This is a genomic window from Clostridium sp. C8, from assembly GCF_001010885.1.
Classification (GTDB): Bacteria; Bacillota; Clostridia; order Clostridiales; family Clostridiaceae; genus Clostridium; species Clostridium sartagoforme.
Genome location: NZ_LBMX01000109.1, coordinates 1 through 115,343 on the forward strand (window position 1 = coordinate 1; position 115,343 = coordinate 115,343).

The window sequence follows — 115,343 nt, forward strand, 5'->3', positions numbered from 1 at the left end:
AGAATTTTTTGATTATTTTTTATTTAAAGGTGTTTTTAACTTTTAATACTATTGCATCTGCTTTTTTTATAATTTCAGATACACCCATTCTTATCACTTTTTTACCTTTAAATCTCTCTTCGCCTTTAATAGAAATATCATTTGTTAAAATTACACATACTGCATCCTCTATATCTTTTGATTTTAACTTATTTTCTACTCCAGCTCCCCCTTGGGTTTCAATTAACACCTCAACTCCATGATTTTGCCCTGCTAATATCAGTGCCTCTGCTGCCATATAAGTATGCGCAACTCCTGAAGGACATGATGTAACTCCTACTATTTTCATATCTGATCTCTCCTTATCCTTACATTTCTTCAAACTCTAAATCAAAATCTTCTTCACTTATTTTACTTTCATTATCTGTATTTACTTTCTTAAGTAAATTAACCATAACTGCTGTTACTATAGATCCTCCAAGTACACCTATGATATAACCTACTTTTCCTTCAACAACTGGTAGCACTATAAGTCCTCCCCATGGAGCATGATTTAAAACTCCAAGTAAGAATGGAATTATATTTCCTACTGCTGCACCAACCATAATTGATGGAATAACACGAAGTGGATCATTTGCTGCAAATGGTATTGCTCCTTCTGTAATTCCTACACAACCCATTAATAAAGCACCTTTTCCTGCTTCTCTTTCTTCAACATTGTATTTCTTAGGAGCTAATAATGTAGCTATTCCCATTCCTATTGGAGGAGTACATATAGCAACTCCAACACCACCCATTAAATATGGTAGAGTATCTACTTGTGTTTGTGCAAATAATGTAGCTACCTTATTTATTGGACCACCCATATCAAATGCAGTCATACCTCCTAAGATAGTTGCTAGAGGAACCTTACCAACATCTCCTAATCCACCTAACCAACTTGTAAGATTTTCCATTATAGATGCCATTGGAGTTCCTATTATCCAAACTATAATTCCACCAGTAATTAATGTACCAAACAATGGATATAAAAATATAGAACCTAATGATTTTAATGATGTAGGTAATTTAATTTTCTTTAATTGCTTTACCACCATACCAGCAATAAAACCTGCAACCATACCTCCTAAGAAACCAGCTCCTACTTCTTTAGCTAAATAAGCTCCAAGCATACCAGGTGCCAATCCTGGTTTATCAGCTATTGAATATGCAATATATCCACCTAATACTGGTATAAATAATGTTAAGCCTGCTAATCCTATTTGTGCTAATCCTGCTAACCATCCTTCTGTAGGTGTAGATGGAATATCATTTAACATTACTGATAATGAAAATAAAACTCCCCCTGCAACTACAAATGGTATCATATGAGATGTTCCAGTTAGTACATGTTTTTTTAGTTGTAGTAAACTTTTTTTCAAATCCATATTATTCACCTAATCCTTCCTTTAACATATTAAATATATTGTCTTCATTACTTGTTAGTAATTCCTCTATAAACTCTTTGTGCATTAATTGTCTGGCTAATCTTGAAATTATTTTTATATGAGTATTATCTTTATCATTACCCGGAACTGCTATTAAAATAATTATATTAGCCAATTCTTGCGTTTCAGCATTCCATAGAACTTTTTCTTTTAATCTTCCAAAACATACAGCTGGTCTTAAAACGTTTTCTGTTTTACCATGTGGTAAGCCAATATCATTTCCTATTGAAGTTGGAGATAATCCTTCTCTTGCCAAAACATCTGCATAAAATTTATCAGTATCCGTAATAACACCTTGTTCTTTTAATTTTCTTACTAAAATTAATATTGCTTCATTTTTTTCTTTTACATCTATATCGAACACGATACATTCTCTTTTTATAATAGACTCCATTTATTAAACTACCTCCAATTCAGATTTAAATAGTATTTCTTTAATTTCAATTAATGAGTTCGCGTTTTCTAATTTTTCAATTAAATTTGTATTTTTAATCATTTTCATTAAGACTATTACAGCTGGAATATGTTCTTTTTTATCCTTGCTTGCTAAGCAAAAAATTATCTTAACTTTTTTATCACCAAATTCTATAGGTTCCTTACTAACTATTAAACTCATGCAACTACAGTTAACCCCATCACCTCCTTTGCCATGTAATAGTGCAAAATACTCATCTGTAACTGAGTAAAATCCTACAGTTTCCATAGTATTTATAATATCTTTTTCATATCGCTTATCTATGAACTTTTGTCTTTCAAGTAACTTTGTTCCTTCTTTTACAATTTCTTTCCATGCTTTTTTTTCTTCAATCATTTCTATACAATCACTAATTAATAGATCACTAAGCTTATTAATTTTTGATGGCATCAATACACTTTGATATCCAAATTCCTTTTTAATTACTTCAAGTACTTTAATTCTATCTTTATCATTTAAGAAACTTAGCTTTTCATTAATGGAGTAATAGTTAGCTAGTATCTTTTTTCTTTGTATTCCAATTCTATCAAGATTGATATAATCTTGCTCCGACAATAAAGGATTAACAACTACATATTCTTTTTTGTTTAATATATTTAATTTTGTTGTAGATATTATGCAATCAAATTTCTCCCAATTATCGTATGTAGCTAATTTATATACTGGAATTGTATCTATTATATTTATTTGATATTCATTTAATAGTGTTTCCTTTAATATTGTTGTTGTCCCATACCCATGTCCACAAACTAATAATATTTTCTTATTTAAAGATTTTGTTAATCTCTTGATGCTTGCAATGAAATGTATTGTTAAATATGTTATTTCATCATAATTCTTAATGTCTTTTAGCCTGTCTATTTGCTTAATAACTCTTGTTACTGCTTCAAATACTTGCATATCTTTTTCGGAAAGAATAGAAAATACTTCATCACAAATATTTATTCTGCTACTAACTCTCTTAATTAAAGGAACTATATGATTTATTAGTCCATCAACTAGTATAGTATCTTTATTAAAATCAATATCCATCTCATTTGACATAGATGCAATTAGATTTGAAACAATAGTCTCTATGTAAATTAGATCCATATCTTCATCTAATCCAGCATCTTTATTTATATAATTTAATAATCTTATTAATACTTTTTGCTTTCTGTTATCTATTTTCATATTTATAATTTTTTCTAACTTTTCTATGAATTCATTATAGCCGTCACAACTATAGCTACTGATAGTTAACTCTAATGGATTTTCTTTTTCTTTTAATATAAACCAAATAACAACAAATATATTTGATACATACCATTTATATGAATCATCTGTTAGAATACAATTCATATTTTCAAGTAATTCATCAATCCATTTTATTACATCTTTTAAGGATACACTTGCAAAGGCCTTTTTTATAATTTTAACTGCATAATCTTCAAAAGCATTTAAATTTGATTCATCTTCTTTTAATAAATGTACATATTTTTTAAATTCATTATTCATTAAAGATACTCTATTATTTTTAAGTCCATCCAAAAAGAAATGATCTGTGTAACTAATTTTTATAGTTTTCTCACTTAGCTTATCTTCAAGAAAACTCATATCATTCTTAATAGTTGATCTAGAAACTTGAAAATCAAAACTTAACTTATTAATCTTAAGGCTCGTATTATCTATTAATAAAATTAGTAAGATTAAAGAGGCTCTTTCCTCTTGAGAGTATATAAAATCGTTTTCTTTAGTCAATGTAGATATATCAATATCTTTAGGAAATATTATTATGCCTTTAGATTGTTTCTCTATTAATGGCATTTTATTTAATTTCAATAAGTCATTAATCCTATCTACATCATATCTTATGTGTCGTTCCTTAATGTCTAATTCAATTGATACTTCCTTGTAAGTACTCACATTATTAATTTGTAAATACTCAATTAATTTTAGCATTCGTCCACTTAACACTTTTTTTCCTCCCTTATTACTCCCTCTTACAATATCAATGATACATAAGATACATGTTTAATATAAGCTAGAAGTTTTGTAACTTTTTTTTCATATTTTATAGTAGTTAGTAATTGTAATTATTTTTACATTAATTATACAATGTTTGCTACCAGTTATTACTACTCATCCGAATAAATTGCAAAAAAATAAGAGAGTTATATTTTTTCTCTCTTATTTTTATTCCATTCTAGCAGCACTAAATGCAATTATTGATGCAATAAAAGCAAATAATGCAGCCCAATAAGCGCTTCTTGCTATTGCTATTCTATTTTGTTGTCCCCTTGATATGGCATTTTGTAATGCTCTATCAGCAATATCTAAGAATACTCCTGAAGTATAAACACTCATGGTAGTTGTAATTGACAAAATGTTGCTTGTATCAATAAAATTTTCACTTTCTTTTGTATTATATAATGTATCTCTTACTGTTGCTCTAGAACTATATAAAAGATATAAGTTTAGTAAATCTGTTAGTAATCCAACCTTAGAAGCATCAATTGACTGCTCTATTGTATTTAATCTAGACAATAACTCTTCCGGAGTTTCTGTACTTTCTTCACTTCCTGATATAAATCCAAGGTCTTCTTCAAAATCTATTTCAACACTATTTTCATCAGTATATTCTTCAATATTGTTTGTCTTTTCATTTCGCAAATTTTCTTCTTTTATATTTCTTTCAACCTTCAAATTTATACCTCTAGTGACTAATTGCTTATATTATAAAATATACACTTACATTATATTAGATACATTTAATTAATATTCATTTTATATATTTAAATCATTTAAAATAAATCGCTCAATAGCTTTAGCTACTCCACTATTATTATTATCTTCAGTTATATAGTTTGCTAGAGATTTTACATCTTCCATTCCATTTTGCATAGCAATTGAAATTCCTGATATTTTTAACATTTCTATATCATTACCTCCATCACCTATACACATAACTTCTTTAATATCTATTTTTAAATCTTTTGCTAGTTCTTCTACAGCTTTCCCTTTAGATACTCCCTTACTATTTATCTCACAATAGTGATGCTCTGCACTAGATATTTCAAATTCATTTGTTTCTTCTAATAATTGCCTAACCTTTTTCACTTCATTTAAATCATCTTTATTTATACAAATTGCTTTAACTATCTTATGTTTTTTATCATATTTCAAATTTTCAAAAGGATAGTTCTCTACTATATTCACTTTGTATCTATCTTCTAAGCCATTATTTATTGCTTTATAACTATATGTATTAGGAATACTTTTTTCAGATATTATTTCATTTTCTGTGTTTAAATATATATCTACATTATAATCTTTAGTTAAATTCTTTAATCTTAGAATTTCTTCATAACTTAGAGTCCTAAAACTTAAGACCTCATCTTCCTTAAGGATTATTCCTCCGTTAGATGCAATTACTTTGATCTTATTACCTAATGTTTCTTTTATATGATCTACAAATTTATAAATTCTTCCTGTTGCTATACATATATTAATTCCAAGGCTGCTTGCTTTTCTTATAGTTTCTATATTTTCTTTAGTTATTGTTTTTTCATCTGTTAAAAGTGTTCCATCTAAATCTATGCAAACTAATTTATATTTTGGTTCCTTCATTCTTCTCTCTCCCTAATTCTATGTAAATAAATAATCTGTATGAACCAATAGATTCATACAGATTATTATTTTTATTTTACCATTCTGCTATAGTACCATCGTAGTTTTTCCAGCTTGGATTAGTCCAATATAGTCCTTCTGCAGAAACTTTTTCAACTAATTCTTCATCTATTTCTATGCCTAAACCTGGCTTAGTTGGTATATCTAAGAATCCATCTTTGTATTGGAATATTTCTTTATTTTTAACGAAGTCAAGTAAATCAAATCCTTTATTATAATGAATTCCTAAGCTTTGTTCTTGAATAAATACATTTGGTGTACAAACATCTAATTGTAATGTAGCTGCTAATGCTATTGGACCATATGGTGCATGAGGTGCAACTGCAATATCAAATGCTTCAGCCATTGCTGCAATTTTTCTAGTTTCTAATATTCCACCACAAAGTGCTATATCTGGTTGTATTATATCAATAGCTCCATCTTTGATAAGATTTTTAAATTGCCATCTAGTATATAATCTTTCCCCTGTTGCAAGAGGTGTAGAAACATGATTAGCAACTTCTCTAAAAGCTTCTTCATTCTCTGGAAGAACAACTTCTTCTAAGAACATTAGCTTATATGGCTCTAACTCTTTTGCCAATACCTTAGCCATTGGTTTATGAACACGCCCATGGAAGTCTACTCCAATACTTAAATCAAATCCAACTGCATCTCTTATTGCTTTTACTCTATCAACAACTTCTTGAACTTTTGTAAATGAATCGATATAGTGAAGTTCTTCTGTAGCGTTCATCTTTATTGCTTTAAATCCTCTATCTCTTCTATCGATAGCTTCCTTTACAACATCAGATGGTCTATCTCCGCCGATCCATGAATAAACCATTATTCTATCTCTAGCAGCACCCCCTAGTAATTCATATATAGGAACATTTAATGCTTTTCCCTTTATATCCCATAGAGCCATTTCTATTCCTGAAACGATAGTTCCATTAATAGGACCCCCTCTAAAGAATGATCTATGAAGTTCTTGCCAAATTCTTTCTATTTCAAAAGGATTTCTTCCTATTATTCTTTTTCCTAGTTCGTAAGCTCCTGCTACTACTGTATCTGTTTTAGTTCCAGATATCATTTCACCCCAACCTTCAATTCCTTCGTCAGTTGAAATTTTTATAAATATCCATCTTGGTTTTACAGTATACACTTTAATACCTGTTATTTTCATTACAAAGTCTCCTTCTACTAATAAATTTTATTTAAGCGCTTTGCTCTATACTGCCGTTATCTTCTGAACTTTTTTTAGCATCTTTCTTTGGTTTAATAACATCCATGTAGTACCATACTATTACAAATACTACTAATAATACTGGTATAGATATTACTGGAGCCACTGTAAATGCTATAAATACTAAGAAACTTTGAGTTAAACTTGTTGCTGCAAATGATGATATTAATGCTCCTGCTGCTAAACTTAAATCTATTCCAACGCTTCCAGCTAAATTTGTTAATATTGGTGCTGTAACAGTTCCTGCTAATAATATTGCTGCTGTTGTACATAATCCAATTACAATATTTTTAAACAAGTTACCTCTAGTTAATGCAACTACCATTGCAACTCTGAATGGTACAACTGCTAAATCTGCGAAAGGTAACATTCTGTTTCCTGGAAGTACTACTGCTAATAATATTGTTAATGGAATTACTATTAATGAAGTAGTTATAACATCAGGGTTACCTGAAACAACAGCTGCATCTAGTCCTATGAATAAATCTCTTCCTTTAAATCTCTTCTTAGCAAATTTCTTTGCACCTTCAGATATTGGCATTAAACCTTCCATAAATAATGATGTCATCTTTGGTATAAGAACTAAAACTGCTGACATGTTTACAGCAACATTAGCTATTTGAGTAAAATCATATCCTGCTAAGAATCCTATAATTCCACCTAGAATTAATCCCATTATTATTGGTTCTCCAAAGAATCCTAAATACTTTTTAGCATCCTTTAATGAGAAGTTTATCTTATTTACTCCTGGTATTTTATCTAATATCCAGTTAAGAGGTACTGCAACTAATAATGATGATAATGCTGAAACTGTAGGTAATGATACTCCTGGTAAACCAAAGTACTCTTCAACCATAGGTGCTGACCAATCTGATAATTTGAATGTTATAATTGCCATTACTATACTTGCACCAACACCTAAGAATATGTTACCTGTTACGAAATATGTCATAACTCCAACTATAGCCATATGGTGATAATTCCATATATCAACATCTAGAGTATTCGTTTTCTTTAAAATTAACATTATTATATTAACAGCTAAAATTGCAAATATTAAAATTGGTATAATTGGTGATGCCCATGTTACTGCTGCTATTGTTCCCCAGCCTACATCTAGTACATCTAAGCTAAATCCCCATCTTTCAACCATAGCTTTTGCTGCTGGTCCAAGACTTCCTGATAAAAGATTAATTACAAGTTTGATACCTGCAAATCCAATACCAACAGTTAAACCTGATCTAAATGCTTTCGCTGGTTTAACTCCAAAAACAATACCTACTAGTAATATTATTATTGGTAAAAGTACTGTTGGACCTGCGTTTAATAGTGTCTGGAATACATTATAAATAATTTCCATAGTTAATCCTCCTCATTTTAAAGCTATTTTATTTATTTTTTAGCATAATTCACTATTTCTTCTAATGTTTCTTCTTCTCCGATACCTGTTAATAAAGACATTGCTGATACTACTGGTATTTTTGCATTATCTCCACCATATTTTCCTGTTGTTACTAATATATCGAAATCCTCTACTTTACTATCTATTTCTAATAGTTTACATTGAGTAACTGATACTGCTACCCCATTTTCTTCACAAACTTCTCTAATCTTTGTTGCTACCACTGTTGATGTTGCTATTCCATTTCCACAAGCTACTAATATTCTTTTCATTTTTCATTCCTCCATTTTAATTAAGTTTTGTGTAGTTGTATTTAAATTTATTTTTTACTTTTTAATCTAAATATTTTTTTATTACTTCTAATACTGATTCATCGGATTTAGCTTCTATAATTTTCTTTAAATCCTCTGTATTTTGAATTAAACTTATAATTTTTTGAAGCATTTCTATATGACCATGTGGTTCATTTAATGCTAACATAATAACAATTTGTACATCCAATGTTATGCTTGGATCATCCATTGCTTGAAAATTCACAGGATTATTAAGTACTCCCATTGCTATTGCTGATTCATTTACTAAAGTATGATCGCAATGTGGTATAGCTATTTTTATAGCAGCTGGTAATCCTGTTGGATATTCTACTTCTCGCTTTAATATAGCTTCCTTATATCCTTCTTTAGCAAAACCTTCTGCTTTTAGATTATCTGCTAAGAAACCTAAAATTTCACTGCTATTACTAAAATTTAAATCTCTATAAATTAAAGTACTGTGACTCATATCTTTTCCTCCTACTGTATCTCTTTCTCTAATTGCTTTAATGTATTTACCAATGCTTTTATGTTTTTTGAGTCTACATCCTCTTTATTAAAAAGACTTGATCCAATTCCTAAATAGTCAGCTCCATTTTGCAAATATTCTTTAGCATTTTGTGCTGAAACTCCACCAACGGCCATAACCTTTATATTTCCTAAAGGAGCTTTTATATCTTTTATATAGTTACTTCCACAAGATCTTGCCGGAAATATTTTCACTATATCTGCTCCATTTTCATAACACCACCATACTTCAGTTGGAGACATCGCCCCTATTACTGATTTAACATTATGTCTTTTACATTCATCAATAACTTCTTTTGAAACAACTATTGGCGTTAAAATAAATTTTGCTCCTGCTTTTATAGCATTTTTAGCATCATCTATATTTTTTACTGTTCCCGCACCTACACTAACTCTATCTCCATATTCTTTAGAGATTTTTTCTATAGTTTCAAGGGCACCTTCTGTATTTAATGTAATTTCTACTGCTCTAATACTTGACTGAACTAAAGCCTCCATAACGGTTTTTGTTTGTTCATAGCTGTAACCTCTTAAGATAACAGTCACTTTAGAAAAATCTTTCATCTTTTTCCCCCCTTTGGTTTTTGTCTTGCCATATATCAAAGCAATTCCTGTGCCAAGTTTTTATGGCTGATTTTGTATTTATGTTTTTATAGTAAAATCTCTAATATTTCATCCTTGTTAGTACTAGATTTTATCTTGTCTAATACATCTTGCTCCATGATTATTTTATATAATTGTTCAAAATATTTTTTAGAATCATCTTTTAATGCTATAAGGAAAATTAGATCTACTTCATAATTAGCACTCCATGTTATCTTTTTGTCTAGTTTTGTAATTAATATGGTTGGTTTTGTAACAAACTCTGAATCTCCATGTGGAATTGCTATTCCACCTTTTAAATATGTATCTCCAAGCATTTCTCTTTTAAATACACTTAATAAGAACTCTTCTTTTACATACCCGCCATTAATAAGTTTTTTAACCATATCATCTAATGCCTCGTCCTTATACCTATATTCTTCATTAACAAAAACAACATCCTTATTAATAATTTCAGATAATTTGTTTTCTTCTTTCTCTGAAATTATATTATTAAGCTTTTTAACTCCTGACCCCTTCATCAATTCTTCTAATGATATAAATGGAATATTTCTAAATTCAGGATTTATTGTACCTACTATTGCTTCAATTTTTTTATTTTTTCCTATTTTAGATAAAGCTATATTTATATCTTCATCCATAAATCCTATTGATATTATTTCAATATCCTTTCTTTCTGAATGTATTTTATTTTTTACATATTCCTTTATCTTTAAAGCAGATCCTCTTCCTGTTATACATAATGTAATTATTACTCTTGATAAATTGTTATCTTCTGTATTATATTGACTAATTCCATATCCTTTAGAATCATTTTCTAAATCATGTACTATTTCTTCTAAAGATTGATCGGTCAAAGCTGATTTTCTTACCGCTTCTAAAACCATTAATGTGTCTACTCTACCCATTACTCTAGTCTCAATACCTGTTCTTGCCGTAATTATATCTCCAAAGGTAACTAAAGATCCCATATCTACTAAGATTATACATCCCTTTCCTTGATTACTTTCTTTAACTACTTTTATAGCTTTATCAAGCATGATATCTGGAGAATCCCTAAAATCCATATCTAATCCTACTGCATGTTCAACTCCTAGAAACTTATTTGCAACCTCTGCCATCGCCGATGCAACTCTTCCATGAGTCATTACTATAACAGCCACTTTACCTTCTTCACTTTTCGATTCTCTTCTATAGTTTTTTAAATACATCGTAATAAATCCAATTTCGTCTTCAGGTATATCTATATCTAATCTTTCCTTTACTATTTGACACATTTTCCTAGCTACATTAAATTCTATATCATATTTTTTCTTTATAATTTCAATCTTTGGATTTATTATTTCTTTACCGTTACGTATTCTTTCATAAGTAGAATTTAAATGAACTGCTAAAGGATATATTATATCTGCTTGCAACCCAGGGAGCTCTTTCTTTGCAAGTTTCACCATAGTCTTTACAGTTTCAAGACTTTTAACACCTACTAGATTCATTAATTCATCAGTATTAACAACTGTATAATTAATAGCCTTTGCTCCTCTAATAAGTTCAAGCTCAACTTGTTGGCTTAATATCTTCGATGTTTCTTCATCACTATATCCAATAAATTTAAGTTCCGATTGTCTTTTCTCTATAAATTTATATATGTTTGTATTTTTATTACTTTCGATTTTTTCCTCTCTAGCACCCTTTATTCCTTTTTCAGATATATAAATATCTTCCACTACAAACTTTTCTATATCTGAATTATTAATTTTAACTCTTCTACTTTGTTCTTTTATATAATCAGGTAAATGTCTTTCATTTATGTAAAGTCTCTTATCATGTTTTATTTTATGTTCTAAAAAACTTATTGCACAAGCAACTTGAATATCACTTTTTAATTGCCCAATATTGCCTTGACATTCATATTTCATAAGTTCCTCTATTACTTTTTTAGATACTAACATATCTTTTTTAATCCTATAGCTTTCTTCGAAAAATGCTTGATTAATTAATTCAAACCTTTCTTCAAATGGTCTATCTTTAATTGCTGGAATTTCAATAACCATAGGTATTCTTCTTCTAAATGTTAATAAAAGAGAACTTTCCACATTTTCAGTAGTAGCAGCAATTATCATTACATTACTTCTTCTTATTGTTTCGCTCTCACCCAATCTTCTAAATGTTCCTCTATCTAATATGCTGAATAATATTTCTTGTCCTTCAGAAGGTAATCGGTGAATTTCATCTAAAAATAAGATTCCTCCATCACAAGCTTCAACTATACCTATCTTATTATCTGTAGCTCCTGTGTAAGCTCCTTTAACACTACCAAACAATTGCGATAATAAAAGCTGAGGATTGTCCGCATAATCTGCACAGTTAAAAACTATATATTTAGCTTCTTCTGAAAAGTTACTGGTACTCTTTGCAAATTCATACATGGCATCAGCTAAATAACTTTTACCAACTCCAGAAGGTCCTAAAATTAGAACATGCAATCCATGAGGTGGATAGCTAACTGCAGCCTTTGCTTGTTCAATTTGCAACTTAAGACTTCCATCATATCCTACTACTTTTTTAAAGAAATTATTTTCTTCTATGTTATTTTTCATCTCCTCTTCAGAAACTTTATTTATTTTATTATTTGGTATTTCATTAAACTGCTTTTTATCTAAATTAGATAATATTTCTTTCTTTATGTTTGCTGCTGCATATCTTTCTATTTTATATCCTTTTTCTTTTAATGCTTCTGCTAAGGCTCTATCAGAAATATTTTTATTATTCTTTAAAATATCTATTGCATCATTTTTTATATACTCTAATCTCCTACTTCTTGAATTTCCTATATTATTTTTCTTTCTATACTCAGTTATAACTTCCCTTAGTAAATTTAATTCATTTGCTATTTCCTCATCAGTTAAAGGATTTTTCTTATCTTCTAATTGCAATATATCTTTTATCATTTTTCCTATATCCATATTACTATCCCCCATCTTAATTTAAGAATTATTTAAAACTCTCTATTTATTAATTTTTAAAATACTTGAAACTCTAAGTAACTTTTATAAGAAATACTTGTATAATTAATAGCTTTCACGTGTTTCTTTCGTTATAAAAATAGTGTTTACAATATCAACATTATTAATACAATGTGAAAAGAGAAGTCTAATCTAAAAAGATAAACTCCTCATTTTAACTTTAATTAAATCACTTTTTCAAATGCAACTCTTTTTGCTTTATCTTCTAGATAAATAACTCCACAATATTTAAAATCATTTTTATTTAATAGTTTTTGCATTACTAAGTTTTCTTCGTGTGTATCTATTTTTATACTTTTTATACCTTTATCTTTACAAATTTTTTCTATACTTTTTATTATTTCTGTTCCTGTTCCTTTTATATTATATCTTCTAGATGTCGCTATTCTATGAATAACAGCATATTCATTATTAGATATCCATTTTCCATCATAAATTAAATCGTATGTTTTTTCTTTATCAAAAGCTAGCGCAACAGTACCTATAATTTTATTATTATCTTCTAATACATAACTATGTTTATTTTCTATATCCCTTAGTATGACTTCCTCATTAGGATATCCCTGCTGCCACTGATCAATTTTACTTTCCCTTAAGAATTCCTTAGCTTCGTTTATTATTTCTATTATGTACTTTAAATCATCTTTTCTTGACTTTCTTAACTCCATTTTTTTATCCTTTCTAAAAATACATATATTATAACTTATATACAAAATTTATTAACTAGTATTATACAGTAGATTATCCTTTCTGTAATTATTAATAAAGTAAATTTCAAGAATTTATTAAATTAATAAAAAAGACTATATCTTACTCTTAAAATAAGATATAGCTCTTTCTTCAATCTTTATAATATTACTTTAATTTATTACCTAATTGTTAATTGAACAAAATATTATCTAGATATTTTCCCCACGCCATAGTCTACTAAATTTTCCACTTCTTCTATACTTACTAAATTTGCATCTCCATAAATTGTATGTTTTAATACAGAAGCTGAAACTGCAAATTCACAGATATATTCTGGAGTCTTTTTGTTTAATATACCATAAATTACTCCAGCTGTTAATGCATCTCCTCCACCTACTCTGTCAACTATATCATCAATTGTTTGAATACTTGATGAAAATAAAGTTTTATTAGTATAATAATTGCATTGTAATGTATTTACCGATGATGATTTTATATCTCTAAAGGATGAAAAAATATGCTTTATATTAGGATATTTTTTAGAAATCTCATCATAATAATACTTTAGCTTTTCATATTTATCTTCTAAATTACATTCCATATTTAAAATATTTTCTGCATCTAAGATCCCACCAGAAAAAATATTAACATATGGTAATACTTTTTCAGTAACTTGACTTGCTTCCTCTAGACTCCACATTTTTGCCCTATAATTTGAATCATAACTAACTAAAATATTATTTTCTCTACAGTATTCTAATATCTTAAAAGTTAATTTTCTTGTTTTTTCAGCAATAGCTAGGGTTATTCCTGAAAAGTGGAATATATCAACATCTTTTAATGCTTCTTCAATTGAAAAATCATCTTCTGAAATATAGCTGAAGGCCGAATCAAGTCTATCATATATAACTTTTGAACTTCGGTTACCACTACCTGCTTCTAAAAAATATATAGGTGTTCTCTTATTTTCCCTACTTATAAATCTTGTATCCACATTTTTTGATTTTAAGTATATAAGCATTGCTTCTCCTAAGCTATCACTTGAAATTTTTGTAATTAACCTCGTATCTACCTTAAAATTTGCTAACGAAATTAATACATTAGCTTCTCCACCACCGTAGTTTACATTAAATTCATTTGAATTTGATATTAATACTCCTTTTTTAGTAGCTAATCTTAGTAATATCTCTCCTGATCCAGCAACTTTCATATTAAATACCTCTTGCTTTATTAAATTTTTCTATATATTGTTTACAAATCAATTCTATTTCATCAAATTTTCCTGCTTCACCAAGCTTATTTAATTCTCCACCAATCCCTACTATTGCAGCTCCGGCTTTTACCCATTTATCTATATTTTCTAAATTCACTCCACCTGTTACCATTATGTTTGCATATGGAAGTGGTGCCTTTACTGAACTTATATATCCTTGTCCAAAAGCATTTCCTGGGAATAATTTAATAACATCTACTCCACTTTCATAAGCTGTTACTATTTCATTTATTGTCATTACTCCTGGTATATAAGGAATATTGTATCTATTACAAAGCGTTGCAGTATCTTTATTAAAGGATGGAGAAACTATATATTGTGCTCCCGCTAATATTGCCATTCTTGCAGTTTCTGCATCTAAGACTGTTCCAGCTCCAATTACAACATCGGCATCTTTAGAATACTTTTCTGAAAGTTCCCTTATTATTTCATTAGCAAATTTATTTGTATAGGTTACTTCTATTGCTTTTACACTTCCATTAATACAACTTTCTGATATTTTAACTCCAATTTCTTTTGTGGTACCTCTAACTACAGCCACTACTCCACAACTTTTTAAAGCTTCTAAAACTCTTAATCTAAACATACTACATTCTCCTATAAATTTTATATACTATTTTCACAAATAACTTTTATGTTTTTACATTAATACTTAATAATTGTAAGCTTAAGGAAATTAATTATTCCATATATCCACCTTTCATTGGTGAAACAGCTTTCTCTGAAAATATCTTTAGTATTCCTGATTTATATTTATTTTGCCTTGGTTTCCATTCTTTTCTACGCTCAATTAGTATTTTATCTATTTCTTCTAAATCTAACTTTTTACCATTAATACCTATAATTTGTATAATTCTTTGTTCTATATCAATTTCAATCAAATCATTTTCTTCAACTAAAGCTATTGGACCGCCTACTGCTGCTTCTGGTGAAACATGTCCTATAGCTGGCCCTCTTGAAGCTCCTGAGAATCTTCCATCTGTTATAAGAGCAATACTTGAAGATAATTCTTTATCTGATGAAATTGCCTCTGTTGTATAGAACATTTCTGGCATCCCGCTTCCCTTTGGTCCTTCATATCTTATAAATACAGCATCACCTGGTTTAATTTTTTTAGATAATACTGCCTCAATTGCTTCTTCTTCACTATCAAATGGCCTTGCTTTTAAAATTGCTTTATGCATTTCCTTTGGTACAGCTGAATGTTTAACAACAGCTCCTTCTGGTGCTATATTACCTTTTAATATAGCAATAGCTCCATTTTTGCCTATTGGATTTTTATATGGTTTAATAATGTCTTCTTTACTTAAACCAGTTCCTTTTAAATATTCATTACATTTTTCATAGAATCCATTTTTCTTTAAATCTTCTAAGTTCTCACCTAAAGTTTTTCCTGTAACTGTCATTACATCTAAATGTAATAAGTCTTTAACTTCTTCCATAACCGCTGGAACTCCACCTGCATAATAGAAGTACTCTGCTGGCCACTTACCTGTTGGACGAATATTTAATAAATATGGTGCATATCTATGTATCCTATCAAAGCTTTCTGCATCTATATCTATTCCAAATTCATGAGCTATAGCTGGAATATGAAGTAATGAATTAGTTGATCCCGAAATAGCTGCATGTATTATTATTGCATTTTCAAAAGATTTAAGTGTAACTATATCTCTTGCCTTCAAATTTCTCTTGGCTAATTCAATAATTTGCTTTCCTGCTTCTATTGCTACGTTTTCTAAATCTTCGCATGTTGCCGGCATAACTGCACTTCCAGGTAGCATTAACCCTAATGCTTCTGCCATTATTTGCATTGTTGCAGCAGTTCCCATAAAAGAACATGATCCAGCTGATGGACACGCGTTATTTTTATAATAAGTTAATTCATCTTCAGTAATTTCTCCACGCCTTTGCATAGCACTATAAGTTCCTATTTGCTCTAATGTTAAAAGATTAGGACCTGCTTTCATTACCCCGCCAGTAACGACAATTGATGGTATATTTATTCTTCCTATTGCCATTAAATGTGCTGGTACACCCTTATCACAACTAGTTATAAATACCCCTCCATCAAAAGGTGTTGCATTAGCATGAATCTCTATAAGTGATGCTATCGTATCTCTGGATGCTAATGAATAATTTATTCCATCATGACCTTGTGCCATTCCATCACATATATCTGTTGCAAAAAATCTTGATGCCCTTCCCCCCTTATCTGCCACTCCCATAGCTGCATTATTAGCAAATTTAAGCAAATGCACACTTCCTGGATGACTATCTCCAAATGTACTTTCAATTATTATTTGTGGTTTAGATAATTCCTCTGACGTATATCCCATTCCTCTACGAAGCGGATCCATTTCTGGCGCAATCTTTCTAATATCTTGACTAATCATAATATCCTCCCTATTTTATGTTCTATTATTTAAACATAGCTCGGATAATGGAATATCCATCATCCGAGCCTATAAAATTCACTTTATACTCTATTATTTAAGTTCTGGCCAATAGCCTTTATTTGCTTCAATTAAATCATCTAAGATTTCTTTTGCTACTTTTGCGCTTGGTATAGTCTTAGATAAAGTAAGGGCCTGCCATAACTTCTGATAACTTCCTTCTATCCAGCCTTCAACAACTAATTTTTCTACTGCAACTTGTTGTTCCATTAATCCCTTTTGGAATCTTGGAATAGTTCCTTGAACTAAAGCTTCTGGACCATTACTTCCAACTATACATGGAACTTCAACCATAGCTGTTGGATCAAAGTTTTCTATTGCTCCTTTATTTTCAACTATTAATAACATTCTTTCGTGTGTGTTATATGCAATTGCTCTTGCCAAATCAACTATAAATGAAGCATGGGCATCTATATGGAATTCTCCACCCTTTGCAGTTCCAGCTTTTGTTATTTCTCTTGCTGCCTCAAATACATTCTTTTCTCTTCCATTCATTACTTCATTAGCTCTTGTAAATTCTTTATTAGAATGTTCTACAACATAATCTGGATATAAATAATATTTTAAATAAGTATTTGGTAAGAAGTTTGGATCTAATGCTATTAAATCTTTTGCTTTCTTATGAGTTTCTTGCCAGCTTGGTTCTGTATGTTGAGTATCTACTTCAACTTGATTTAAATATCCATTTTCTGAAACATAATCTCTTAATTTAGGCATTAAATCGTTTCCTTCTTTATCTCTAACACTAGTCCACCATCCAAAGTGATTTAGCCCAAAATAACTGACTTCTAAATCTGCTGGAGTTAATCCAACTATTTGAGACATACGTCGTAATGTTCCGACTGGCATATCACAAATATTTAATACCTTTGATTTTGGTTTTAATACACGGCAAGCTTCTGCAACTATTGCTGCTGGGTTAGAATAATTTAGCATCCAACAATCTGGAGAGTATTTTTCCATAAGATCTATTAATTCCATCATTCCACCTATAGAGCGCATTCCATAAGCTATTCCTCCTGGCCCACATGTTTCTTGACCTACAACCCCATATTTTAGAGGAATTTTTTCATCTTTTTCACGCATTTCATATTTTCCAACACGAATATGTGCCATACAAAAATCTACATCTGTAAATGCTTCTTCTGGATCTGTTGTATATGAAAATTCTATATCAGGTGCATTTTCCTTTAATAATATTTCTAATGCTTCACCTATTACTTCTTGACGTTCTTTATCATTATCATATAATTTTAATTTACGTAATGGAAAACGATCTACATTATCTAGAAGCATCATTACAATACCTGGTGTAAATGTACTTCCTCCTCCTGCTATCACTACAGAAAACTTTTTATTCTTATCCATAAAATTAGCCACCTTTCCTATTACAGTTTATAAAATTCAATTATTATATTTATTTAAATTTTATTTTGTTTTTGTTACTTACAAGCACATTATAGACCAGTAAATACTTATGGTAAACAGTTTCTATACTCAAAGAAACATGTTACCTTAGGTTGTAACATGTTCTCAAAATATTTGAATATTCTTAACTCTCTACTCTATATTTACATGATTATTTAACACTTCAATATTTGATAAATTATCTCTTTTACTTAATAAAAGACATATCCAATCTAAAACTATATGAGTAGCTTGATCAAATAATGAGCTTAATAACTGAATAGACCCTTGGTCTCCATCCGATTTAACCTTTCCTGGTACCTCTAAAATAACGTCTGCAATTTCAGCTAAAGGAGATTTCCTTTTACTTGTAACCACAATCACCTTAAGGCCTAACTCTTTTGCTGCTCTTGCATTACTCAATGTGTTTTTTGTAGTTCCAGATCCAGATATAGCAATATATATATTATCTTCTTTTAAGACAGGAGTAATGGTTTCCCCTAAAACATACGACTTATATCCTATATGCATTAATCTCATTGCAAAACCTTTCGCCTGAAAACCACTTCTTCCTTCTCCATCTACAAATATAGAGTTATCCCTTTTTAAAGTATTTATTATTTTATATATTTCGTCTTCATTAACTTTTAAAACAACATCATTAACTTCTTTTAATATTTCTTTTATTATACTCATATAAATTCTCCCTTAAACTTCTTTATTTCATCCCTTGGATTTTCTTTTGATGTAATTGCTGATCCTACAACTACTATATCAATATTATAATTTTTAAATACCTCAATACTTTCTAATTTAACTCCACCTGATACTGCAATATGTTTAATATGTGGAAATTCCTTATTGAATTTTTCTAACTCATTTATAAAACTTCCCTTATTTTTCTTATCAGTAGATGTATGTATGCAATAAATGGCATCTTTGAAATTAGATATTTCTCTTATTTTATCTTCGGAACACTCCAACAAATCAATCATAATACCTTTGTTATATTTTTTAGAAACCTCATAGCACTTTTCTATAGTTTCTAATGATGAGTTTCCCATTACTGTTAAAATATCAAATCCACACTTATAGCCCATTTCAAATTCATAAGCACCTTCATCAATTGTCTTTATATCACCTAAAATTAAAGATTTATTTTTATTTAAATTTATTTTACTTAAAATTAAAAGTCCATAATCTTTTATTAAAGAAGTTCCTATTTCAATAATATCTGCCAATCCATCAAATTCATTTACTAACTTTAAAGCTTCTTCAATAGTCACTCTATCAATTGCTACTTGTAATCTCATTTTTTCTTTCCTTCTTACAAAATAAATATATTCAATTTATATATATTCAAATAGGAGTGACTAATTCAGCCACTCCTTATATTATATTTTAGTTTGATTCTATTCCAAGATATTCATCTACGCTTTTTCTTACACCTGTAACTCTCAATCCATAGATAACTTGAACATTCTCACCTTTAATTACAACACCATTTGCTGCTGTTTCGTTTTTTAATAAAGCTTCATTTACTAATGAAGAATCTTTTACTATTAATCTTAATCTAGTGAAGCAATTATCTACTTTTACTATATTATCTACACCACCAAGTCCTTCAACTATAACTGGTGCTAAATTTGCTTCTCCTGATGCTTTAGTATCTACTGACTCTTTGTTTGATGTAGCCTTTGCCTTATAATCACTCTTTGTATAAAGCTTAGTTTCGCCTTCTTCTTCTCTTCCTGGAGTTTTAAGTTTAAACTTAGTTATTACAAATCTAAATATTAAATAATATACTATGAATTGACCTATACCAACTAATATATACATTGGCCAACCTGTTTTTTCTATTCCAAGTGGAAGGTTATATAATAAGAAATCTATTAATCCATTTGGACCTATTGCTGTAACTCCTAAAAGATTTAATATTACCATTCCAAGTCCACTTAATACAGCATGAATTCCAAACAATACTGGTGCTACGAACATGAATGAAAATTCAATTGGTTCCGTAACTCCTGCTAAAATAGATGTAACTGCTGCTGGAATTAAAATTGCTTTGATCTTAGTTTTGTTTTGTGGTAATGCTGTATGATACATTGCTAAACATGCACCTATTAAACCAAACATCTTTGAAAGTCCTCTAGCATCCCAAATTACTGATGCTGAAAGTTTAGCTATTGTTGGATCAGCCATTTCTGCAAAGTATATGTTTCTAGCTCCTTCAAAAACTTGACCACCAACTTCAGCAACTCCTCCTAATGAACTATATAAGAATGGAGTATAAACTAAGTGATGTAAACCTGTTGGAATTAATAATCTTTCTAATGTACCATATGTGAATATACCAAAGTTTCCTGAATTTTTTATAAATTCTCCAAGGTTATTTATTCCACCTTGTACTACTGGCCATATATAACTACATACTATTGCTAAAAGAACAGTTACTGGTATTAATATAATAAATACTAGTCTTGAGCCTCCATATATTTGAAATGCTCCATCAAATTCTTTTTCGCTAAATTTATTATGAAAATATGCTACAACTATACCTAATATAATTCCTAAGAAAACTCCCATATCAAGTATTTGTACACCTAATACAGTTGTTTGACCGCTTCCTCTTAATGCATCAGCTGGTGCTAGTTTTCCGTTTAAATTTAAAAATATATTCATTGCATTTATAAATACTAAAAATACTAATAATGATGTGAAACCTGCTTCTGCTTTTTTCTTTTTAGCAAGTCCTACTGCCAAGCCTACACAAAATATAATACCTAAATTTGTTAATACAGAAACTAATGAGCCTGACAACATTTTTCCTAATCCAAATACAAGATTATTCTTTAGAAATGGTAAGTACTCCGCTAATTTAGCATTAGTTAGAATATTACCTATTGCAATTATTATACCTGCTATTGGTAATATTAAAACAGGTACAAACATTCCTTTAGAAAAGTTTTGTAGTTGATTCATTATCTTTTCTTTCATTTTCTTTACCTCCATATATTTTTTCTAGAAACCATTTACATTTTTCATTATAATAAGTGTTCTATTATCTGTATATAGATTTTGTCCTCAAAAAAACGTGTTACCCAATTAGATAACACGTTACTTAGAATTGCTATTTTTTCTCTTATAGTATTCGTATATCAATAGTTCTACTAATACCAATACCTTTGGAAAGAATGTATTAGGCATTAGATTTCTGTCGTCTAACTTATTGGCATCATCTATCTTTAAACTTACATCAGCAAGTTTGCTTATACTATTTTCAATTTCATTTGTAAAAGATATAACTTTTATACCATGTTCTTTTCCTGTTTTTACCTTATTCAAAACCATAGGTGTTTCTCCTGATTTTGATATGACTATAATTGCACTTATAAAATCTAAATTATTTTCAAAAACACCTATTGAATCTGTTCCATTTGATAATATACATCTTTTGCCCATTACTAATAGTTTCTTATTTATATAGTCTGCTACAATTCCTGAAAATCCATTTGCATAAATAAATATGAATTTGTTACTATCATCAAATAATATATCTACAAATTCATTAATTGCTTCTTTACTATTTCCTTCAAGTAAACTCTCCATATTTAAACTATCTAAAAAACCTCTTTCATTTAAGGTATCTTCAAATTCATTTTTTGTTAATGCAGCTAAATTATATTGCATTTCTAAGAATCCAGAATAGCCAAGCTTTTTAGAAAGTCTCATGATAGTTGATGTTGACGTAAAATTATTTTTAGCAATACCTCTGACGCCTAATTTATTAACTTGATCTATATTGTCTAATATATAATTTAAAACTTTTATTTCAATTTCAGTAAGTCCCTTATTTTCAATAAGTTTAGATAAATCCATTCTTTCCTCCATCTCAATTTATATTCCTATAATATTGAATCTTTAATACTATACTCTTATTAAGTTTTATATTTTTATATTATTTTCTAATTTTTCTATAGCTTCATTCATTCTCTTTATTTTAGTTTCCTCTTTTTTAGCTGAAGTTATCATTTGAAAATATTTTCTTTTTTGAGAATAAGATAAAGCTTCATAAAATTTATATGCTTTTTTATTCGCTTCAAGTTTTTCTTTAAATTCCTCAGGCAACTCTATAATTCTTTCTTCTTTATCTTCTTCTAATTCCACACTTATAATATCTCCATAAGTTTTATTAATCTTATTTCTTATCTCTTTTGTTATACCAATTATGTAACATGGTAATCCCATTTTTACTACTGATCCTATATATTCTACGTTATTGAATTTAGCTTTAACCTTAATTCTTTTGGCTCCAAATTCCTTTTCAATATCTATTGGAACTTCTATATATGATGCATCTTTATTTTCTATTTTCTTTATTTCAGCTTTGAATGTGTACACTTTCATCTTTTTCCTCCAATATCAAGTTTTATATTTAAATATTCTTATAATTATTAATTATATTTTATTAATTCCTAAAAGTATTTTAATTTTAACATAATATTAGAGAATATATTAAATTTATAATAAAAAAAACTAATATATTATCAATTTATATATTAAAAGTATAATCAATTAATTATATAAATTAAATAATATATTAGATTTTGCTTAAAGCATCACGTTTTTTAACTTAAACATTACTTTCCATATATTTAATTAGTTTTTCTCTTGTTGGCAGTCCTTCATTATCACTTTCAAATGTAACTTGTATTGCCCCTATAGCATTAGCTCTTATTACAGATTCTTTAAGATTTAAACTTTCTAGCTTTCCGCTTATTATTCCTACCGCAAAACCATCTCCAGCCCCAACCGTATCAATTACTTTATCAACTTTAAATCCCCTTTGGAAATAACTTTCATTGTTATTTCTTACATAAGCCCCTTTACCCCCACACTTTACAACTATTTCATTAACTCCTAATTCATTATAAAAATCAGCTATTTTCTCTGGACTACTACTTCCCGTTAATATTAGTCCTTCTTCAATTCCAGGTAAAATTAAATCACATTTTCTAGCTAAACCATTTATAACTTCAATCATAACTTCTTTACTTTCCCATAATACTGGACGTAAATTTGGATCAAAAGTAATAAATATTCCTTTTTCCTTTGCCCTATCCATTAATCTATAAGTTGCTTCTCTACAGCCTTGTGATAATGCTGGTGGAATTCCAGTAATATGAAGTAATCTCACACCTTCTAAATCTATAGCTTCAATATCTTCTGCTTTCATTTTTGAAAAAGCAGAGTCTTTTCTATAATAAGCTGTTTCAGGATCACCAACTAAGACTTTACTTTTTAACATAATTCCTGTTTTATTTAATTTATCAAAAGTAACAAACTCTGTACTAATTCTTTCTTCCTCTAAATACCTTTTTATATACTTTCCAAGAGGATCTTCTCCTAATCTTGTTATATACGAAACTTTATGCTGTAATCTTGTAAGACCTATGCACACATTTACCTCTGCCCCTGCTAATGATCTTTTAAAATTCTTTACTTCGTCTATATTTCCTTCATCTTTTGCTATAAATAAAGCCATAGGCTCTCCAAATAATATAACGTCACTCACTTATTAATCCTCCTTGTATAATCTAGTTGTAACTGGTAAAAAACTATTTTTCTTTATATATCCATATCCTCTGCTTTAACAGCCTTGATTAGTTTTTCACAGCGTTCCTTTAGTAAGTTAAGGTTAGATGAATTTATTCCTTTTGTTAAATAACCTCCAAATCCTGCTGCATAAGCCCCATTATCAAACCAATCATTAATATTTTTATCATCAACTCCACCGGTTGGCATAATATCTATAAAAGGCATTGGTGCTTTTATCCCTTTAATCATATTCATAGATATACAATCTCCAGGAAATAGCTTGACCACATCGCTTCCTGCTAAATAAGAGTTATATATTTCTGTTGGTGTTGCAGCTCCCATCGAACAAAAAACATCTTTTTCTTTACAGAACTGACCTACTTCTTCTACTATACATGGTGATACAATAAAATCTGCTCCATTTGATATTGCTAAGGCTGCCTGTTCTCTAGATAAAACAGTTCCAGCTCCAATAAGAGCATTAGGTAAATTCTTCTTTAAATTTTTGATTAATTTTTCTGCTCTAGGCAAACTAAATGTAATTTCTAAAGTTGTTATTCCTGATTCTACAAGAGTTTTACATATAAGTTCTGCTTCCTCTAAATTATTTCCTCTAATCACTGCTATTAACTTTTTCTTCATTATCATTTTTACTTCTTGTTTATTCATATAAGCTCTCCTATCATGAAATTTATTTATTATAAAAATTGGGTTGAATTTAAATGATTATTCCATCCTTCAAATCCAACCCACCTTAATGTATTATTATTTTTCTTAAATCCTATAATAACTTTATTCTTCTATTTTTTTCATCAAATACAGTTAATTTTCCATATATGCTATGGTTGTTTTCACTTATATAAAGCTTATCGCCTTTAAAAGTATCATAAGCACAATAATAAACAGAAAATTTCTTATTTGTATCGTTAATTTTAATTTCAAAGCCTATTATTTTATCTTTATTTGCTGATGAATTGCTCCCATTTTGATGAACATTTACTTTCCTAACACTTAATAAATCATACTCATAAAATGCTTCTACTTTATTGCCTCTGTCTGTAAAAAATTCTTCTGATATCAATTTATCATTATTACATAATTGATTATATTTATTAGAAAATATACTCTTACTGTGTTTAAATTTCTCACCATATAAAACATCCGCTGCAAAATTTCTTTTATTTGTCTTCATTATATATTTTTCACCATTAATGCATTTTGCTGTTGGCTCAATATTATAAATTGAACGCCATTTATGTTTGCCTGGATATTCAATATTGGTAAATATAATAACAATATTCATTTCTGACTGTATAAAAACAGTTCTTTTAATTATATATAGTTCTTCCCCTTGGATATCTTTTTTATTTTTTAGCTTATTTATTGATTTTCCAACCCAAGAACTTTCTAATACTATATAATTACCATCTTGAACATAATTATTAGATATAGGATCTTGTATTTCGTCATAAGACCAAGCTCCATTAATAATAAATCCCTCTTTATTATCAACATCCACTGTGTTATGCATCCATTGCCTTTTTAAACTGCTTCTAATAACAGAATCCTGTTGATATGTAAATCTACCTGGATCTCCTATTAAATCTTCTTTATTCAAACTTATTGTTACACTTCCAAGTGATGCATGACCATGTCCACTACCATGACGTCCATTAAACATTGTTATCAAATGTTTTTTATCTTTATATGCTAAAAAACCACTATCTTTTTGCTTAAAACACCCATTAATATTTTCATTTTCTTCATAATTGAAATTAGACATTTTATCATATTTCTTACCAACAAATAAAATTCCTTTTTCATTATTATATACTTTTTCAGACGTTAACCCTAAACATCTATATATACTATATACGTAAGAAAAATCGACACCGTCACTATCATGTAGTGATAATAATTTATTATTATGTTTAACATAATATTGTGATGCATAAATTAACGGTTTTAGCTTCTCACGAATATTTACCTTCATTTCTTGCTTTGTATATTCTGCATGCATTATTACATAAGCAATACTCAAAACAACTTCATGATGATAAAGAGGGCTTTGTTCCCATTGAATTCCATCCTTATAAAATTGTATTTCAATTTGATCACTCAATAAATTCCACGCCCAATTTTTATGATCTTCATCTACTAGTTCAGGAAATAATATCGATACCGATAATATTCCCGTTACTAATAGTACCCCCCAGTTACTTAAGAGCTGCTTTGGTTTATACTCTTCATAAAGATAGTTTAAGTGTACTTTTAAAGACTCCTCAAAAAGTTTTAACTCTTCTGTTGATAAAACTAGATCACGACCTAAATATATAAGGCTTCTCATCCAATTTGATAATCTTATTCCAGTATCAATATTACGCCAAGAATCTTTGTTGTTTTCTGATGGAATTCCATTATGAGTTATAAAACTAAACAAATAATCTTTCCATTTCAATAAATATCTTCTATCTTTAGTAAGCCTATAGGCTACAGCTAAGTCAATCATAAATCCATGTCTGCTTAACATAAAAATCCATTCTGGATCTCCATTAAGAGATTTATTCCAATTAACTCCATCAAATATATATGGGATAGAGGTTGATTCCATATCCATAGGATCATTATAAATAATTATATTTTCACATAATAAATTACCTTGAAATCTTGCTCTTTTTATTTCCTTACTACAATTACTTTTAACTTTTTCTTCCCAAGTTCCTTTTAAAAATTCACTACTATACCTGTTCACTAAATCAAAAGTTATCATAATTTAATATCCTCATTTTCTTCTTCCTATAATACTAGATGGTAAAACTTCTATTATAACATCTTTAGCTATTTCTATAGAATAACTATCTTTATTCTTATGCAATATCACGCCCAAAACTCCTGAACTCAATACAATTTTTTCACCAATTTTAAGCCCTTCAAGAAAACTTGAATGTTCTTCACTATTCTTCTTTACTCTTTTATATTGAATAATTGACGATAGTATAAAAAATGCTAAAGATGTTATAATAATTATTATTATAAAAGTTATATTATTTTTACTCATTATCCCATCATCCTAGCACTTAATAGAGTAGTTGTTTCTTTACATTCATCAATAGACTTAAGTAATGTATCTTGCAGTTCATCATCTGAAACTTCACCAAAAAGACTTTTCATTACTATATCAACAATTAATGCCAGATTAACCCCGGAAATAACATATTGATTTTTATTACCAGATTCTAATACTAAACGAGCTGAGATTTGATGAGGAGCTCCTCCAGTTAAATCTGCTAGTACTATAGCATGATTGTTCTGATCTAAAATAGATTTTAATTGTTCTTCAAATTGCTCATGTGTTAATTCACCATTTAAATTTAGACCTATAATATTTTCATTTTCTCCTACTAGTAGAGATACTGCTGATAAAATTCCACTTGGAAAATTTCCATGTCCTACTATAATTATCTTTTGCATTTCAATACCTCCTAAACCAGGATACCAAAGTATGAAAGTACTATACCTAATGCAAATAATAAAGCTAGTAACTTATATGTTGACCATTTATATTTTTTTACTAATACAAATACTATTATAGTAATAACAGCAGGTAACATATTTGGAAGTATCTTATCTAAAATTCCTTGAAGAGAAACTACTTGTTCTTTTGTATCAGCTCCTGCTGCAAGGGTAGTAGCGTATTGAATACCTATCTTCGCCTTTACAAACGAAACTGCTAATGCAGAAATTACAGTAACACCAACAATATTTGCTGCATGAGATATTTGTCCAATTTTTTCACTTAAAGTAGCAATTACACTAGTTCCAAGTTTATATCCTAAATGTCCCATTAACAATTTAACAATAAACAATGTAACATTTATAGTTATAAAGAAAGCCATAGGTGCAAAGCTTAATCCATCCATTGCTAATCCAGCAAAAATTGTTGAAAATAATGGAGCTACACCAAATTGTGCAAGAGAATCACCAATACCTGCTAAAGGGCCCATCAAAGCCATTTTAATGCTACGAGCATCTTCTACATCTTCACCATGATCAAGCATTGCTAATTGTAAGCTTGTTATAAAAGGTACCATATGAGGGCTTGTGTTATAAAATTCAATATTTCCACCAGCTATTTCTTTTAGCTTATCTGGTTCATTTTTAAAAATTTTCTTTAACGCTGGTAATATTGCAAATAAATATCCTGTTCCTTGATATGAATTATAGTTAAATCCATTTTGTAGATAATAAGCTCTTAAAGAAGTATTTAAATAATCTTTTGATGTTAATACCGGTTTTCTAGATGCCATTTGAAAAATCCTCCTCTTCTACAGCAACATTTGAAGTGCTAGCTACTACAACTTGTGCTTTTTCTGTATTTAAGTTATACATAATTATTGCAAATACTGCTCCGACTAGTGCAGTAGCCATAGTTGGTAATCCTAAATATGAAACACATATATATCCTAATAACACATATGGAATGTATTCTTTCTTTAACATAACTGACATAATCATTGCAAATCCTATTGCAGGTACAAGTCCACCAGCAACTGAGAATCCTTTAACTAACCATTGTGGTAGAACATCAACAAATGCTTGTAAAGCAGGTAAACTTACTGCTGATGCTAGACCTACTATAAATCCAACAACTAAGAAGCCTATAAATGTAAGATTAGCAACCACATTGAATTTACCATACTTACCTTCTTTTATTAAATTTTTAGCATTACTTGTTGTTCCAGAGAAAGCAGTATATAAACTAGTAGTAAGCAATTGGAATAATACCGCAAACGGGAATGATAGTGATAAGGCTGATTCAGGAGTAACTCCTTGATTTTTTAAAGTTATAGCCATTATTGTTCCAACGATTCCAGGTCCTAATTGGTTTGGAGGAACTGTACCACCTGCACCAACACCAAATCCCATGAATGCTAATTCTGCTAATGCCCCGAATGTTAGAGCCGTTGGGATATCCCCTAAGATTAATCCAACAAAGAATGCCATAACAATTGAACGGTTAGTATAAATACCTAATAATTGTCCTGCATAACAAAATGCAGTTACTAGTCCAATTAAAAGTGCTTGAACTAATGTAATTTCCATAATGTAATCCTCCTCTATTCTATAATATCGCCTTATTTAAAGCTTCTATTGTTTGAACACCATCATTTGATACTGGTGATGTTTTAGTATCAAATTTAATATTATATTTATCTCTTAATTTACGTAAAGCTTCCTTATCTTCTTCACCTAAATAAATAAATTGAGAAACCTTTTCTTTACCTTCAGCTGCATGCACATTACCTACATTTAATTCTTCCATCATAGGAAATCCGCCTTCAGCTAATCTTAATGCGTCCTTACAATCTTTTACAACAACAAAAATAGTTTGGTTTGGTGCAGCTTTCCAAATAACCTCATTGGTTCTATCAATTGTCCAAAAACGCATATTAACTTCTTTTGGAATAACTGTTTTCATTAGCGTTTGTTGAATTGGATCTGTCGATACCTTATCATTTGCTACTATAACTAAATTAACGCCTAAACTTTTAACCCATAATGTACCTTGCCCATGAATTAAACGCTCATCTATACGTATTTTTTTTATATTTGGCTTATTTTCCATAACTATTCCTCCATTACATTAATAGAATTACCAGTACATATTCCAATTACTATAAAAGCGAATTAATGCCTCCATATAATAATAGTCACCCCATATATTTCCTTCATCAACGCCTTTGCCTGAATGCCATGAATAAACTCCATGGTTCAATAATGCGGTTGCTCCTTCAGTTAATTCTTTTGTATAATTGTTAATCAAACTTCTTAAAATTATGTGCTCTATATGTCTGTAGACATTTTTCATTTCATTACTTTCTGGCAAGAACTTATCCATTAAATTGAAGCCACAAACAGCAATCGCTGCTGAAGATGAATCTCTAGATTGTCCTGAATTATCATTAAAAATCAAATCCCAATAGCATACAAAGTCTTCTGGTAAACGATTTATAAAATAATTTGCTACTGCCTCAAAGTTTTCTAAACTTTCCTTTTGAGGGTTATAATAATAATTTAATGCTATTCCGTAAATTAACCACGCTTGTCCACGAGCCCAGCTAGAGTCATCTGAATAACCTTGCCTTGTTTTTCCCCCTATCGGATCTCCTGTTTCAGGATCAAAGTAAAAAGTGTGGTATGCAGATGCATTTTCTCTAATAGCATTTGAAATAGTAGTACCAAAATGTCTATCTGCAATTTCCTTATACTTACTATCTCCAGTTACGCTACTAGCCCAATACAATAATGGGATATTTAAAAGACAATCTACAATTAGTCTATAGTTATCACGAGCACCAAGCTCTCCCCATGCTTGTATAAATCCACCAACTTCTTGATAGCGACCAATTAATTTATCTGCTGCCATAACTGCAGCATCATATGCTAATTTATTTTCTGTTAATTTATATGAACTGACACAAGATGGGGTATATAAAAATCCTAAATCATGATGCTCAACTTCAATATTATTTATAATTCTATTATGGAAGGATTCTACATGCTTTTCAGCTATTCTTCTATATTTCTCATCTTTTGTGTACTCATATGCTAGCCACAATATACCAGTCCAAAAACCATTAGTCCACTCAGTATTATCCATCACTTCATAAGTATTATTCTTAGTTGCTGGAGTTGGAAATTCTTCTCCAAAAACTTCAATATTTCTATCGATTTTCCTAATACAATCATCTAAAGCATCTTTAATTTCTTTTTTGGTTAAAAATCCTCCATTTAAGTAACGCTCACTACCAACTAATGATTCTTTTTTAATTACTCGCATTTTTTTAACTCCTTAATGTCTTTTTCTATTCATCACTCGACATTATCTTCAGTTTGAATTTCAATTGAGTAAAATTTATAATGTATGTAGTTTCTAACAAATTCAAAAGGCTGCTTTTCTGGATAGTATGTTATTCCTTCTGATTTATAAACAGGTATATTTCTATCTATTTTTAAAATCTCACATACCTTATCCTCTACAATTGGAAACTCTATTTCTATTTTTTTCTTCATTGGCAATGTCATTAAATTTATTCCAAACATTTTCCTTAATTCATCTGAAAGCCTATTACTTTCTTTCAGCTCATTATATGGAAAGTTTTTTAAATACTTTTTAGGAATATAACTATTTTGTACATGCCAAGGTCTATCATTTACATAACCAACACGACAGAACTCTACTAAAATATCGTTTGATCTAACATTCAGTTTCTTTGCTATTTCTGGATTTTCTATTTCTTTTACATAAATTAATTTTTTACTTTCAACAATTTTATATTGCTCTTTAAACTCCTGAGTTATTGGACTACCTTCATCTATAAATGCACGTCTATGCTTAAAGTTTTTTCTTACAAATGTACCTTCACCTTGTTTTCGAATAAGGTATCCACTTAAAACTAAATCTTGAAGAGCTTTTACAACTGTTGTACTACTAACATTATAAATTTTTTTCAATTCTCCTTCTGAATATATCTTATCTCCGGGTTTGAATTTTTTATCTTCAATCATTTGAATAATGTCTTGTTTTATAATTTGATATTTAGAAACCATTTCTATTCCTCCTTAATAATATGACATGTTAATATGTTAAGTTTATTATATGTTATATCATTAAGGCCTTCAAGTTATAGTTTCCATTTAATAATTAATATCAAACTCTTAAATTATCTACTAAGTAGATTTTTAATTCATTTTAGTAATTATGAATCTTAGAATTTTATAATTAATTATATAAATTTAAAAGTCATTTTTTTGGTTTAGTACTTAACCTAATTACAACTTAACATGTTAACCTGTTAATGTAATAATATTATAGCTAGAAACCGTTGTCAAGATATTAAAAAAATTTTTGTTGAAATTTTTTTAAATATAAAAGCATTATCCCTATGGATAATGCTTTCAAATTTTTATAAATTCATTAAAATACTAAAAAATATATGTTAAAATATATCTATAAACTAGCCTTTTAGGAGATTTTATGAATACATTAACTAAAAATATTTTACTAAAAAAACTGGGTGGTCTAAATAATTCAAATTATCTATTGGAAATACAAAATTCAAAATATGTCTTAAGAATTCCAAGTAAAAATAATACTAATAATTTTTCAGATGAACATGATATTTTAAATATAGTTAATCCACTTAACATTTCTCCTGATATTCTTTACCACAATAAAGATACTGGAGTCTTATTAAGTGAATTTAAGAAGTCTATTAAAATCAATCTAGAATTTTATAATTCACCTATTTTCATTAATGACTTGATTTCTATATTAAAAAAACTACATGGCTTAAAATGTACTAATTACTTTAATCCTTTTAAGATAATTAATGAAAATATTAATTTTTTACTTAATTCAAATTTTAACTTTAATCATGACATAAATATATTAATGAAAAAGCTAAACTTATTAGAATATACTTTAACACAAAACATCCATTACGGATTATGTCATAATGATTTAAATATATCTAATATTTTATATAGTAAGGATTCTGTATATCTTATTGACTTTGAATTTTCTGGAATGGGAGATATTTTTTTTGACTTAGCTACTTTATCTTGGTTTTTAAATGATGAAATGAGAAATGAATTGATTAAAAATTATTTTGGAAACTACTCTTCATATCTAAAAGAAAAATTAGAAAACTACCTTTTTGTAGTTAAGTTTTGGAATGCAACATGGAGTTTTATAAAATCCATGAATAATAATTCTAACTATGACTATAAACTTGGGGGTAATATGATATTAGACGATTTAATAATATCCTTATAAAATCGTCTAACTATCTTTATCTATATATAATTATTTATTTTCTTTTCATACTTTTGATAATAACCTTATTTTCTTTAGAGACCTTTAATGACTCACAAATCTTTTGTAATGTTTTATTATATGTAAAATTATCTAAACTATTTTTCCTTAAATATTTTATTGTTAATTCATCATATTTCACATAGCAAACTGATATTGCCCAAGCAACAGCCATTTTAACATAATATCCCTCATGTTTAATCTTATCTAATTTACTTAAAACTAATTTAATATAATCTTCTTCTATGTAATAATTAAGTAACATAACGATTGCAAATCTTACTTCAAATTCATTTTTAGACAAAATATATTTTTGTATAAATTCCCACACTTTTTCTTTGTTATTATTAGTGAATTTTAATCCATTACAAAAACTATCGCAAACAGACCAGTTATTAATCTTTGCTACATATTTTCTTATAACTTCTAAAATTTCGTCTATATCCACATCCTTAATGTATCCAACTACCATACCTTGTAGCATAATCTCTTCAAAGTAATAATCTCTTGGACTATTTAAGTAGCTTCTCCAATCATCCTTTGCTATTTCTTTTGCCATCCTTCTTAAATTTGGCAGTCTAACTCCAAGAATATTTTTAACTCCTGGTAAAAGCTTCGAAGAAAACTCTCTATAATTCTCTTCAGATAAATTTACTAGCTCTTGCCTAATCTTTAAATTAATCTCTTCACTAAGATTAACCTCCAAACTATCCCCTCCTATGACATATATTAATTCTATAAATGATTTTTACCTTCTATCTCTAACAATTTTTCTTTCATTTTTAAACCTCCTGCATATCCAACTAATTTCCCACTTTTCCCTATAACTCTATGGCATGGTATTATTATTAATATTGGATTTTTATTATTAGCCATCCCTACAGCTCGAGCTGCCTTTGGATTTCCTATTTTTTCTGCTATTTCTTTATAAGTTACCTTTTGCCCATAAGGTATATTAATAAGTTCATTCCACACCTTACTTTGAAATTCTGTTCCTTCTAACTCTAATGGAATACTAAAATTCATTCTACTTCCAGATAAATACTCATTAAGTTGATTTAATGCCTCTTTGATTAGTTTAGTTTCTCTTATCTCTACATCATCTTCAAGTTTTAGCTTTTCTTTTGTATAAATATTTGTAATACCCCTTCCATTTTCAGCAATCCCAATTTCTCCAATTATAGTTTTATAGTAAAAAATACTTTTCATATAACTCCTTTCAAGTTTATTTCACAAATAAACTATTAATCATTTTATACGATAACTTCTAGGATTTATACCTTCAACTTTCTTAAAATTATCATAAAATGTTGATAAACTTTTAAAACCACATTCATAAGAAATTTCAATAATTGATTTATTAGTAGTTTTTAAAAGTTCTTTTGCTTTTTTTACCCTAAGTTTTGAGATATATACTCTAGGTGTTAAATTAAAAACTTTATTAAAAATTCTTAGTAAATGACTTTTTGCTATATGTAATTCTTCTATCTTAGAATTAATTAATTCTTCATCATAGTAATATTTATCATAAATATCCTTAATATTATTAGCAATATTAATACTAGGATTATATTCTATTAAATCAGGTCGGCACCTCTTACAAGGTCTAAATCCACCTTCAATTGCTCCTTGTGCTGTAGAGAAGAATATTACATTTTCCTTAACTGGATTCTTTGATTTACAAGATGGTCGGCAAAATATTTTCGTAGTTTTTACTCCATAAAAAAACTTTCCATCATATGTTGAATCATACTCTATAACAGCCTTCCATTTTTCCTCCTTTTTCATATATCTACCTCCAACAATAATTTAACATATTGTTTTAAAAACTTCTTACGGATTTTTATCTTCTAATTTTAACATAAAAAAAGTATTGATTAACAAAAATCAATACTTTAAGCAGAATTATTCAATATATTTTAAGTGTCTATACTCAATATTTAACTTTAACGATAATTACTATTTTATATTAGTTAAGTCAAATAAATCTATGCAGCTACTTTAATAAAAGATTTCATATTTATATGGTATTCAATCTCTTTTTCAAGTTCTTTAGCTTGTTTAAAACCTACCCCTTTAAAAAGATTCTGAGATCTTTTATTACTCTTTTTAATTTTGGCTACGACATACTCAGCTCTCATATCAAAAAAAGCTACTTTTAAAGCTTCTAGCACTGCATTATGTCCTATCCCTTTACCCCATAGATCTTTTTCACCTACTGCGATAACGACTTCTACGAATTCACTTTTAGGAACTAATCTTAAGAAGCCTATTGTTCCATATATATTTTTTATAGTAAAAAATCTACAATTATTATTAAAAAGATGAGTTAATATCGGCATGTTTACCCTATTTATAACGTTGATTAAATTTCTTTTTACATTAGTATCTTCATTTAAATAACTTATTATTTCCTCATCACTAAGCCAATTGCATATTTTCTCTGCATCAGATCTATACACTTCTTGACTAAGATTAATACTGTTTACTTCCACAAAGTACAACTCCTTAGCTCTATTATATAGTTTGCAAACTTTATGAATTAATAATTACTAGTAACAATCATATCTTACTATTATTATTAATATAAGTAAAAAGCAGTATTCTCTGTTGCTCAAGTTTAACTTGGCTTTCTTATTCTTTTCTCACTTTTCTATCACTTTGCCACAATGTTTATTTTTCCCATAAATAGTATTTAAATTCCATTTAAAGTTATTAAAAGTATTTTTTTGGTAATATCATTATGCTTTATAAAGTGTTTTGCATAAATTTTTTAAAAATATTTTTTTGTTCTTCATAATTTTTATATAATAATTCTGGATGCCATTGTACACCTAGAACAAATTTTTTATTATCCATATAAGCACTTTCTATTATTTCATCTTCACTTATTGCTGCTACTTTTAAATGTGTTGATAAATTCTTTATAGCTTGATGATGCATACTGTTTACTAATATTTCTTCTTTACCTGTAATATTAAATAATAATGAGTTTTCCTTTATTTTTACTTTATGACTTGGTACATAATAAGGTTTATCTTGTTTATGAACACTTTCAATATTATTATTTTTTTCTATTTTTATATCTTGATATAACGTTCCCCCTAAATATACATTTAAAAGTTGGAAGCCCCTACATATGGCAAGTAATGGTTTATCAAGGTTTAGGACTTCATCTATTAATATCTGCTCAGTAGTGTCTCTGCCATTATTTATATTTCCACAATACTCTGCTCTTTTTTCATTATATATAGCAGGATTTACATCTTGTCCTCCAGTTATTACAAATCCATCAAATTTACTAACTATTCTTCTAATGTCATTTTCATTATCTATAATTGGCAATATAACAGGAATTCCACCTAAATCTGTAATCACATTTAAATAAGAGGGTAACATCCAAATACTGTCTCTATCATCATCAAAAAGTGCTGTAACTCCAATAATAGGTTTAGTCATAGTATCCTCTCCTTTCTATCATACGTTACTTTATTGTTTATATTATATGTCTTTCAATTGATAAATGAAACACTGCCAATAAATTCCTTGCATTAGCTTCTTCACTAAATTCAGTTATCTTTACACTAAATTCCATAAGTATTCAATTCATCTAGATACTTTTTATATCTCAATTTTATTTGATAATGACATAATATTCTTTTTTCTATAATCATCAATGTAATCTAAATATTCTTTTAGCTTTTCATGCCATTCTTTTTCACTTTCAGTCCCATAATCGCTATCTAAATCCTTATTACTTGGTAAATATTTTATTAATAACGCTATTTCAATATCCTCTAATGAATTAAAAACTTTATAAAATTCATGTTCAAAAATACAATCTGCTCCTAATACATCTACTAAATCCCTTAAGCTATGGATATCTTCTTTAATTATTTTTATTTTATCTTCTACAGTATTACAAGTTCTAATTTCTTCAGTTACATATCTAAATAAATTATTTTTAATACTTTTTCTATCTTTATATTTTATAATATTTTCTTTTTCATTATTTGGAGTAATAAATATTTTATCTATTTTATCTATTTTATTTATATTAATTTCATGACTAATTTCTACAGAAATATTATTTAAATAATTTATTAATTCTTGATCATCTATAGAAAACTCACTACAAATTTTTTCTATAGCCATTAATATATTATCTTTAAGTTGAGGTTCTGATAAATCTTTAAGTTTATATTCAATATATATTTTATCAGAAGAGGTTATTAATAAGTTCTTAGCACTTCTATTTAATAAAATAGATCCTATAGAGTTTGTTAGTACAATTTTAAAAACATTTATTAATAAGTGATACGATTTTTTATCATATCCATTTAGTAATTCATCTATATCTTTGAAATTAAAATTAGAACAAAATAAATTTTCTAGATATAAATTTTTCAAATATCTCTCAATATATTCTACTCCAGCCAAATTTATTTCATAATTAGCTAACGGATAATCTATGGATCCTGGAACTTCATGGCTTTCATACCTTAAATTATATTCCTTAAAAAACAATGGAATTCCGTACTCAATAGTATCTATATAAGCATAATTTTTTATTAATAATTTAGTATTTATTATATATTCTAGCAAAGTAGTACATTCATTAAATTTAACTTTTAAAAGCTCTTGTCCTTTATTAAATATCTCTTTGATATTCTTCCTTTTAATTAAATCTATACTCTCAATAGCTTTAAAGTTATTTTTCAAGAATAAACTTATTGTGTAATATATAGATAAAAGCAAATTTTCTGCTACTTCTACTCTAACTGAAGTGCTTTCTCCCATTGTATAATAACCAACTGTTTCTTTTAAAATATCTATAATTTGAATTTGTATATTTTCAAATTGTTCTTTACTTAATAAATCATTTGAATAAGCATATTGTAATAAAGACTGAAAATAATATTCTTGACTTAATGATCCTTCTACTTTATCTGTATTCTTTATAATAAAATTCTTCACTATTTATCATCCTCTTCATCTTCATATTCATTCATACTTAAATAGTTTTTAACTCCATATTTTATATTATGGACAATATTATCTAGATATTTATACTTAAGAAGATCTAAGGAACCTTGGCACTCATTATCAAAATAATTTTTCATTAAATTTATTAAATCCTCATCACCTATTTCATCCATTGTTTCGTTTTTATAATAATAAAAAGTTTCTATTATATCATCTATAGTCTCAATATAGTTATATTGAGAAATATAAGGTGAATCACAAAAGGTTAATATAATCTTTTGAATTAGCTCTCCGTCTAATTCTATTCGGCCTGTTTTTATAAGTGATTCTTTTCTTGTCTGTAAAATTATATTTATATCTTCTGCTGAAAGCTTCAAACCATATTCTAAAGTTTTTTCATTACATTTTTGAACTTCTAAAAAAGTTTCTTTACTTACAAATAAATCTGAAATAGACACAATATTATTTTCCATAAATTAACCTCCAAAAATTTTATTTTTCCCTTGACTTATTTCTTTAAATGTGGTATGATTAAATTAATACACATTTTTATAATACCTAATTTTATCATTGTCTTTCAAAATAGTCAATGATATTTTTTATATACTTTTTTTAATTTCTATAGTTAACTTTTCTAATCTTATATCATTTATATGTATGTTTTTTACTTTTATATAAAGGAGGGTACAAATGTTAAGTAATACGATTTTAAACAGTCTTAATGAACAAGTTAATTTTGAATTTTATTCATCTTATACTTATTTAGCTATGGCATCTTATGCTGAATCTATAGATCTAAGTGGATTTGCAAATTTCTTTAGAATTCAAGCAAAAGAAGAATTAGATCATGCAATGAAAATTTATGATTACATATTTCAAAAAAATGGTGTTGTTAAATTAAAAGAAATTATTAAACCTCAATCAGATTTTAATAGTTTAATTGATTTATTTGAAAGAGGATATAAACATGAGCAATTAGTAACTAGCAAAATTTATGAATTAGCTGATATGGCTTTTGAAGAAAAGGAACACGCAACTATTAGTCTACTTAAATGGTTTATTGATGAGCAAGTCGAAGAAGAAAATAATTTTAATACTTTATTAAAAAAGCTAAGAAGAGCTGAAGATAATCCTGCTGCTATATATATGATTGATGAAGAGCTTTCTAAAAGAGTCTACACACAACCAACAACTACTATTTAATAAAATATCTATAAAAAAAATAGGAGCGCTCCTTTTAGGACGCTCCTATTTAAATATAAGAAAGTATAAAGGTTTTTGAAATTTAGGTAATTTCTTTATACCACGACTTTATCATTTCAATGTATAAAAACAGTTTCACTTTATACTTTCCTACCTTCACTTTTCAAGTGGCAATATTAAGTTTATATTGACTTGAAGTGAAAGCAGACCATGAATAAACTTACTCTCTTAGCCTACTTTATTTTATTTAATATTTCAATTCTTTTAGCTTCATATTCAATCTCGCTTATAATTCCATCATCTCTTAGCGATTTTAATTTTCTTAATTTCTCTTCAAAGTCTAATTCTTTTTCTTGATTTATATTATTTTCAAAATTTCTATCATGATATCCATCTGATTCTATATAAATTTCTTCACTTGGTATTCCTTTTTCACTAAATACATTTATACCATTAGTTATAGTTATTCCAACTGCCATGGATGTCCAAAAAAATCCGAATAGTCCAAATTGAGGTATTACTATAAATATACCTATTAAAACAAATATTATTCCACCTATAAACCCTGGAATAGAAGCTTGCCTACTAGGCTTAATTTTAATATTTTTTCTCATAACTTATACCTTACCCTTATATTATTCTATTACATTATAGCATTTTAAAAGGATTTTATCATAAGCTTTTGATATAAAATCTACTCTATCCATATATATTAAGTATTTATTAAATACCCTAATATTAGAAACCTTTTTTTATTACTTCATCAAAAATATATTCGTATATATATATCTTATGAGAAAAAGACATTACTGTAGATCTAACAACTTCTGATTCTCTAGTAACTCTTCTTGCAGAACTAGGTTCAGAAAAATTTCTTGTATCAAAAACAGCCTTTAGAGACTTTTCTAGTTCTACACAAAAAAAGTCATACGCTTCTTCTATAGGGCAAGTATTTATTTGCCCTCTTATTAAATTACATATTTCTTGTATAGTAAAAACCTGCTTTAATATACAAACTATAATTAAATATGCTAGATGCTTTTCATTATATTTTTTATCTTTTGGAGGAGAAACTACCTTTTGCTTAACATAATTATTAAGCATTGTCGGGGTAATTAGCCTTTCACTATGTCTTACATTAATTCCTTTTAATACATTTTCTATATATTCAATAACTTGCTCCTTATATAGTGGAACTTTAGGGAGTTCATTGTATCTTGGACAATGGAATTCTAAAATATTCCTCATTAGATTCTCACTTTTCCCTTTATTCATATTTCTTCTCCTATGAATCAATTATTTTAATAAATCATGCTTTTTTATTACTTGTATAGCAACACAACCTGGACCTCCTTGTGTTGTAAATACAGGACTTAGCAACTTAATTTCTATTTCTATATTTTTAATTGCTTCTAATATAATTTCCTTAGCTTCATGTGCTAAATCTTCTTTGCAGGCATGAGAAATATAGATTTTATAACTAGAATCAATATTCCATTCTAAAAAAGCTTCACTTATCTTTTTCATAGCTTTTTTATATGTACGTTTAGTAGCAAATTTTATAAGAGATTTACAATCTTCTGCTAAAGTCATAACCGGTACTAATTTTATTGCACTACCAATTTTACCAACTATAGATGATATCCTGCCCCCTCTTACTAAAAAGTCAAAATCGTGCGGAATTAAAAATGATTTTGATGTTTCGATAATTTCTTTTAATTCTTTTACTATTTCATCTTTTGTATAACTAGCTTCTGAAAGCTTTACTGCTAAATCTACCAAATATCTATGTGGTCCACATAAAGTTTTAGAATTTATAACCTCTATACGGTCTGGATTGTTATCCATATTTTTTGCCATGCATGCTGAATTATATGTACCTGACAGACCATCTGCCATAGAAATATTTATTATTTCATCATCTGGATATTTACTATATATATCTAGAACTTCTCCAATAGATGGTTGAGATGACTTAGGAATATGTCCTTGGTTTATTATATCAATAAAGTCTTCTGTATTAATGTCTTCATATTCTCTATATGTTTTATTATTAATGCTAACTGTAAGTGGTGCAATATCGATTTTATTAGCTTGTCCTTCTTTGATAGAATAAAGAGTTGATGAATCTGATACAATTTTAATCATATTTTATCTCCAATTTCGTATATTAATCTAATATATATAGTTTTTAAAACTATATGTTTCAGATTAACATACTAAGTTATTGATGTCAATGATAATTATGTAAACATTTTAATAATTCCTTCTAAACTATACTATTTATCTTAATTTAATTGATGAAAATAAAATCAATTATTAAAAACTTATTTAGTCTAATATAGAAATTGTATCAACTTTCCCAGTTTAATAATAAATACTACCTTTTATCAATTTGTCATAATATTCTATATTTTTCTTTAATACTTCGATATTAAATCTATATTTTATTACCAAATCATTACTTTTCACATTTTGATTTTATTTTGCTTATTAAGTAAACTCATTGTAATAAACCAAAGGAGGATGATGCATATGTGGGGCTTTGAAATTAAGCTCTAGGTGTGGTTGCATAAATATCTCATATTTATAAGTACAATCACCTTAACTTTATAGAGCTTAATGATTATTATCAAATATAAAGTTAATGAAAGAGGTATTTATTATGTCAAATTTAGCATTTAAAGTATATGAAAGAAATGTAAAGACAAATCAAAGTAAATTAAGAAAAACTGGTCAAATTCCAGGGATAATATATGGAGAGTTCCTTGATAATACTATTCCTATAAAAATGTGTAATGCAGAACTTAGAAGAATGCTTAGAAAAAACAATAGTGGATCTATTATAGAAATTGAATTAGATAATAAAAAATTTAATTGCGTGGTTAAAGATGTTCAGAAAAATAATCTACATGAAATATTACATGTAGATTTTCAATATATTAAACCAAATGAAGTTATAAAAATGAGAATTCCTATTAAAATTATTGGACAAGAAAATTTAGAATCTAAGAGATTGACATTGGAAACTCATAATTTGTTTATAGATTTACAAGGAAATGTTGAAAAAATTCCTGAATCAATCGAAATTAATGTTGCTGATATGAAAGCTGATGATAAAGTATTTATTGAAGATATTGTTATTCCACAGGAAATAACAATTTTAACTGATTCTAAAACTTTATTGGCTGTTGTAAGTAGCCAAATTGTTTAATTCTATAGTTTATTTATAAAAAAAAAGCTATACACTGCACTGTATAGCTTTTTCCATGGCAAAATATACTTTAATTTTAAGAAGTATGAACCGTACAATATTGCTAGAATAATTAACAAAATGACTATCTAGAATAAAACTCAACTATTAGATTTTCATTGATCATTATTGGTAATTCATTTCTTTGTGGATATCTAGTATAAACAGCCTTAAATTCATCTAAGTTAGATTCAATATAAGGTAAAGTATTTACATGAGCTTTTATGTTTTCAATATAGTTTGGAGATTTTCGTGCTTTTTCTGTTAATGAGATATTTGTTCCTGGTTCTACCTTATATGATGGAATATCAACTTTGTTTCCATTAACTAAGATATGTCCATGATTGACCATTTGTCTTGCTGCCCTAATAGAATTAGCAAAACCCATTCTGTATACAAGATTATCTAGTCTTGATTCCAATCTTATTAATAAAGCTTCTCCTGTTGTGCCTTCTTTAGTTTTAAAAGCATCTTCAACATATTTTCTAAATTGTTTTTCTAAAACCCCATAGTAAGCTCTTAATCTTTGCTTTTCTAATAGTCTAACTCCATATTCAGATAATTTTTTATCTGCTCTACTTGTTCCCTTAACAGCTCTATTCATAGCTTTTGGATGTCCTGAAACATTTAAGCCAAGTCTTCTACACTGTTTAAATCTTGGGCCTCTTTCTCTAGCCATGGTTTTCCTCCTCTTTAAAATTAAATTATGGGATAATAATATCACACTTCTTTAATAATTGAAAATAATTATCATTTGATTCTAAGACGATTATATTAATTTATTTTTATTTTTCTTGTATTTACTCACTAATTGATAATATTTATCAATTATTTCATTTAATTTAGTAATCCTTAAATCTTTATTTTATCACTACTATCATGTTAATAACTTATTATATTTAATCATTTTTATTTTTTAAACAATCTTCAGGATTTAACTTTACTCTTTTCCATTTTCCATTACTATCTTGAATATATTGAGCTACTTCTACATCATAGTCATTAGTTAAAGTATAAAATTGTATTTTATAGTTTTTATTATCATTTCCAAGGAAATATAAATTCTTGATATATCCATTCACTTCTGTTTTGTTCATCTCTTTAATAAACTTGCACCAATCTCCGTATTCTATTTGAACTTTTGATTCTGCATCATATACCCATCCGTGATATGGCGCACAAAGATAATTTTCGGGTGTTATGTTTATATTAGATATCTTATATTCATTTTTTATTTTACTCAACTCTATAAATCCATAATAATAAGTAAAACTGGCAACATTATTTTCTAAAGCTTGTATTGCTTCTATTTCATAAAAGTATTTAATATCATCATTATCACTTGGTACTTCTCTAAATTTTATTAAGCTTATATGAAATATATTAGAAAATGAATCTTTGTATTTTTTGAAACTTATCTTCGCTTTATATTCATCATCAAAAAGGTTATAAGCTATTTTATAAGGCTTATCCCCATCCCCTAATGAACCGCAGCCTATATATTTACCATTCACAGGATTAGCTGCTTCTCTTAATAAAGAAAAGTAATTTAAAATTGTATTCTCTGGACTATTTATGAATTTCATTGGTATTGATATATCATTGAATTTATTATCATAATAATTATTAATAAGTTCATTAATTTCTTCGTTGTTATTTAATACAGGAAGTTTTGATGGTCTAAAGTATTTTTCATTATCCAATACATTCACTACTTCCTTTTCATGTTGTTCTTCTAGCTTTTCATTTATGAGAAATGCTCCAACAATAAAATCCCTTTTATTATTTAGTATTACGTATTTATAAAATATAAGCCCAAAACATAATAAAACTAATAAAAATAATAAAAAATAACTTTTTCTCTTCTTAATATAAATTATCATTAACATACTCTCCATTTAATATACTTACTAAATATATTATTATGTTTATTCTATTAATATATTAAAATTACTTAATCTATGAAAAAAACTATGACTACCACTGTAATCATAGCTTTTTAATCTAATTACCTTTATTTTCAACATTACTTTTCTTGTTCAAATCAATAAAAGCTTTCTCATCTTCCATCACTTTATTTAAAGCTCTTATAAATAATTCAGTGGGTTGAGCTCCTGATACTGTAAATTTTTCATTAAGTATAAAGAATGGTACTGCATTTATTCCATAACGTCCTGCTAACTCTTCGTCACTTCTTACGCAATCACTATATTTATTAGTATTTAATATACTTATAGCTTCTTCTTTATTTAAGCCAATACTTTTTGCTATTTCAGCTAAAGTATTAAAATCACTTACATTTCTAGAGTCTGTAAAATATGCTTTGAATAAAGCTTCTGTCATTTCTTCCATTTTTCCATGCTCTTTAGCAAAATGGATCATTCTATGAGCATCAAAAGAATTTGTTGGTATTAAGGTATCAAAATTATATTCTAATCCCAGCTCTTTTGCTTGACTTACTATATTATCATTATTTAACTTAGCTTCTTCATAGGTAATTCCATACTTACTAGAAATAAGTTCATGTATATTTTTATCATTATGTTTTGATGCATTAGGGTTTAGTTCAAAACTACGATATATAACTTCTACCTCTTCCTTTTTATCAAAGCTTTCCAAAGCTGCTTCAAATTTACGTTTTCCTATATAACAAAATGGACAAAATATATCTGACCAAATTTCAACTTTCATTTTTATTCCTCCTTACTATGCAAAATAATTTACTACTTTAATAAATTTATTATTAATTACATCCAACTTATTTCCGCAATTTTTCTTGGTGTTGTTCTTAAATATTTTATATTAGGATATCCAATAACCATACAAGTTACGATTTGTTTACTTTCATCTAATCCTAAATAATCCATTATCTTTTTATTCCCTTGTGCTGCCCTTATAAAGAATCCACTAAAGAACGTTCCAAGTCCCAAAGCATTAGTCATAAGTTCCATATTTGAAGATGCAAGTGCACCATTTACTTGAGAGTTAGATATCACAAGTACTACTGCTGGTGCATTAAAGAATACTCTGTCTCCCTTTTTAGGATTTACTTTATAATCTTCATACATTTTTACCCACATTTCTGCATAAGTTTTAAATTTTATAGTTTCTTCATTTAAGTTATTTAGTAATTCTTGTCCCATTTGACTTAAACTTTCCAAGATCATTTCTCTTAGTTTATCAATTCCATTTTTTATAACCACATAAGAAACATCTTGACTATTACTTCCTGTTTGAGTAAATCTACCAGCTTCTATTATTTTTTGAAGTTTTTCATTTTCTACATCTTTATCTTTAAAATTTCTTATACTTCGTCTAAACTTAATGAAATTAAGTAAATTTTCTTCATTGACTTCAAACTCTTCTTTATTGTATTCCTTCACATCTTCCATTTTATATTCATTTGTTGAAACTGCATTCCTAGGACAAACCGCTATACAGTGTCCGCATTTAATGCACGTTATATTATTTATATTTGCTTTTCCATTAACTAGATTTATATCTCTTACAATACAATCATTAACACATAAACTACATCCAATACATTTTTCTTTATCTACTTTCATCATAATATATTCCCCCACTTTATTTTGACATAACTATAAATTAATTTTATAATTATTTTATATTATTAGTTTAATTCAAAAGCTTATATTGTGATTATATCATCCAAAAGTTACATATGTCTAATTGATATTTTTCATAAAATCATAACTAATAGTTATAGTTATTATACTATCAATATAACTTGAAAAATGCCTATGTTATTTAATTAAGGAGAATAAAATGAATCTACAACAATTAGAGTACTTTAAAACAATAGCACAAACCGAAAACTTTACAACTGCATCTAATTTGTTATCAGTAAGTCAACCTGCCTTAAGTAAAGCAATTTCAAAACTTGAAGAAGAATTAGAAGTTCCTTTATTTGAAAAGAATGGTCGTAACATTAAGCTTACACGATTCGGAAAAATGTTTTTACTTCATACAAATGCAGCTTTACTTGAAATAAATAAAGGTATAAAAGAATTAAAGGAAATAACAAATCCTAATACAGGCAGTATTTCTATTTCATCTACCTCTAGCATAGGAACATATTTTATGCCTTTTATAATAAGTGATTTCTTGAATAAAAATCCTAATACTAAATTTCAATTTAATCATGAATCAGTACAAAATATAATATGCGATTTAAAATCTAGAAAAATAGACTTAGGATTTTATGAATGTATAGAAAATATCATTATACCTTCTGAAATTGAATCAATCCCCATAAGAAAAGAAGAATATGTATTAATAGTTCCCAAAAATCATTATCTTTCAAATAAATCTAAAATATCCTTAAAAGAATTAGCCAATGAATCTTTTGTTGCCTTTTGCATAGATAATAAAGATAAGATGATTTCATACTCTGAGTTCTTAGGTTATATTCCTAAAATATCAATAAGACCTAGTGAAGCAAGTATGTTGGAGGGATTAGTAGCGGCAGGTGCGGGAATATCTATAGTTCCTAATACACCTATTATAAACACAAACGTTGTTTCTATATTAAAAATAGAAGAGAAGATTAAAGATAAAACGATTTATATGGGATGGCTTAAAAATGCTTATATGTCACCTATAGCAAAAATATTTAAGGAATTTGTAATTTCAACTCTTTAAAATAGTATATATGTGGCTTTAGATATAACTAAAGTAGTATATAACATTATTATATTATATACTACTTTTTCTTCTAATAATTATTCAATTGTATGACCTGTATTCTCTATACAGCTTTTTATACTTTGCTGTGTAGCTGGTTTATTATAAATAACTTCTACAGAGCCTCTTGACATATCAACACAAACTTGATTAACACCTTCAACCTTTTCTAATGAGTTTTTTAACTGTGTTTTCATATTTTCATTAGCTATTCCATTTACCTTACAATGTAATCTTTCCATTCTATATCTCCTTTCAAAATTGATACAAATATAGTATGTTCAAAATACATTCATATATATTCTATAGCTCTTAACAATTAATCTTTTATTCTTACTTAGTATTATTCAAATTGTATAATATTTTTATGATTTTAATGAAATTTATTATAATATTACATTTATTAATTGATAATTAATCCAATTCCTGGTATAATCATCATTGTTTTAAGATTTTATATGAAAGGGGGATTTAATATGAAAGATAAACTACTTTTAGGACTTGCTGAATTAACACAGTTAACTCCTATCAATAAGAAAGAAGCCTTATTTGGATTATATAGAGATTATAATGTTTCAATTAACTCAATTAATTATATATATTATATTGATTTTCCTATAAAGCTTACTAATGAATCTGAGGTAGATAATATTAATTCTTTTCTTAATGGTTTAAAAAAGGAATTTAAAAAGCTTAATTATGCTTCTTATAAACCTTACAGCATTCAACTTCAATATAATCCAGGCTATAAAAAATATAGAAATCCAGAAATAATATTATCTATATTAAATAAACTCATAGATTTTTCTGTTATGAACAACTTAGTTACTTCTTGTAGCTCTTGTGGAGAAAACATAGAAGTTTCACCATTTTTACTAGGTGCTAATATCATTCCTTGTTGTAAGAACTGTCAATTTGAAATTAAAAATACTATTAGTGAAAATCAAAATAACGTTCGAAATAAGGGTAACAATATTATCGGTGGAATCGTTGGTGGATTTATAGGTGCTCTACTTGGTTCAATAGTTTGGATATTAATATATCAAATGAATTATATAGCCGCAATTGCTGGACTAGCTATTGCCATATGTTGCATTAAGGGCTATCAATTACTTGGTGGAAAGCTAAATATAACAGGTGTTATTATTACTTCTATAATCACTATTATAATGGTTTATGTAGCAAATCATATTTCACTAGCCATAGACATCTACTCTGAATTTAAAAGTTTTTACGAAATAACATTCTTTGATGCATTAAGATCTGTCCCAGATTTTCTATCAGAACCTTCAATTAGAAGTGAGTTTATGAAAAACTTATTTATTGGTTATCTTTTAACATTTATAGGTTCAGCATCATATATTAAAAAGTCTTATAAAGAATTTAACTATAAAATAGAAGCTGAAGAATTAGAGTTGTAAAAAATTTTATATGTAAGTTTTGTTATTCTCTGGTTTCACTCAAAGTTAACGTAAACTTACATATTAGTATTTACCAACTGAAGGAATAAATAAGGCTGTTGAAAATCAACAGCCTTATATTATATTCTTATGTATTTATTATGAATTTTTCATTATTACGCTTTCAACTAGATTCGCCGCACTTTCACAAGCATCACAACATCTTTCAAAGTACTTAAATGTATCAGTCCAAGTCATTAATTCAATAGGATCCTTTGAACTAGTATATAAATTTCTTATACAACTAGTATATAATTTATCTCCTTCTTCTTCTAAATCATTAATATTTATTATTAACTTATTTATTGACGTAGACTTTTTATAATTATAAAATTCTTTCATTAATCCTTTTAATGCATCACAATTTTTTATGATTACATTAGAAAATTCTAAAGCTTCTTCTCTTAAACTAATTATATTAAACATATAAATTCTAGCTAATATATCTTCTATAGCATCTGTTACATTATCAATTTCATGAGCTAATTCTATTATATCTCCTCTTTCAATTGGAGTAATAAATTCTTTAGCTAATTTATTCATCATTTCATGTTTTTTTATATCTGCTGTATGTTCAATTTCATGCATTTCATCTATTTTGTTCTTTATTATATTTATATCAAAATTAGACAAAGTTTCATTAAGCAGACTAGCTGCGCTACAAGAATAATCAACTAATTCTGCTAACATTTCAAAATAATTATTTCCCTTTTTATTTGCCATTTTTAACTCTACTCCTTTAGGTGTAAAAATTTTTTTATATTTATATGTATGTTTTAATCAATCTTTTAAACAATTAACATAATATAATGTTAATTGCCATTAAAACTTATACACTAAAAAATTCCAATAAATAATTTTGCCATTAAAAATCCAATAAGACCGCAACCTGGGAAGGTAAGAATCCACGTCCAAAGCATTTCCTTAACTACTCCCCAATTTACTGAGCTTAATCTTTTCGCTGCTCCAACTCCCATTATAGAAGTGGTTTTAGTATGAGTAGTACTTACAGGTATTCCTGTTACTGATGAAACCAAAAGACATCCAGCAGCTGCTAAATCAGCTGAAAATCCCTGGTATTGCTCTAATTTAACCATATCCATACCTACTGCTTTTATTATCTTATATCCACCAATAGATGTTCCTAATCCCATAACCAAAGAACAAAGTATCATTAGCCAAATTGGAATAACAAAATTTTCAACGCTACCTTGACCATTAGCTAAAAATATTCCAAGCATAAATACTCCCATAAACTTTTGTCCATCCTGTGCACCATGCATAAATGCCATTGCTGCACCTCCAGCAATTTGTGAACCTTTAAAGAAGCTACTAGTTTTTTTACGATCAACTCCACGGAATATAATTTCTATTAATTTCACAGTAAGCCATCCCATAGCAAATCCTAATCCAGTAGAAAGTACTAATCCATAAACTACCTTTATCCATTCCCCTCCATTGATACCGCTAAATCCACCTTGAAGGGCAATTGCAGCTCCTGATATACCAGCTATTAAAGCATGACTTTCACTTGTTGGAATTCCAAAATACCATGCTGCTGTTGCCCATACTACAATTGCAAACAATGAAGCACATAAAGCAACTAAGGCATTTCCAGAATCACCTCCGAAGTCTACCATATTATATATTGTCATTGCTACATTAGCATTTATCATAGTCATTACAAAAACCCCAAGGAAATTAAAAATAGCTGCCATTAAAATTGCAGAACGAGGTCCTATTGCACGAGTCGATACACATGTAGCTATAGCATTTGGCGCATCTGTCCATCCATTTACTAAAATAACTCCTAAAGTTAAAATTACAGTTATTAATAATGCCGGATTTTCTACTACTTGTCTTAAAAATTCAAAAAAAGAAATAGTCATTAAATATCTCCTTCCAATACATTAACCATTATTTATAATATAGAAAACTTTTATTTATAATATAATAAATATGTAATTATATTATATGAATTGTAATAAAATCTTCTCAAATTAACAATGTGATTATATAATATTCTATATTAAAAATACAAGTTGAATTTCCATTTTATTCCCAAAATCCTCTGTTAAATTATTGTTAAATACAAGTTAAATTTATTTTAACCAAATTGAAATACTATATTTATTATGCTTATTTTTTTTGCATTTATATATTTTTTTACTTTTTATTCTTTTAAAAATTCTCATCTTTTTTAACTTGCTTTTAAGTTTATCTTTTAACAATATTGAAATCTCCAATCATATTAATTCTCTTCTTATCCAGATCATTTTTATATTGATATCTTTAAGATTATATAATTCTGAGTTTGAAATAATATTAAATTACATTCATATAAAATATACTTTTTAATTTAAATTTATGTTATATATATTTTATAAACAACTTCATCTGGAAATATAAGTTGCTTGTTTATATATTTTCTATGTGTACTACAATATTCATAAATTACTATTCATCTCATATTGGGTTCACCCCCTACATATGTTACTATAGGTTCAACAGATCAAACCAAACAAATCTTACGATCTGAGGAGGAATTTAGATATGATTAAATCAAGACTAATTGCAATATTATTATCAGGTTGTTTAACAACTGGGGTTGGTGCAGGAAGTTACTTCCTAAATTCAGAGAACCCAAAGATAATAAATATCAAAGAGGTTGTTGAAGCGAAACTAAATGAATCAAATAAAAATTCAAATGACAATAAAGAAAATTCAAATAATCAAATAGATGATAATTCAAAAGAAAATGCTTCAAATGAAAATACTTCAAATGATTCAACTACTGAAAACAGTAATACAGTTAGTGAAACAGTAACTGAAACACCAAAAGAAAATGAAACTACTAAACCAGATACTATAAATAATGAAACTCCAGCTAACAATGAAGTTATCCCTTCTGAAACTACTACGGGTGGAACTCAAGCTGAAGCTTCAGATAGTTATATAGCTGAAATAGAACAAGCTATATTTGCAAGAGTAAATCAAGAAAGAGCTGCTGCTGGTCTTCCAGCACTATCTTATAGCAACACTATGCAACACTATGCTAGACTAAAGTCTAAGGATATGGGCGATAGAGGATACTTTGATCACACTAATCCAGAAGGTAAATTAATAACAGAACAAATGAAAGCTGATGGTGTATCTTATAAAGCATGGGGAGAAAATATAGCATATATCTCTGGTGTATCAGGAAATGCTAAATTAGCAACTCAATTTATGGACAACTGGATGAACTCATCAGGACATAGAGCAAATATACTCTCTTCAAACTTTTCAAGCATAGGAGTTGGAGTTTATAAAATAGGAAACACTTACTATGCAACACAAGAATTTTATAAATAATTAAATTTAAAAGACATTTAGCAGTTTTCTGCTAAATGTCTTTTTTCAACTTCTTAGTGCTTTATAAAAATCTCCATTTTTATTTATCATACCTTGAATTTCAGAAAAAGGTATTTTAAATGTTATAAATCCTTCTGAATATGGGCCGATTTCATATGGCTGAAAATATATATACAAATTATTATCATCAATATAAAAGCCTTGATCTGGATTTATACCTTTGAATTGCTCTTTAAAAACATAATCATATTGTTTATCATTATCTATCCTATCTTTAATAATATTATTTAGTTCTCCAACCCAGTTTACTCCCCCCATAAATAAATCACTTAAGGTGTAAAATTTACCTGTTTTTAAATCAATAATTGGAGTTTTCTTTATTGGCATTCCATGTGCTGCTTTTACAGGATAATAATATCCCTCAATTTCTAAACCTAATAAATTATTTTCAAAATATTTTATACTAAAATCTCCATAATAGTCATAATCTAATATATCATCTTCTGTAATAGGAGTATTCTTTTGGTTTCCTTTCTCATCCTCAGGAATAAAATACGAAAATCGTCTTAATCTATTATTTATTTGAGCTTCTACGTTTTCATCGTCTAATCCCTGTACCTTAGGATAGTATATTAAATAATTAATATTTGGCTTATACTTTTGAATTAATATACTATACTTATCATCAAGTTTTATAATATCACTTGGTTTATGCACTACTTTTCCTGACTTATCTAAATAATAAGGTGAATTATCTATATTAGCATATATTAATCCATTCTTTACTGATAATTCTCCACTTCCACTAACTGATGGAAGATCCGTTACTTTATTACCTGAATTATCTATAAAAAATGTATTTGTTTCATCAGATGCATATGCTAGTCCATCTTTATATTCACCTACATATCTATATATAAAATCTGTTAACACTTTTCCACTTGTATCACCTATTGCATATATATTTCTAAGTTTTATATCCCCTTCTCCTATACCCATACCTAATGCAAGTCTATCTTCTCCTATGTTCTTAATATCATTAAATATAGGTTGATATATATATTCTCCTTTTTTATTAATAACTCCATATGGTCCTCCAAAGCTATCTGCCTCACTAACTACGGCTACCCCATCTTTAAACGCTTCAGCCTGTTTAAATTTCGGTGGAATTACTACCTTTCCATCAATATCTATATATCCTAGCGGACCATCTTGAGAGTTTCCAAATACCATAAGTCCTTCAGAATATTGTGATACATAATTATAATTATAAGTGTTTATAACTTGCTCATATAGATTAATTAATCTATATTCTCCATTCCTTACTTTTATTAAAGCTATACTATCTTTAAATTTACCCACATCTAAATATATAGGTTGTATTTCTTCAGCTCCATCAAAATAAAGATATCCATATCTATAACCTTCATCAACAGTTTGAGATCCTATAATAGCTCTTTTTTCATTATAATCGCTTATATAATCATAATCTTTATTATTTATTATATTTCCTTTATCATTAAAAACTCCCATATTATTGTTAAGAGAAAAAATTGCTCTATTTTCTTTAAAGTCATTTATATTATCATAAATTGGTTTTACTACATACTCTCCGCTTTTATTTATTATTCCAAACTTTTCTCCATCTTGCACTACTGCTAATCCTTTATTATTAAAATCATACGCATTTGTATATATTGGTGGGATTAAAAAATTCCCCTTAAAATTCATATATCCATAAAGCCTACCTTTGGCTGTATTTTCTAAAGCAGGATATAACTTTTCATTAATCATTTCTACCTGTCTTTTTAATTCTTTTTTTTTATTCTTTTTTCTAGAACTCACCCTACTTCTCCCTATTAATACTATTAATTTTTATTATATGAAGAACATAGTCTCAATGTGGCTAAATTATTAATAATATTTATAAAAACATAGAATTATTCTAAAGTAGGCAATTAAGAATAAAAACTTAAAAATTAAAATAAATTTCTATTTTAAAAATAATATTGATGATTCTGGTATCTTCAAATATAATCCATCTTTATGTTTTCTATTATCCCATTCTTCTTTTTTAATTTTATATAAAATTGTATTTTTGTTTTCTTTATTTTTATTTTTTAAAAGTATGCTATATTCAAATACATTTTCTACTATTTTATCTATTTGACAATCTAAAATATTTTTTTCTGTTTTAAAATTAGTATTAACAATTTCAAAGCTATGAGCTCTAATGCCAATATAATTAATTTCTTTAGGTATTTCTTTTTCTATTTCTAATGTAATATCCCAATCAATTGCATAAACTTTATTTGAAGAAACTACCTTGCATCTTGAAATATTCTTACATCCTGTAAGCATTGCTGCTTCCATTAGTTTTGGATCTCTAAATACTTCTTTAGTATTTCCTAGTAAAATTGAATTTCCTTTATCTATAATAACAATATTGTTACAAAATTTATAAACTTCATCTCTACTGTGAGTTACCATTAATACCTCTCCATCATAAAGTTTTAAAAATTCCAAAACTTCACTTTGAAGCTTTTCTTTCAGATGTGAATCTAAGGCAGAAAATGGTTCATCAAGCATTAGTATATCTGGCTTGTATATTATACACCTTGCCATAGCAACTCTTTGTTGTTGTCCACCTGAAAGCTGATTAGGATATTTCTTCTCTAACCCCTGTAGATGAAATTTTTTTATAATTTCACTTACTCTTCTTTCTTTCTCAATTTTTGAAGTCAATAACCCTATTCCTATATTTTCTTCTACTGTCATATTGGGAAATAAAGCATAGTTCTGAAATAAGTAACCAATATGTCTATCCTGAGGTTTTAAGTTAATTTTTCTATACGAATCAAATAATACTTTTCCATTAAGGACTATACGACCTTCATCTGGAGTTTCAATTCCTGCAATACATTTTAAAGTCATACTTTTTCCACTACCAGATGATCCAAGTATCCCTAAATATTCTCCATTGGTTTCAAAAGAAACATCAAGAGAAAATCCCTTTAACTTTTTCTTTATATCTACAAATAAACTCATTGTACTCTTCCTTATCTTAAATTTTCTCTTTCTCGTGAAGCAAAATAATTGGTTAGAACAACAATAATAAACGATATTAAAGTAACTATTAAAACATAAATTAATGCAGAATCCATATTTCCTGCTGCAACTTCTGCATAAATTGCTAGAGGTAAAGTTCTTGTCTTATTGGCTATGTTCCCGGCAATCATAGCTGTAGCTCCAAACTCTCCAAGCCCTCTTGCAAAAGCTAAAATCCCTCCTGAAACAACGCCCGGTAATGCCAGCGGCATCATTACACGCCAAAAAATTTTTTTTTCAGACATACCAAGTGTTCTTGCCGCCATTATTAAATTTTTATCAACTTGTTCAAAGGCACCTCTTGCTGATCTATACATAAGCGGGAAAGATATTACGACTGAAGCTATAACTGTAGCACTCCAAGAAAAAACAATTTTTACACCTAAAAATTCTAATAAAAACTTCCCGATTGGCCTATTTACCCCAAATATAATTAAAAGGAAAAATCCCATTACTGTTGGTGGTAATACTAATGGCAATGTTAATATGCCTTCTAATATCATTTTTATTTTTTCAGACCTTATTTTTATAATAAATCTTGCTGCAAAAAGTCCTAACAAAAATGTTAAGACCATTGATACCAGTGCAGTTTTTAAAGAAATTAATATTGGTGATATATCCATTTTATTCTCCTATTTATTTGATGTAAAACCGTAAGTTTCAAATACTTTAATTACTTCATCAGATTGTAAAAAATCTGTAAAAGCTTTTGCTGAATCATTATTTTTAGTAGATTTTATTATTCCTATTGGATAAATTACTTTAGCTACAGTTCCTTCCTTTGCTTCTGCTACAACTTCAACCTTATTATTTGAAGCTGCATCAGTAGAATATACAACTCCAGCATCAGCACTACCTTCAGCAACCCAGGTTAAAACTTCAGTAACATTTGTTCCTAAGCTCGCTTTTGAAGAAACTACTTCCCATAACTTAAGATTTTCAAATAACTCCTTTGCATATTGTCCTGCTGGTACACTAGCTGGATCTCCTATAGCAATTTTATCAGATTTTACTATATCTTCAAAGGTCTTTATGCCTTTATCATTTTCTTTTGGTGTAATAAGAACAACTTTATTTTCAAGAAGTTCAACTATAGAATTTTCAGAAATTAACCCTTTTTCATTTAATTCTTTCATTTGCTTTATTGCTGCTGACATAAATACGTCTATATCCGCTCCTTCTTGAATTTGAGATTGTAATTTTCCTGAACTGTCATAAGTTCCTTGTACTTTAATATTAGGATATTTTTCTTGAAACATTGGAATCAATTTATCTTCCATACAATTTTTTAAACTAGCTGCTGCTGCAACTGTAATTATTGTCTCTTTTTGGCTAGAATCATTTTGTGATTCATTAGCTTTATTTTTTGTACATCCAACTAAAGAAACTATAAAAAGCAAGATACTTAAAACTAAACTTACTCTTTTTTTCATTTTACTTCCCCCTATTATTAAATTTATAATCTAGTTAATTAATTCTAAAACATAATTAAACAGTACTAAACATAACTAAACATAATAAAACTAGATGATTGTATTATAATGTAAACATTTGCTAGTGTCAAATATTTTTCATATTTAGATTTATTTACCATTTTATAAAAAAGTTCACATATTTAATTTTTCTAGAACTAATTATCAAATTTATTAATTGTTAAATTCACATTATTATGTTAAATTATTACTTATAATAGATGAAAACTGAAGGAGGAAAAGATAAATAAAATGAATGATGATATGCTTTATACACCAGATGAAATTGCAAAGAAATTAAAAATAACTAAGAATACTGTGTACGAAATGATAAAACGTGGAGATTTAGATGCACATCGTATGGGTAAGCACCTTCGTATATCTAATTCACAATTTGAAATTTATCTTTTAAAATCTAAAGGCTACGAAAATACTTATGAAGCAACTTTAACTTATGATAATGAAGAAATCTTCGCAAATATAAGATCAGTTAAAATACAAGTCAATACAGAACTAGATGGAAATGTATTAATTTCTATTCCTTCAGAAGATATTATACTAAGTAAAGGAATTTTTATAAGTAGTGCACGAAATGTTCATAAAGGTATAGTTACTGATATTATAGTTGATGGGGCTAGTGTAAAAGTAATCTTAGATATTGGTATTCCTTTAGTCTCCTTAATAACTAAAAAATCTCTAGATGATATGTGTATTGAAAAAGGAATTGAAGTTTATGCTATTTTTAAAACAATGTCTGTAAAAGTTTATAAATAACAAAAAACCACGATAATTCATCGTGGCTTTTTATTAATTTTAATATTAAGAATTTTGCTCTGATTTAATCATTTTATGCATTTCATTATTAAGTACATTGTATATAGCTTTTGCGACACCCAATTTATCATTACTATCTGTTATGTATTTTGCTATAGCTTTAACTTCTGGTATAGCATTTTTCATTGCCACTGTTTCTTCAAATATTTCAAACATTGAATAATCATTAAAGCTATCTCCAAGTATCATAACTTCCTCTTTAGGAATTTCCATTTTATTAGCTACTTTTTCTAGTATAATTCCTTTTTGAGCATTTATATCTGTTATTTCTATGTTATCTCTAAATGATGAAGATATTGCTAAACCATCAATTTTTGATATAACCTTTTTCATTTCATCTATAAGTTCTATATCCTTATGGAAAGCTACAAACTTTCTAATTTCTAAACCTTTTTCAAACAATTCTTGTATATCCTTGACATATTGCAAAGATGTAAAAAACCCTAAATTTTCAGCTATTTCTCTAGCTTCATTTTCTGTTAAAGATGGATTAAAACTCATAGTTCTAAATACCACTTCTTTAAGAGCTTCTTCTCTTGTAGATGTAGTAAACACGCCTTCTGAAGTAAATATACGACCTGACAATTTATTTTCTTCTAAAATTTTTATTACTTTTCTAGCACTTTCTTCTTTTATATTTATTACATCCAATATATTTCCATTTTCATCTCTATATTCTGCTCCATTTGAAAGTACACACTGAGACTTTATATCATGCCTATCTAATATATCTTTAACACTTTCATATTCTCTTCCTGTTGATATTGCAAATATTATCCCTGCCTCATTTGCTTTTTTAATTGCTTCTACTGTTTCCTTATCTATATCATGATCATTATTTAATAAGGTTCCATCCATATCCGATGCTATAAGTCTTATCATCAGAACTCCTCCATTCTCATATTATATTTCCATCCATTATATAATATCATATATTTGTAATTTTACATAAATTTATGCTTATTATCTATAACTTAAATTACTTATAAATTTCATAATAACTATTTAACTACTTTTACATATATTCTAGAAATTTAGATATAAAAGTATTGCATATAAAAATACTCTTATATCTAAACTTAACTAAATATAAGAGTACTTTTTACTATTTATTATATTGTGGCTCTTGCTGTTTTACAAAATCAAGTCTTGATTGAAGTGATTGTTCAACACTTTCCATTGTACTTGCAAGTTGATTAAACATCTGTTTTGCTTCCTGATTATCTGTATCTAGCGAAAATGTCTTCATATCAGCAGCTAGCCCTTTAGCACTAGCTAATGCTGTTTCTAGTTTAGTTCCTGTTGGCATAATATTCCCTCCTTATATTTTTTTATTGCAACTATATTTTGTTCATTACTAATCTAAATATTCTATTTCTATATTTCTTTTGTTATGAAATATATTCCTTTTGAACCTAATTTATATTTAATAATACCTTTTTATATTTTAAACAAATATTTGTATTAAGAAATGAATGAAAAGCAATTTTACTGGTTAAAGTAAATTAGTAGGAATCTTATATATAAAGGAGGCTTTTATATGACTGCTATTTCCAAAGTAAAACAAACATTAGCTACACTAAAAGGGGCTGAATCTACTTTAGAAATGTATTCATTACAAGAATGTGATGAAGAATCTAGAAATATTTATACCGAAGCATCTAAAGAAATAAATAATATAAAAAAAGATTTAGAAAAAAGAATAGGATTCATGGAGTTTGAAGAACCACAATATAAAGGTAACTAAGGAGGTAGCATATGAATTCTTGGCTAATAGTATTATTTAATTCAATATTTCTATTTTTTTTGACATTACTTATAACAAGATATATGAAAAAAAAGACTTTATCTAGAGCCACTCCATTTGATTTTATTTCTTACGGTGTTATAGCTATTATAATTTCTTTAATTTCTCTAAATTTAATTGATAATAATTATTTTGGTCTAATTGCATTAGCCATATGGGCCATATTACCAATTATATTGGACTATGCTTCAATGAAGAGTAAGTCTATTTATAATATAGTACATGGCAAAGAAAGAGTTTTAATAAAAAACGGAAAAATAATGGAAGATAATTTATCAAAAGAAAAAATTACAGGACAAGAATTTCTTCAACAATTGCGTTCAAAAAAAGCTTTTAACTTAGCTGATGTTGAATTTGCCATTATGGAAACAAACGGTGATATAAATGTTAGCTTAAAGGCTGATAAAAAACCTATTACTTCACATGATTTAGGGAAAAAAGTTGGTTCTAAAGCTGAAACTCAAACAGTTATTCTAGATGGAAATATATTAAATGAAGGACTTACTAATGCTGGATTAAACCATGGGTGGCTTACAACGCAATTAGAAATTAAAGGCGTATGTCTTGAAAATGTTTTTCTAGGCCAAGTTGATTCTTCAGGAGATTTGTATGTAGATCTTTTCGATGATATGATTCAGGTTCCTAAAACTGAAATTAAGGAAATGCTATATGCAAGTCTACAAAAGACCCAAGCTGACCTTATGTCATTTTCTTTAGACACCGACAATAAAGACGCAAAAGATATGTACTTAAATGATGCAAAAAAGCTAGAACAAATTCTAATAAAATTAGAACCACATTTACTACGTTAGAAGGTGAAAGATATGTCAAATATGAAAAAGAAAAAAATGACTCCAGCTCAACAACAATATGATGCCTTAGTAAATACCATAGAACCTAAAAGACCTATTTTAAAAAATTGTTTTAATGCATTTTGGGTTGGAGGTACAATATGCTTAATTGCTCAGATATTCCAGTGGATTTTTATCAATTATTTCAATTTTGATGAAAAGACTTCAACTTCTCCTACTTATATACTTTTAATCTTTTTGTCAGCCTTATTCACTGGGTTAGGAATTTATGATCACCTTAGTCAATGGGCTGGAGCTGGCTCTGCTGTACCTATTACTGGATTTGCTAATTCCATAGCTTCTTCTTCAATTGAACATAAAAGTGAAGGATTTGTTCTTGGGGTAGCTGGAAATATGTTTAGGTTAGCTGGTGCAATTATTGTTTATGGAGTTTTTTCGGCTTTTATAGTGGCTACAATAAAAATGATAATATTATGGTTGGGGGCGATGTAAATGCTTAAAGGACATCAATCTTGGATTTTTAATTCTAAACCTACAATATTAGCTTCTGCTGCTGTTGGTGGACCTTTTGAAGGAAATGGTGCTTTAGCTGATGATTTTGATATAATCACTGAAGATTTATGGGTTGGTCAAGATAGTTATGAAAAAGCAGAAAAAGCTCTACTTGAACATGCTTGTGAAAGAGCAATACAAAAAGCAAATTTACAAAAAGAAGATATTAATTTCTTTTTTAGTGGAGATCTAATGAATCAAATCATCTCTAGTAGCTTTGCTGCTAGAACCTTAGGAATTCCATTCTTAGGAGTGTTTGGTGCATGCTCTAGTTCAATGGAAGGCTTAGCTTTAGCAGCTCGTTTAATAGATAGCAAAGCTGCTAATTATGTCTTAGCTGCTGCAAGTAGTCATAACGCTGCTGCTGAAAAACAATTTAGATACCCTACAGAGTATGGTGTGCAAAGACCTCCTAGTGCTCAATGGACAGTAACTGGAGCTGGAGCTGCAGTAATTGCACAAAATGGAAATGGTCCTAAAATAACTTCTGCTACTATAGGCAGAGTTATAGATATGGGTATTTCAGATCCATATAATGTTGGTGCTGCTATGGCCCCAGCAGCTGTAGATACTATAGAATCTCATTTTAGAGATTTAAACATTGATGCTTCACATTATGACCTTATTGCAACTGGTGATTTAGGAAAAGTTGGTCACGAACTTGCAAATGCTTTATTTGAAAAACATGGTATAAATATGCCCCAACATATATTTACAGACTGTGGACTTTTAATATATAAAAAAGAACAACCAAGCTTTTCTGGTGGAAGTGGTTGTGGCTGTTCTGCTACTGTAACTTATGGTCATTTGCTTAATCGAATGCGCAAAGGAGAATTAAAAAAGATACTAATTGTTGCAACTGGTGCCCTAATGTCCCCTATATCCTTTCAACAAAAAGAAAGTATACCTTGTGTTGCTCATGCTGTATCTATAGAAATGTAAAAAGAAGGTGTGATTTATAATATGGAGAAATTTATATTTGCCTTTATAGTGGGTGGGATAATTTGTGTTATTGGTCAGCTTATAACAGATATTTTAAAAGTTACCCCTGCACATACAACTTGTACACTAGTTGTAGTTGGCGCAATTTTAGGAGGATTTGGTTTGTATGATCCTTTAGTAAAATTAGCTGGTGCTGGTGCATTTGTGCCTATAAGTAGTTTTGGAAATGCTCTTGTAACTGCAGCGATAACCGAAGCTGAACAAACAGGCTTTGTAGGAATATTTACTGGACTTTTAAAAACAGTAAGTGGTGGTGTTTCCGCAGCAATAGTATTTGGATTCTTTGGTGCAATTATATTTAAACCTAAAGGATAGGGGGAGAAATTAAAGATTGAAGAGTGAAAAAGTGAAAGAGTTATTGAAAGAATTAATAACCATTTACTAAATAGTTTCATTAAAAATCCAACTGGGATTTTTCACTTAACTTTTTCCCTTTTCCCTTTCCACTATTTTGCAAGCAAAATATTTTAATTGCTAAACATCCCTGCGCCTTTTACAATTTCTTGTTCATTAAATAAACTTAAAACAGCCTCACTGTAATCATCTACTCTTTGTGCTTTTTTTATCTTCTTAGCATATTTTTTATTGTCTGAAAATATGTAAATCATATATCCCCATAACTCTTTCATTCTATAAAGTGCAATATTATCATCATTAAATATTTCTCTATAATTATTAAAAATTTCCTCATGAAATTCTTTTAACACTTTTTTATTTATAAAAATATTATTTTTTATTTCATCAATTAATCCTGGATTAGCTAATATTCCTCTTCCTATCATTATTGTATTTAATTCTGGAAATTCCTTTGACAACCTATTATGATCTTCTAATGTAAAGACATCACCGTTATAGCATACTGGATTGCTACTTAATAATAATCCATCTTTAAATACTTCTAAATTAGGTTTATTTCCATAAAAATCTTCTCTAGTTCTAGGATGAATTATTAATTCTTCTAATGGATATTTATTGTAAATTTTTATTAACTCATAAAATTCCTCAGGACTATCTTTTCCTATTCTAGTTTTTATAGAAATTTTCATATCATATATTTTATATATTTCATCTAAAAACTTATCAAGTTCTTCTCTTTTAGCTAAAAATCCTGAGCCTCTATTTTTAGAAACAACAGTTCCTGAAGGACATCCTAAATTTAAATTAATCTCACTATAACCTAATTGCTGCAATTTTCTAGCTGTTGTAATAAATCCTTCTGAATCATTAGTAAGTATTTGAGGAACAATATTTATTCCTTTATTATTTTCAGGTAAGATATCTCTCAATTCTTTAGTCTTAAAACTTTTACTACTAGTTGGAACAATAAATGGTGTAAAATATTTATCTATGTTATCAAAAAATTTTTTATATGAATTTCTATATATAAATCCAGTAATTCCTTCCATTGGTGCTAAATAATACTTCATAAAATAACTCCTCACATAAACATTCTAAAAAACATTATATCAGCCTTCTATTCTCTTATCCACTTAAATTTATACACTTCTGAATCCCAATTTACCTTTTCACTAAAAATTGTTTTGCAATTTAAAAAAAACTATTGACGTATTACAAAATAAAAAGTAAAATTAAATAAATTTTAAGTTTAGTTTTAAATGATTAATATAAAAGCCTTGATGGGAAGAGTAGTTATTAAGATGTAGTTAAAGCGAATCAGTGATGGTGAGAGACTGATACGAAGCTGATAATGAAGAACATCCCGGAGCTTCCAAACGAAATTTGTTAAGAGTAGTCTTGGACGGAGCCAAACCGTTATAGCTTGGACAGTATCGAATTTATTCAAGAAAATTCCGTACTGATTAAAGAGAGCTTTATAAGCTAATTTAGGTGGTACCGCGGAAGTATAAGTCTTTCGTCCTAGTTGATAGGATGAAAGGCTTTTTTATTTTATATTTTTATCGGGGAGGAATATTAAGATGTGTACAATTATGTGTTATACAGGAACTGATATGAAACATGAAAAATTTGCTGAGGCATTACAAAGAACTGAGTCTAGGGGTCCAGATATGACTGAAATTCTAACTTTACCTTCTGGTATTTTGGGTTTTCAAAGACTTTCTATTATGGATTTAAGTTTTAGTGGAATGCAGCCATTTACAAGAAAAAGAGATGCCTCTATATGTAATGGTGAAATTTACGGATTCCGTAAAATTAAAGAAGATTTAATAGCTAAAGGTCATAAATTTATTTCTAATAGTGATTGTGAAATACTTCTTCCAATGTACTATGAATATGGACTAGATATGTTTTCTAAATTAGATGCAGAATATGCAACTGTTATTTATGATGGAGAAAAAGATAGTTTTATTGCTGCAAGAGATCCTATTGGAATTCGCCCCTTATTTTACGGATATTCTGAGACAGGTAAAATCATGTTTGCTAGTGAAGCAAAAAACTTAGTTGGTCTTACAAATAAGATTATGGCATTTCCACCAGGATATTATTATGCTGATGATAAATTTACCTGCTATTGTGATATTACAGAAGTAAAAGATGATTACTACACAGATGACTTAGACACTATTTGCAGTAATATTCATGATAAATTAGTAACTGCCATAGAAAAACGTATGGATGCTGATGCTCCTATAGGATTCTTATTAAGCGGTGGATTAGATAGCTCCTTAGTATGTTCAATTGCTCAAAAGATGTATCCTGAAAAGCAAATAAAAACCTTTGCTATAGGTATGACTGAAGATGCTATTGATTTAAAGTATGCTAAAGAAGTAGCTGATTATATTAATAGTGATCATACAGTTATTTATATGACAAAAGAAGAAGTTATAAATTCACTTGATGAAGTTATAAAACTTCTTGGTACCTATGATATTACTACTATAAGAGCTAGTATTGGAATGTATCTAATTTGCAAGAAAATCTATGAAATTTCTGATGTAAGAGTTCTTTTAACAGGTGAAATTTCTGATGAATTATTTGGCTATAAATACACTGATTTTGCTCCAAATGCAGAAGAATTCCAAAAAGAGTCCCAAAAAAGGATTAAAGAATTATTTATGTATGATGTGCTTCGTGCAGATCGTTGTATAAGCTCAAATTCTTTGGAGGCAAGAGTACCTTTTGGTGATTTAGATTTTGTAAAGTATGTTATGGCTATTGATCCTGAAAAAAAGTTAAATAAATATAACATGGGAAAATATCTTTTAAGACATTCTTTTGAAGGAGATTATCTTCCTAATAGTATTTTATATCGCGAAAAGGCAGCCTTTAGTGATGCAGTAGGACATTCCATGGTTGATTATTTAAAGGAGTTTGCAGAAAAGTCTTATAGTGATGAAGAATTTGAAAAACTATGTGATCAATATAAATATCATGCCAAACCATTCACAAAAGAATCTTTATTATATAGAGAAATATTTGAAAAATATTATCCAAATCAAGCAGAAATGATAGTTGACTTTTGGATGCCAAATAAGGAATGGGAAGGCTGTGCAGTAAATGATCCTAGTGCTAGAGTATTATCAAATTATGGCGCTAGCGGACTATAATAATACTTCATACAGTTTTGTGTAATTAAGATTTTTATTTATTAAATATTACTGGAAACAAAATTTCCAGTAATATTTTTAATATAATTTATTGTTCTTTTGGTAAAAAAACTGTTATTCTTGTACCTATTTCTTTTCTACTTAAAACACTCAAATAACCTCTATGACTATCTATAATCCATTTTGCAATAGAAAGCCCAAGACCTGTACCACCATCTTTTCTAACCCTTGCAGTATCAGCTCTAAAAAACCGTTCGAATATATGTGATACATCCTTTTCATCTATTCCTATTCCATTGTCTTGAATATAAAAGTAAGGTTCATTTTCATTATTTTTTCCTACTTTTAACATTATTTCTTCCCCATTATCTGTGTACTTCACTGCATTTTCTATTAATATTCTAGCTGTTTGTTTAAGTAAAGCTATATCCCCATATACATTTATGTTTTCCGATTCTATATATCTATATATATGATTTTTATCTATCATTTTAGATTCTTCTAATACTTCCTTCATCATATCATTAAGTGAAAAATCTATAATCTTAAGCTCTGTTTTACCATTAATTCCTCTAGCTAAAAATAATAACTGCTCAACTAAATTTTTCATATTCTCTGATTCACTTTTTATTGCTAATATAGATTCCTCTAGCACTTCTTGGTCGTCTTTTCCCCAACGATCTAGCATATTAGCATAACCTTGAATCACAGAAATAGGAGTCCTAAGCTCATGTGAAGCATCTGAAACAAATCTTGCTTGTTGTCTATAAGATTCTCTCATCCTGTCTAATAAGTTATTAATTGCTTCCTCAAGTCCCTGAAAATCACTATCTCCAATATGAATTCTTTCATCAGATGAATAAGGACTTATTTTAGATATCGCATCCTCAAGGCTTTGGAATTTTTGTTCATTAAAAGCTATATCACTAAGTCTGCTTGCAGCTTCTGCTATATCATTAAGTGGTCTTAAAATTCTTCTATTTTTTGCAGTACCAAATATCATTTGATCTAATAGTATTATTCCTTCTATAATTCCAATAGCTTCAATTACTTTTATTAAAAGATTTAAAAAAGTGCTAGCCTCTTTTATCAAAACTTTTCCATTATCCCAAATAACTTTATAAGTTGCTGTTTCTATAGGATAAAAGTTAAAGAACCTTTTAGCGCTTTTTACAAATTCTCCATAAAAACTTATTTCACTTTCAATACACCAGACTCCAATAAATCCAGCAATTATAAATATATCAATAATAATAAACTTAAAAAATAAGTTTCTTACAAAACTAGAATTTAATTTTATTGCAATGGATGTAACATTTTTTGTCTTAATTTTCTTACTCATCTTTAATTACGTACCCCACACCACGAACTGTAGTTATTATTTTCACATTAAAAACATCATCTATCTTTGTTCTTAAATACCTTACATAAACATCTATTACGTTTGTTTCTCCAATATAGTCATACCCACATACCTTTTCCATAAGAGTATTTCTCGTTAGTACTATATTCTTGTTTTCCATTAATATTTGTAATAAATTAAACTCTCTATTTGTAAGTTCTATTTCTCTATCCTCATACATTACTCTATGCTTCATTTTATCTAATGATAATAAACCACATTTTATTATATCTTCATCTTTTTTTATTGTAACTATCCTCTTTTTTAAAGCTGTTCTTATTCTTGCCAGTAATTCTTCTATTGCAAATGGCTTAGTTATATAATCATCTGCACCAGCATCAAGTCCTGATACCTTATCCATAACTGCATCCCTTGCTGTAAGCATTATAATCGGAATATCAGAAGTTTTTCTGATTCTTCTTAATACTTCAAGACCATTTATCTCAGGAAGCATTATATCTAAAAGAATTAAATCCACTTCACCTTTTTCTGCAATTTCAAGACCTGCTCTACCATTATTTGCTTTTAATATTTCATATCCTTCATGCTTTAGCTCAAGTTCAATAAATCTTGCTAATTTTTCTTCATCTTCTACTATTAAAATTTTAATCATTCTTAATCACCCTTTTAATTTTTTCTTTTATATCCCTTGAATATCTTGAAATTTCATTTAATACTTTATTAATCTTATCTGCATTAACATTATTTGCATATACATAAAATTCTATATCAAATATTAATCCAATAATTATTAAAGGTATAATTATCCAAAACATAAAAAATGAAAGTAAAATTACTACTGTAATTGGGATTCTTAAAAACACACGCTCTCTCTTTTTTATTTCTAAAAAAATATTATTACATGTATCTATAAATTTGCATATAGCTTCAAAAATTCCTTGAAATCCATTTGATGCTTTATAATTATATTCTTTATTATTTTTAACTTCTTGTATTGCTCCACTATATCTTAATTCATTGGTATAAAAAATACTAACAAAAGGTTTCTCTATACTTCCATTCTCTTCTAAGTATAATAGCGCTTCTAATATGTCCCAATTATTATTTTCTAAAGCAATTTTTGCTTCTTCATAACTTATATTTGCCTTTTTACGCAGTTTATCTATTAATTTAAGTTCATCCATAAATAAACCTCCATATTTATAATTTATAATTTACAGTTGATCAGGGAAGAGGGAACAGATTTCAGGTTATAAGTTTAAAATGAAACTTTTATGTACTTGCTACATCTTTTTAGATTCTTCCCAATATATATAAATTTTACTATTTTACTTGTTATAAGTATATTAGTTTTTCAATAAACTTTAATAAATTCACAGCTAAGAATATAATATATATTTTGAAATTATTGCGAATTGATTAAAAAAATTTTATCTTAGTAAATTTAAGCGTATTGATTTGGTAAAATATGTTATAATCACCTTGTATCGTGTTGTAACTGAATCATAAAGGAGAGATGGAAATATGTTAGTTAAAGTAATGTCAATATTTAATTGCAATTCAGATCAGTTATTTAATGAAATAAAAAAATCTAAGTCACTTTTTTATATAGCAGAACCACTTGTAAAGTTTGTCGAAGTAGAAAATCATTTGATACCAGAGTTCTGGGAAGAAGGAAAGTATCTTATTAAAATGTATATTCTTGGATTTATACCCTTTGGAAGTCAATGGATAATAATTTCCATGGATGATGATATTAAAAATATTCGAGATAATGGTTATAGTAAGATAATAAAAAAGTGGGATCATAATGTTTACTTAAAAGATATCGGAAACAATAGAACACTCTATGCTGACACAATAGAAATAAATGCAGGCATACTAACGCTTTTTATTGTATTGTTTGCTAATATATTTTATAGATTTAGACAGAAAAGATGGAAAAAGCTTATTAATAATAAATTTGATTATGAAGCATAGAATTTACTATTATTAAATAATTTCGTACTTTTTGAATAAAAAACTACTATGCCTTAGAGTTGTTGGTTCGTCTCCGCACAGTAAGTTTCCCCAAAACTCTTAGCATAGTAGCTCTCTTTAATTTTAAAATACCTTAAGGATTTTTCACCTTAATTTTTTCACTCTTTCACTTTTTCATTCATGATTTCATTCATTCATTATTTCTCGTAGTTTTCTTTGAAATCTTTTTTCATATTATCTGCTGATTCTGATGCTTTTTCGAATACATCATTTACTCCATCATACTTCATATACGATCCACTTAATGAGTATCTATATCCACAGAATAATCCAAGTACTAACAATATTATAGTTGGTACAGATAAGAAGATTAATAAAAGTATTGCTATTATTAATGATATTCTCATTGGCTTTTCATTATCTTTTCTAATTTCAAAAAAGTTCTCATTTGCCTTTTTTAAAATTTTGCCTATTCCTTTAAATATTTTGCCAATAATTGCTCCAATTCCTCCATAGTTTTCTTCTTTGTTTTTATTATTTTCTTGTTTTTCTTGATTTTCTTCCCTAACTTCGATTATTGTAGTAATTTCATTATTTTCTACTTTTCCTTCTCTTTCTAAATATATAATAGAATCTACAACATCCCAGTTAAACTTTTCTAATACCTCTATTGCTTCTTCTCGAGTCACATTAGCCTTTGCTATTATAATTTCAATCATTTCATTTCTTTCCATTTTATTTACCTCCATGTATTTTTTAATCATTTATTATGGTTATATAATACTTTTAGAAGATTAATCTAAAATATAAGAAAGATTAAAATTAGATTAAAATTTTTATTTTTTATAATAAATAGGCAATAATAACCCTGCTTTTTCTAAAATTGGTCTTACTGCATTATAAATAAGTGTTACTAGTATTACAGAAACTACTGCATTTATAAATGTTGCAACTGAACTTAATTTTGCTAAAGATGCTGCCACTTCTTGTGGTTGTCCTAATATATATTGTTTGTAAAAGAATCCTACGATAGGATCAAAGATTACATTAAAAGCTAGACCCCCAATTGATGCAATGATGCTCCATTTTAAAATATATTTTTTATCATTGCTTGCACTTATTTTGGCATACCTATGAGCTATTAATCCTGTTATTAATCCAATACACAGCTTTAAAACAAAAGTTTTAGGTGCTACTAATATATATACAGGATCAAGTAAATCTGCAATTGTTAAACCTACTGCACCTGCTAATCCCCCATACCATCCGCCAAGCAATAAAGCTGCTAAAACACAAAATGCATTTCCAATATGAAGTGAAGTTGATCCACCACCTGGAGTTGGTATTCTAATTTGTAGATAAGTAAATGACACAAAGCATAATGCTGCTAATAGTGCTGCTTGCACTAATTTTCTGAATTTAATTTCTTTATTCACAATAATTGCCCCCTTGAATTATAATTCTTTACATATATTGTATTAACCAAAGCTAAACTTTGTCAATTGTATACATACATTGTAAAATTGCAAAAATCCACCGAAACCAAATTTGATTTAGTGGATTTTTATATAATAATAAATATATATTAAAATTTAATTTTTTAGGATACTGTAAAATAGATGTCAATATAGGCTATCATTTGATCTGCTAAATTAATATAATAATATACTGGTATTAAGTAGCTTGAATAAAATAAATTTCTTGCCTCACTCTTATTATTTTCTAATGCTCTTATTAAATTTTGCTGCTGCCTTAGGCTTATAATATAACTATCAACTATAAATACAATTTGTTCTGAAAAAAACAAATCTGGAAAAGACTCTTTATATGAAAGTTTATGATTATCTAAATTTTTTTGGATAGTTTCAAGTTGTTGTATATAAAAATCTATATCCTTATCAATTTCTTTTAACTCTTCTGCTGTTGAATCTGCATTTATATTAATAACAGTTAAGTTTCCTCTTATTCTTTTAATATCTTCTAAATTTTTAAGAATATCTTCTTTATTTTGTAACTCTTCTACTTTTGGTCCATATGGCGAGCTTGGATCAGTTGGTTGAGCATATGATATATTAGTACTAGTTAGAATTATAATTATTACTAATGCCACCAATCGCTTCATTTTTCTTTTCATAATTAACTCAGCTCCCTTTATAAATCATTTTGTTAAATTCTTTAATAAAAAATAACTAAGAACATATATACATATTCTTAGTTATTTTAAATATTTTATTCAATAGATTTTAATGCGTCTACCATATTTACCTTTTTTAGTTTTATATGCATCATTATCATAACTAATAGCGCAAAAAACATTGTAATTAAACTAGAAATTATATAACCACTCATATCTACAGTTGGAATCATCATCATATTATCCATTTCTGCTGTACTTACTAAAAATACATATAATATCTTTCCAAGGAAGGATCCTAATAGTATTCCTAATATAGTAAGTATTATATTTTCTCTAAATATATACATTGCTACTTCACTATCATAAAAACCTAATACCTTTATTGTGGATATTTCTCTTATACGCTCAGATACATTTATATTTATTAAATTATATAATACAACAAATGCCAAACTTCCTGATGCAACTATTATTACTATCATAACCAATCCTAAATCAGCAGATTCACTTAATTTCTTCATCTTTGAAGCAAGAGTAACATTTATAACCTTATCATTATCCATGAGAGTAGTAGATACTTTGTCATCATCTTCCCTATCTGAATTTAATTTTAGTAATTGTGCATTATATATTGGGGAATTATTAAATATATCTTTATAATATTCTGGTGATAAATATATATAATGTCCAGCATAATTTTCTACTATATTATCTACTTTAACTTCATGATTATTATTATCTGAATCTGTTACAACTATATTATCGCCTACAGATGCATCTAAAAGTTTTGCAAGTTTTTCATTTATAATTACACCATTATTTGATAGTTTAAACTCATTATCACTTTCCCTATCATTTAATAATATATACTTATTTAATTCATTTATATTTTCTGGTACATACATAGTGGCAGTTTGCTTGCTCACACCTTTTTTGCTAAAAGTAACTGAATCTTGATAAATATTTAAGCTGCTTTCATATCCCTTTAAATTCTTTAGAGATTCATTGTAATCTTCATCTTCTTTTTCAATATTCTTATCATTAAATATTATCATAGCATCATATTTTATTAATTTGCCAAATTGAATATCCATAATTGAAGAATTAGATTTTTCAAGGGCTAATCCTGCAACAAGCATAGCCATACATCCTGATATGCCAAGTATTGTCATTAACATTCTTTGTTTATATCTAAATAGATTTCTAAATGTAACTTTTTGATTAAAGTTTAATCTTTCCCATAAAGGTGTAATTCTTTCTAATAATATCTTCTTACCAACCTTTGGAGCCTTTGTTCTCATTAAATTAGAAGGACTATCCATTAATTCTCCTTTTAATACAATTAAAGCTGCCCCTACTGTACAAACTATTGAAGCTACTAAAGATTGAATTATATATGACGGATAAAAATATATATTTACATTTGGTAAAGTAAATGAAGATGAATATGCTTTACTAACTATATATGGAAGTATACTACTTCCAATTACTATACCAATGATACTTCCTAAAATACTAGCCAATGCTGCATAAACTACAAATTTCCTTGATATTTCTAAATCTGTATAGCCTAAAGCTTTTAATGTTCCTATTTCTACTCTATTTTCTTCTACCATTCTAGTCATTGTAGTTAAGCATATAAGTGCTGCAACTAAGAAGAAAAATACAGGAAATACTAAAGCTATTTTATCTAAGCTATCAATTGAACCTTTATAAGTTGTATAGCCGGGATTATCTTCCCTGTTAAAGAAATAATATTTACTATCATCTAAATCATTTAACTTTTCTTTTTCTTTATCTAATTCTTTTCGCCCATCAATTAACTTTTCTCTATTTTCTGTAATTTCTTTTTCGCCATCAAGTAATTTTTTCTCTGAATCTAAAAGATCATTCTTAGCCTTATCAAGTTCTAACTTCCCTTGTTTTTTGCCTTCTTCAAGATCTGTTTTTCCTTTTATTATATCTTCTTGTCCTTTATTTAATTGGTTTTGGGCTTCTTCAAGTTTTATCTTACCTTCATTAAAAACTTTAACTTGTTTTTCATAGGCGGTTATCCCTTGCTGATACTTAGTTATTCCAGATACTAAAGCTTCTAATTTGAATTTATTTTCACCTACTATTTTACTGGCGCCATCTATTGCATTTGAAATACTAAATGCTATAGAAATATCATTTGGATTTTTTTCTAGATTACTTACTAAGCTACTTAGATTATCTAATCCTAAACTAGGATTAGATATGACACCTTTCCAATATTGAATTTTTTCATTTGGAATTTTATCACCATCTTTTATATTGCTTGCTGTTTCTTTTATATCATTAGAAAGTGTATTATATGTTGTAATTAACATCTTTAAACTATCTATTTGATTTTCATACTCTTTTGTATCTTGAGTAGGGTCTATGCCTTGATTTAAAAATTCTTGTTTTGCATTATCAAGTTCGTCTTTAGCATTCTTTAGTTGGTTTTCTCCATTTAAAAATTGTTCTTTTTGCTTATCTAACTCATTTTGTCCATTAATTAATTGTTTTTCGCCTTCAATTAGTTTTAATTCTCCATCTCTAATTTCTTGATTATACTTTTCTACAGCTTCTTCATACTGATTTTTACCGTCACTAATCTGAAGTTTCCCATCATCTATTTCTTTTTGAGCATCTTGAAGCTTTCTTTCTCCATCTTCTATTTCCTTATAAGCTTTATCAAGCTCTTTTTGTGCTTCTAATTTTATTTCTTCAATTCTTTCTATAGCTCTATTTGAGTATAAATCTTCAAGATACTTATTATTTTCTTCCATCTTTTCTTTATACTCATCACTATATGATCCAATGTCCTTTACATTTTTAAATTGTACATATATTTCAGTATATACATCCATTGATATATCACTACTATTCATAATTGCAAAGTAATCAATGCTTCCTTTTCCAACAGTCGTTGTACCTCTAGATATATTTTCTATATACATAGGACTTTGTACAAATCCAACTATCTTAAAAGTTTTCTTACTGAAATACTCATCTAAGTCTACATCAGATTCTATTGTGTACTCATCTCCTATTTTAAAGTTTTCATTTTCCTTTAAAGCATTTTTATCTAAAGCTATTTCTCCACTATTTTCAGGTAATCTACCTTCTGTAACAATAGTTTTATTCATAACTTCATTAGGATCATACTCCATAAACCTAACCACATTGTTAGTATTAGTTAAGTTTACATCTATACTATGAGTTGCATAATAATCTAAAATTTTATCATTATTTTGTAATAACTTCAAATCATTATCATTTAGCCCTATACTAGACACTATCTTGCTATCCATTAAGTTTTGCTTTCTAAAAAATTCATTTATAGAATCTTTTAAATCTGGGCCAGCTGATTTTATTCCAGAATAAACAGTAACTCCTAAAAATATTATTGCTAACATAGAAATAAATCTTGCTTTTGAAGATAATATTTCCCTTATTATTGATTTTTTATATGCTATATTCCTCATTTTTATCCTCTACCACTCTATAGAATCAACTGAAACAGGATTTTCATTTACTTCAATACTTCTAACCTTCGCATCTTTAATTTGTATAACTCTATCTGCAATTGGTGCAAGAGCTGAATTATGAGTTATTACAATTACTGTTGTCCCTGTATTTTTACATGTATCTTGCAGTGTTTTTAATATCTGTTTTCCCGTCTTATAATCAAGGGCACCAGTTGGTTCATCACATAATAGTAATTTAGGATTTTTAGCTATTGCTCTTGCTATAGCTACTCTTTGTTGTTCTCCTCCAGATAGTTGGGATGGAAAATTACCTTTTCTATGACCAAGTCCAACTAACTCAAGAGTTTCATCAACATCTAAAGCATTTTTTGAAATTTGTGTTGCAAGCTCTACATTTTCTTTTGCCGTTAAATTTTGAACTAAATTATAAAATTGAAATACAAATCCTACATCATACCTTCTGTAATTGGTAAGTTGTTTATTATTAAACTTTGATATATCAACATTATCAATAATTACCTTACCTTCATCACAAGTATCCATTCCTCCAAGTATATTTAGTACAGTTGTTTTTCCAGCACCACTTGGTCCTAAAATAATAACAAACTCTCCTTTTTCTATTGAAAAGTTAATTCCGTTGTTTGCTGCAATAATGTTATCTCCAATTTTATATCTTTTATATTCATCTTTTATTTCTATATATGACATTTCGCTCTCCTTTGTTTGTATCTACCTCAATGTTATTAAATAGACAGCTTGTTTAGTTAATGCTATAATTCTAAGTATAAATAATATATAAATAAGTTACAATAATCACATATTTTCATAGTGTTATTAAATATACATTTTGTCCATTTTTGTTTATTTAATAACATTTACTTTTGAAAATGATTAATAAATAGTAAAAAGGATGAGTTAATTGTCAGGAATTAAAGGAAATAGAAGAATTTTATATACTAAAAAAATAATAAAAGAAAGCTTAATTGACTTACTTAAACATAAAAAAATTCATGAAATTACCGTTACTGATATTTGTAAAAAATCAAATATTAATAGAGGAACTTTTTATACTCATTATAAAGATGCCTACCACCTACTTAAATCAATAGAGGATGAATTATTTAATCAAATATTAATATATATTGAAGAAACTCCAGTTGAAGCCTATAAAGATATTTTACTTCTTAAAGTTATTGAATTAATTGGTGAAAATAAAGAGTTATGCAAGATATTATTTAGTAAACAAATGGAAAGCAACATTATAGACCGTATTCTCTATGTGGCTAATAAAGCTCAGATTGATAAATTACTTAGCCGTTCAAAAATTGATAATGTGTTTTTAGACTATTTTATAAGATATTCTGTTGGTGGTATTATTTCAGTTATTCAAACATGGTTAGAACATGATTTAAATGAATCTCCTAAAGAAATAGTTCAAATCATAAATGATATTAATTCATTTAGACCTTAATATAAAGTAACGATTTTAAAGAAAAAATAATATAATAAATAAAATCAATTATATTATGAGGAAAATTTGAACTTTAATGGATGGAATAATTTTGAAGACTTAGCTAAAGCTTGTGGATATACAATTTCTAATAAAGATAATGATTCTACGAAAAATAACTTTAATAGTAATAGTAGTTCTAACAATACAAATAGCTCTTCTAATATAGGATGTAATGATATACCTAATGGATTTCAGTCTTTGAATCCTGAGTTATTTATAATAATAGGAGAAATACTTGGAAATATAATAGCTGGAAGTACTCCTTTTAATGTTCAAAATGCATTAGGTAACTGGCTTCAACTAGTTGGTCAAGCAATTTTAACATATAATGCTCAACAACAATACTTTCAAATAGGGCCAGGAAGATATTTTAGCCCTGAAAATTATAATATAAATAATCCATTCTGTACTACAACCTCAACAAATACTTCACAAAATAGTACTTCTAGTAATGATAATAAAAATTCAAGCAAAAAAAAAGAAAGCTCAAATTCTAGTTCAAAGTCTAATTATGATGATACTGATAAAATAAAGATATTAGAATCACGTATAAATGAATTAACTAAAGAAATTGATGAAATTAGAAATTTACTAGAAAAATAATTTAAAATAAATAGCCCTAAATATCAGATAAGTTTTACAATATCCTATATCCTGATATTTGGGGCTTTAAGCATTTTGAAGTCTATAGTTTTACATAAAGAAAATTGTGTTGGCTATAATAAGATTGTGTATTTAAAAATACTTCAATTGGTTTTGACATATCTATAGAGTACATGTATAATATACTTAATAAACGAACTTTAAATTGACATATGTAAAAATTATTCGTATATAGAGGTGTAAAAATGGATAATGTATTTGATTATGAAGATATACAATTAATACCAACAAAATGTATAGTAGACAGTCGTTCTGAATGTGATACGTCTATAACTTTTGGAGAAAGAACTTTCAAATTACCTGTAGTTCCTGCAAATATGCAGACTATTATGGATGAAAAAATTGCAGCTTATCTGGCGGAAAATGGATATTTTTATATTATGCACCGTTTCAACCCAGAGGGTAGAATACAATTTATTAAAGATATGAAACTAAAAGGATTATTTGCTTCTATAAGTGTTGGCGTTAAAACTGAAGAATATAACTTTATAGAACAATTAAAATCACAAGAACTTTCACCAGAATACATAACAATTGATATTGCTCATGGCCATTCTAATGCAGTTATAAATATGATTCATCACATAAAAAAGCATTTACCTAAAAGTTTTGTTATTGCAGGAAATGTAGGAACACCAGAAGCAGTAAGAGAGTTAGAAAATGCTGGTGCAGATGCAACAAAGGTAGGCATTGGTCCTGGAAAGGTATGTATCACTAAAATTAAAACAGGCTTTGGAACAGGAGGTTGGCAATTAGCTGCACTACGCTGGTGTGCAAAGGCTGCAAGTAAGCCAATTATTGCAGATGGAGGTATCCGTACTCATGGAGATATAGCTAAATCAATTAGATTTGGTGCTTCTATGGTTATGATAGGCTCACTGTTTGCAGGGCATGAAGAATCTCCAGGTGAAACTATTGAAAAAGATGGAAAACTTTATAAGGAATACTTTGGTTCTGCTTCTGAATTCCAAAAGGGTGAAAGAAAAAATGTTGAAGGAAAGAAAATGTTTGTGGACTATAAAGGCTCCCTAAAAGATACTTTAATAGAAATGCAGCAAGACCTTCAATCATCTATTTCCTATGCTGGAGGCAAAAAACTAGATGCAATTAGAACTGTTGATTATGTAGTTGTTAAAAATTCAATTTTTAATGGTGATAGAGTGTATTAGAAATATTTTAAAATAAATCTACTACTAATATTTAACTAGTAGTAGATTTATTTTGTTTTTTATCCCTAGCTCTTAAAAGGTCTTCCCACCATAGATTCTCTCCTTTTAATCACAAATTTCCAAGCCATTTTTTCACTTCCATATCTCATAATGCTTTCTTCAGTACATTCCTTAATTTTAAAGTCCTTAAAATAATATTAATATTCTATGTCTTCCTTATTAAAAACCTCTTATATACGCTTTCAGTTAGTGCTCCATAATTAATATCATAACCAGACTATTTGAGCGCGGAATGACCTACTTTCCTATAAAACATAATTTAATATAAAAGACTCTATCTTATTGAATATAATAAATATGATATAATACAATCATTAACAGACTTAATTTATATAGTAAGTCTAATATTTAATTGAGAGGTAAATATGAGTACTTTAACTAAAACAAAGCATAGTAATCTAGAATCAGCTATAGATTTTAAACCTATTCATATAAATAATGAAAACTTATTAAAACCTGAAATTCTTAGAGCTATTGAAACTGGTTTAATAAATAGTTCACTGGCTTCAAATTTGGCATTAATACCAAAATTAATAGTAAATGACTACTCTAAAGGAAGCAAAGTATTAACTGAAATAATATCCGAATTAAATAAATGTACTGAATTTCTTATATCTGTCGCTTTTATTACAAGTAGTGGCATAACTCCTTTATTAGAAACATTTAAACAATTAGAGCAAAAGGGTGTTAAAGGTAAAATCTTAACTACGGATTATCTAAATTTTAGTGAACCTAAGGCTTTAAAAAAGCTTCTTGAATTTTCAAATATTGAACTTAAAATATATAACAAGGAAAATTTCCATACTAAAGGATATATTTTTAAATATAATGATCATTACAAGCTAATTGTAGGTAGCTCAAATCTAACCCAATCTGCCCTAACGAAAAATAAAGAATGGAATTTGAAGATTTCCTCTTTAGAAAAAGGCTCCTTAACTGAAGGTGTTATTGATGAATTTCATCACCTTTGGAATGATGCTGATGAGTTAACCTTAGATTGGATAGAAACCTATGAAGATATTTATAGACAACAAATTAAATATACTAGAAAAAGTACTGTTCCAAGTCTTGCCCAATATAAATTAAAACCTAATAAAATGCAGGTATCCGCAATTCAAGGTTTAAATAAAATTAGAGAAAATGGTGCTGATAAAGCTTTATTAATTTCTGCAACCGGTACTGGTAAAACTTATTTATCCGCTTTTGAATTAAGAAATTATAACCCTAATAGAGCTTTATTTATAGTACATAGAGAACAAATAGCAAAACAAGCCTTAAACAGCTTTAAAAATGTATTTGGTGATACTAGAAGTATGGGAATATTATCTGGCTCAAAAAAGGACATTAATAAAGATTTTATTTTTTGTACAATTCAAACCTTATCAAAACCTGAGATATTTAATAGCTTTAAAAAAGATGAATTTGATTACATTATAATTGATGAGGTTCATAAGGCTGGGGCTGAAAGTTATCAAAGAATAGTTGATTATTTCTCTCCTAAATTTCTATTAGGCATGACAGCTACACCTGAGAGAAATGATGACTTTGATATATTTAAAATGTTTAACTATAATATTGCCTATGAAATTCGTCTTCAACAAGCCCTTGAAGAAGATTTACTTTGTCCTTTTCACTATTTTGGTATATCTGATATTAAAGTTAATGAAGTTGACTTAAAAGAAAAAACTGATTTTAAACTTTTAGTTTCTGAAGAAAGGGTTAATCATATTATTGATAAAATTAATTTCTATGGATATTCTGGTGATAGAGTAAAAGGATTAATATTTTGCAGTGATAAAAAAGAAGCCCTTGAGCTTTCAGATATATTTAATTTACGAGGCTATAAAACAGTAGCTTTGACTGGGGATAATACACAATCTGAAAGAGAAAATGCAATTCAACGTTTAGAGCAAGATGAAATAGAAAACTCTTTAGATTATATTTTTACAGTTGATATTTTTAATGAAGGAGTGGACATCCCCACTATTAATCAAGTTGTGATGTTAAGACCAACTAAATCCTCAATTATCTTTGTTCAGCAATTAGGTAGAGGCCTTAGAAAAGATAACTCTAAAGAATATGTTATTATTATAGATTTTATAGGAAATTATAATAGTAACTTTCTAATTCCCATTGCTTTATCAGGAGATAGAACCTTCAATAAAGATAATCTTAGAAAATATGTTCTCGAAAGTAATAGAGTTATCCCAGGATGTTCTACAATTAATTTTGATGAAATATCTAAAAAAAGAATTTTTGAATCTATTGATACTGCTAATTTTAATGATATTAAGCTAATTAAAGAAAGTTATACTGCTCTTAAACAAAAGATTGGTAGAATTCCAAGTTTAATTGATTTTGATGTATATGAGTCTATTGATCCATTAAGAATCTTTGATAATAAAAGTCTTGGATCCTATTATAAATTCTTAAAGAAATATGAAAAAGAATATAAAATAGAACTTGATGATTCACAAGCATTATTTATTGAATTTATATCAAAAAAATTATCTTCTGGTAAGAGAATTCATGAACTTATTTTACTTAAATCTGCTATTACACATAAAGATAATTTAATGGCTAGATTGAAAGAAGAATTGAAATTAAATTACAATATAGATTTTAAAAATATTACAAAAACTAATGTTGTAAATGTTCTTACAAATGAATTTCCAACTGGATCTAGCAAAAAAACATATTCTGAATGTATCTTTATAGAAAAATCAGATTCTGATTATAATATTTCTAAGATATTTAATAAACATCTTAAAAATGAAAATTTTAAATCTATGGCCTTAGAATTAATAGATTTTGGAATAACTAGATATAATAATTATTATAGTGATAGATATATGAATACTAATTTCAAACTATACCAAAAATATACCTATGATGACGTATGTAGATTATTAGAGTGGGAAAAAGGAGAAGTTCCTCTTAATATAGGTGGCTATAAATTTGATAAAACTACAAAGACCTGTCCTGTATTTATCAACTATGAAAAATCTGAAGATATTAATGCAACTATAAATTACGAAGATAGATTTGAATCACCTTCTCATTTACTTGCTATATCGAAGGCAGGAAGAACTGAAACTTCTGATGATATTGTCCGTGCTTATAATGCTGAAAATGAAGGTATCGAAATGAGTTTATTTGTAAGAAAAAATAAAGATGATAAAATTTCAAAAGAATTTTACTTCCTTGGAAAAATAAAAGCTATTGGAAAACCACACACATTTATAATGAAAAATACTGAAAAAACAGCTGTAGAAATTAACTATCAACTACTTACCCCTGTTAGAGAAGATATTTATGAATATATAACTTCATAAAATAATTAAAAGTGATAATACTTCATTATTAGAATGTAATATTATCACTTTTTCTTACATATTTTTAATAGCTTCAACAACTAAAATATCTGCTGGAACCCATTCTGGTTCATCTAACTCATCTAAGGTAATCCACTTTGAATCATTGTGGGCATTTAAATTTAATTTACCACCTGAAATTTCACAAATGAAACAATGCATAGTTAAATGAAAATTTGAATAATCGTAATCTATTGTTATTAAAAATTCTAATACATCTATATCTAATTCTAACTCTTCTTTTATTTCACGAATAAGTGCTTCTTCTCTTGATTCTAGTTTTTCAATTTTTCCTCCTGGAAACTCCCACATATCTGCAAAGTCCCCACTTGCTCTACGGGTAATAAATATTTTATCTTCTTTTTTTATTATTGCTGCTACTACTTCAATTGTTTTCATATGTTAATTCCCCTTTATTACGTACTTATGAATAAATTTAAACCTAGTAATATTTTACCACAATACCACTAGGTTTATAAATTTAATATTTATTAAATAATTCAAATATCTTATCTAATATACTTTACTAATCTTACTATATACTGAATATTTATAGGTACTTTTTAATTATATTAATAATATCTTCCCCATACTTACTTATCTTCACGTCTCCAAATCCAGATACCTTTTTTAATTCTTCATTACTTAATGGCATTTTAGAAATTAAATCATTTAATTGTTCATTATTGTATATAAAATATGGTTTTATATTTTCTTGCCTACTTTTATTTAACCGAAAAGATTTTAATTCCTTATAAATTTCTGTATCTTCTATATTTACTTTATTACTTATGTATTTATTATAAGTTTCTTTAACTATATTTATATTGCTTTTTATATAATCTGTTTTGCCATCTTCAACTAAATATTTATTATATTTTTCTAAGTAAGATATATCTTTTTCTTTATGAATTTTAAGGAAGGATTCTGCCCAAGAAAATAATGCTTTCTCTGACATTTCTAGTTCTTTAGATTTATTGTAATTATCTTTTATATAACTAACTAATTGATCTGCCCTAATAACCTTATCTTTAATTTCTTTCTTTGCAAATCTTGAATTAAGTAAAGTTTTAGGATTAGCTAAAACTACTACTGTCTTATATGAACTTTCAAATAGCTTGTCTGTAATAAATTTCATTATTACATTTGACTTATTTTCTATAGCTATTTTTTCATTAACTTTAAGTGTCTCTCATTCTGAGTTATTGGTGAGTATATTCCTTCTTTAATTTTTTTACTACCGAAATCTATATTTCTAATAAAGTCACCTTGATTATTTATTTCTATATTTCCAAATAAATTTTTACACTCAATTACAAAACAAATCTTTTTTGTAATAACTAGATAATCTATTTGAGAACTCAAGTCATCACTTTCTATATACAAATCATGTATTATATACATTGGCATATGACTATTTCTTAGTTCAAACTCAATATTTTTTTCACCTATGATTCCATACTCAATGCATTTTATTTCTTTTTTAATTTTTTCTTTTCCTTCAGAATTTAATTTTGGTTCTAATTCCTTTAACTTTTCTATTTGCTCTATAGCTTTACTACTTTCCTTTAAAAACACAGGTTCCCTTAACCTATCAAATAACCCCATATATGCCTCTCCTCTGCGTAAAGTAAATTTTTTGTATTTGTAATATAGTTATATTTTTTACAAATGTACCCATCTAATAAAATTCTATTACAAAGTTTTTTTCATGTCAAATTTTGCAAAAACTTAATTTTGTTTGAGAAGAATGCTCTATAATGATATTTTATTAAAATCTTGGAATTTTATAATTAAATTCCCTAGTTAAAATCTATTGAACATATAAATTAAAAGTGTTATTATAATTTCATAAAGAAGAGTCAACTTGAAAACAACTCTTTAAAAGTTCTGAAATATGCGTTAAGCTCCTATTTTGAACCTACACATTTGCTACGGGAGTTCAATATTTAGATAAGGAAATGTACCATCATGTGAGGCCCTTAGATGGCATTGAAGGAGATTGATATATCTGTGAGGACACCCACCTATCGAGAGATAGGGATCAAAATCGGAGTACCGGTATTTTGGATAATTTTCTAGGGAAAGCTAAGACTATTACTTATTTTTAATAAGTAATAGTCTTTTTATAATTTCCTTCAGTTTTAAGTGAAAATATGTAAGTTTGCGTTGACTTGGAGCAAAGCGAGGTCATAAGCAAACTTACATATTTAACTTTATCTTATAAAGTTAGTTCTAACTGTTTCTTCTCTTTTTGGATATTCTATCCCTGCATTTTTACCGGCTTCTATACATCTAAGAAGCCAAGCCATATTTTTCCCAAGAGTCCTCATTGTTTGCATTCCTTCTTTATCTTGAAGAACTTCTTCTCTTGTATTTCCATGAACCATGTTCCAATATTGAGAAGATACAATTGGCATACAGCTAATTGTAAAATATTTGTTTATTTGATCGAAAGCTGAACTTGCTCCACCACGACGACAACTAACTATAGCTGCACCTGGCTTATTTTTAAATATACTGCCATCACTATAATAAACTCTATCTAAAAATGAAGTTAACATTCCTGAAGCTGAAGCATAATGTACAGGTGATCCATATATAAATCCATCTGCGTCTTTAGCCTTGTCCAAAAATTCATTAACTATATCATTTCTAAAACATCTTTTACTATCACGACATGCACCACATCCAATACATCCAGCTATAGGCTTATTTCCTAACTGAAATATTTCTGTTTCGATGTTTTGTTTTTCTAATTCCTTTGCTACTTCTAACAGCGCAGTATAAGTACATCCATTTAAATGTGAACTTCCATTTACTAATAATACCTTCATATATCTTACTCCCTTTTTAATTTAAAATTTATATACTTCTTAATATATGTTATAAAAAAAATATTTATTATCAACATCTATTATAAAACTTTTATTCTTAGCTTTCTAATTTTCTTTATACATTTAAGAAGCCAAGAATTATTGACACAATTATACACATTAGTATATAATTTACTTGAATTTAAAAGGTAATAATTTATTTTATAAATTTTGAAAACTACTTTATGCTTGGGAGGAAATAAATATATGAGTAAAGATAATAATGGCTTGAGTTTTTGGGGAGTTGTAGGTGCTGTACTTGTAGCATTAATAATATTCTCATTATGTGGTTAATATGATACAATATGATTTCTATACCGAAGATGATAAACAAAATGTTTTTTTTATATTATTATCGGCAATCCTTTTTTATATTAATGAACTAATAAAATTTAAGGTAGATGTACCTTATTTAGGATATTTACTTAGAAATCATTATAATGATTTTTGGGGTGGATTTTCATTCATGGCTTTATTAAACGTTATCCTACTTTTTAGTAAATATAATAAAATAAAAAAACTTACAATCATTCTTCTTTTCGGGCTAATGTGCAGCATATTTTGGGAAGTAATCACACCAATTTTTTTAGTTACTAGCACGGGAGACTTTTGGGACTTTGTTTCATATATTTTAGGATTTTCATTTTATTGGCTAATAAAAAAATTAAAAAACAAAGATACAACTTATAGTATTTATTGATTTCTTCTCAATTTTAAATCTTTTAAGAAAAATTAAAGCCATTACTTAATTTTAATAAGTAATGGCTTTTTTATATTTATTTTCTATATAATTATAAGGCTTTGATAATTCACCCTATTATTTATCTAATAGGACAAATTCCACCTTCGCACCCTTCATTTCCAATATCAAATTCGACCTCTTCTTTTTCGTATTTAGATATTAATGAAGGTACAAAAGGCTTCATTTCTTTCACTCTCTTTTCATATTCTTCCTTATTTATAGCTTCATATGGTAATAACTCATAAAAACTATCATCTAGTGGCAGGAATGATACAGCAACAACTGAATCCCAATTATCCCATACCCACTGTTCAACTTCTTCCCACTCATGATTTCTAACATGAACAGTTATTGAACAATTATGCTCAACATAGTTTTCCATAAACATCTTGTAATTTTCAAGTTGTTCTATAGCACTTACTTCATACTTAGTTTTTCCTTCTGGAGCCTTAACTGGGAATTCCACTACTTTAGTTGTGCAATTTTCAATACTTTGGCCTACCTCTGGTACTACTGGATAGCCTAATTCCTCACATACTTTAACTAATGGATCATCACTTGATATTCTAACACGTCTTATAAAGTATGGTGAATGTGAATAATGCACTCCACTTGATACTGTAGGTAATTGAGATAATGTACCTTCTGGTTTAATTGTAGTTACTAAAAGTGGTTCATTTTGTCCTAATTCCTTAGCATACTCTAATGCGGCATCTTTTGCTGCCTTTTTTAGTTTTCTAAGCAATTCTGCTTCTTGCTCCTTAGTAAAGCTAGTTGCATTTATCATGTCTTGCCATCCAGTTAATGAACATCCAATTAATTTATCTCTTTGCTGTACTCTATCCCAGTCTGGAAGTTCAAGTTCTACACAAGTCATTCTATATCCTGCTCTTGCTGATAATCTTTGTGCTTCAAGTAATGCTTTTTCATCTAAGCTTCCATTTTCTTTAACAAAAGCAAATACATTTACAGTTGTTAAATTACATAAGCCTTGTGAATCTAATAATATTTCACCACATGGATTAACTCCATTCATATTTGGCCTTCTCTTCTCAGCAGCTTCAGCATTTATCCATCCTGGTTCCCCTGAATATCTCATTTTTTCTATATTCCATTTTAATCTTTCTCTAGATGGCTTCTTTGTATAATAAATTGAATTATTGCTCATTTGTCTATGAATTAAATCTTTATTAACACTCCACTTGCCATCTTCTTGCTTATATAAATTAGATTTTGCTTCTATACATTCTTCATCATTAGCATCAATTATTACCATTTCAGCAGTTCTTCTAACGCCACCTACTACAACATTTTCTCCAATAATGTTAGCAATGTCTAAACAGTCTATAGGTGAAAGCTTAATATTATCTTTTTCTAATAAAAGTGATTTTCTTTTTATTACCTTATCAATTTTGTAGAACATGTTTTTTAAGCTTTCATGTCCAGATGCTGTACCTCCAAAGGTTCTAAGTCTTTCTCCTTTTGGTCTTACATGAGAATAATCTATAATTATTGTATTTATATTTCTATATTGGCTTCTTCCAACAAGATTTAAGAAATGCTCTAGTGCTTGAACCCATCCTTCTTTTGAGTCTCCTATTACAATTTCAGCTGAAGTATTATTATAAAAAACTAATGATGTACTATCTTCTCTAAGCATTTTAGGCTTCTCTACATAATCCTTATGAATTAATTTATAATTAGTTCTAAGTTTAGGTATCTTATTTACATCTTCTCTAAGAACTCTTACTCCAACTCCAGAACCTATCATAAGTAAATAAAACAAATCTGTAAAAGCCTGGAATGAATCAATTTTTTGGAATGCACAATTAAAATTACTCATAGGATATTGCTTAGAAACATTTGTATTTCCTACCCAAAAAGTTCTTCCAGATAAAAATTGCCTAAGGTTAAATACATTATCATATAGTTTTTCTGCTTCTTCCTTTGATGTTGGCACTATAGAAGTATTATATTCTACAGCTCTTCTTACAGTTTCCCACCAATACTCTCTTCTTCCTTGTTCCATAAGAAATCTAGAATATGTTCTATAATAAACAAAGTTACCTAATTGACCCATAGGAGATGAATTGTGTTTGTATTTGCTTACAAAATCATCTTTTATCATCTTATAGGCTTCTTTACTTAAATTTTTTCTTCTTTCTTTTTCTTTTTCACTTCTATATATTATATATCTTTTTGCTACATCTTTTCTTTCACTATCCATCAATTTGAACTCTACAACATCTTGTATATCTTCAACTTCATGATACTTTTCAGGTCTATTAGATAAACTTATAAATACCTCATTTGCTATTTGCTCACTTAAATTATGATCTACTCCAATTTTAGTTTCTTCCATTGCCTTTTCAATTGCCTTAACTATTTTATCCTTAGTAAAATCTACTAAGTTTCCATCTCTTTTTCTTACTTTCATATTAACACCTCATAAATTATAGTTAAATTAATAATACTAGATAAATTTCATTATTTATCCATCTATATAATTATACTACATATTGTGTATTTATCCATAGTATTTTTAAAAATATACAATATATTGTTATTATGATGTGAATAAGTTAATATTAGTATCTTCTTTATCTGCAAATTGACTATTATAAAGATCTTTATAAAAACCGCCTTGCTTAATTAACTCTTCATGAGTTCCTTGCTCTATTATATTTCCATTGTTAATTACTAGTATTAAATCAGCACTTTTTATTGTTGAAAGTCTATGCGCTATAACAAAACTAGTTCTACCCTTCATTATATTTCTCATAGCTTTTTGTAGTAATAATTCTAATCTAGTATCTACCGAACTTGTAGCTTCGTCTAAAATTAATATAGCCGGATCTTTAAGTATTGCCCTAGCTATAGTTAAAAGTTGTTTTTCTCCTTGAGATATATTTGATGCCTCTTCGTTTAAAATCATATTATATCCATCTGGCAAGGTCTTAATAAAGTGATGAACATTTGCAATCTTAGCAGCTTCTATTATTTCTTCTTTTGATGCACCAAATCTACCATATTCAATGTTATCATAAATACTTCCATTAAATAACCAAGTATCTTGAAGAACCATACCAAACATAGCTCTTAAATCTTCGCGTTTCATATCTTTTATATCTACACTATCAATTTTAATTGAGCCGCTTTGAATTTCATAAAATCTCATTAAAAGGTTAATTAAAGTAGTTTTACCTGCTCCAGTTGGTCCAACTATAGCTACCATTTGACCACTTTTAATCTCTGCACTTAAATCTTCTATTAATATCTTATCTTCATTGTAACCAAACTTTACATGTTCAAAACTTACATTTCCTTTTGGATTTTCAAGTTTATTAGTATTATTTGAAACTTTCACCTCTTCTTCTTCCTCTAAAAATTCAATTACCCTTTGAGCTGCAGCTACTGCTGATTGTATTGCTGATGATAATTGAGTTACTTGAGATAAAGGTTGATTTATTTGCCAAATATAACGTATAAATGCTTGAAGATTACCAACAGTTATGCCTCCTGATATTACTGTTATAGCACCTACAACACCTATTGCTGCTATTCCTAAATAGCTAACAAGACTTACTAAAGGCGACATGATACTTGATATAAATTGAGCTTTAAAGCCTGCTGCACACAATTCTTCATTTGCTTCTATAAAATCACTTAATGAATCTTCTTCTTTACCATATAACTTTATTTCATTAAAGCCAGTATACATTTCTTGAACTCTTCCATTAAGTCTTCCTAAAGCTGCTTGTTGCTTATTAAATAACCCTTGTGATTTTTTTACTATTATATTAGTAATTAAAATACTTAATGGTATTATTAGAGTTGCTAATATTGCAAGTTTAATATTAATTGAGTACATCATTATAAGTGCTAAGCTTAGTGATAAAATAGCATTTATTACTTGAATAAAGCTTTGCTGTAATGCATTTGAAATAGTATCAACATCATTTGTAATTCTACTTAGCACATCACCATAACTATGACTATCAAAATATCTTATAGGAAGTCTACTTATTTTTCTTTGAACTTCATTTCTAATATCCCTCATAGTATTTTGAATTGCATTTGTTAATAAAAAGCTTGCTATAAAAGTTGAGCCAGCACTTCCTATATAAATCAGAAATAGCAATATTAATACTTTAATTATATAATTAAAGTTAACTGAAGCTCCGGTAACTCCTTTTACCATATCTTCAACATCTTTAATTAATTGAGTAATTATTAATCCTTCAGTTCTTGGCGCTATTGCTACAAAAACTGCTGATGAAATTATAAATAAAATAGCTCCGAAGAAAGACCATTTATACTTATTAACAAAAGGAGAAATCTTTTTTACTACTAACTTAAATTTATTCATTATGCTAATTCCTCCTCTGTAAGTTGTGATATTGCAATTTCATGGTATATTTCACAATTTTTTAAAAGTTCCTTATGAGTACCTATCCCTACAACTTCTCCTTCATTTAATACAATAATTTTGTCAGCATCCATTATAGAACCTATTCTTTGAGCCACTATTAATACTACCGAATCTCTTGTCTCAGCTTTAAGCCTTTTTCTTAAAACTGCATCTGTTTTAAAATCTAAAGCTGAAAAACTATCATCAAAAATATATATTTCTGGCTTTCTAACTATAGCCCTGGCTATTGAAAGCCTCTGCTTTTGTCCTCCTGATACATTTGATCCACCTTCACTTATTGGTTCATCAAACTTTTTAGGTTTACTAGAAATAAAATCATATGCTTGAGCAACTTTAGCTGAATATTCTATTTCTCCAGTTTTGGCATTCTTCTTACCAAATTTTATGTTGCTTGCAATACTACCTGTAAACAAAAGATTTTTCTGTGGAATAAAACCTATCTTTTTACGTAAAGCCTTTAAATCATATTTTCTTACATCTATACCATCTATTTTTATACTTCCTTTGGTAACATCATAAAACCTTGGTATTAAATTAATCAATGTACTTTTACCACTACCTGTACTTCCTATAAAAGCAATAGTTTCTCCCTTTTCAGCTTTAAAGGATATATCTTTAAGAACAGGAACTTCTCCATTTGGATAAGTAAATGATACATTATCAAATTCAATAACACCCTTTATTTCTGTTTCCTTAATCCCATTTTCAGGATTTTTTATTATAGGATTTTCATTTAAAATCTCGGTAATTCTATTAGCAGATACTTGAGCTTTAGGGTACATAACAAATACCATTGAAAATAGCATAATAGAAAACATTGCATGGAATAAATACTCTATAAAAGCTACTAATTGACCAACTTGAAGTACTCCTATATTTATCATCTTACTTGAAACCCAAAATATAACAATAATTGCTATGTTAAGTAAGAAAAAGAAGGTAGGCTGAGAAACTGCCATAAGCTTATTTAACTTTTTAGATGTATCTGCATACAAATCATTAGTTTTCTCAAATCTTTTTCCTTCATATTTATCATTTCCAAAAGCTCTAATTACCCTTATTCCTGTTAGATTTTCTCTAGAAATTCTATTTAGTTTATCTAACCTCTCTTGTAATTTTTCTGATAAAGGTTCTGAAGTTTTTACTATTACTACAACTCCTAAAATTATAAATGGAATTACTACGGCTAAAATCAGAGATAATGATAAACTGGTTCTAAGTATCATTATTAAACTTACAGTAAACATTACAGGTGTAAGTAAAGCTGTTCTTAAAAGTGTATTAGTAAACTGTAAAAGAACAAAAGCATCATTTGTAGTTCTTGTTATAAGTGATGACACTCCAAATTTATCGTATTCTGTATGTGAAAATTCCTGTGCTTTTTTAAATATATCATTTCTTATATCTCTAGTAATACCTGTTGAAATTCTAGATGAACAATACCCTAATAATATTGTTCCAATAACTCCAATTATAGATATAAATGCTATAATAAATCCCATTTTTCTTATATAGGTAATATCATTATTGATTATTCCATTGTCTATAACCTTAGCCATAATAGTAGGAATTCCAAGCTCTACTAAAGCAAATCCAAATACCGATATTATGTTTAAAAGAATAAATGGCTTATAGTTTTTTAAATATTTTAGTATTAATTTCATTACTGTATTTCACTTCCTTTCTTTAATTGAATCAATATAAAATAAAAATGAAATTTCTTCATTAATAACATTTTAATTTTCTTATAATACTTAATTCAAATTATCCCAACATTTTATCATAAGTTATGTTAAAAAGCTATTTTTTATAAATATTGTAAAACATAGATATATGTAATCTTTTTATTCATTGCTTTTAGGTAATCTAAATTTAAATAAAATTATAGCTTTTTATCCTTATTGCAATTTATTGCCCCCTTTGATAAACTGAATTTATGATGATGAAAGGGGGATATTTATTGTTAGATTCTATTGATAATGAGGTTTTAAGTAATCTCACTAAAAGTGAATTATCCATATTACAATATATTGATAATAATGCATCTAAAGTCCTAAGTATGAGTATCCATGAGTTATCTGAAAATGTATTTTCATCAACAGCTACAATTTTACGTTTATGTAAAAAGCTAAATTTTAGTGGCTATTCGGAATTAAAATTTGTATTAAAAAATAACCTTGCTTCTAAAAAAACTTTAAATAGTAATCCTTTGTCTGATGATAACATATTATTAGATTTATATTCTCAAGTTGAAAATACTGGTCGTCTTCTAAATACTAAGAATATAGAATCAGTAATAAGTTACCTCTTGAGTGATAAAAAAATCCATTTATTTTCTACTGGGATAACAAATGTAATTTCTGAATATATGCAAAGATATCTCTTGGCAGTTGATCGATCTGTAATCTTATATAAAATAGATAAATTGTCTTTGGATTCTACTATTAGTTTTACTAAAAATGATGTTTTAATTTTAGTAAGTGTTACTGGAAATGAACCATCTATACTAAAAATTGCTAGACTTGCCCAAAGCAATAACGTTCCTATTATAGCTATTGCTCCACTTACAAGCAGTCCTTTATCGCAGATAGCTAATATTACTCTATACTTTTATTCAAAAGAACGTTCTTTTTCTAATTATGATATATCAAATAGAATTTCTATTTTTTATATAGTTGATATGTTATTAGAGTATTATTTTTATCATTTAAGTAGTTCTAAAAATAATAATAATGTTTAAAGGAAGGAGAGATAAAGTGCTTAATAATTTTGATTCTGATGCTGTTAAATCTTTAACTTCAAATGAGGATATTATATTACAATATATTATTTCTCATAAGGATGAAGTTATAAAAATGAATATTAATCAATTAGCACAAAATACTTATGTATCTACTGCGACTATCTCTCGTTTATGCCATAAATTAAATTTAAAAGGATTTAGTGATTTAAAATTCAAATTAAAATCTGATAATTTACATAAAAATGATTTATTATCTAATAATACATTAGAAAATAAATCTTCTGAAATAAATGATATAATTCCAAATAGCCTTAAAAGATTAAAGAACACTGTTGAGAAGCTCAATGTAGAGGATTTAAATTATATAGTAAATTGCTTATGTAGTGATAAAAATATTCATATTTTTGCTAGAGGTCTTACACAAATGCCTCTAGAATATCTCTCTAATACGCTATTATCCTTAAATAGATCTTCTACATTTTATATTGATCCACCACTTATTTATCGTGCTGCTTCTCGTATGACTTCAAATGATATTATGATTATTGGGAGCTCAGGTGGAGCTACAATACCAATTATAAAGACAGCAGCCCTAAGTAAATCCAATGCTGCTATCGTAATTGCAATCACCTCAGACCCTTCTAGCGAATTAGCTAGTATTGCTGATATAACCTTATATGGTGAAATTGAACGGAAGGACTTTTTTGGAATAGATATTAATTCAAGATTATCAATTCAGTTCATTATAGAAGCTATTTTAGAACTTTATATTAATAAATTAAAAACTAACAACATTTTATAATTATTGAATTATAAAAAAAGAGCAACATAAAAGTTGCCCTTTTTTATAATCTATCTTTTCATTGCGTCTTTTACTTGCTTAGCAATTTTTTCAATCTTTGGTCCATAAACCACTTGAATATGAGTATCTGATGGTTTAACTATTCCCATTGAACCTGTAGATTTTAAAAGTGCTTCATCTATTAAAGACATATCTTTAACATCTACTCTTAATCTTGATATACAATTGTTTACAGCAATTATATTATCATATCCGCCTAGTCCATCGATGATTTTTATTGCTAAACTTGTTACTCCTCCAACATTTTCTTCTTTAGAAACCTCTTCTTCATCTTCACTAACATCTATTGAAATATTTCTACTTGAAAAATACCATTTGAAAACAAAATAGTATATAACTGCAAATACTATACCAACTAACACTATTACATACCATCTTGAACCTGGAACTAAAACACCATAGATTAAAAAGTCTATAACTCCGCCTCCTGTATTACCAACTCCAACACCTAATAAGCTTAGTAGTCCAAAAGAAATTCCTCCCATAACAGCATGGAATAAAAATAATTGTGGAGCGATAAACATAAATGCAAATTCTAACGGTTCAGTAATTCCTGATACAAAACATGCAGCTACTCCTGCAATCATTAATGCTTTTACTTTTGACTTTTTCTCTATTGGAGAAGTCTTGTAAATGGCATATGCTGCTGCTGGCAGACCAAACATCATAAATGGCATTTTACCTTGACCTAAGAAAGCTGTAAATTGTCTTAATTCTGAAATAGGAACTGAATCAAAGAACTTTAAGAAAATATTTAAGCATCCTTCAACTCCTTGATATACTCCACCAACAGATGTAGTACGGAATACTCCATTTAAAACATGATGTAATCCAGTTGGAATTAATATTCTTTCTAAGAAACCAAATATAAATACTCCTACTGATCCTAAACTTGCTATTAAAGATCCTAACCAGTTAATTACTGATGAAACTGGAACCCAAATAAATGGCATTACTTGTCCTAAAAGCGTCATAGCTCCAATAACTACAATAGCAACAAATCTTTTTCCTCCATAGAAAGCGATTGCAACAGGAAAATCAACATTAAAAAACTTATTATGAAGAACTGCGGTTAATATACCTGTTATCATCCCTGCAAATGCACCCATCTCTATTGTATCTGCTATACCTAAGATAGTTGACATTTTTAGTGAACTAAAATCAAAGAATCCTGATCCTATTACTAAAGATGCACTTAATAGAAAAACATAATATCCTATAAATCCTGCAAATGCAGCAATTTCTTTTTCTTCTTTTGCTAGTCCAAATGCTATACATATTGAAAATAATACCGGAATCATACCAAATACAGTTGAAGTAATCGTTTTTATAACGGTTATTATATAATTAAATGATTGTAATTTTAAAAATGGTAGCAAATCTTGAACTTGTGGTTTTAGAAGTGCAGATGTTAATCCTAATAATAGCCCTGCTGCTGCTAAAGTAGCTATTGGTAACATTAAGCTTCTACCAAGAGCTGAAAAAAAACCCATAACTTTATTATTATTTTTTCTCATTTATAATTCCCCTTTTCTAAATTTATTTTAAAGGCTTTTATAGCATGAGCTGCCAAATTGATATACAATTCAAAGCTTTCAATATAGGCAGCTCCATACACAATTACTATTTAAACTCTGGCCAGTAGCCTTTGTTTGCTTCTATTAATGCATCTAATACTTTTCTTGCTTTCTTAGCATCATTAACTAATCTATTTAAAGTAAATGCTTGAAGTGCTTTAGAATATGATTTTTCATAATAAGCATCCACTAGTAATTTTTCACTTGATACTTGATTAACTAATAATCCTAAGTAAAATTGAGGTATGTTTCCAACCCCCATAGGTCTTGGTCCATTTATACCAAGTTCTGCAACTACTTCTACCATTGCATCATCTTGCATATTGTTTATTGATCCATTATTTTCTGTTATTATAATATATCTTCTATTTTGATTGTAAGCTATTGATTGAGCTACTTCTATCATCATTTCAGCATGAGCATCACTTTCAATTTTTACTCTGCCTTCTGTTGTACCCGCAGCTGCAACTTCTCTACATTCATTAAATACACGATTTTCTCTATTAGCCATAACTTCATCAGCTCTTGTAAAGTTTGGATCAAGATGTGAAACTTTATATTCTGGATATAAATAATATTGATCATAAGTGTTTGGTAAGTAATCAGGGAAGTCTTCCATTATTGTTTGGACCATTCCATAAGTATCTAACCAAGATTTATCTCTTTGCTCTGCATCTTGAGGTAAAAATCCTCTTTCTTTTATTAATTGCTTTAATTTAGGTAATAAATCTTCTCCTGTCTTTCTATCATATATATTAGTAAACCATCCATAGTGATTTAATCCAAAATATACAGGATCTAAATCCTTCCAGTCACATCCTAATAGTCTACTGCATGAACGTACAACATTTTCAGGTTGATCGCATATGTTTAAAATTTTCTTATCATTTGGAAATTCTCTTCTTAATGCTTCTGCAACTATAGCTGCTGGATTAGAATAATTTAATATCCATGCATTTGGAGAATATTTTCTTATATCATAAACAGCTTCAATCATTCCTACTATAGATCTTAATCCATAAGCCATTCCACCAGCTCCACAGGTTTCTTGTCCAATAAGCCCCATACTTAATGGAATATGTTCATCTTGGGCTCTCATCTTAAGTCCACCTACACGCATTTGCATAAATACAAAATCCATATCAGTATAAGCTTCTTCGATATCTGTAGTATAGCTAAATTCAACCTCTGGATATCTTTCCTTCATTAATATTTTTCCAAACTCACCAATTGGTTCTTGTCTTTCTGCATCTATATCAAATAAAACTAATTTATTTAATGGAAATTCTTCCTTCAATCTACAAAATGATTTTAAAAATCCTGGTGTAAATGTACTTCCACCACCAACTATAACAACATTATATCTTTTCATAACAATCACTCCTAATATTAATTTTATAATTACTGCGACTAAGTTTTAAATTATAACTAAAATTTATAAAAACGGCCGTTTCTTTTCTATACTCATATTCTATATTCTGATATCGTTTTAATCAATAAGTTACAAGCTTATAGTCATGAATGATTCAATATGTTATTTGTGACATGAAAAGTAATTTTTTACTCTATTTATCTTATTTATAATAAGTAAAAATAAATATAGTAAAAGGAGCCATATTTTTAGGCTCCTTTTACTATATTTATGGAATTCTATAATAACTCTTTTCTTAATTCTTCAGCTGATTTTGGTGATAAATAGCTAAATGGTATATCTAGTACAGTACGAGCTCCCCTTTGACCTTCTTTATATAATCTATAAACTGCTCTTGCATAAGCTACTAACACGCTTGAAGTAAACTCTGGATTACTATCAAGTTTTAAACTGAATTCCATTCTTTGATTTGTACTTTCTCCAGTAATTCCTGTACGAATAACAAACCCACCATGTGGCATCCCTTTATGATTCTTATTCATTTCTTCTTCAGTTATAAAGTTCACTGTTGTGTTATAGTGCGCAAAATAGTTTGGCATATTTTCAATTTCATTTTTTATGTCCTCTAAATTAGCCCCATCCTCTGGCACGACATAACAAATTCTTTCATGTTTTTCTTTAATTGAAAGTTCTTTATTTTTTCCAGTACGAACCATTTCAATAGCACTCTCAATTGGTACCGTATATTGAACTCCATTTTTAACACCTTTTACTCTTCTAATTGCATCTGAGTGCCCTTGACTTACACCTTTTCCCCAAAAAGTATAATCTTTTCCTCTTGGAAGTACTACCTCTCCTAAAAGACGATTTAATGAAAATAATCCTGGATCCCAACCAACTGATATAAGTCCAATAGTACCAGAGCTTTTTGCTACATCATCTAACATACTAAAATATTCTGGTATCTTAGCATGAGTGTCAAAACTATCTACCGTATTAAACATTTTTACAATCTCCGGCGTCTGTTGTGGCAAATCAGTGGCAGAACCTCCACAAAGAATCATAACATCAATTTTCCCCTTATAATTCTCAATTTCTGAAATATGTAACATTTTTGAAGTCGCTACTAACTTATCTGGATTTCTCCTTGTAAAAATAGCCTCTAATTCAAAATCTGAATTTTGTGCTAAGGATAATTCTACACCTTTTCCAAGGTTTCCATACCCTACAATACCTACTCTAATCTTATTGCTCATAAATTTTCCTGACTATAAAGTCAGGTGCCCCCTTTCTATAATTTATATTTTTAATTTAGCCATTCTTCTATTAAATTTATAATAGCTATATCATGTGATATGTTTAATTTTTTACATTTGTCATCAAATTTTTCATATAGTTCATTTGGTACATTTATAAAGAACTTCGATTCGTCTTGTGATATATTCCTCTTTATACTAATGTCATCATTATTGATATTATCATTATTAATATAATTATTATTATATTCTACAATAGCATTTTTAGCAGTTTCATCTGCTAAGTCATTATATATACTTTCGTTACTATGAGCTTTAACTTTTATAAAACATATTTCAATTTCATTACTAAATTTCTCAATATTTTTTACATATTCTTGTGTATATTCATTTTTGGCTTGCCATTCTCCGCTAGCCCATAATGAAATGTTTTTCAAATCATGATATATTGCTACTCTTTTAGCCTTATATTCTTCTTTTGCTATATTTAAAGCTAATTTTGTTGCCTCTAACTCTCCTACGATATTCCATTGATTCCATTTATCATAACCAGCACAAGAATAAAGCTTATGCTCATTATTTTCTAAATTTAAGACTACTACACCTGATCCATATGTTTTGCTTTCTTTATCATAACTACCATCTACAAATGCAATAAATTCATATTTATCTTTTAATTCATTATAATCTATATAAGATTTAAAAACATTTATTTTAGCAGAACTTCTGATTGGTGTAATAAGGCTTTCTTTCTCTAAATTATACTCTACTTTTTTCTCTTTACTTTTTATATCTTCTTTAGAAATAACTATTCCTAAAAAGTCGTTAGCTTCTTCAAGTGTTGAAAATCCTTGATATTTTGCTCCTGGAAAACCATCTATGCTTTTTTTACACTCATCCCAATTATCAAATATACCTATTTCTCTACCTACTTTAACTGCATAAACCTTTTTTTTAGCCATATTTAACTCTTCCTTTTTTATTATATTTAACATAACTACTTATAAATATAAAATTTAATTCAAAATTACTGTAATATCTGAATTTTACTTATATTATTTGAAAAATAGCCTTTATTTTCATTTTATCATATAAATTTAATTTATGACTATTTATTTTAGCTTATATAATTCTTTAAGAATGCTATATTAATGATTTATATATAAAAAATAAACAAGTTGCAATATATTATTGTCACTTGTTTATTTCTCTATTTACTATATTACTTATATATTACTAAATAGTATTCATTATTAGTCTATTCGCGTTAACTTTAGGGTTTCTCCATTTCCTATAATTATAGGAACTTTCTCTATTCTAACAATACTAGTATCTATTCCAAACCATTTCTCTGGTGAAACAGTTAATTTCTTTATTAATAATTTAGTACTTGTAACAAAATTATCCCATCTAGATAATTCACTTTCATTTGAAAGTATTTCTTGTAATAATACAAATTTAAAATCTCCAACAAGATGCTTTTTACTATGACCAATCATATATTCCTTTGGAGTATATTTTATCTCCCCACTACGCACAAGGTCTTGAATAACTTGATATAAAAATATATTAATCTTTTGTTCTACACGAAATCCAAGGTTAAATTGAATATAAAATGCTTCATTTGGTACTATTGTTTTTACATTATATTCTTTTGTATATGGCTCATCTGTTACCTTAACATTTACAAACCAATAAAATTTTGCACGCTTAGGTTGCTTATTAAAAATTGAAAAGATTATTTTACTTTCAATTTCTTCATAATTTTGAGATTCTGTTAAATATACAAGATTTGTTGCAAATAAAGGTAGTTCCTTATCATCTTTTAATGATCTAAAGTGCTTTTTAAAACATAATATACCAACGTACTGACTAAATCTCTTTCTTATAACTGTACCATAAATCCATATATACATTAAAAATATCAATGCACCAGCAATTATAATTGTTACATATCCACCATTAATAAATTTAAATAAGTTAGCATACAAGAAAGCAGCCTCTATAATAGTAAAAACAATAAAAATCATTATTGCCATTGATGATTTCTTTTTAATATACCTTATGTATTGAGATAATAATATAGTTGTCATAAGCATTGTTATTGTAATTGCTAGTCCATATGCAGCTTCCATATGTTCTGATTTTTTAAATTTTAGTACTAATAGTACACATCCAATATAAAGTAACATGTTTACTGCTGGTATATAAACTTTGCCCTTATCTTCATTTGGATATCTAACTTGAAGCTTTGGAAATAAATTCAACTTAATAGCTTCAGAAACTAATGTAAATGAACCAGTTATAAGGGCTTGACTAGCTATTATTGCTGCAATTGTAGCTATTATAGTGCCAGGTATTATAAACCATTCCGGCATAATTAAGAAAAATGGATTTTCTTTAATCACGTTTCCTTCTCTTAACATAAGCCATGCACCTTGACCTAAGTAATTAAATATTAAACTTATTTTTACAAATACCCATGTATAATGAATATTTCTTTTACCACAATGCCCAAGATCTGAATAAAGAGCTTCTGCTCCTGTAGTGCAAAGAAATACTGCTCCTAAAATATATACACTTCTAGGACTTGTTATTAATAAGTGTATACCATAATAAGGATTTATAGCCTTTATTATACCCGGGAATTGCAGTACTTGGACTATACCTAAAATAAATAACATTACAAACCATATAACCATCATAGGTCCAAAGACTTTTCCTATTACATCTGTTCCAAATCTTTGAAGCAAAAATAATAGTGTTAATATAGTTATTACAATTATAATTATACCTCTTGTTTCAATTGGTATAACTAAGTTTAGTCCTTCTATTGCAGAAGTTACAGTTACAGGTGGTGTAATCATTCCATCTGCAAGTAATGTTGCCCCCCCTACAACAGCAGGTATTATTAGCCATTTAGCCTTTTTTCTTACCAAGGTATATAATGAAAATATTCCTCCTTCACCTTTATTATCAGCTTCTAAAGTTATCATTACATACTTTATTGTTGTTTGAAGGGTCAATGTCCATATAACAAGAGACACCCCTCCTAAAATAAGATCTTTTGATACATGTCCATTGTCTACCATAAGCATTGATTTCATAACATAAAGCGGTGATGTTCCTATATCTCCATACACAATACCTAGTGCTACTAAAAGAGATGCTATACTAACTTTTTTGTTAACTTTCATTTTGTATACCTTCCTACATTTCTTACAATATTAATTCATATAACTACATATTACGCAATTTTTTTAATCTCTATTTGTAAAAGTTATTATTTTATAGAATAATGTCGCTCTCAAAATCAATATTTTATAGCAATATTATATTTAAAACAACATGCTTATATCCTTATATGAACGTTAATTTTATCTATCTATCCCCGTTATCTCAAATCTTGCATATATTATCTCTTTATTTATATTTTTTATGCTGATTTTCTTTAGTTTTTATAAAAAAAGGACTGTGAAATAATATATTTTTAATATTATTTCCACAGGCCTTATACTTCTGTCATATTAACTTTTATATATTAGTGTAACGTCTTCCTTTTGGTACTATAAATGGTGAAGAGGATATTCAATCTGTTAATATATATTCTCCTTATCTATTTTATTGATAGCTTAACAGCAGCTGCTAATGCTGCTCCAGAAGATTATCACAGTTTAGTAGTGAATTCCTCTTTCTTAATTAGAATAGTCATTTTAGTTCCTTCACCTATTTTACTTTCACAGTATATTTTCCCACCTAAAAGCTCTAATATCCTTTTTACAATAGAAAGGCCAAGACCATTTCCTAAATTTTTATGCGATTCATCACACTGATAAAACCTTTCAAAGATTCTAGTTGTTTTTTCTTCTGAAATACCAATTCCTTCATCACAAATTATTACCTCTACATTATCATCCATAGAAGTTAATATAATTTTAATAGTACTTTTAGGTCTTGAGTATTTAATTGCATTATCAATTAAATTTGTCCATACCTGATAAAGTAAATCATAATTACTCTTAATAATGACTTTATCTAGCTGCAGATCAAAATTATTCTCTCTGTTATCCCATTTTTCTGATAACATAATTATGCATTTACGAAGCTGTTCATCTAAAGAAAATTCTTTGTTCTTATCAACAATAGACTGATTGTCTAACCTAGAAAGCTGTAACATATTTTCAGATAGTTTTGATAATCTTACTGATTCATTATATACATATCCTAAATACTCTTGTTCTTCTTCTTTACTTAATCCACCATCCATAAGTAGTTCTGAAAATCCTGTAATAGCAGCAACAGGAGTCTTTACCTCATGGGATACATTGCTCATAAAGTCTTTTCGCATATAATCCATTCCACTTAATTCAGCTGACATCTTATTAACACTTTCAGCAAGTTCATCAATCTCATTGCTATACTCATATTTTCCTCTTAATTTTTCATTTCTCTTAATTTTAACTGTAAAATCACCTTCTGAAACTTTTTTTACTGCATTACTAACTTCTATAATAGGCTTTATAAAATGTGCTGTACCTACCCAAAGAAGTATTCCACCTAATACAATCGTCATAATACAAGCAAAAATGCACATAAAGATTGATATTGGCATTGTAACTTCACCCTTATAAAAAAGCTTCATGCCTAGCAGTACAATAACACAAGAAATAATACATGAAAAAGTCAGTGTAGCAATTGCTACTAATGAAAAGTGTATTCTTAATGACATTTTTAATTTTTTTTGCTTTTTCTTAGTTCTAATATTACTTAGTTTCTTCATAATTCTCTCCATTTAAAGCTTTGCCTTGTATCCTAATCCCCTGACTGTTACAATTTCAAAATCATTACTTTTTTCAAATTTTCTTCTAAGCTTTTTAATATGTGAATCAACCGTACGATCATTAATATCATTTTCCATTCCCCATATTTCATCCATCAATTCATACCTTGTGAATATTTTATTGGGATTGCTAAGTAATTTAAATAGTAAATAAAATTCCTTTGGTGGCATATCATAACTTTCAGTATCTGTATTAACAGTTAATGCATCATAATCTAATATAGTATTTCCAACTATTATCTTTTTTTCATTTGCAATTTGTGCTCTTCTAAGAAGTGCCTTTACTCTAAGGACCATTTCTTTCATATTAATAGGTTTTATCATATAATCATCACTACCTACCATAAAGCCCTTTTCCATATCTTCCATTTGGTCCTTTGCTGTAACCATTAGAATTGGTAGCATATATGAAGCATTTCTTAATTCTTTAACAAGTTCATATCCATTTTTATTTGGCATCATTATATCGCTAATAATTAAATCGATATGGTTTTTATCCATAATATCTAATGCTTGCTGTCCATCAAAGGAGGAAAAAACCTGGTAGTTTTCTTTTTTTAATTTTGCAGATATCATCTTATTTAGAGTCATATCATCTTCAACAACAAGAATAGAAAACAATACCTCCACCAACCTCTCTATGTTAGTTTTCTTTTAATTATCTCTCACTAATACGCCTTTGTCCATACGATAAATTACATCTACTAAGTCTAAAATACGTTCATCATGTGTTACCATAACTGCAGCTTTATTATGCTTCATTACTTCTTTTTTAATCATTTCAACTACCTGTCTGCCTCTAGTTCCATCTAAACTAGCTGTAGGTTCATCTGCTAAGATAACATCTGGATTATTCATAAATGCCCTAGCTATAGCAATTCTTTGTTTTTCCCCACCAGACATATTACTTGGATATTTTTTTGCACAATCTTTTAATCCAAGCTCTTTTAATGTTTCATTTACATCAAGAGAAACTTTTTTATTCATATTTTTAACTAATTTCAATTGGTCTTCAACAGTAAGATAAGGTAGTAACTGATGATTTTGAAAAATGAACCCAATTTGCTTTCTTCTAATTTTAGTCCAATTTTTTTGTTTTTCATCTGATAAGCATTTACCATTTAAAACTATCTCCCCACTATTTGGAGATAAAAGCATCCCCGCTATAGAAAGCAGCGTACTTTTCCCAGAACCTGATGGCCCAACTATTGCTACAAATTCTCCATGTTTTACATTTAGAGAAATATCTTTTAATACTATATTTTCACTTTCTCCATCATTATATTTTTTTGTTATATTATTAAGCTGTAATGCATATTCACTCATTATTCGTTACCTCCACCTATTGTAATCATTGGATCTACTTTTGCTACTTTTCTTGTAGAAATAATACTACATAAAATTGATATTAAAATAAATATAACTGAAATTGAACATGCAGAGCTTACTTTTAAATAAAAAGGCATACTACTTGGAAGTATTGATGCTATACCAAAAGCTAATGCATTTCCAAAAACAACTCCTATTAATGCTAGCATTATAACTTGGCTAACAATAAAATTAGTTAATTCTTTCATCTCCATTCCAATTGCTTTTAACACTCCAAACTGCTTTTCTTTTTGAATAGTTATAACATAAAAGAAAACACCTAATATTGCTGCTGAAATAACTACTAAAACCCATAATATCATTTTTATTGTAGTTTGCTCTGCAGAATAACCTGGAATATTTTCAATAATAGTTCCCTTATCAACTACTTCTAATCCATCAATATTTAATTCCTCTATACCTTCACCTTGTACTGCAATTGCATTATATTCCAGTTGATAATTGGGGTTTAATTCCTTTTTAATGTCTATATATGTTTTTGTAGAAATAAACCCAACCGGTGTATGACCATACATTTCATCACTTGTAAAACCTACTACTGTCATTTTAATTCCTGTTGATGAATCTTCTACTATATCACCTATTATTATTCCCTCTTCTTTAAAAGAATCATTTAAAACAATCGTATTTTCAGAATCTGTATCTATAAATGCAGTCCCTTCTGTAATTTTAGGCAATATGAAGCTTTCTGTATCAATTGCAAAATATGTTAAATTAATCTTACTTTCTTCACCTGATTTTAAAATATACATTCTCTGCACATTTAATACTGCTACATTATTTTGTGTCTTGTCTCTAATCATTTCATAATCCTCTGTAGATAAATTAGAAACTGTAATTAAATTTTCAGAATCCTCACTAATTACAAAGTTCTTTGCATCTACATTATCAATTGCTGAACTTACTGCTCTTCCAAGTCCATTTGCAAGCCCTGATAAAAAGAGTACCATAAATATCATTAAAACTAATATCATCTCAACTAATAAATATTTCTTCTTATTGTATTTTAATTCTTTCCATGCTAATTTCATTTGTTACCTCTTTCTCTATGTTTAATATTTTTATATTTCTTACATCACTTATTTTATTTCAAGTAATACACATAATACACGGCCTCCTTAGTATTTATCATAAAACTTTCTTTTTAATCAATTATGCGATTAATAAGTTTAACTTAATATAGTTCAAGAATATGACCTGAATATGACGCAAAAAAACCTTTCTAAATTATTAGAAAGGTTTTTTAATAAATTTAAATTAATGTTCTAACAACATTTTCTACTGTTTTTTCTAAATTTTTTGCTCCATCTTTTAGTGCTTCATCTAAAAAAGTTACTCCTCTTAGTATTCCAAAAATAGAAGTTATTCCTATATCATATAGATTTTCTGATCCATCTTCTACTTTACCAGCAAAAGCAATAGTTTTTATACCTTGTCTTTTTGCTGCTGACGCAACCCCCATGGGAGTTTTTCCAAATATAGTTTGACTATCTATACTCCCTTCACCAGTAAATACAAAGTCGGCTCCTTCTATTTTGGATTCAAGGTCGGTATGTTTGATTATTAATTCTATTCCTCTTAAAAGCTTTGCATTAAGAAATGCTAAAAGTGCCGCTCCAAGGCCTCCTGCTGCACCTGCTCCTTCAATATAAGCAACATCTTTTCCTAAATCATTTTTTATTACATTAGCATAGTTTTCTAAAGCTTTATCTAAAAATACTATCATTTCTTCTGTTGCACCTTTTTGAGGACCAAATATTCTTGATGCTCCCTTTTCTCCTATTAATGGATTAGTAACATCACAAGCAACTTCAAAGGTCACTCCGTTAAGACTTTCATTTAAATTACTTAAATCTATCTTATTAAGCTTTGATAAAGCAGCTCCACCAAAATGAAGTTCATTGCCCTTATCATCTAATAAGTGTCCACCTAAAGCTTGTATCATACCAGCTCCACCATCGTTAGTAGCACTTCCTCCTATTCCAATTAAGATATGCTTTGCTCCATTTTTTATTGCATCTAATATTAGTTCTCCTGTTCCAAAGGTTGTAGCTATTAATGGATTTCTTTCTTCTCTTTTTACAAGTTGTATTCCACTTGCACTTGCCATTTCTATTATAGCCTTACTTCCATCTCCAAGAAGTCCATAAGTTGCCTTTACTTTTTCTTTTCCAATTGGAGGAGTTACAAATGTTTCTACAAGTTTTCCTTCTGTAGCCATAACTAAAGCTTCTACAGTACCTTCTCCGCCATCTGCCATTGGAACCTTTATACATTCTGCATCTTTAACAACTTTTTTTATAGCTCTTTCCATTGCATCACAGGCTTCTTTTGCTGTCATACTTTCTTTAAATGAGTCTGGTGCTAATACGAATTTCATTTTTTCTACCTCCACTTTTAACAGTTAACAATTAATACTTAACCATTAATAATTTTCTATATTTACTATTCTATAAAATTACTCCAAATACTATTGTTGATACTATTGTCATTACTAGACCTATTAAAGATTCATAAGGTATAAGTTTTAATCTTTCTTTTATTTCCATACCTACACTTCCACCTGTTGCATGAAAGAAGCTTCCATGTGGAAGATGATCTAGTACAGTAGCTCCACTATGTATCATAGCTGCTGCATTTAATCCTGGTATTCCAAGTTCTAGGATTGTAGGTCCAAATACAGATGTTCCAACCGCTGTTCCTGAGGTAGTTGATGCTGTTGCTGCTGACATTAATATACCAGCTATTGGTGCTAATAATATACTAGGCAAACCAACTTTATCAACTCCATTTATAATTAAGTCTTTTAATTGTGAGTTAGAAATTATGCCTGCTAAAGTTCCTGTTCCAAGTAAAAGAATTGCAACACCACTCATTTTATTTAAACCAACTACTGCATAGTTTGAAATTTGTTTTCCCTTACCCATTATTATTGCTCCAATTATACCTCCAACCGGTAGTGCTATTAATGGGTCTATAACTATTCCTGCAATAGGTCTTAACATAAGTAATATTATTGTTATTATAGGACCTGAAATTGCTGCTATAAAGCTTGGTAACTCTTTAGATTCTTTTTCTTCACCTTCTATATTTTGAATTTTTACACCTTTTTTATCTATCCATTTTGCTAACATACAAGTTACTATAACTCCAAATATTGCTGGTATAATTCCTGCAATCATTAAACTTGTTAGAGGTACTTGTAAGTTTTCTGATGCTACTATAGCATTTGGATTTGGTGACATCAAATTCCCTGCTTTTCCTCCACCTATCATAGCTAACAAAATTGCTGGCTTACTAAGATTTGCTTTCTTTGCAATTGCTATAGCTATTGGAGAAACTGTAATAACTGCTACATCTATAAATACTCCAACCATAGTTAAAAGCATTGTAGCTATTGCTAATGCTATAAGTGCTCTTTGCTGACCTATTTTACTAACTATTGTTTCTGCTATTTTAATAGCTGCTCCTGATTCAATAAGAACTCCTGCTAAAACACCCGCTGTTAAAATTCTAAGGATAGCAGTTATCATTCCCTTTGCACCATCCATCATGAAATTAACAGTATTAACTAATGAAACTCCACCTACTAAACCTCCAATTAATGCTCCTAAAATTAGTGCATATGCTGGATGAATTTTTTTAATAATCAAAGTGATTGAAATTATAAGTGCAACTATTGCACCTAACGCTGATACTGAAATAACATCCATTTTCTAAACCCTTCTTTCAAATCTTTTATTAATAATTACAATTTTATTGTAGCTTCATTAGAAAATGTTTTCATTGTGAACTTGCACAATCTTTATTTAAATATCTTTGTTAATGTGAATATATATTGTAATAAATATAAGTATTTATTAATCTAAAAATATCAATGGAATTATTAAAGGATAACCCTGTTAATTCTTCTATTTTAGATAATCTATAGCTTAAAGTATTTCTATGAATATGTAATAATTCTGCTACCTTACCCCTTTCAAAATTTTCACTTACAAAAACTCTAAAAGTATCTATAAGCTCTTCTCCCCCTTCTTGTATCTTCTCTAATAATAATTTTGAATCTTTATTTTTTACTATTTTCTCTATTTCAGAATAAAAAATAGCATCTTCATCTCTTATTACTTTTTTCTTTATACCTAAAGCCATTGCTATATTTACAGTACTTATTCCTTTATAAAAGGTCTTTGATAATATATCTGATTTTTTTAAAAATATCATTAAATTTACTTCTTCTTTTGCTTTTTCAAGCAAATCCTCTATTAAATTATTATTTCTTTCTATATTGTTATTAAGCACAATACATATCCTAGATGAATTTAAACTAATTATATCTACTTCTTTATTAAAATAAATTTCTATTATCTTTTTAATTTTTTTACTATATTGCTTTTTATAATCAATTATTAGAAGGTAACCTTTTTCTTCTATATCAATATTAAGTTCCTTACCTCTGTCTATAAACTCATCATCATAAATTTCTTTTCTATGAATCCATTCATACAAATACTCTTCTTTTAATTTATTTTTTATTATATACTTTTCAATACTATACTCCTGTTGAATCAAAAGTTCTGTTGTAACCTTAACTAACTCACCAAAAGACCTTACCTTTTTGGGGCTTCCTGTTATTCCAACTACACCTATACTTCGTTTATTAAACATTATAGGCATATTAACGCCTGGTTTTACCCCTTCTCTTTCTTCATATACTTCTATAGCTGAAGTTCCCTGCAATGCTTCTTGAGCTCCTAAATGCAATGTATTAATCCTATCCCTATCTCCACTTGCTATAATTATTCCATCCTTATCCATAATATTTACATTATAAGGTATTATGTCCATCATTCTATCAACTATTTTTTGTGCTAAAGATTTACTAAGCATAATATAATTCTCCTCATAAATTATTAATATTCTTTAATTAAATTAATATCATAAAAAACACTTTATATTTTATCACATTTAAATCATTAGATATATTTTTATAGAATATAGACTTATATTTTTCATTTTGTCTATGATAAGATAATGTAAATATATTATTCTACTAAAAAGGAGAATTCATATGAGTATTGAAAATAAATTAACTAACAGCCCTAAATCAGATATAATTTTAGATAACGGACCTTTTTATCATGGAACAAAGTCCAACATTATTTAACTGATAAAAGATTTCCAGGGAATCCTACTCGTTCTTATCGTACAGCCTTCCCATTAAAAGTAATTGGAGAAATAACTGAATGGAAAGGCCATTCACAAGAAGAACTTAAAAATATGAAAGATAATTTAAATAAACTAAAAGAACAAGGAATTGAAGCTATTAATGAATAAATTCACTATTACTTTTATTAAAAATCGCTCTTGTGTATTTAAGTTCCTTTATAATAAAATAAAATTGCGTTATTTTATACTAATATTATTTTAAAGAGGAGTACTTATGAACCTAAATATAGAATCAAACCAAAGAACAAATTTTTTAGAATTTATAAAAAAAGAAATAGTATTAATTATCTCTGTATCTTTAGCTATACTTAGTTGTATATTTTCAGTGCCAAAGTTATCTTATATTGATTTTAATGTTTTAATACTTTTATTCAATTTAATGATAGTTGTTTCTTCCTTCAATGAGTTAAAGGTACTAGATTCTATTGCAACTAAAATATTAAAAGGATGTACATCTTATACTTCTATAACTTTCACCTTAGTTTTTATTACTTTAATATCATCTATGTTTGTAACAAATGATGTAGCTTTAATAACTTTTGTTCCACTAACTATAATAATAGGAAAAAAGGCTAATTTTAACCCAATGAAAATTATTATATTTCAAACTATTGCTGCCAATCTTGGGAGTAGTTTTACTCCTATGGGTAATCCACAAAATCTTTTTATTTATTCCTTCTATAAATTAGATATCATTGATTTTTTTAAATCAACTTTTCCATTATTATTAATATCAATTATTTTATTAATATTTTTCATATTGAAAGAAAAAAATAAAAAATTGAAAATTCAATTAAAAACTATAGATATTAAAAATAAAAAAGAAGTTATTGTTTTCTCAATTCTATTCTTTATAATTTTGCTATCCGTATTCCATTTAGCAGATTATAGATTCACATTTTTAATTACTATACTTACTGTATTATTGTTTAATAAAAGCTTATTTTTTAAAGTAGATTACTCTCTTTTATTAACTTTTATCGGATTCTTTGTATTCATTGGCAATATATCTACTTTAGATAGTGTAAAAAACTTTATGGAACAAATATTAAATAGTAAACAAGCTACCTTTACTTACTCAATTATTGTAAGTCAAGTAATTAGTAATGTACCTGCGACTATGCTATTATCAGGATTTACAAACTCAGTTAGAGAGTTACTTCTTGGAGTTAATATAGGCGGCCTAGGAACCCTTATTGCATCTCTTGCTAGTGTTATTTCATTTAAACTTTACTCTAATGAATTTCCTGAAGAAAGTAATAGCTATTTAAGATCTTTTACATTTTATAATATTTTAGGACTAGCTATAATAATTCCTTTGATTTATTTAATACTATTTTGTATTTAATCTTAACTTTTTAATTTCTATAAAAATCCACCTCAAATACTAAGTATAAATACCTAATATTTGAGGTGAACTTTATAAGTTGTTTCTATTAGACTGAACTTATTTGGAAAGTCCTACAATTCCAAATGAACCTGGTCCTCCATGAGTTGTAATTACACAGCCTGTTTGCATCCATGTAACTTTTTCAAATCCCATTTCCTTTACTTTATCTTCAGCCAATTTACGGATGGCCTCTGATAATCCTATTGACCACAATAGATACACTTCTTTTTTATCTAAATTTTTATCATTGCTGTATTCTTCTATTAGTTTGGGAATTATACTTTCCATTTTTCCCCTATACTTTTTCTTGGCTACTAAATATCCATTTTCAATTTCAATTGATGGATGTATTCTTAGTATTTTACCACCTATAAATACGGCATTACTTACACGGCCTCCTGCTCTAAGGTACTCCAATTCAGCAGGAACAAAACACATTTTAGTATTATCACTTATTCTGCTTACTTCTTTTAATAATTCTTCCATAGTAACATCAGGATTTTCTTTTAGATATTTAGCTGTTTGAATAACAACTGCCGCCTGACCAACTGATACATTCTTAGTATCAAAGCTTGTAACATAATCTCTATGCTCTGCAGCTATTAGTGCACTTTGGTAAGAACAAGTTGTTACCGCTGAATATGCCAAATGTAATATTTGTTTATCTGGATATAATCTGTGAATATCATCAAATACCTTTTCAAAATCCTGTGGTGAACTTCCACTTGTCTTTGGTATTTTATTTGTATTGTTATAATACTCACAAATTTTTTCTACTGGAAAAGTTCCATCATCATAAGTATTATCTCCCATAGTAACATGCATTGGAACAAGGAAAATCCCCATTTCTTTTGCAATGTCTTTTGTAATATCTGAACCTGTTTCTGCTACTAATATAATATTATTCATCCTTAATTACCCTTCTATTGTTTATTTTTAATTTTTGAAGTTTTTTAGTTTATTAATTTAATTAACGACATAGTTTTTCAATTAGATTATCTTATCATACTCTAATATATTAATTTAAAAATATCTTTCCTATTTGTATATAATCAACTTTACATATATATTTATATTATACCATTGTTTCAATAATTTTATAATTTTTTCTTACTTTCTAATATCTCTACAAACTTTGTAGAAGCTAGCGAAAGTGGAACCTTCTTTAAATAGCACACACCAATACTTCTGCTTGGTATTTCTTCTAAAATTTTAACTTCATAAAGCAATCCTTTTTCTAAATATTCTTTTGAAAATTCTTTTACTACACAAGCAATACCTAAATTTATTTTTGCAAACTCTAATAATAAATCAAATGATCCAAGTTCAAACTCTGGAGATATTTTTACACCTTTTGATAACATAAACTTTTCTACATACTTTCTTGAATTTGAACTAGGCTCTAGAAATATTAAAGGATATTTAACCATTTCCTCTAATGGAATTTTTTTATTTGTTAAGTCCTTATACTTTTCTCCACAAACAAAAATATCTTTAACCTTTCCACATGGTTTTACTTCTAGTGAAGAATCATTAATTGGAAGGTTACAAATTGCAATATCAATTTCTCCACTCTTAATTAAATCACAAAGTTCTGATGTAGTTCCATTTATAATTTTAAATTTAAGATTAGGATATTTATTATGAAATACTTCTAAATATGAAAGCAAAAAATATTTAGATATAGTGTCTCCTACTCCAATTTTCAGCTCTCCCACAGTTAAATCCTTAGATTCTAATATTTTTTCTTCTCCTGAACTTATTAAGTTAATTGCTGAGTTTACATATTCAAATAAAAGTTTTCCTTCGTTAGTCAAAGTTACCCCTTTTGGTGTTCTATTAAAAAGTCTAATATCTAATTCTCTTTCTAACTGCATTACAGCCTGACTTACAGCTGGTTGTGTCATATAAAGCTCTTTTGATGCTTTTGAAAAGCTTTTGCTCTTTGCTACCTGACAAAATACTTTATATAAGTCTAATTTAGCAATCATATAAGTACTCCTTATATCATTTATTAATTCTATTTATTTTACTTATACCACTTATTGTTGTATAGTACAAGAGTATTAAGTATTTAAAACAAATTTAAAATTGTTAGGAGAGATTGTTTTGGAAAGAGTTGTTGGTACAGTTGTTAGAGGACTTCGTTGCCCTATCATTAAAGAAGGGGATAAAATTGAAGATATCGTTGTAGAAAGTGTACTTAAAGCTTCTGAAGCTGAGGGCTTTACTATAAATGATAAAGATATAGTTACTGTAACTGAATCAATAGTTGCACGTGCTCAAGGAAATTATGCTTCAATAGATAATATAGCTACAGATATTAAAGCTAAATTTGGTGACGATACTATTGGTGTAATATTTCCAATTCTAAGTCGTAACCGTTTTGCAATTTGTCTTCGTGGTATAGCAAAGGGAGCTAAAAAGATAGTATTAATGCTAAGTTATCCATCTGATGAAGTTGGAAATCACTTAGTTGATTTAGATATGTTAGATGATAAAGGTGTTAATCCTTGGACAGATATTTTAACAGAAAAAGATTTCCGTAATTTATTTGGACATAATAAACATCCTTTCACAGGTGTTGATTATATTGATTATTATAAATCTTTAGTAGAGGAATATGGTGTTGAGTGTGAAGTAATATTCTCAAACAATCCTAAAACTATATTAAATTATACAAAGAGTGTTCTTACTTGTGACATTCACACAAGATTTAGAACTAAGAAAATTTTAAAAGCAAATGGCGGAGAAAAAATTTATAGTCTTGATAATATATTATGTGAATCTATTGATGGAAGTGGATGTAATGAAGCTTATGGATTATTAGGTTCAAATAAATCAACTGAAAATACTATTAAACTATTCCCAAGAAACTGTCAACCTGTAGTTGATAAGATTCAATCAATCTTAAAAGAAAAGACTGGTAAGACAGTTGAAGTTATGATTTATGGGGATGGCGCTTTTAAAGATCCTGTAGGTAAGATTTGGGAACTAGCTGATCCAGTAGTTTCACCAGCCTTCACTAAAGGACTTGAAGGTCAACCAAATGAAATTAAACTTAAATATTTAGCAGATAATGAATTTGCAAACCTTAAAGGTGAAGAACTTAAAAATGCAATTTCAGAATATATTAAAAATAAAGATTCTGATTTAACTGGTAATATGGCTTCACAAGGAACTACTCCTAGAAGACTTACTGACCTTATAGGTTCATTATCAGATTTAACTTCAGGAAGTGGAGATAAGGGAACTCCTATTATATTTATTCAAGGTTATTTCGATAATTATACAAAGTAATAAATTAAAAAGTATCTACTACGAACAGATAAAAAATCTATTAGTAGTAGGTACTTTTTAATTAAAAATATTTTTAAAACTGTTTTTATAAGTATTTATTAGTTGTCTATTTATCTATATGATTTATCTATCAATATCCTAATAATCTAGCTTATTACTTTCAATAACACCTAAAACATTTTTATTTGTAGTAACTACTCTTGGTATCTTAATTTGATTTTTAGAGATTCCTTTCATAAATAAAAATTCTTTTACCTTGTTAAAAGTTCCTTCTTCAAGCATTATTACTTTTGGCATTGCTAATCCACTTTTACTTCTAAAGCGCTTGTACGCTAAATTGCAATTTCTAAGTTCTTCATCTAGCGTAATCTCTATACTTCTAACTAATTCTTTTGTAACTTTTCCTTTAACTTCAAAGTAAAATTGATATCTACCTGGTGTTATTGAATTATCAGCCACCGTTGTATAATCTATTAAATCAAGTTTTAGTCTATTTTTTGTATTTCTAATTGCATCTGTTAAATGTTCCTCAGTTGTTTTCTCTGATACCATGTTTAACACTTGATTTCTTCTATATAAAAATTCTATTTCAGGTGAATTATTATAAAAGCCTACTACCTTAACAACATCACCTATCCTATATCTATAAAGACCTGTGTAAGTAGTAATAACTATTTCATAACTTTTTCCTATTTCTAGTTCATCTGAGCAAAATGTTTTGGGATTATTTTCACTTAATTCTTCTGATGGAATAAACTCATAAAAAACTGTATCTGGTATTATTACATATCTTATATCTTTAACATATGGATTTATTCCCATAATACCTTCTGATGCAGCATAACAAGGTGAATATATTTGAACTGGTCCTAAATAATACTTTACCGCCTCATCATAAATTGTAAAATTAGCCCCTGTAACAGAAGCTATATACTGTAAGTTTGGCCATACTCTTTTGCATATTCCTTTAAATCCCTTTTTAAATTCATTTTCTAATTCATCTGCTCTGCTTGCATTTGGTGTTAAGTATTTATTTAATTCTTTTCTAGTTTCTTCATTAATATTCAGTGTTTTACTTATCCTTCCTTGGCGGATATCTTTTACTAATTTATCTGAATTCTTTTCCATAACTCTTAATAAATCTAGTATATTTGAAATAAAAACTCCAGATATATATAATAATTTTTTCTCTTTTAACCCAAAAAGTACGTGTAAATAAAGTGCTACTTCTTTCTCTTTAATCCCCATGACTTCATAAGGTGAAGTATATAAATATGGTAATAGTGTTTTTATACCATTAATTCCACCTGAAGTAGCTGAACAAATAGGGATTCCCCCCTTAGTATAAGTACTCATAACAATATCAGCAATCATTAATCCCTTACCATAATTCCAATCTTCTTTTAAATTATTATAAGAAAATCTGGTAATTAATAATGCCATATACTTTGCACCCTTCATTTTAGTACGCTTTGTTACAGGAATTAACTTTTGCTTACCCGTAGTCCCAGAAGTATGCCCAAAATACTCAACCTTCCCTGTTATTAATATATTTTTTTCACCATTAGCCATACGTTCAATATAATTATCGTAATAAGAATATTCAGTTAATGGTACTTTCATCTTAAAATCCTCTTCCGAAAGTATATTTCTAAACTTAAATTTTTCTCCTATCTCACTACTAGCATTTTTAGATAAAATATCAAGTAATAATTCATTATTTACTTTCTTAAAGCTTTTAGTTTCTTTATTAAACTTTTTTTCTACAACTCCTCCACAGCCAATAATTGTCCTATAAAGTAAATTACTTATTATGGACATACTTGTACACTTCCTATGATAGTTTTTCATAAGCATTATATGAAGCTGGTTTAAAACTGTTAATAAATTGTTACAATAGAAATCTCAAATTTTCATGTGCAATACGTTTTAACTATATTTATTACTTATTCTTATTTCTAACAACATATAATAATTTATCTACATATCTTTTATCCATTTGTACATACCTTGAGCCATTTTCACTAGAAGTTTTTTTAGCTCCACTATCCATAATATATTGATCTATATCAACATATTCTTGCCATGAATCATTTTCATATTTATCAGAAGGCTGAGTCATAGATGGGTAAGCCAATTTTATCTTTTTACTATCTTTCAATTGAATATTATAAAAGAATTCTCCCTTATTTCTTCCTCTATCAACAAATCCAGTATTTACATATTCTACATCACTAAAGTTGTATTTCTTACCCTTTAAGTTATAAAAGCTATAATCATAAATACCATCTTCTGTAACCACAACTACGCTAGTTATTACTATGTATATAAGTGGAATTATTATTAATATCAAAAATTTATTAACTCTTCCCAATAGAACTGAACCTTGATTCCTAGAATATTCTTTCTCTTTTCTTAAAAATAACATTCTAATTCTAATAGTCACTATTGCAAGTATTACAAATAATAGATATGAATATGGAGATTTTATAAAGTAAATTAAA

At 27.9% G+C, this 115,343-nt stretch carries 110 protein-coding genes, 1 other RNA gene, 1 pseudogene and 1 other annotated feature (1 of these 113 running past the window's edge); of the genes and pseudogenes, 25 read left to right on the forward strand and 87 right to left on the reverse strand.

Annotation, left to right across the window (positions count from 1 at the left end; translation table 11 throughout):
- Positions 1-19: 19 nt before the first annotated feature.
- The 32 genes from AAT22_RS17620 to AAT22_RS17775 form a co-directional block, all read right to left on the reverse strand.
- Positions 20-328, reverse strand: a complete 309-nt coding sequence (locus AAT22_RS17620; protein ID WP_016208362.1) for a PTS fructose-like transporter subunit IIB — start codon at positions 326-328, stop codon at positions 20-22.
- Between the two features lie 19 nt (positions 329-347).
- Positions 348-1,400 (reverse strand): PTS fructose transporter subunit EIIC, encoded by a 1,053-nt coding sequence (locus tag AAT22_RS17625; protein WP_047002284.1) that lies wholly within the window; start codon positions 1,398-1,400, stop codon positions 348-350.
- 7 nt (positions 1,401-1,407) lie between these two features.
- Complete coding sequence (locus AAT22_RS17630) at positions 1,408-1,860, reverse strand: fructose PTS transporter subunit IIA (protein WP_047002210.1); 453 nt, start codon at positions 1,858-1,860, stop codon at positions 1,408-1,410.
- Positions 1,861-1,863: 3 nt separating this feature from the next.
- The gene (locus AAT22_RS17635) at positions 1,864-3,897 is read right to left on the reverse strand and encodes a PTS sugar transporter subunit IIA (protein WP_047002211.1); all 2,034 of its coding nucleotides are present in this window, start codon (positions 3,895-3,897) and stop codon (positions 1,864-1,866) included.
- 219 nt (positions 3,898-4,116) lie between these two features.
- Positions 4,117-4,626 (reverse strand): hypothetical protein, encoded by a 510-nt coding sequence (locus AAT22_RS17640; protein ID WP_047002212.1) that lies wholly within the window; start codon positions 4,624-4,626, stop codon positions 4,117-4,119.
- An 81-nt stretch (positions 4,627-4,707) separates the two neighbouring features.
- Positions 4,708-5,550, reverse strand: coding sequence for a Cof-type HAD-IIB family hydrolase (locus AAT22_RS17645; RefSeq protein ID WP_047002213.1), 843 nt, complete (start codon positions 5,548-5,550; stop codon positions 4,708-4,710).
- A 76-nt stretch (positions 5,551-5,626) separates the two neighbouring features.
- Positions 5,627-6,772, reverse strand: a complete 1,146-nt coding sequence (dgoD, locus tag AAT22_RS17650; protein WP_047002214.1) for a galactonate dehydratase — start codon at positions 6,770-6,772, stop codon at positions 5,627-5,629.
- A gap of 31 nt (positions 6,773-6,803) precedes the next feature.
- Complete coding sequence (locus tag AAT22_RS17655) at positions 6,804-8,192, reverse strand: PTS transporter subunit IIC (protein WP_047002215.1); 1,389 nt, start codon at positions 8,190-8,192, stop codon at positions 6,804-6,806.
- A 32-nt stretch (positions 8,193-8,224) separates the two neighbouring features.
- A complete protein-coding gene (locus AAT22_RS17660; protein ID WP_047002216.1) occupies positions 8,225-8,506 on the reverse strand; it encodes a PTS sugar transporter subunit IIB in 282 nt (93 codons plus the stop codon).
- A 61-nt stretch (positions 8,507-8,567) separates the two neighbouring features.
- Positions 8,568-9,014 carry a PTS sugar transporter subunit IIA gene (locus AAT22_RS17665; protein ID WP_047002217.1) on the reverse strand — a complete coding sequence of 149 codons (447 nt, stop codon included), beginning with the start codon at positions 9,012-9,014 and terminating at the stop codon, positions 8,568-8,570.
- 11 nt (positions 9,015-9,025) lie between these two features.
- Positions 9,026-9,637, reverse strand: coding sequence for a bifunctional 4-hydroxy-2-oxoglutarate aldolase/2-dehydro-3-deoxy-phosphogluconate aldolase (locus AAT22_RS17670; RefSeq protein ID WP_047002218.1), 612 nt, complete (start codon positions 9,635-9,637; stop codon positions 9,026-9,028).
- Between the two features lie 86 nt (positions 9,638-9,723).
- Complete coding sequence (locus AAT22_RS17675) at positions 9,724-12,639, reverse strand: sigma 54-interacting transcriptional regulator (RefSeq protein ID WP_047002219.1); 2,916 nt, start codon at positions 12,637-12,639, stop codon at positions 9,724-9,726.
- Between the two features lie 224 nt (positions 12,640-12,863).
- A complete protein-coding gene (locus AAT22_RS17680) occupies positions 12,864-13,367 on the reverse strand; it encodes a GNAT family N-acetyltransferase (protein WP_047002220.1) in 504 nt (167 codons plus the stop codon).
- Between the two features lie 227 nt (positions 13,368-13,594).
- Complete coding sequence (locus tag AAT22_RS17685) at positions 13,595-14,599, reverse strand: sugar kinase (protein ID WP_047002221.1); 1,005 nt, start codon at positions 14,597-14,599, stop codon at positions 13,595-13,597.
- 1 nt (position 14,600) lies between these two features.
- Positions 14,601-15,248, reverse strand: coding sequence for a bifunctional 2-keto-4-hydroxyglutarate aldolase/2-keto-3-deoxy-6-phosphogluconate aldolase (locus AAT22_RS17690; RefSeq protein ID WP_016208374.1), 648 nt, complete (start codon positions 15,246-15,248; stop codon positions 14,601-14,603).
- 94 nt (positions 15,249-15,342) lie between these two features.
- Positions 15,343-17,058 carry a dihydroxy-acid dehydratase gene (gene ilvD / locus AAT22_RS17695; protein ID WP_047002222.1) on the reverse strand — a complete coding sequence of 572 codons (1,716 nt, stop codon included), beginning with the start codon at positions 17,056-17,058 and terminating at the stop codon, positions 15,343-15,345.
- Positions 17,059-17,151: 93 nt separating this feature from the next.
- Positions 17,152-18,486, reverse strand: a complete 1,335-nt coding sequence (locus AAT22_RS17700; protein WP_047002223.1) for a 6-phospho-alpha-glucosidase — start codon at positions 18,484-18,486, stop codon at positions 17,152-17,154.
- A 192-nt stretch (positions 18,487-18,678) separates the two neighbouring features.
- The gene (gene hxlB / locus AAT22_RS17705) at positions 18,679-19,221 is read right to left on the reverse strand and encodes a 6-phospho-3-hexuloisomerase (protein WP_016208377.1); all 543 of its coding nucleotides are present in this window, start codon (positions 19,219-19,221) and stop codon (positions 18,679-18,681) included.
- Positions 19,218-19,838, reverse strand: coding sequence for an orotidine 5'-phosphate decarboxylase / HUMPS family protein (locus tag AAT22_RS17710; RefSeq protein WP_047002224.1), 621 nt, complete (start codon positions 19,836-19,838; stop codon positions 19,218-19,220). Before AAT22_RS17710 ends, hxlB begins: the two co-directional genes overlap by 4 nt.
- 88 nt (positions 19,839-19,926) lie before the next feature.
- Positions 19,927-21,525, reverse strand: a complete 1,599-nt coding sequence (locus AAT22_RS17715; protein WP_016208379.1) for a PTS transporter subunit EIIC — start codon at positions 21,523-21,525, stop codon at positions 19,927-19,929.
- Between the two features lie 120 nt (positions 21,526-21,645).
- A complete protein-coding gene (locus AAT22_RS17720; protein ID WP_016208380.1) occupies positions 21,646-22,407 on the reverse strand; it encodes a MurR/RpiR family transcriptional regulator in 762 nt (253 codons plus the stop codon).
- A gap of 66 nt (positions 22,408-22,473) precedes the next feature.
- Positions 22,474-22,935, reverse strand: a complete 462-nt coding sequence (locus AAT22_RS17725) for a YdeI/OmpD-associated family protein (protein WP_016208381.1) — start codon at positions 22,933-22,935, stop codon at positions 22,474-22,476.
- Between the two features lie 226 nt (positions 22,936-23,161).
- Positions 23,162-24,103, reverse strand: coding sequence for a sugar kinase (locus AAT22_RS17730; RefSeq protein WP_047002225.1), 942 nt, complete (start codon positions 24,101-24,103; stop codon positions 23,162-23,164).
- A gap of 53 nt (positions 24,104-24,156) precedes the next feature.
- Positions 24,157-24,795, reverse strand: a complete 639-nt coding sequence (locus tag AAT22_RS17735) for a bifunctional 4-hydroxy-2-oxoglutarate aldolase/2-dehydro-3-deoxy-phosphogluconate aldolase (protein ID WP_047002226.1) — start codon at positions 24,793-24,795, stop codon at positions 24,157-24,159.
- A gap of 112 nt (positions 24,796-24,907) precedes the next feature.
- Positions 24,908-26,896 (reverse strand): heparinase II/III family protein, encoded by a 1,989-nt coding sequence (locus AAT22_RS17740; protein WP_047002227.1) that lies wholly within the window; start codon positions 26,894-26,896, stop codon positions 24,908-24,910.
- A 12-nt stretch (positions 26,897-26,908) separates the two neighbouring features.
- Positions 26,909-27,184, reverse strand: a complete 276-nt coding sequence (locus tag AAT22_RS17745) for a preprotein translocase subunit YajC (protein WP_016208385.1) — start codon at positions 27,182-27,184, stop codon at positions 26,909-26,911.
- Entirely contained in the window at positions 27,184-27,597 is a 414-nt protein-coding gene (locus tag AAT22_RS17750) for a PTS sugar transporter (RefSeq protein ID WP_047002228.1), read from the reverse strand. The genes AAT22_RS17745 and AAT22_RS17750 overlap by 1 nt, the downstream gene beginning before the upstream one ends.
- An 11-nt stretch (positions 27,598-27,608) precedes the next feature.
- Complete coding sequence (locus tag AAT22_RS17755; RefSeq protein ID WP_047002229.1) at positions 27,609-28,433, reverse strand: PTS system mannose/fructose/sorbose family transporter subunit IID; 825 nt, start codon at positions 28,431-28,433, stop codon at positions 27,609-27,611.
- Entirely contained in the window at positions 28,423-29,229 is an 807-nt protein-coding gene (locus AAT22_RS17760) for a PTS sugar transporter subunit IIC (RefSeq protein WP_047002230.1), read from the reverse strand. The genes AAT22_RS17755 and AAT22_RS17760 overlap by 11 nt, the downstream gene beginning before the upstream one ends.
- A 19-nt stretch (positions 29,230-29,248) precedes the next feature.
- On the reverse strand, positions 29,249-29,752 hold the full coding sequence (locus AAT22_RS17765; RefSeq protein WP_047002231.1) for a PTS sugar transporter subunit IIB: 504 nt from the start codon (positions 29,750-29,752) through the stop codon (positions 29,249-29,251).
- A 27-nt stretch (positions 29,753-29,779) separates the two neighbouring features.
- On the reverse strand, positions 29,780-30,967 hold the full coding sequence (locus AAT22_RS17770) for a glycoside hydrolase family 88 protein (RefSeq protein WP_047002232.1): 1,188 nt from the start codon (positions 30,965-30,967) through the stop codon (positions 29,780-29,782).
- Positions 30,968-30,999: 32 nt separating this feature from the next.
- Entirely contained in the window at positions 31,000-31,737 is a 738-nt protein-coding gene (locus AAT22_RS17775) for a GntR family transcriptional regulator (RefSeq protein WP_016208389.1), read from the reverse strand.
- 427 nt (positions 31,738-32,164) lie between these two features.
- On the opposite strand from AAT22_RS17775, the gene AAT22_RS17780 reads away from it, so the two are divergent.
- Positions 32,165-32,965 carry a choline kinase family protein gene (locus AAT22_RS17780; protein WP_047002233.1) on the forward strand — a complete coding sequence of 267 codons (801 nt, stop codon included), beginning with the start codon at positions 32,165-32,167 and terminating at the stop codon, positions 32,963-32,965.
- 34 nt (positions 32,966-32,999) lie between these two features.
- Here AAT22_RS17780 and AAT22_RS17785 read toward each other — a convergent pair whose 3' ends face one another.
- From AAT22_RS17785 to AAT22_RS17815, 7 genes are all read right to left on the reverse strand, one after another.
- Complete coding sequence (locus AAT22_RS17785; protein ID WP_047002285.1) at positions 33,000-33,686, reverse strand: DNA alkylation repair protein; 687 nt, start codon at positions 33,684-33,686, stop codon at positions 33,000-33,002.
- Between the two features lie 53 nt (positions 33,687-33,739).
- Positions 33,740-34,213 carry a methylated-DNA--[protein]-cysteine S-methyltransferase gene (locus AAT22_RS17790; RefSeq protein WP_016208926.1) on the reverse strand — a complete coding sequence of 158 codons (474 nt, stop codon included), beginning with the start codon at positions 34,211-34,213 and terminating at the stop codon, positions 33,740-33,742.
- Between the two features lie 39 nt (positions 34,214-34,252).
- Positions 34,253-34,792: an Ada metal-binding domain-containing protein gene (locus AAT22_RS17795; RefSeq protein WP_016208927.1), complete on the reverse strand. Its 540-nt coding sequence runs from the start codon at positions 34,790-34,792 to the stop codon at positions 34,253-34,255.
- A 200-nt stretch (positions 34,793-34,992) separates the two neighbouring features.
- Entirely contained in the window at positions 34,993-35,499 is a 507-nt protein-coding gene (locus AAT22_RS17800) for a GNAT family N-acetyltransferase (RefSeq protein WP_016208928.1), read from the reverse strand.
- 253 nt (positions 35,500-35,752) lie between these two features.
- A complete protein-coding gene (locus AAT22_RS17805; protein ID WP_047002234.1) occupies positions 35,753-36,463 on the reverse strand; it encodes a gamma-glutamyl-gamma-aminobutyrate hydrolase family protein in 711 nt (236 codons plus the stop codon).
- 162 nt (positions 36,464-36,625) lie between these two features.
- Positions 36,626-37,981: a DUF6179 domain-containing protein gene (locus tag AAT22_RS17810; protein ID WP_047002235.1), complete on the reverse strand. Its 1,356-nt coding sequence runs from the start codon at positions 37,979-37,981 to the stop codon at positions 36,626-36,628.
- Positions 37,981-38,463 (reverse strand): DUF6323 family protein, encoded by a 483-nt coding sequence (locus AAT22_RS17815; RefSeq protein ID WP_047002236.1) that lies wholly within the window; start codon positions 38,461-38,463, stop codon positions 37,981-37,983. The genes AAT22_RS17810 and AAT22_RS17815 overlap by 1 nt, the downstream gene beginning before the upstream one ends.
- A gap of 217 nt (positions 38,464-38,680) precedes the next feature.
- Between AAT22_RS17815 and AAT22_RS17820 the strand changes: the two genes are divergently transcribed.
- Complete coding sequence (locus AAT22_RS17820) at positions 38,681-39,193, forward strand: ferritin (RefSeq protein ID WP_016208932.1); 513 nt, start codon at positions 38,681-38,683, stop codon at positions 39,191-39,193.
- A gap of 233 nt (positions 39,194-39,426) precedes the next feature.
- Here the strand turns inward: AAT22_RS17820 and AAT22_RS17825 are convergent, their stop codons facing one another.
- The 3 genes from AAT22_RS17825 to AAT22_RS17835 all read right to left on the reverse strand — a co-directional run bounded on the left by AAT22_RS17825 (position 39,427) and on the right by AAT22_RS17835 (position 41,341).
- Positions 39,427-39,807, reverse strand: a complete 381-nt coding sequence (locus AAT22_RS17825; protein ID WP_016208934.1) for an SHOCT domain-containing protein — start codon at positions 39,805-39,807, stop codon at positions 39,427-39,429.
- A gap of 124 nt (positions 39,808-39,931) precedes the next feature.
- Positions 39,932-40,468, reverse strand: coding sequence for a DUF1836 domain-containing protein (locus AAT22_RS17830; RefSeq protein WP_016208935.1), 537 nt, complete (start codon positions 40,466-40,468; stop codon positions 39,932-39,934).
- 21 nt (positions 40,469-40,489) lie between these two features.
- On the reverse strand, positions 40,490-41,341 hold the full coding sequence (locus AAT22_RS17835) for a DegV family protein (protein ID WP_016208936.1): 852 nt from the start codon (positions 41,339-41,341) through the stop codon (positions 40,490-40,492).
- Positions 41,342-41,858: 517 nt separating this feature from the next.
- Here AAT22_RS17835 and AAT22_RS17840 point away from each other — a divergent pair.
- Positions 41,859-42,407, forward strand: coding sequence for a 50S ribosomal protein L25 (locus AAT22_RS17840; RefSeq protein ID WP_016208937.1), 549 nt, complete (start codon positions 41,859-41,861; stop codon positions 42,405-42,407).
- 124 nt (positions 42,408-42,531) lie between these two features.
- Here AAT22_RS17840 and rpsD read toward each other — a convergent pair whose 3' ends face one another.
- The 4 genes from rpsD to AAT22_RS17860 form a co-directional block, all read right to left on the reverse strand.
- Positions 42,532-43,125, reverse strand: a complete 594-nt coding sequence (gene rpsD / locus AAT22_RS17845; RefSeq protein WP_016208938.1) for a 30S ribosomal protein S4 — start codon at positions 43,123-43,125, stop codon at positions 42,532-42,534.
- 220 nt (positions 43,126-43,345) lie between these two features.
- Positions 43,346-44,329 carry a hypothetical protein gene (locus AAT22_RS17850; protein ID WP_016208939.1) on the reverse strand — a complete coding sequence of 328 codons (984 nt, stop codon included), beginning with the start codon at positions 44,327-44,329 and terminating at the stop codon, positions 43,346-43,348.
- A 121-nt stretch (positions 44,330-44,450) separates the two neighbouring features.
- A complete protein-coding gene (locus AAT22_RS17855) occupies positions 44,451-45,137 on the reverse strand; it encodes a DsbA family oxidoreductase (RefSeq protein WP_047002237.1) in 687 nt (228 codons plus the stop codon).
- Between the two features lie 56 nt (positions 45,138-45,193).
- Entirely contained in the window at positions 45,194-46,015 is an 822-nt protein-coding gene (locus AAT22_RS17860) for a nitroreductase family protein (protein WP_016208941.1), read from the reverse strand.
- Between the two features lie 217 nt (positions 46,016-46,232).
- On the opposite strand from AAT22_RS17860, the gene AAT22_RS17865 reads away from it, so the two are divergent.
- Positions 46,233-47,108, forward strand: coding sequence for a LysR family transcriptional regulator (locus AAT22_RS17865; protein ID WP_016208942.1), 876 nt, complete (start codon positions 46,233-46,235; stop codon positions 47,106-47,108).
- 80 nt (positions 47,109-47,188) lie between these two features.
- Here AAT22_RS17865 and AAT22_RS17870 read toward each other — a convergent pair whose 3' ends face one another.
- Entirely contained in the window at positions 47,189-47,392 is a 204-nt protein-coding gene (locus AAT22_RS17870) for a heavy-metal-associated domain-containing protein (RefSeq protein WP_016208943.1), read from the reverse strand.
- 234 nt (positions 47,393-47,626) lie between these two features.
- Here AAT22_RS17870 and AAT22_RS18685 point away from each other — a divergent pair, with 234 nt between their 5' ends.
- Positions 47,627-48,571 (forward strand): hypothetical protein, encoded by a 945-nt coding sequence (locus tag AAT22_RS18685; protein WP_052954009.1) that lies wholly within the window; start codon positions 47,627-47,629, stop codon positions 48,569-48,571.
- A 138-nt stretch (positions 48,572-48,709) separates the two neighbouring features.
- Here AAT22_RS18685 and AAT22_RS17880 read toward each other — a convergent pair whose 3' ends face one another.
- Together AAT22_RS17880 and AAT22_RS17885 are read right to left on the reverse strand one after the other, a co-directional pair.
- Complete coding sequence (locus AAT22_RS17880) at positions 48,710-49,333, reverse strand: DUF47 family protein (RefSeq protein ID WP_016208944.1); 624 nt, start codon at positions 49,331-49,333, stop codon at positions 48,710-48,712.
- Between the two features lie 113 nt (positions 49,334-49,446).
- Complete coding sequence (locus AAT22_RS17885; RefSeq protein ID WP_047002238.1) at positions 49,447-50,499, reverse strand: inorganic phosphate transporter; 1,053 nt, start codon at positions 50,497-50,499, stop codon at positions 49,447-49,449.
- Between the two features lie 664 nt (positions 50,500-51,163).
- On the opposite strand from AAT22_RS17885, the gene AAT22_RS17890 reads away from it, so the two are divergent.
- Positions 51,164-51,964, forward strand: a complete 801-nt coding sequence (locus tag AAT22_RS17890) for a CAP domain-containing protein (protein ID WP_047002239.1) — start codon at positions 51,164-51,166, stop codon at positions 51,962-51,964.
- Between the two features lie 45 nt (positions 51,965-52,009).
- Here the strand turns inward: AAT22_RS17890 and AAT22_RS17895 are convergent, their stop codons facing one another.
- The 4 genes from AAT22_RS17895 to modA form a co-directional block, all read right to left on the reverse strand.
- Positions 52,010-53,809 carry a WG repeat-containing protein gene (locus tag AAT22_RS17895; protein WP_047002240.1) on the reverse strand — a complete coding sequence of 600 codons (1,800 nt, stop codon included), beginning with the start codon at positions 53,807-53,809 and terminating at the stop codon, positions 52,010-52,012.
- A gap of 147 nt (positions 53,810-53,956) precedes the next feature.
- Positions 53,957-55,012 carry an ATP-binding cassette domain-containing protein gene (locus tag AAT22_RS17900; RefSeq protein WP_047002241.1) on the reverse strand — a complete coding sequence of 352 codons (1,056 nt, stop codon included), beginning with the start codon at positions 55,010-55,012 and terminating at the stop codon, positions 53,957-53,959.
- 11 nt (positions 55,013-55,023) lie between these two features.
- Complete coding sequence (gene modB / locus AAT22_RS17905) at positions 55,024-55,695, reverse strand: molybdate ABC transporter permease subunit (RefSeq protein ID WP_047002242.1); 672 nt, start codon at positions 55,693-55,695, stop codon at positions 55,024-55,026.
- A 9-nt stretch (positions 55,696-55,704) separates the two neighbouring features.
- Complete coding sequence (gene modA / locus AAT22_RS17910; protein ID WP_047002243.1) at positions 55,705-56,505, reverse strand: molybdate ABC transporter substrate-binding protein; 801 nt, start codon at positions 56,503-56,505, stop codon at positions 55,705-55,707.
- A 291-nt stretch (positions 56,506-56,796) separates the two neighbouring features.
- On the opposite strand from modA, the gene AAT22_RS17915 reads away from it, so the two are divergent.
- Positions 56,797-57,318 (forward strand): excisionase family DNA-binding protein, encoded by a 522-nt coding sequence (locus tag AAT22_RS17915; protein WP_047002244.1) that lies wholly within the window; start codon positions 56,797-56,799, stop codon positions 57,316-57,318.
- 45 nt (positions 57,319-57,363) lie between these two features.
- Here the strand turns inward: AAT22_RS17915 and AAT22_RS17920 are convergent, their stop codons facing one another.
- Both AAT22_RS17920 and AAT22_RS17925 read right to left on the reverse strand, forming a co-directional pair.
- The gene (locus tag AAT22_RS17920) at positions 57,364-58,260 is read right to left on the reverse strand and encodes a Cof-type HAD-IIB family hydrolase (RefSeq protein ID WP_016208952.1); all 897 of its coding nucleotides are present in this window, start codon (positions 58,258-58,260) and stop codon (positions 57,364-57,366) included.
- Positions 58,261-58,483: 223 nt separating this feature from the next.
- Entirely contained in the window at positions 58,484-58,687 is a 204-nt protein-coding gene (locus AAT22_RS17925) for a DUF1657 domain-containing protein (protein ID WP_016208953.1), read from the reverse strand.
- A 231-nt stretch (positions 58,688-58,918) separates the two neighbouring features.
- Between AAT22_RS17925 and AAT22_RS17930 the strand changes: the two genes are divergently transcribed.
- From AAT22_RS17930 to spoVAE, 5 genes are read left to right on the forward strand one after another with little or no spacing between them, the layout of a single operon-like run.
- Positions 58,919-59,125, forward strand: coding sequence for a DUF1657 domain-containing protein (locus AAT22_RS17930; protein ID WP_016208954.1), 207 nt, complete (start codon positions 58,919-58,921; stop codon positions 59,123-59,125).
- Between the two features lie 11 nt (positions 59,126-59,136).
- Complete coding sequence (locus AAT22_RS17935) at positions 59,137-59,997, forward strand: DUF421 domain-containing protein (RefSeq protein WP_047002245.1); 861 nt, start codon at positions 59,137-59,139, stop codon at positions 59,995-59,997.
- A gap of 12 nt (positions 59,998-60,009) precedes the next feature.
- Positions 60,010-60,489 (forward strand): stage V sporulation protein AC, encoded by a 480-nt coding sequence (gene spoVAC, locus AAT22_RS17940; RefSeq protein WP_047002246.1) that lies wholly within the window; start codon positions 60,010-60,012, stop codon positions 60,487-60,489.
- Entirely contained in the window at positions 60,490-61,491 is a 1,002-nt protein-coding gene (gene spoVAD, locus AAT22_RS17945; protein WP_016208957.1) for a stage V sporulation protein AD, read from the forward strand.
- A 21-nt stretch (positions 61,492-61,512) separates the two neighbouring features.
- Complete coding sequence (gene spoVAE / locus AAT22_RS17950; protein ID WP_016208958.1) at positions 61,513-61,866, forward strand: stage V sporulation protein AE; 354 nt, start codon at positions 61,513-61,515, stop codon at positions 61,864-61,866.
- 152 nt (positions 61,867-62,018) lie between these two features.
- Here the strand turns inward: spoVAE and AAT22_RS17955 are convergent, their stop codons facing one another.
- On the reverse strand, positions 62,019-62,978 hold the full coding sequence (locus tag AAT22_RS17955) for a tRNA-dihydrouridine synthase family protein (RefSeq protein WP_047002247.1): 960 nt from the start codon (positions 62,976-62,978) through the stop codon (positions 62,019-62,021).
- 198 nt (positions 62,979-63,176) lie between these two features.
- Positions 63,177-63,435 (forward strand) — a binding site (T-box leader).
- 53 nt (positions 63,436-63,488) lie between these two features.
- On the opposite strand from AAT22_RS17955, the gene asnB reads away from it, so the two are divergent.
- Positions 63,489-65,078 (forward strand): asparagine synthase B, encoded by a 1,590-nt coding sequence (gene asnB, locus AAT22_RS17960; RefSeq protein WP_047002248.1) that lies wholly within the window; start codon positions 63,489-63,491, stop codon positions 65,076-65,078.
- Positions 65,079-65,166: 88 nt separating this feature from the next.
- On the opposite strand, the gene AAT22_RS17965 is transcribed toward asnB, so the two are convergent.
- The 3 genes from AAT22_RS17965 to AAT22_RS17975 are packed head-to-tail and all read right to left on the reverse strand — an operon-like array spanning position 65,167 to position 67,625.
- Positions 65,167-66,420 (reverse strand): HAMP domain-containing sensor histidine kinase, encoded by a 1,254-nt coding sequence (locus AAT22_RS17965; protein WP_047002249.1) that lies wholly within the window; start codon positions 66,418-66,420, stop codon positions 65,167-65,169.
- Positions 66,413-67,093 (reverse strand): response regulator transcription factor, encoded by a 681-nt coding sequence (locus AAT22_RS17970; protein WP_047002250.1) that lies wholly within the window; start codon positions 67,091-67,093, stop codon positions 66,413-66,415. The genes AAT22_RS17965 and AAT22_RS17970 overlap by 8 nt, the downstream gene beginning before the upstream one ends.
- On the reverse strand, positions 67,086-67,625 hold the full coding sequence (locus AAT22_RS17975) for a hypothetical protein (RefSeq protein ID WP_047002251.1): 540 nt from the start codon (positions 67,623-67,625) through the stop codon (positions 67,086-67,088). Before AAT22_RS17975 ends, AAT22_RS17970 begins: the two co-directional genes overlap by 8 nt.
- A gap of 340 nt (positions 67,626-67,965) precedes the next feature.
- Here AAT22_RS17975 and AAT22_RS17980 point away from each other — a divergent pair, with 340 nt between their 5' ends.
- Positions 67,966-68,421 (forward strand): hypothetical protein, encoded by a 456-nt coding sequence (locus AAT22_RS17980; protein ID WP_047002252.1) that lies wholly within the window; start codon positions 67,966-67,968, stop codon positions 68,419-68,421.
- Positions 68,422-68,618: 197 nt separating this feature from the next.
- Here the strand turns inward: AAT22_RS17980 and AAT22_RS17985 are convergent, their stop codons facing one another.
- From AAT22_RS17985 to AAT22_RS18005, 5 genes are all read right to left on the reverse strand, one after another.
- Positions 68,619-69,155 (reverse strand): hypothetical protein, encoded by a 537-nt coding sequence (locus AAT22_RS17985; RefSeq protein WP_047002253.1) that lies wholly within the window; start codon positions 69,153-69,155, stop codon positions 68,619-68,621.
- Between the two features lie 102 nt (positions 69,156-69,257).
- Entirely contained in the window at positions 69,258-69,857 is a 600-nt protein-coding gene (locus tag AAT22_RS17990; protein WP_156174359.1) for an ECF transporter S component, read from the reverse strand.
- Positions 69,858-70,021: 164 nt separating this feature from the next.
- Positions 70,022-70,555, reverse strand: a complete 534-nt coding sequence (locus tag AAT22_RS17995; protein ID WP_047002255.1) for a hypothetical protein — start codon at positions 70,553-70,555, stop codon at positions 70,022-70,024.
- Positions 70,556-70,650: 95 nt separating this feature from the next.
- A complete protein-coding gene (locus AAT22_RS18000) occupies positions 70,651-74,052 on the reverse strand; it encodes an FtsX-like permease family protein (RefSeq protein WP_047002256.1) in 3,402 nt (1,133 codons plus the stop codon).
- A gap of 9 nt (positions 74,053-74,061) precedes the next feature.
- Positions 74,062-74,763, reverse strand: a complete 702-nt coding sequence (locus AAT22_RS18005; RefSeq protein ID WP_016208969.1) for an ABC transporter ATP-binding protein — start codon at positions 74,761-74,763, stop codon at positions 74,062-74,064.
- A gap of 211 nt (positions 74,764-74,974) precedes the next feature.
- Here AAT22_RS18005 and AAT22_RS18010 point away from each other — a divergent pair, with 211 nt between their 5' ends.
- The 4 genes from AAT22_RS18010 (at position 74,975) to AAT22_RS18025 (ending at position 80,795) form a co-directional block, all read left to right on the forward strand.
- On the forward strand, positions 74,975-75,526 hold the full coding sequence (locus AAT22_RS18010) for a TetR/AcrR family transcriptional regulator (RefSeq protein ID WP_016208970.1): 552 nt from the start codon (positions 74,975-74,977) through the stop codon (positions 75,524-75,526).
- 66 nt (positions 75,527-75,592) lie between these two features.
- The gene (locus AAT22_RS18015) at positions 75,593-76,171 is read left to right on the forward strand and encodes a hypothetical protein (RefSeq protein WP_016208971.1); all 579 of its coding nucleotides are present in this window, start codon (positions 75,593-75,595) and stop codon (positions 76,169-76,171) included.
- Positions 76,172-76,416: 245 nt separating this feature from the next.
- On the forward strand, positions 76,417-77,400 hold the full coding sequence (guaC, locus tag AAT22_RS18020) for a GMP reductase (RefSeq protein ID WP_047002257.1): 984 nt from the start codon (positions 76,417-76,419) through the stop codon (positions 77,398-77,400).
- A gap of 425 nt (positions 77,401-77,825) precedes the next feature.
- Positions 77,826-80,795: a DEAD/DEAH box helicase gene (locus AAT22_RS18025; RefSeq protein ID WP_047002258.1), complete on the forward strand. Its 2,970-nt coding sequence runs from the start codon at positions 77,826-77,828 to the stop codon at positions 80,793-80,795.
- A 54-nt stretch (positions 80,796-80,849) separates the two neighbouring features.
- Here AAT22_RS18025 and AAT22_RS18030 read toward each other — a convergent pair whose 3' ends face one another.
- The 3 genes from AAT22_RS18030 to AAT22_RS19490 all read right to left on the reverse strand — a co-directional run bounded on the left by AAT22_RS18030 (position 80,850) and on the right by AAT22_RS19490 (position 82,442).
- Positions 80,850-81,233 (reverse strand): (deoxy)nucleoside triphosphate pyrophosphohydrolase, encoded by a 384-nt coding sequence (locus tag AAT22_RS18030; protein ID WP_047002259.1) that lies wholly within the window; start codon positions 81,231-81,233, stop codon positions 80,850-80,852.
- A gap of 151 nt (positions 81,234-81,384) precedes the next feature.
- Positions 81,385-81,972 (reverse strand): HRDC domain-containing protein, encoded by a 588-nt coding sequence (locus AAT22_RS19485; RefSeq protein WP_242849842.1) that lies wholly within the window; start codon positions 81,970-81,972, stop codon positions 81,385-81,387.
- A 26-nt stretch (positions 81,973-81,998) separates the two neighbouring features.
- Positions 81,999-82,442, reverse strand: a complete 444-nt coding sequence (locus tag AAT22_RS19490) for a nuclease-related domain-containing protein (RefSeq protein ID WP_242849843.1) — start codon at positions 82,440-82,442, stop codon at positions 81,999-82,001.
- 276 nt (positions 82,443-82,718) lie between these two features.
- On the opposite strand from AAT22_RS19490, the gene ssrS reads away from it, so the two are divergent.
- Positions 82,719-82,911: non-coding RNA, 6S RNA (gene ssrS / locus AAT22_RS18905), on the forward strand.
- Positions 82,912-83,050: 139 nt separating this feature from the next.
- Here the strand turns inward: ssrS and AAT22_RS18040 are convergent.
- On the reverse strand, positions 83,051-83,671 hold the full coding sequence (locus AAT22_RS18040; RefSeq protein ID WP_047002260.1) for a flavodoxin family protein: 621 nt from the start codon (positions 83,669-83,671) through the stop codon (positions 83,051-83,053).
- A gap of 334 nt (positions 83,672-84,005) precedes the next feature.
- On the opposite strand from AAT22_RS18040, the gene AAT22_RS18045 reads away from it, so the two are divergent.
- Positions 84,006-84,410 (forward strand): hypothetical protein, encoded by a 405-nt coding sequence (locus AAT22_RS18045; protein ID WP_047002261.1) that lies wholly within the window; start codon positions 84,006-84,008, stop codon positions 84,408-84,410.
- A 121-nt stretch (positions 84,411-84,531) separates the two neighbouring features.
- Here the strand turns inward: AAT22_RS18045 and nrdJ are convergent, their stop codons facing one another.
- The 3 genes from nrdJ to AAT22_RS18060 form a co-directional block, all read right to left on the reverse strand.
- Positions 84,532-86,889 carry a ribonucleoside-triphosphate reductase, adenosylcobalamin-dependent gene (gene nrdJ / locus AAT22_RS18050; protein WP_047002262.1) on the reverse strand — a complete coding sequence of 786 codons (2,358 nt, stop codon included), beginning with the start codon at positions 86,887-86,889 and terminating at the stop codon, positions 84,532-84,534.
- Between the two features lie 129 nt (positions 86,890-87,018).
- Positions 87,019-88,821, reverse strand: a complete 1,803-nt coding sequence (locus AAT22_RS18055) for an ABC transporter ATP-binding protein (RefSeq protein WP_047002263.1) — start codon at positions 88,819-88,821, stop codon at positions 87,019-87,021.
- Positions 88,821-90,548 (reverse strand): ABC transporter ATP-binding protein, encoded by a 1,728-nt coding sequence (locus tag AAT22_RS18060; RefSeq protein ID WP_047002264.1) that lies wholly within the window; start codon positions 90,546-90,548, stop codon positions 88,821-88,823. The genes AAT22_RS18055 and AAT22_RS18060 overlap by 1 nt, the downstream gene beginning before the upstream one ends.
- A 296-nt stretch (positions 90,549-90,844) precedes the next feature.
- Between AAT22_RS18060 and AAT22_RS18065 the strand changes: the two genes are divergently transcribed.
- Complete coding sequence (locus AAT22_RS18065) at positions 90,845-91,624, forward strand: MurR/RpiR family transcriptional regulator (RefSeq protein ID WP_047002265.1); 780 nt, start codon at positions 90,845-90,847, stop codon at positions 91,622-91,624.
- 16 nt (positions 91,625-91,640) lie between these two features.
- Positions 91,641-92,429 (forward strand): MurR/RpiR family transcriptional regulator, encoded by a 789-nt coding sequence (locus tag AAT22_RS18070; protein ID WP_084820802.1) that lies wholly within the window; start codon positions 91,641-91,643, stop codon positions 92,427-92,429.
- 50 nt (positions 92,430-92,479) lie between these two features.
- Here the strand turns inward: AAT22_RS18070 and AAT22_RS18075 are convergent, their stop codons facing one another.
- The 12 genes from AAT22_RS18075 to AAT22_RS18130 form a co-directional block, all read right to left on the reverse strand.
- A complete protein-coding gene (locus tag AAT22_RS18075) occupies positions 92,480-94,006 on the reverse strand; it encodes a PTS transporter subunit EIIC (protein ID WP_047002267.1) in 1,527 nt (508 codons plus the stop codon).
- A gap of 106 nt (positions 94,007-94,112) precedes the next feature.
- Positions 94,113-95,438: a 6-phospho-alpha-glucosidase gene (locus AAT22_RS18080; RefSeq protein ID WP_016208221.1), complete on the reverse strand. Its 1,326-nt coding sequence runs from the start codon at positions 95,436-95,438 to the stop codon at positions 94,113-94,115.
- Positions 95,439-95,716: 278 nt separating this feature from the next.
- The gene (locus AAT22_RS18085) at positions 95,717-96,694 is read right to left on the reverse strand and encodes a diaminopimelate dehydrogenase (RefSeq protein WP_016208220.1); all 978 of its coding nucleotides are present in this window, start codon (positions 96,692-96,694) and stop codon (positions 95,717-95,719) included.
- Positions 96,695-96,744: 50 nt separating this feature from the next.
- Complete coding sequence (locus tag AAT22_RS18090; protein ID WP_047002268.1) at positions 96,745-97,656, reverse strand: ribonuclease H family protein; 912 nt, start codon at positions 97,654-97,656, stop codon at positions 96,745-96,747.
- A 291-nt stretch (positions 97,657-97,947) separates the two neighbouring features.
- Positions 97,948-99,891 (reverse strand): KUP/HAK/KT family potassium transporter, encoded by a 1,944-nt coding sequence (locus AAT22_RS18095; protein WP_047002269.1) that lies wholly within the window; start codon positions 99,889-99,891, stop codon positions 97,948-97,950.
- Positions 99,892-100,361: 470 nt separating this feature from the next.
- Positions 100,362-101,474, reverse strand: coding sequence for a HAMP domain-containing sensor histidine kinase (locus AAT22_RS18100; protein WP_047002270.1), 1,113 nt, complete (start codon positions 101,472-101,474; stop codon positions 100,362-100,364).
- A gap of 12 nt (positions 101,475-101,486) precedes the next feature.
- Complete coding sequence (locus tag AAT22_RS18105; RefSeq protein ID WP_047002271.1) at positions 101,487-102,155, reverse strand: response regulator transcription factor; 669 nt, start codon at positions 102,153-102,155, stop codon at positions 101,487-101,489.
- Positions 102,156-102,188: 33 nt separating this feature from the next.
- Positions 102,189-102,860 carry an ABC transporter ATP-binding protein gene (locus AAT22_RS18110; RefSeq protein ID WP_047002272.1) on the reverse strand — a complete coding sequence of 224 codons (672 nt, stop codon included), beginning with the start codon at positions 102,858-102,860 and terminating at the stop codon, positions 102,189-102,191.
- Positions 102,860-103,954 carry an ABC transporter permease gene (locus AAT22_RS18115; protein WP_047002273.1) on the reverse strand — a complete coding sequence of 365 codons (1,095 nt, stop codon included), beginning with the start codon at positions 103,952-103,954 and terminating at the stop codon, positions 102,860-102,862. Before AAT22_RS18115 ends, AAT22_RS18110 begins: the two co-directional genes overlap by 1 nt.
- 221 nt (positions 103,955-104,175) lie before the next feature.
- Positions 104,176-105,303 (reverse strand): glycerate kinase, encoded by a 1,128-nt coding sequence (locus tag AAT22_RS18120; RefSeq protein WP_047002274.1) that lies wholly within the window; start codon positions 105,301-105,303, stop codon positions 104,176-104,178.
- A 70-nt stretch (positions 105,304-105,373) separates the two neighbouring features.
- Positions 105,374-106,636, reverse strand: a complete 1,263-nt coding sequence (locus AAT22_RS18125) for a GntP family permease (RefSeq protein WP_047002275.1) — start codon at positions 106,634-106,636, stop codon at positions 105,374-105,376.
- A gap of 109 nt (positions 106,637-106,745) precedes the next feature.
- On the reverse strand, positions 106,746-107,810 hold the full coding sequence (locus AAT22_RS18130; protein ID WP_047002276.1) for a sugar diacid recognition domain-containing protein: 1,065 nt from the start codon (positions 107,808-107,810) through the stop codon (positions 106,746-106,748).
- 181 nt (positions 107,811-107,991) lie between these two features.
- Here AAT22_RS18130 and AAT22_RS19610 point away from each other — a divergent pair.
- Both AAT22_RS19610 and AAT22_RS18135 read left to right on the forward strand, forming a co-directional pair.
- Positions 107,992-108,257 (forward strand): annotated as a pseudogene (locus tag AAT22_RS19610) (NAD(+)--rifampin ADP-ribosyltransferase).
- 106 nt (positions 108,258-108,363) lie between these two features.
- Positions 108,364-109,497 (forward strand): SLC13 family permease, encoded by a 1,134-nt coding sequence (locus tag AAT22_RS18135; RefSeq protein WP_047002277.1) that lies wholly within the window; start codon positions 108,364-108,366, stop codon positions 109,495-109,497.
- A gap of 99 nt (positions 109,498-109,596) precedes the next feature.
- Here AAT22_RS18135 and AAT22_RS18140 read toward each other — a convergent pair whose 3' ends face one another.
- Positions 109,597-110,448, reverse strand: coding sequence for a DegV family protein (locus AAT22_RS18140; RefSeq protein ID WP_016208197.1), 852 nt, complete (start codon positions 110,446-110,448; stop codon positions 109,597-109,599).
- A gap of 188 nt (positions 110,449-110,636) precedes the next feature.
- Positions 110,637-111,530 carry a LysR substrate-binding domain-containing protein gene (locus tag AAT22_RS18145; protein WP_047002278.1) on the reverse strand — a complete coding sequence of 298 codons (894 nt, stop codon included), beginning with the start codon at positions 111,528-111,530 and terminating at the stop codon, positions 110,637-110,639.
- 118 nt (positions 111,531-111,648) lie between these two features.
- Between AAT22_RS18145 and AAT22_RS18150 the strand changes: the two genes are divergently transcribed.
- Complete coding sequence (locus tag AAT22_RS18150) at positions 111,649-112,839, forward strand: coenzyme F420-0:L-glutamate ligase (RefSeq protein WP_047002279.1); 1,191 nt, start codon at positions 111,649-111,651, stop codon at positions 112,837-112,839.
- Between the two features lie 138 nt (positions 112,840-112,977).
- Here AAT22_RS18150 and AAT22_RS18155 read toward each other — a convergent pair whose 3' ends face one another.
- Positions 112,978-114,660 carry a GH3 auxin-responsive promoter family protein gene (locus AAT22_RS18155; RefSeq protein ID WP_084820803.1) on the reverse strand — a complete coding sequence of 561 codons (1,683 nt, stop codon included), beginning with the start codon at positions 114,658-114,660 and terminating at the stop codon, positions 112,978-112,980.
- 121 nt (positions 114,661-114,781) lie between these two features.
- On the reverse strand, positions 114,782-115,343 hold the 3' portion of the coding sequence (locus AAT22_RS18160) for a hypothetical protein (RefSeq protein WP_047002280.1). It continues 338 nt past the right edge of the window; 562 of the gene's 900 nt are visible here — the last part of the coding sequence; the start codon falls outside the window, past its right edge; it ends in the stop codon at positions 114,782-114,784.

What these genes read in the sequence shown, in the direction of transcription:
- AAT22_RS18075 (WP_047002267.1), bottom strand. Translation starts at nt 94,006, where the DNA reads ATGAGAAAAAATAATAATAAAGTTATGGGTTTTTTTTCAGCTCTTGGT.
- AAT22_RS17630 (WP_047002210.1), bottom strand. Translation starts at nt 1,860, where the DNA reads ATGGAGTCTATTATAAAAAGAGAATGTATCGTGTTCGATATAGATGTA.
- AAT22_RS18080 (WP_016208221.1), bottom strand. Translation starts at nt 95,438, where the DNA reads ATGAAAAGATATAATGTTGTTATAGTTGGTGGTGGAAGTACATTTACA.
- guaC (WP_047002257.1), top strand. Translation starts at nt 76,417, where the DNA reads ATGGATAATGTATTTGATTATGAAGATATACAATTAATACCAACAAAA.
- AAT22_RS18005 (WP_016208969.1), bottom strand. Translation starts at nt 74,763, where the DNA reads ATGTCATATATAGAAATAAAAGATGAATATAAAAGATATAAAATTGGA.
- AAT22_RS17835 (WP_016208936.1), bottom strand. Translation starts at nt 41,341, where the DNA reads ATGATTAAAATTGTATCAGATTCATCAACTCTTTATTCTATCAAAGAA.
- AAT22_RS17690 (WP_016208374.1), bottom strand. Translation starts at nt 15,248, where the DNA reads ATGTTTAGATTAAGAGTTTTAGAAGCTTTAAAAAGTTGTGGAGTAGTG.
- AAT22_RS17965 (WP_047002249.1), bottom strand. Translation starts at nt 66,420, where the DNA reads ATGAGTAAGAAAATTAAGACAAAAAATGTTACATCCATTGCAATAAAA.
- AAT22_RS17720 (WP_016208380.1), bottom strand. Translation starts at nt 22,407, where the DNA reads ATGGATTTATCTAAACTTATTGAAAATAAGGGACTTACTGAAATTGAA.
- AAT22_RS17655 (WP_047002215.1), bottom strand. Translation starts at nt 8,192, where the DNA reads ATGGAAATTATTTATAATGTATTCCAGACACTATTAAACGCAGGTCCA.
- AAT22_RS18130 (WP_047002276.1), bottom strand. Translation starts at nt 107,810, where the DNA reads ATGCTTAGTAAATCTTTAGCACAAAAAATAGTTGATAGAATGATGGAC.
- spoVAE (WP_016208958.1), top strand. Translation starts at nt 61,513, where the DNA reads ATGGAGAAATTTATATTTGCCTTTATAGTGGGTGGGATAATTTGTGTT.
- rpsD (WP_016208938.1), bottom strand. Translation starts at nt 43,125, where the DNA reads ATGGCTAGAGAAAGAGGCCCAAGATTTAAACAGTGTAGAAGACTTGGC.
- AAT22_RS17790 (WP_016208926.1), bottom strand. Translation starts at nt 34,213, where the DNA reads ATGAAAAGTATTTTTTACTATAAAACTATAATTGGAGAAATTGGGATT.
- AAT22_RS17755 (WP_047002229.1), bottom strand. Translation starts at nt 28,433, where the DNA reads ATGGCATCTAGAAAACCGGTATTAACATCAAAAGATTATTTAAATACT.
- AAT22_RS18155 (WP_084820803.1), bottom strand. Translation starts at nt 114,660, where the DNA reads ATGTCCATAATAAGTAATTTACTTTATAGGACAATTATTGGCTGTGGA.
- nrdJ (WP_047002262.1), bottom strand. Translation starts at nt 86,889, where the DNA reads ATGAAAGTAAGAAAAAGAGATGGAAACTTAGTAGATTTTACTAAGGAT.
- AAT22_RS17750 (WP_047002228.1), bottom strand. Translation starts at nt 27,597, where the DNA reads ATGCAAAAGATAATTATAGTAGGACATGGAAATTTTCCAAGTGGAATT.
- modB (WP_047002242.1), bottom strand. Translation starts at nt 55,695, where the DNA reads ATGGATATATCACCAATATTAATTTCTTTAAAAACTGCACTGGTATCA.
- AAT22_RS17930 (WP_016208954.1), top strand. Translation starts at nt 58,919, where the DNA reads ATGACTGCTATTTCCAAAGTAAAACAAACATTAGCTACACTAAAAGGG.
- AAT22_RS17825 (WP_016208934.1), bottom strand. Translation starts at nt 39,807, where the DNA reads ATGAGAAAAAATATTAAAATTAAGCCTAGTAGGCAAGCTTCTATTCCA.
- modA (WP_047002243.1), bottom strand. Translation starts at nt 56,505, where the DNA reads ATGAAAAAAAGAGTAAGTTTAGTTTTAAGTATCTTGCTTTTTATAGTT.
- AAT22_RS17920 (WP_016208952.1), bottom strand. Translation starts at nt 58,260, where the DNA reads ATGATAAGACTTATAGCATCGGATATGGATGGAACCTTATTAAATAAT.
- AAT22_RS18025 (WP_047002258.1), top strand. Translation starts at nt 77,826, where the DNA reads ATGAGTACTTTAACTAAAACAAAGCATAGTAATCTAGAATCAGCTATA.
- AAT22_RS17715 (WP_016208379.1), bottom strand. Translation starts at nt 21,525, where the DNA reads ATGAAAGAAAAGATAATGAATCAACTACAAAACTTTTCTAAAGGAATG.
- asnB (WP_047002248.1), top strand. Translation starts at nt 63,489, where the DNA reads ATGTGTACAATTATGTGTTATACAGGAACTGATATGAAACATGAAAAA.
- hxlB (WP_016208377.1), bottom strand. Translation starts at nt 19,221, where the DNA reads ATGAGTATAATAAAAGAAATATTAAAAGAAGTTAATGATGTTGTTTTA.
- AAT22_RS18085 (WP_016208220.1), bottom strand. Translation starts at nt 96,694, where the DNA reads ATGAGCAATAAGATTAGAGTAGGTATTGTAGGGTATGGAAACCTTGGA.
- AAT22_RS17745 (WP_016208385.1), bottom strand. Translation starts at nt 27,184, where the DNA reads ATGAGTAAAAATAATATAACTTTTATAATAATAATTATTATAACATCT.
- AAT22_RS17865 (WP_016208942.1), top strand. Translation starts at nt 46,233, where the DNA reads ATGAATCTACAACAATTAGAGTACTTTAAAACAATAGCACAAACCGAA.
- AAT22_RS17765 (WP_047002231.1), bottom strand. Translation starts at nt 29,752, where the DNA reads ATGGAAAATAAGCCAAATATAAAAAAAATACGTATAGATGAGCGTTTA.
- AAT22_RS18145 (WP_047002278.1), bottom strand. Translation starts at nt 111,530, where the DNA reads ATGATTGCTAAATTAGACTTATATAAAGTATTTTGTCAGGTAGCAAAG.
- AAT22_RS18115 (WP_047002273.1), bottom strand. Translation starts at nt 103,954, where the DNA reads ATGAAATTAGCATGGAAAGAATTAAAATACAATAAGAAGAAATATTTA.
- AAT22_RS18030 (WP_047002259.1), bottom strand. Translation starts at nt 81,233, where the DNA reads ATGAAAACAATTGAAGTAGTAGCAGCAATAATAAAAAAAGAAGATAAA.
- AAT22_RS18120 (WP_047002274.1), bottom strand. Translation starts at nt 105,303, where the DNA reads ATGAAATTCGTATTAGCACCAGACTCATTTAAAGAAAGTATGACAGCA.
- AAT22_RS18140 (WP_016208197.1), bottom strand. Translation starts at nt 110,448, where the DNA reads ATGAATAATATTATATTAGTAGCAGAAACAGGTTCAGATATTACAAAA.
- AAT22_RS17760 (WP_047002230.1), bottom strand. Translation starts at nt 29,229, where the DNA reads ATGGAAATTACATTAGTTCAAGCACTTTTAATTGGACTAGTAACTGCA.
- AAT22_RS17710 (WP_047002224.1), bottom strand. Translation starts at nt 19,838, where the DNA reads ATGAGATTACAAGTAGCAATTGATAGAGTGACTATTGAAGAAGCTTTA.
- AAT22_RS17885 (WP_047002238.1), bottom strand. Translation starts at nt 50,499, where the DNA reads ATGACTATTTCTTTTTTTGAATTTTTAAGACAAGTAGTAGAAAATCCG.
- AAT22_RS17880 (WP_016208944.1), bottom strand. Translation starts at nt 49,333, where the DNA reads ATGGCAAATAAAAAGGGAAATAATTATTTTGAAATGTTAGCAGAATTA.
- AAT22_RS18060 (WP_047002264.1), bottom strand. Translation starts at nt 90,548, where the DNA reads ATGAAATTAATACTAAAATATTTAAAAAACTATAAGCCATTTATTCTT.
- dgoD (WP_047002214.1), bottom strand. Translation starts at nt 6,772, where the DNA reads ATGAAAATAACAGGTATTAAAGTGTATACTGTAAAACCAAGATGGATA.
- AAT22_RS18000 (WP_047002256.1), bottom strand. Translation starts at nt 74,052, where the DNA reads ATGAGGAATATAGCATATAAAAAATCAATAATAAGGGAAATATTATCT.
- AAT22_RS17900 (WP_047002241.1), bottom strand. Translation starts at nt 55,012, where the DNA reads ATGAGTTTATTTGTAGATATAAAGAAAAAGTTAAAGGGATTTTCTCTT.
- AAT22_RS17680 (WP_047002220.1), bottom strand. Translation starts at nt 13,367, where the DNA reads ATGGAGTTAAGAAAGTCAAGAAAAGATGATTTAAAGTACATAATAGAA.
- AAT22_RS18040 (WP_047002260.1), bottom strand. Translation starts at nt 83,671, where the DNA reads ATGAAGGTATTATTAGTAAATGGAAGTTCACATTTAAATGGATGTACT.
- AAT22_RS17870 (WP_016208943.1), bottom strand. Translation starts at nt 47,392, where the DNA reads ATGGAAAGATTACATTGTAAGGTAAATGGAATAGCTAATGAAAATATG.
- AAT22_RS17620 (WP_016208362.1), bottom strand. Translation starts at nt 328, where the DNA reads ATGAAAATAGTAGGAGTTACATCATGTCCTTCAGGAGTTGCGCATACT.
- AAT22_RS17775 (WP_016208389.1), bottom strand. Translation starts at nt 31,737, where the DNA reads ATGGTTTCTAAATATCAAATTATAAAACAAGACATTATTCAAATGATT.
- AAT22_RS17925 (WP_016208953.1), bottom strand. Translation starts at nt 58,687, where the DNA reads ATGCCAACAGGAACTAAACTAGAAACAGCATTAGCTAGTGCTAAAGGG.
- AAT22_RS18095 (WP_047002269.1), bottom strand. Translation starts at nt 99,891, where the DNA reads ATGAAAGTTAACAAAAAAGTTAGTATAGCATCTCTTTTAGTAGCACTA.
- AAT22_RS17995 (WP_047002255.1), bottom strand. Translation starts at nt 70,555, where the DNA reads ATGAAAAGAAAAATGAAGCGATTGGTGGCATTAGTAATAATTATAATT.
- AAT22_RS17645 (WP_047002213.1), bottom strand. Translation starts at nt 5,550, where the DNA reads ATGAAGGAACCAAAATATAAATTAGTTTGCATAGATTTAGATGGAACA.
- AAT22_RS17935 (WP_047002245.1), top strand. Translation starts at nt 59,137, where the DNA reads ATGAATTCTTGGCTAATAGTATTATTTAATTCAATATTTCTATTTTTT.
- AAT22_RS18685 (WP_052954009.1), top strand. Translation starts at nt 47,627, where the DNA reads ATGAAAGATAAACTACTTTTAGGACTTGCTGAATTAACACAGTTAACT.
- AAT22_RS17805 (WP_047002234.1), bottom strand. Translation starts at nt 36,463, where the DNA reads ATGACTAAACCTATTATTGGAGTTACAGCACTTTTTGATGATGATAGA.
- AAT22_RS17855 (WP_047002237.1), bottom strand. Translation starts at nt 45,137, where the DNA reads ATGAAAGTTGAAATTTGGTCAGATATATTTTGTCCATTTTGTTATATA.
- AAT22_RS17915 (WP_047002244.1), top strand. Translation starts at nt 56,797, where the DNA reads ATGAATGATGATATGCTTTATACACCAGATGAAATTGCAAAGAAATTA.
- AAT22_RS17840 (WP_016208937.1), top strand. Translation starts at nt 41,859, where the DNA reads ATGTCAAATTTAGCATTTAAAGTATATGAAAGAAATGTAAAGACAAAT.
- AAT22_RS17795 (WP_016208927.1), bottom strand. Translation starts at nt 34,792, where the DNA reads ATGAAAAAGGAGGAAAAATGGAAGGCTGTTATAGAGTATGATTCAACA.
- AAT22_RS17830 (WP_016208935.1), bottom strand. Translation starts at nt 40,468, where the DNA reads ATGAATAAAGGGAAAAGTGAGAATCTAATGAGGAATATTTTAGAATTC.
- AAT22_RS19485 (WP_242849842.1), bottom strand. Translation starts at nt 81,972, where the DNA reads ATGAAATTTATTACAGACAAGCTATTTGAAAGTTCATATAAGACAGTA.
- AAT22_RS17815 (WP_047002236.1), bottom strand. Translation starts at nt 38,463, where the DNA reads ATGGAAAATAATATTGTGTCTATTTCAGATTTATTTGTAAGTAAAGAA.
- AAT22_RS19490 (WP_242849843.1), bottom strand. Translation starts at nt 82,442, where the DNA reads ATGGGGTTATTTGATAGGTTAAGGGAACCTGTGTTTTTAAAGGAAAGT.
- spoVAC (WP_047002246.1), top strand. Translation starts at nt 60,010, where the DNA reads ATGTCAAATATGAAAAAGAAAAAAATGACTCCAGCTCAACAACAATAT.
- AAT22_RS17860 (WP_016208941.1), bottom strand. Translation starts at nt 46,015, where the DNA reads ATGATGAAAGTAGATAAAGAAAAATGTATTGGATGTAGTTTATGTGTT.
- AAT22_RS17890 (WP_047002239.1), top strand. Translation starts at nt 51,164, where the DNA reads ATGATTAAATCAAGACTAATTGCAATATTATTATCAGGTTGTTTAACA.
- AAT22_RS17820 (WP_016208932.1), top strand. Translation starts at nt 38,681, where the DNA reads ATGTTAAGTAATACGATTTTAAACAGTCTTAATGAACAAGTTAATTTT.
- spoVAD (WP_016208957.1), top strand. Translation starts at nt 60,490, where the DNA reads ATGCTTAAAGGACATCAATCTTGGATTTTTAATTCTAAACCTACAATA.
- AAT22_RS18055 (WP_047002263.1), bottom strand. Translation starts at nt 88,821, where the DNA reads ATGAATAAATTTAAGTTAGTAGTAAAAAAGATTTCTCCTTTTGTTAAT.
- AAT22_RS18100 (WP_047002270.1), bottom strand. Translation starts at nt 101,474, where the DNA reads ATGAAGAAACTAAGTAATATTAGAACTAAGAAAAAGCAAAAAAAATTA.
- AAT22_RS17970 (WP_047002250.1), bottom strand. Translation starts at nt 67,093, where the DNA reads ATGATTAAAATTTTAATAGTAGAAGATGAAGAAAAATTAGCAAGATTT.
- AAT22_RS17850 (WP_016208939.1), bottom strand. Translation starts at nt 44,329, where the DNA reads ATGATAATTTATATTAAGAAGAGAAAAAGTTATTTTTTATTATTTTTA.
- AAT22_RS17725 (WP_016208381.1), bottom strand. Translation starts at nt 22,935, where the DNA reads ATGAAAGTGTACACATTCAAAGCTGAAATAAAGAAAATAGAAAATAAA.
- AAT22_RS18135 (WP_047002277.1), top strand. Translation starts at nt 108,364, where the DNA reads ATGAACCTAAATATAGAATCAAACCAAAGAACAAATTTTTTAGAATTT.
- AAT22_RS17740 (WP_047002227.1), bottom strand. Translation starts at nt 26,896, where the DNA reads ATGATAACTTTTGATTTAGTGAACAGGTATAGTAGTGAATTTTTAAAA.
- AAT22_RS17770 (WP_047002232.1), bottom strand. Translation starts at nt 30,967, where the DNA reads ATGCGAGTAATTAAAAAAGAATCATTAGTTGGTAGTGAGCGTTACTTA.
- AAT22_RS17780 (WP_047002233.1), top strand. Translation starts at nt 32,165, where the DNA reads ATGAATACATTAACTAAAAATATTTTACTAAAAAAACTGGGTGGTCTA.
- AAT22_RS17670 (WP_047002218.1), bottom strand. Translation starts at nt 9,637, where the DNA reads ATGAAAGATTTTTCTAAAGTGACTGTTATCTTAAGAGGTTACAGCTAT.
- AAT22_RS17975 (WP_047002251.1), bottom strand. Translation starts at nt 67,625, where the DNA reads ATGGATGAACTTAAATTAATAGATAAACTGCGTAAAAAGGCAAATATA.
- AAT22_RS18110 (WP_047002272.1), bottom strand. Translation starts at nt 102,860, where the DNA reads ATGAGTGAATATGCATTACAGCTTAATAATATAACAAAAAAATATAAT.
- AAT22_RS17700 (WP_047002223.1), bottom strand. Translation starts at nt 18,486, where the DNA reads ATGGATAAGAATAAAAAGTTTTCTGTAGTGATAGCAGGAGGAGGAAGT.
- AAT22_RS17985 (WP_047002253.1), bottom strand. Translation starts at nt 69,155, where the DNA reads ATGGAAAGAAATGAAATGATTGAAATTATAATAGCAAAGGCTAATGTG.
- AAT22_RS17735 (WP_047002226.1), bottom strand. Translation starts at nt 24,795, where the DNA reads ATGAATAAACAAGAAGTAAAAATGATAATGAAGAAAAAGTTAATAGCA.
- AAT22_RS17675 (WP_047002219.1), bottom strand. Translation starts at nt 12,639, where the DNA reads ATGGATATAGGAAAAATGATAAAAGATATATTGCAATTAGAAGATAAG.
- AAT22_RS17665 (WP_047002217.1), bottom strand. Translation starts at nt 9,014, where the DNA reads ATGAGTCACAGTACTTTAATTTATAGAGATTTAAATTTTAGTAATAGC.
- AAT22_RS17955 (WP_047002247.1), bottom strand. Translation starts at nt 62,978, where the DNA reads ATGAAGTATTATTTAGCACCAATGGAAGGAATTACTGGATTTATATAT.
- AAT22_RS17980 (WP_047002252.1), top strand. Translation starts at nt 67,966, where the DNA reads ATGTTAGTTAAAGTAATGTCAATATTTAATTGCAATTCAGATCAGTTA.
- AAT22_RS17660 (WP_047002216.1), bottom strand. Translation starts at nt 8,506, where the DNA reads ATGAAAAGAATATTAGTAGCTTGTGGAAATGGAATAGCAACATCAACA.
- AAT22_RS17685 (WP_047002221.1), bottom strand. Translation starts at nt 14,599, where the DNA reads ATGAAAGTTGCTGGATCAGGAGAGATATTACTAAGATTAGCTACTAAA.
- ilvD (WP_047002222.1), bottom strand. Translation starts at nt 17,058, where the DNA reads ATGATTAGTCAAGATATTAGAAAGATTGCGCCAGAAATGGATCCGCTT.
- AAT22_RS18045 (WP_047002261.1), top strand. Translation starts at nt 84,006, where the DNA reads ATGATACAATATGATTTCTATACCGAAGATGATAAACAAAATGTTTTT.
- AAT22_RS18125 (WP_047002275.1), bottom strand. Translation starts at nt 106,636, where the DNA reads ATGGATGTTATTTCAGTATCAGCGTTAGGTGCAATAGTTGCACTTATA.
- AAT22_RS18090 (WP_047002268.1), bottom strand. Translation starts at nt 97,656, where the DNA reads ATGGCTAAAAAAAAGGTTTATGCAGTTAAAGTAGGTAGAGAAATAGGT.